Origin of the sequence: Bremerella volcania, from assembly GCF_007748115.1 — a bacterium.
Classification (GTDB): domain Bacteria; phylum Planctomycetota; class Planctomycetia; order Pirellulales; family Pirellulaceae; genus Bremerella; species Bremerella volcania.
This window is the reverse complement of sequence record NZ_CP036289.1, coordinates 1384115-1498454: the sequence shown is the minus strand read 5'-3', so window position 1 is coordinate 1498454 and position 114340 is coordinate 1384115. Positions and strand designations below refer to the sequence as shown.

Annotated in this window: 110 protein-coding genes and 1 tRNA gene (1 of these 111 only partly in view); 45 read left to right on the top strand and 66 right to left on the bottom strand. The window is 57.4% G+C overall.

What is annotated here, in order from left to right; translation table 11 throughout:
* Nucleotides 1–202 precede the first annotated feature (202 nt).
* Nucleotides 203–1129 carry a tetratricopeptide repeat protein gene (locus tag Pan97_RS06060; protein ID WP_165698633.1) on the top strand — a complete coding sequence of 309 codons (927 nt, stop codon included), beginning with the start codon at nt 203–205 and terminating at the stop codon, nt 1127–1129.
* Between the two features lie 16 nt (nt 1130–1145).
* Here the strand turns inward: Pan97_RS06060 and Pan97_RS06055 are convergent, their stop codons facing one another.
* Both Pan97_RS06055 and Pan97_RS26210 read right to left on the bottom strand, forming a co-directional pair.
* Nucleotides 1146–2171, bottom strand: a complete 1026-nt coding sequence (locus Pan97_RS06055; protein WP_144971230.1) for a GGDEF domain-containing protein — start codon at nt 2169–2171, stop codon at nt 1146–1148.
* Between the two features lie 84 nt (nt 2172–2255).
* Nucleotides 2256–2402, bottom strand: a complete 147-nt coding sequence (locus Pan97_RS26210) for a hypothetical protein (protein WP_165698632.1) — start codon at nt 2400–2402, stop codon at nt 2256–2258.
* Nucleotides 2403–2663: 261 nt separating this feature from the next.
* Here Pan97_RS26210 and Pan97_RS06050 point away from each other — a divergent pair.
* The 7 genes from Pan97_RS06050 to Pan97_RS06020 all read left to right on the top strand — a co-directional run bounded on the left by Pan97_RS06050 (nt 2664) and on the right by Pan97_RS06020 (nt 7725).
* A tRNA-Asp gene (locus tag Pan97_RS06050) sits at nt 2664–2737 on the top strand.
* A gap of 439 nt (nt 2738–3176) precedes the next feature.
* Complete coding sequence (locus Pan97_RS06045) at nt 3177–3467, top strand: hypothetical protein (protein WP_144971229.1); 291 nt, start codon at nt 3177–3179, stop codon at nt 3465–3467.
* A gap of 155 nt (nt 3468–3622) precedes the next feature.
* On the top strand, nt 3623–4198 hold the full coding sequence (gene miaE / locus Pan97_RS06040; RefSeq protein WP_144971228.1) for a tRNA-(ms[2]io[6]A)-hydroxylase: 576 nt from the start codon (nt 3623–3625) through the stop codon (nt 4196–4198).
* Between the two features lie 132 nt (nt 4199–4330).
* The gene (mtnB, locus tag Pan97_RS06035) at nt 4331–5041 is read left to right on the top strand and encodes a methylthioribulose 1-phosphate dehydratase (protein WP_144971227.1); all 711 of its coding nucleotides are present in this window, start codon (nt 4331–4333) and stop codon (nt 5039–5041) included.
* Nucleotides 5042–5121: 80 nt separating this feature from the next.
* Nucleotides 5122–5703, top strand: coding sequence for a 1,2-dihydroxy-3-keto-5-methylthiopentene dioxygenase (locus Pan97_RS06030; RefSeq protein WP_144971226.1), 582 nt, complete (start codon nt 5122–5124; stop codon nt 5701–5703).
* Nucleotides 5703–6437, top strand: a complete 735-nt coding sequence (gene mtnC, locus Pan97_RS06025) for an acireductone synthase (protein WP_144971225.1) — start codon at nt 5703–5705, stop codon at nt 6435–6437. The genes Pan97_RS06030 and mtnC overlap by 1 nt, the downstream gene beginning before the upstream one ends.
* A 217-nt stretch (nt 6438–6654) precedes the next feature.
* On the top strand, nt 6655–7725 hold the full coding sequence (locus tag Pan97_RS06020; protein ID WP_144971224.1) for a hypothetical protein: 1071 nt from the start codon (nt 6655–6657) through the stop codon (nt 7723–7725).
* Between the two features lie 355 nt (nt 7726–8080).
* On the opposite strand, the gene Pan97_RS06015 is transcribed toward Pan97_RS06020, so the two are convergent.
* From Pan97_RS06015 to Pan97_RS06000, 4 genes are all read right to left on the bottom strand, one after another.
* Nucleotides 8081–9379, bottom strand: a complete 1299-nt coding sequence (locus Pan97_RS06015) for a GspE/PulE family protein (protein ID WP_196782294.1) — start codon at nt 9377–9379, stop codon at nt 8081–8083.
* Entirely contained in the window at nt 9360–9719 is a 360-nt protein-coding gene (locus tag Pan97_RS06010; protein WP_144971223.1) for an STAS domain-containing protein, read from the bottom strand. The genes Pan97_RS06015 and Pan97_RS06010 overlap by 20 nt, the downstream gene beginning before the upstream one ends.
* 139 nt (nt 9720–9858) lie before the next feature.
* Nucleotides 9859–10635 (bottom strand): SDR family NAD(P)-dependent oxidoreductase, encoded by a 777-nt coding sequence (locus tag Pan97_RS06005; protein ID WP_144971222.1) that lies wholly within the window; start codon nt 10633–10635, stop codon nt 9859–9861.
* A 117-nt stretch (nt 10636–10752) separates the two neighbouring features.
* A complete protein-coding gene (locus Pan97_RS06000) occupies nt 10753–11817 on the bottom strand; it encodes a 3-isopropylmalate dehydrogenase (RefSeq protein ID WP_196782293.1) in 1065 nt (354 codons plus the stop codon).
* Nucleotides 11818–12363: 546 nt separating this feature from the next.
* Between Pan97_RS06000 and Pan97_RS05995 the strand changes: the two genes are divergently transcribed.
* The gene (locus Pan97_RS05995) at nt 12364–13359 is read left to right on the top strand and encodes a DUF1559 domain-containing protein (RefSeq protein ID WP_144971220.1); all 996 of its coding nucleotides are present in this window, start codon (nt 12364–12366) and stop codon (nt 13357–13359) included.
* Nucleotides 13360–13473: 114 nt separating this feature from the next.
* Nucleotides 13474–13911, top strand: a complete 438-nt coding sequence (locus Pan97_RS05990; protein WP_144971219.1) for a hypothetical protein — start codon at nt 13474–13476, stop codon at nt 13909–13911.
* 115 nt (nt 13912–14026) lie between these two features.
* Here Pan97_RS05990 and Pan97_RS05985 read toward each other — a convergent pair whose 3' ends face one another.
* Both Pan97_RS05985 and Pan97_RS05980 read right to left on the bottom strand, forming a co-directional pair.
* Nucleotides 14027–14341: a hypothetical protein gene (locus tag Pan97_RS05985; protein ID WP_144971218.1), complete on the bottom strand. Its 315-nt coding sequence runs from the start codon at nt 14339–14341 to the stop codon at nt 14027–14029.
* A gap of 304 nt (nt 14342–14645) precedes the next feature.
* Nucleotides 14646–14924 (bottom strand): ferredoxin family protein, encoded by a 279-nt coding sequence (locus tag Pan97_RS05980; protein WP_105350693.1) that lies wholly within the window; start codon nt 14922–14924, stop codon nt 14646–14648.
* 277 nt (nt 14925–15201) lie between these two features.
* On the opposite strand from Pan97_RS05980, the gene Pan97_RS05975 reads away from it, so the two are divergent.
* Nucleotides 15202–15579, top strand: a complete 378-nt coding sequence (locus Pan97_RS05975) for a hypothetical protein (RefSeq protein WP_144971217.1) — start codon at nt 15202–15204, stop codon at nt 15577–15579.
* Nucleotides 15580–15776: 197 nt separating this feature from the next.
* On the opposite strand, the gene Pan97_RS05970 is transcribed toward Pan97_RS05975, so the two are convergent.
* From Pan97_RS05970 to Pan97_RS05960, 3 genes are all read right to left on the bottom strand, one after another.
* On the bottom strand, nt 15777–16955 hold the full coding sequence (locus tag Pan97_RS05970) for a hypothetical protein (protein WP_144971216.1): 1179 nt from the start codon (nt 16953–16955) through the stop codon (nt 15777–15779).
* Nucleotides 16956–16979: 24 nt separating this feature from the next.
* Nucleotides 16980–17483 carry a hypothetical protein gene (locus Pan97_RS05965; RefSeq protein ID WP_144971215.1) on the bottom strand — a complete coding sequence of 168 codons (504 nt, stop codon included), beginning with the start codon at nt 17481–17483 and terminating at the stop codon, nt 16980–16982.
* A gap of 133 nt (nt 17484–17616) precedes the next feature.
* On the bottom strand, nt 17617–17859 hold the full coding sequence (locus Pan97_RS05960; RefSeq protein WP_196782292.1) for a hypothetical protein: 243 nt from the start codon (nt 17857–17859) through the stop codon (nt 17617–17619).
* Nucleotides 17860–18356: 497 nt separating this feature from the next.
* On the opposite strand from Pan97_RS05960, the gene Pan97_RS05955 reads away from it, so the two are divergent.
* A complete protein-coding gene (locus tag Pan97_RS05955; protein ID WP_144971214.1) occupies nt 18357–19868 on the top strand; it encodes a 2-isopropylmalate synthase in 1512 nt (503 codons plus the stop codon).
* Nucleotides 19869–19959: 91 nt separating this feature from the next.
* Here Pan97_RS05955 and Pan97_RS05950 read toward each other — a convergent pair whose 3' ends face one another.
* Nucleotides 19960–20985: an HNH endonuclease gene (locus Pan97_RS05950; RefSeq protein ID WP_144971213.1), complete on the bottom strand. Its 1026-nt coding sequence runs from the start codon at nt 20983–20985 to the stop codon at nt 19960–19962.
* Nucleotides 20986–21071: 86 nt separating this feature from the next.
* Nucleotides 21072–21509 (bottom strand): hypothetical protein, encoded by a 438-nt coding sequence (locus tag Pan97_RS05945; protein ID WP_144971212.1) that lies wholly within the window; start codon nt 21507–21509, stop codon nt 21072–21074.
* 264 nt (nt 21510–21773) lie between these two features.
* Here Pan97_RS05945 and Pan97_RS05940 point away from each other — a divergent pair, with 264 nt between their 5' ends.
* From Pan97_RS05940 to Pan97_RS05920, 5 genes are all read left to right on the top strand, one after another.
* Nucleotides 21774–22157: a PAAR domain-containing protein gene (locus Pan97_RS05940; RefSeq protein ID WP_144971211.1), complete on the top strand. Its 384-nt coding sequence runs from the start codon at nt 21774–21776 to the stop codon at nt 22155–22157.
* On the top strand, nt 22157–22804 hold the full coding sequence (locus Pan97_RS05935; RefSeq protein WP_165698631.1) for a DUF4123 domain-containing protein: 648 nt from the start codon (nt 22157–22159) through the stop codon (nt 22802–22804). Before Pan97_RS05940 ends, Pan97_RS05935 begins: the two co-directional genes overlap by 1 nt.
* Before the next feature lie 26 nt (nt 22805–22830).
* A complete protein-coding gene (locus Pan97_RS05930) occupies nt 22831–23130 on the top strand; it encodes a hypothetical protein (protein ID WP_144971209.1) in 300 nt (99 codons plus the stop codon).
* A gap of 122 nt (nt 23131–23252) precedes the next feature.
* Nucleotides 23253–24095 carry a DUF2515 family protein gene (locus tag Pan97_RS05925; RefSeq protein WP_144971208.1) on the top strand — a complete coding sequence of 281 codons (843 nt, stop codon included), beginning with the start codon at nt 23253–23255 and terminating at the stop codon, nt 24093–24095.
* Nucleotides 24096–24125: 30 nt separating this feature from the next.
* Nucleotides 24126–24635 carry a hypothetical protein gene (locus Pan97_RS05920; protein ID WP_144971207.1) on the top strand — a complete coding sequence of 170 codons (510 nt, stop codon included), beginning with the start codon at nt 24126–24128 and terminating at the stop codon, nt 24633–24635.
* A gap of 40 nt (nt 24636–24675) precedes the next feature.
* Here the strand turns inward: Pan97_RS05920 and Pan97_RS05915 are convergent, their stop codons facing one another.
* A complete protein-coding gene (locus Pan97_RS05915) occupies nt 24676–26028 on the bottom strand; it encodes a glucoamylase family protein (RefSeq protein ID WP_196782291.1) in 1353 nt (450 codons plus the stop codon).
* 329 nt (nt 26029–26357) lie between these two features.
* Nucleotides 26358–26903, bottom strand: coding sequence for an imm11 family protein (locus tag Pan97_RS05910; protein ID WP_144971206.1), 546 nt, complete (start codon nt 26901–26903; stop codon nt 26358–26360).
* Between the two features lie 167 nt (nt 26904–27070).
* On the opposite strand from Pan97_RS05910, the gene Pan97_RS05905 reads away from it, so the two are divergent.
* Nucleotides 27071–27502, top strand: coding sequence for a DUF7832 domain-containing protein (locus Pan97_RS05905; protein ID WP_144971205.1), 432 nt, complete (start codon nt 27071–27073; stop codon nt 27500–27502).
* 13 nt (nt 27503–27515) lie between these two features.
* Nucleotides 27516–28457: a hypothetical protein gene (locus Pan97_RS05900; protein WP_144971204.1), complete on the top strand. Its 942-nt coding sequence runs from the start codon at nt 27516–27518 to the stop codon at nt 28455–28457.
* Here the strand turns inward: Pan97_RS05900 and Pan97_RS05895 are convergent.
* Nucleotides 28431–29378: a PIG-L deacetylase family protein gene (locus tag Pan97_RS05895; RefSeq protein ID WP_144971203.1), complete on the bottom strand. Its 948-nt coding sequence runs from the start codon at nt 29376–29378 to the stop codon at nt 28431–28433. The two genes, Pan97_RS05900 and Pan97_RS05895, sit on opposite strands and share 27 nt — an antisense overlap.
* A 282-nt stretch (nt 29379–29660) precedes the next feature.
* On the opposite strand from Pan97_RS05895, the gene Pan97_RS05890 reads away from it, so the two are divergent.
* Complete coding sequence (locus tag Pan97_RS05890) at nt 29661–30122, top strand: cupin domain-containing protein (protein WP_144971202.1); 462 nt, start codon at nt 29661–29663, stop codon at nt 30120–30122.
* Here Pan97_RS05890 and Pan97_RS05885 read toward each other — a convergent pair.
* Nucleotides 30104–30517: a hypothetical protein gene (locus tag Pan97_RS05885; protein WP_144971201.1), complete on the bottom strand. Its 414-nt coding sequence runs from the start codon at nt 30515–30517 to the stop codon at nt 30104–30106. The two genes, Pan97_RS05890 and Pan97_RS05885, sit on opposite strands and share 19 nt — an antisense overlap.
* 19 nt (nt 30518–30536) lie before the next feature.
* Here Pan97_RS05885 and Pan97_RS05880 point away from each other — a divergent pair, with 19 nt between their 5' ends.
* Nucleotides 30537–31133, top strand: a complete 597-nt coding sequence (locus tag Pan97_RS05880; protein ID WP_144971200.1) for a hypothetical protein — start codon at nt 30537–30539, stop codon at nt 31131–31133.
* On the opposite strand, the gene Pan97_RS05875 is transcribed toward Pan97_RS05880, so the two are convergent.
* Nucleotides 31130–31747 (bottom strand): heme-binding protein, encoded by a 618-nt coding sequence (locus Pan97_RS05875; RefSeq protein WP_144971199.1) that lies wholly within the window; start codon nt 31745–31747, stop codon nt 31130–31132. The genes Pan97_RS05880 and Pan97_RS05875 overlap by 4 nt on opposite strands.
* Nucleotides 31748–31877: 130 nt before the next feature.
* The gene (locus Pan97_RS05870; protein ID WP_144971198.1) at nt 31878–32288 is read right to left on the bottom strand and encodes a hypothetical protein; all 411 of its coding nucleotides are present in this window, start codon (nt 32286–32288) and stop codon (nt 31878–31880) included.
* Between the two features lie 518 nt (nt 32289–32806).
* Between Pan97_RS05870 and Pan97_RS05865 the strand changes: the two genes are divergently transcribed.
* Nucleotides 32807–34294, top strand: coding sequence for a DcaP family trimeric outer membrane transporter (locus Pan97_RS05865; protein WP_144971197.1), 1488 nt, complete (start codon nt 32807–32809; stop codon nt 34292–34294).
* On the opposite strand, the gene Pan97_RS05860 is transcribed toward Pan97_RS05865, so the two are convergent.
* From Pan97_RS05860 to Pan97_RS05850, 3 genes are all read right to left on the bottom strand, one after another.
* Nucleotides 34275–35201, bottom strand: coding sequence for a lactate/malate dehydrogenase family protein (locus Pan97_RS05860; protein WP_144971196.1), 927 nt, complete (start codon nt 35199–35201; stop codon nt 34275–34277). The genes Pan97_RS05865 and Pan97_RS05860 overlap by 20 nt on opposite strands.
* A gap of 7 nt (nt 35202–35208) precedes the next feature.
* A complete protein-coding gene (locus Pan97_RS05855; protein WP_144971195.1) occupies nt 35209–36663 on the bottom strand; it encodes a sulfatase family protein in 1455 nt (484 codons plus the stop codon).
* Between the two features lie 118 nt (nt 36664–36781).
* Nucleotides 36782–37276: a DUF420 domain-containing protein gene (locus Pan97_RS05850; protein WP_144971194.1), complete on the bottom strand. Its 495-nt coding sequence runs from the start codon at nt 37274–37276 to the stop codon at nt 36782–36784.
* 266 nt (nt 37277–37542) lie between these two features.
* Here Pan97_RS05850 and Pan97_RS05845 point away from each other — a divergent pair, with 266 nt between their 5' ends.
* Nucleotides 37543–38292: a hypothetical protein gene (locus Pan97_RS05845; protein ID WP_144971193.1), complete on the top strand. Its 750-nt coding sequence runs from the start codon at nt 37543–37545 to the stop codon at nt 38290–38292.
* A gap of 17 nt (nt 38293–38309) precedes the next feature.
* A complete protein-coding gene (gene lpxB / locus Pan97_RS05840) occupies nt 38310–39527 on the top strand; it encodes a lipid-A-disaccharide synthase (protein ID WP_144971192.1) in 1218 nt (405 codons plus the stop codon).
* 53 nt (nt 39528–39580) lie between these two features.
* Here the strand turns inward: lpxB and Pan97_RS05835 are convergent, their stop codons facing one another.
* Nucleotides 39581–40288 (bottom strand): metal-dependent hydrolase, encoded by a 708-nt coding sequence (locus Pan97_RS05835; protein WP_144971191.1) that lies wholly within the window; start codon nt 40286–40288, stop codon nt 39581–39583.
* Nucleotides 40289–40538: 250 nt separating this feature from the next.
* Here Pan97_RS05835 and Pan97_RS05830 point away from each other — a divergent pair, with 250 nt between their 5' ends.
* Nucleotides 40539–41747: a 2,3-bisphosphoglycerate-independent phosphoglycerate mutase gene (locus Pan97_RS05830; protein WP_144971190.1), complete on the top strand. Its 1209-nt coding sequence runs from the start codon at nt 40539–40541 to the stop codon at nt 41745–41747.
* A gap of 39 nt (nt 41748–41786) precedes the next feature.
* Here the strand turns inward: Pan97_RS05830 and Pan97_RS05825 are convergent, their stop codons facing one another.
* The 24 genes from Pan97_RS05825 to Pan97_RS05705 all read right to left on the bottom strand — a co-directional run bounded on the left by Pan97_RS05825 (nt 41787) and on the right by Pan97_RS05705 (nt 71758).
* On the bottom strand, nt 41787–42083 hold the full coding sequence (locus Pan97_RS05825) for a hypothetical protein (RefSeq protein WP_144971189.1): 297 nt from the start codon (nt 42081–42083) through the stop codon (nt 41787–41789).
* Between the two features lie 20 nt (nt 42084–42103).
* Complete coding sequence (locus tag Pan97_RS05820; protein WP_144971188.1) at nt 42104–43306, bottom strand: NPCBM/NEW2 domain-containing protein; 1203 nt, start codon at nt 43304–43306, stop codon at nt 42104–42106.
* A 5-nt stretch (nt 43307–43311) separates the two neighbouring features.
* Nucleotides 43312–44379 carry a prenyltransferase/squalene oxidase repeat-containing protein gene (locus tag Pan97_RS05815; protein ID WP_144971187.1) on the bottom strand — a complete coding sequence of 356 codons (1068 nt, stop codon included), beginning with the start codon at nt 44377–44379 and terminating at the stop codon, nt 43312–43314.
* Nucleotides 44380–44391: 12 nt separating this feature from the next.
* Nucleotides 44392–45336, bottom strand: coding sequence for a hypothetical protein (locus Pan97_RS26205; RefSeq protein ID WP_165698630.1), 945 nt, complete (start codon nt 45334–45336; stop codon nt 44392–44394).
* Nucleotides 45329–49288 (bottom strand): hypothetical protein, encoded by a 3960-nt coding sequence (locus tag Pan97_RS05800; RefSeq protein ID WP_144971184.1) that lies wholly within the window; start codon nt 49286–49288, stop codon nt 45329–45331. Before Pan97_RS05800 ends, Pan97_RS26205 begins: the two co-directional genes overlap by 8 nt.
* Nucleotides 49289–49309: 21 nt before the next feature.
* The gene (locus tag Pan97_RS05795; RefSeq protein WP_144971183.1) at nt 49310–51712 is read right to left on the bottom strand and encodes a hypothetical protein; all 2403 of its coding nucleotides are present in this window, start codon (nt 51710–51712) and stop codon (nt 49310–49312) included.
* Nucleotides 51709–53928: a BatA domain-containing protein gene (locus Pan97_RS05790; RefSeq protein ID WP_144971182.1), complete on the bottom strand. Its 2220-nt coding sequence runs from the start codon at nt 53926–53928 to the stop codon at nt 51709–51711. Before Pan97_RS05790 ends, Pan97_RS05795 begins: the two co-directional genes overlap by 4 nt.
* A gap of 29 nt (nt 53929–53957) precedes the next feature.
* The gene (locus Pan97_RS05785) at nt 53958–54851 is read right to left on the bottom strand and encodes a DUF58 domain-containing protein (protein ID WP_144971181.1); all 894 of its coding nucleotides are present in this window, start codon (nt 54849–54851) and stop codon (nt 53958–53960) included.
* Nucleotides 54817–55857: an AAA family ATPase gene (locus Pan97_RS05780; protein WP_144971180.1), complete on the bottom strand. Its 1041-nt coding sequence runs from the start codon at nt 55855–55857 to the stop codon at nt 54817–54819. The genes Pan97_RS05785 and Pan97_RS05780 overlap by 35 nt, the downstream gene beginning before the upstream one ends.
* A 63-nt stretch (nt 55858–55920) precedes the next feature.
* A complete protein-coding gene (locus Pan97_RS05775; RefSeq protein ID WP_165698629.1) occupies nt 55921–58398 on the bottom strand; it encodes an outer membrane protein assembly factor BamB family protein in 2478 nt (825 codons plus the stop codon).
* Between the two features lie 170 nt (nt 58399–58568).
* A complete protein-coding gene (locus tag Pan97_RS05770; RefSeq protein ID WP_144971178.1) occupies nt 58569–58892 on the bottom strand; it encodes a hypothetical protein in 324 nt (107 codons plus the stop codon).
* Nucleotides 58893–58896: 4 nt separating this feature from the next.
* Nucleotides 58897–59346, bottom strand: a complete 450-nt coding sequence (locus tag Pan97_RS05765) for a DUF420 domain-containing protein (RefSeq protein WP_144971177.1) — start codon at nt 59344–59346, stop codon at nt 58897–58899.
* A gap of 3 nt (nt 59347–59349) precedes the next feature.
* A complete protein-coding gene (locus tag Pan97_RS05760) occupies nt 59350–60519 on the bottom strand; it encodes an SCO family protein (RefSeq protein WP_144971176.1) in 1170 nt (389 codons plus the stop codon).
* Complete coding sequence (locus Pan97_RS05755) at nt 60516–61373, bottom strand: ABC transporter permease (RefSeq protein WP_144971175.1); 858 nt, start codon at nt 61371–61373, stop codon at nt 60516–60518. The genes Pan97_RS05760 and Pan97_RS05755 overlap by 4 nt, the downstream gene beginning before the upstream one ends.
* The gene (locus Pan97_RS05750) at nt 61370–62308 is read right to left on the bottom strand and encodes an ABC transporter ATP-binding protein (protein WP_144971174.1); all 939 of its coding nucleotides are present in this window, start codon (nt 62306–62308) and stop codon (nt 61370–61372) included. Before Pan97_RS05750 ends, Pan97_RS05755 begins: the two co-directional genes overlap by 4 nt.
* 12 nt (nt 62309–62320) lie before the next feature.
* Entirely contained in the window at nt 62321–62764 is a 444-nt protein-coding gene (locus Pan97_RS05745) for a cytochrome C oxidase subunit IV family protein (RefSeq protein WP_144971173.1), read from the bottom strand.
* Nucleotides 62765–62776: 12 nt separating this feature from the next.
* Nucleotides 62777–63994: a cytochrome c oxidase subunit 3 gene (locus Pan97_RS05740; RefSeq protein WP_144971172.1), complete on the bottom strand. Its 1218-nt coding sequence runs from the start codon at nt 63992–63994 to the stop codon at nt 62777–62779.
* Between the two features lie 33 nt (nt 63995–64027).
* The gene (cyoE, locus tag Pan97_RS05735) at nt 64028–64939 is read right to left on the bottom strand and encodes a heme o synthase (protein ID WP_144971171.1); all 912 of its coding nucleotides are present in this window, start codon (nt 64937–64939) and stop codon (nt 64028–64030) included.
* Nucleotides 64936–65958 (bottom strand): COX15/CtaA family protein, encoded by a 1023-nt coding sequence (locus Pan97_RS05730; RefSeq protein WP_144971170.1) that lies wholly within the window; start codon nt 65956–65958, stop codon nt 64936–64938. The genes cyoE and Pan97_RS05730 overlap by 4 nt, the downstream gene beginning before the upstream one ends.
* Before the next feature lie 3 nt (nt 65959–65961).
* Entirely contained in the window at nt 65962–67776 is a 1815-nt protein-coding gene (locus Pan97_RS05725; RefSeq protein WP_144971169.1) for a cytochrome c oxidase subunit I, read from the bottom strand.
* 6 nt (nt 67777–67782) lie between these two features.
* On the bottom strand, nt 67783–68583 hold the full coding sequence (gene coxB / locus Pan97_RS05720; RefSeq protein WP_144971168.1) for a cytochrome c oxidase subunit II: 801 nt from the start codon (nt 68581–68583) through the stop codon (nt 67783–67785).
* A gap of 87 nt (nt 68584–68670) precedes the next feature.
* Nucleotides 68671–69969, bottom strand: a complete 1299-nt coding sequence (locus tag Pan97_RS05715) for a c-type cytochrome (RefSeq protein ID WP_144971167.1) — start codon at nt 69967–69969, stop codon at nt 68671–68673.
* Nucleotides 69970–70170: 201 nt separating this feature from the next.
* Nucleotides 70171–70953 (bottom strand): carboxypeptidase regulatory-like domain-containing protein, encoded by a 783-nt coding sequence (locus Pan97_RS05710; RefSeq protein WP_144971166.1) that lies wholly within the window; start codon nt 70951–70953, stop codon nt 70171–70173.
* Nucleotides 70954–70978: 25 nt separating this feature from the next.
* Nucleotides 70979–71758: a hypothetical protein gene (locus Pan97_RS05705; RefSeq protein WP_144971165.1), complete on the bottom strand. Its 780-nt coding sequence runs from the start codon at nt 71756–71758 to the stop codon at nt 70979–70981.
* A 536-nt stretch (nt 71759–72294) separates the two neighbouring features.
* Here Pan97_RS05705 and purD point away from each other — a divergent pair.
* Nucleotides 72295–73590, top strand: coding sequence for a phosphoribosylamine--glycine ligase (gene purD, locus Pan97_RS05700; RefSeq protein WP_144971164.1), 1296 nt, complete (start codon nt 72295–72297; stop codon nt 73588–73590).
* A 26-nt stretch (nt 73591–73616) separates the two neighbouring features.
* On the opposite strand, the gene Pan97_RS05695 is transcribed toward purD, so the two are convergent.
* The 4 genes from Pan97_RS05695 to Pan97_RS05680 all read right to left on the bottom strand — a co-directional run bounded on the left by Pan97_RS05695 (nt 73617) and on the right by Pan97_RS05680 (nt 78672).
* The gene (locus Pan97_RS05695) at nt 73617–74318 is read right to left on the bottom strand and encodes an NYN domain-containing protein (RefSeq protein WP_144971163.1); all 702 of its coding nucleotides are present in this window, start codon (nt 74316–74318) and stop codon (nt 73617–73619) included.
* 57 nt (nt 74319–74375) lie between these two features.
* On the bottom strand, nt 74376–75659 hold the full coding sequence (locus Pan97_RS05690; protein ID WP_144971162.1) for a dihydroorotase: 1284 nt from the start codon (nt 75657–75659) through the stop codon (nt 74376–74378).
* Between the two features lie 79 nt (nt 75660–75738).
* Entirely contained in the window at nt 75739–76698 is a 960-nt protein-coding gene (locus Pan97_RS05685; RefSeq protein WP_144971161.1) for an aspartate carbamoyltransferase catalytic subunit, read from the bottom strand.
* A gap of 330 nt (nt 76699–77028) precedes the next feature.
* Nucleotides 77029–78672: an efflux transporter outer membrane subunit gene (locus Pan97_RS05680; RefSeq protein WP_144971160.1), complete on the bottom strand. Its 1644-nt coding sequence runs from the start codon at nt 78670–78672 to the stop codon at nt 77029–77031.
* Between the two features lie 383 nt (nt 78673–79055).
* Here Pan97_RS05680 and Pan97_RS05675 point away from each other — a divergent pair, with 383 nt between their 5' ends.
* Nucleotides 79056–79550: a hypothetical protein gene (locus Pan97_RS05675; protein WP_144971159.1), complete on the top strand. Its 495-nt coding sequence runs from the start codon at nt 79056–79058 to the stop codon at nt 79548–79550.
* 63 nt (nt 79551–79613) lie between these two features.
* Here the strand turns inward: Pan97_RS05675 and Pan97_RS05670 are convergent, their stop codons facing one another.
* Nucleotides 79614–81305 carry an ABC transporter permease gene (locus Pan97_RS05670; RefSeq protein ID WP_144971158.1) on the bottom strand — a complete coding sequence of 564 codons (1692 nt, stop codon included), beginning with the start codon at nt 81303–81305 and terminating at the stop codon, nt 79614–79616.
* Between the two features lie 618 nt (nt 81306–81923).
* On the opposite strand from Pan97_RS05670, the gene Pan97_RS05665 reads away from it, so the two are divergent.
* The 7 genes from Pan97_RS05665 to Pan97_RS05635 all read left to right on the top strand — a co-directional run bounded on the left by Pan97_RS05665 (nt 81924) and on the right by Pan97_RS05635 (nt 87227).
* Complete coding sequence (locus Pan97_RS05665) at nt 81924–82928, top strand: DUF1559 domain-containing protein (RefSeq protein WP_144971157.1); 1005 nt, start codon at nt 81924–81926, stop codon at nt 82926–82928.
* A 2-nt stretch (nt 82929–82930) separates the two neighbouring features.
* Entirely contained in the window at nt 82931–83380 is a 450-nt protein-coding gene (locus tag Pan97_RS05660; protein ID WP_144971156.1) for a carboxypeptidase-like regulatory domain-containing protein, read from the top strand.
* 127 nt (nt 83381–83507) lie between these two features.
* Nucleotides 83508–83699, top strand: a complete 192-nt coding sequence (locus tag Pan97_RS05655) for a hypothetical protein (RefSeq protein WP_144971155.1) — start codon at nt 83508–83510, stop codon at nt 83697–83699.
* Nucleotides 83700–83794: 95 nt separating this feature from the next.
* Complete coding sequence (locus tag Pan97_RS05650; RefSeq protein ID WP_144971154.1) at nt 83795–84217, top strand: hypothetical protein; 423 nt, start codon at nt 83795–83797, stop codon at nt 84215–84217.
* Nucleotides 84218–84330: 113 nt separating this feature from the next.
* Nucleotides 84331–85659 carry a right-handed parallel beta-helix repeat-containing protein gene (locus Pan97_RS05645; protein WP_144971153.1) on the top strand — a complete coding sequence of 443 codons (1329 nt, stop codon included), beginning with the start codon at nt 84331–84333 and terminating at the stop codon, nt 85657–85659.
* Between the two features lie 41 nt (nt 85660–85700).
* Complete coding sequence (locus tag Pan97_RS05640) at nt 85701–86882, top strand: Gfo/Idh/MocA family protein (RefSeq protein ID WP_144971152.1); 1182 nt, start codon at nt 85701–85703, stop codon at nt 86880–86882.
* A 135-nt stretch (nt 86883–87017) separates the two neighbouring features.
* A complete protein-coding gene (locus tag Pan97_RS05635) occupies nt 87018–87227 on the top strand; it encodes a hypothetical protein (RefSeq protein WP_144971151.1) in 210 nt (69 codons plus the stop codon).
* Here the strand turns inward: Pan97_RS05635 and Pan97_RS05630 are convergent.
* The 4 genes from Pan97_RS05630 to Pan97_RS05615 all read right to left on the bottom strand — a co-directional run bounded on the left by Pan97_RS05630 (nt 87224) and on the right by Pan97_RS05615 (nt 92277).
* Nucleotides 87224–88729: a sulfatase-like hydrolase/transferase gene (locus tag Pan97_RS05630; RefSeq protein ID WP_144971150.1), complete on the bottom strand. Its 1506-nt coding sequence runs from the start codon at nt 88727–88729 to the stop codon at nt 87224–87226. The two genes, Pan97_RS05635 and Pan97_RS05630, sit on opposite strands and share 4 nt — an antisense overlap.
* A gap of 179 nt (nt 88730–88908) precedes the next feature.
* Nucleotides 88909–90372, bottom strand: a complete 1464-nt coding sequence (locus Pan97_RS05625) for a sulfatase family protein (RefSeq protein ID WP_144971149.1) — start codon at nt 90370–90372, stop codon at nt 88909–88911.
* A 17-nt stretch (nt 90373–90389) separates the two neighbouring features.
* A complete protein-coding gene (locus Pan97_RS05620) occupies nt 90390–91895 on the bottom strand; it encodes a sulfatase family protein (RefSeq protein WP_144971148.1) in 1506 nt (501 codons plus the stop codon).
* Between the two features lie 154 nt (nt 91896–92049).
* Nucleotides 92050–92277 (bottom strand): hypothetical protein, encoded by a 228-nt coding sequence (locus Pan97_RS05615; RefSeq protein WP_144971147.1) that lies wholly within the window; start codon nt 92275–92277, stop codon nt 92050–92052.
* Between the two features lie 510 nt (nt 92278–92787).
* Here Pan97_RS05615 and Pan97_RS05610 point away from each other — a divergent pair.
* From Pan97_RS05610 to Pan97_RS05595, 4 genes are all read left to right on the top strand, one after another.
* A complete protein-coding gene (locus Pan97_RS05610; protein WP_144971146.1) occupies nt 92788–93984 on the top strand; it encodes a substrate-binding domain-containing protein in 1197 nt (398 codons plus the stop codon).
* A gap of 158 nt (nt 93985–94142) precedes the next feature.
* Nucleotides 94143–94841 carry a CHAP domain-containing protein gene (locus Pan97_RS05605; protein ID WP_144971145.1) on the top strand — a complete coding sequence of 233 codons (699 nt, stop codon included), beginning with the start codon at nt 94143–94145 and terminating at the stop codon, nt 94839–94841.
* A 269-nt stretch (nt 94842–95110) separates the two neighbouring features.
* Entirely contained in the window at nt 95111–95971 is an 861-nt protein-coding gene (ypfJ, locus tag Pan97_RS05600) for a KPN_02809 family neutral zinc metallopeptidase (protein WP_144971144.1), read from the top strand.
* Nucleotides 95972–96040: 69 nt separating this feature from the next.
* Nucleotides 96041–96862, top strand: a complete 822-nt coding sequence (locus tag Pan97_RS05595; protein ID WP_241676363.1) for an alpha/beta hydrolase — start codon at nt 96041–96043, stop codon at nt 96860–96862.
* Here Pan97_RS05595 and Pan97_RS05590 read toward each other — a convergent pair.
* Entirely contained in the window at nt 96859–97746 is an 888-nt protein-coding gene (locus Pan97_RS05590) for an alpha/beta hydrolase (RefSeq protein WP_144971143.1), read from the bottom strand. The genes Pan97_RS05595 and Pan97_RS05590 overlap by 4 nt on opposite strands.
* A 182-nt stretch (nt 97747–97928) precedes the next feature.
* Between Pan97_RS05590 and Pan97_RS05585 the strand changes: the two genes are divergently transcribed.
* Together Pan97_RS05585 and Pan97_RS05580 are read left to right on the top strand one after the other, a co-directional pair.
* Nucleotides 97929–98921: a YHYH protein gene (locus tag Pan97_RS05585; RefSeq protein WP_144971142.1), complete on the top strand. Its 993-nt coding sequence runs from the start codon at nt 97929–97931 to the stop codon at nt 98919–98921.
* 26 nt (nt 98922–98947) lie between these two features.
* The gene (locus tag Pan97_RS05580) at nt 98948–99307 is read left to right on the top strand and encodes a low molecular weight protein tyrosine phosphatase family protein (protein ID WP_144971141.1); all 360 of its coding nucleotides are present in this window, start codon (nt 98948–98950) and stop codon (nt 99305–99307) included.
* Here the strand turns inward: Pan97_RS05580 and Pan97_RS05575 are convergent.
* Both Pan97_RS05575 and Pan97_RS05570 read right to left on the bottom strand, forming a co-directional pair.
* The gene (locus tag Pan97_RS05575; RefSeq protein ID WP_144971140.1) at nt 99302–99907 is read right to left on the bottom strand and encodes a hypothetical protein; all 606 of its coding nucleotides are present in this window, start codon (nt 99905–99907) and stop codon (nt 99302–99304) included. The two genes, Pan97_RS05580 and Pan97_RS05575, sit on opposite strands and share 6 nt — an antisense overlap.
* A 169-nt stretch (nt 99908–100076) precedes the next feature.
* A complete protein-coding gene (locus Pan97_RS05570; RefSeq protein WP_144971139.1) occupies nt 100077–100577 on the bottom strand; it encodes an RDD family protein in 501 nt (166 codons plus the stop codon).
* A 134-nt stretch (nt 100578–100711) separates the two neighbouring features.
* On the opposite strand from Pan97_RS05570, the gene Pan97_RS05565 reads away from it, so the two are divergent.
* The gene (locus Pan97_RS05565) at nt 100712–101422 is read left to right on the top strand and encodes a phytanoyl-CoA dioxygenase family protein (RefSeq protein ID WP_165698628.1); all 711 of its coding nucleotides are present in this window, start codon (nt 100712–100714) and stop codon (nt 101420–101422) included.
* A 52-nt stretch (nt 101423–101474) separates the two neighbouring features.
* Here the strand turns inward: Pan97_RS05565 and Pan97_RS05560 are convergent, their stop codons facing one another.
* Both Pan97_RS05560 and Pan97_RS26200 read right to left on the bottom strand, forming a co-directional pair.
* On the bottom strand, nt 101475–102296 hold the full coding sequence (locus Pan97_RS05560; protein ID WP_144971137.1) for an amidohydrolase family protein: 822 nt from the start codon (nt 102294–102296) through the stop codon (nt 101475–101477).
* Between the two features lie 85 nt (nt 102297–102381).
* On the bottom strand, nt 102382–102771 hold the full coding sequence (locus Pan97_RS26200) for a YkvA family protein (RefSeq protein ID WP_165698627.1): 390 nt from the start codon (nt 102769–102771) through the stop codon (nt 102382–102384).
* Nucleotides 102772–103030: 259 nt separating this feature from the next.
* On the opposite strand from Pan97_RS26200, the gene Pan97_RS05550 reads away from it, so the two are divergent.
* Complete coding sequence (locus Pan97_RS05550; protein ID WP_144971135.1) at nt 103031–105319, top strand: sulfatase-like hydrolase/transferase; 2289 nt, start codon at nt 103031–103033, stop codon at nt 105317–105319.
* Between the two features lie 108 nt (nt 105320–105427).
* Here the strand turns inward: Pan97_RS05550 and Pan97_RS05545 are convergent, their stop codons facing one another.
* Nucleotides 105428–106129, bottom strand: a complete 702-nt coding sequence (locus Pan97_RS05545; protein WP_144971134.1) for a hypothetical protein — start codon at nt 106127–106129, stop codon at nt 105428–105430.
* A gap of 364 nt (nt 106130–106493) precedes the next feature.
* Here Pan97_RS05545 and Pan97_RS05540 point away from each other — a divergent pair, with 364 nt between their 5' ends.
* The gene (locus Pan97_RS05540; RefSeq protein ID WP_144971133.1) at nt 106494–108023 is read left to right on the top strand and encodes a hypothetical protein; all 1530 of its coding nucleotides are present in this window, start codon (nt 106494–106496) and stop codon (nt 108021–108023) included.
* Between the two features lie 336 nt (nt 108024–108359).
* Here Pan97_RS05540 and Pan97_RS26195 read toward each other — a convergent pair whose 3' ends face one another.
* Both Pan97_RS26195 and Pan97_RS05530 read right to left on the bottom strand, forming a co-directional pair.
* Entirely contained in the window at nt 108360–108905 is a 546-nt protein-coding gene (locus tag Pan97_RS26195) for a hypothetical protein (RefSeq protein WP_165698626.1), read from the bottom strand.
* A 516-nt stretch (nt 108906–109421) separates the two neighbouring features.
* The gene (locus Pan97_RS05530; RefSeq protein WP_144971131.1) at nt 109422–110636 is read right to left on the bottom strand and encodes an argininosuccinate synthase; all 1215 of its coding nucleotides are present in this window, start codon (nt 110634–110636) and stop codon (nt 109422–109424) included.
* Nucleotides 110637–110903: 267 nt separating this feature from the next.
* Here Pan97_RS05530 and Pan97_RS05525 point away from each other — a divergent pair, with 267 nt between their 5' ends.
* Nucleotides 110904–111737 carry a hypothetical protein gene (locus tag Pan97_RS05525; RefSeq protein ID WP_144971130.1) on the top strand — a complete coding sequence of 278 codons (834 nt, stop codon included), beginning with the start codon at nt 110904–110906 and terminating at the stop codon, nt 111735–111737.
* 25 nt (nt 111738–111762) lie between these two features.
* On the opposite strand, the gene Pan97_RS05520 is transcribed toward Pan97_RS05525, so the two are convergent.
* Nucleotides 111763–112884, bottom strand: coding sequence for a tetratricopeptide repeat protein (locus Pan97_RS05520; RefSeq protein ID WP_144971129.1), 1122 nt, complete (start codon nt 112882–112884; stop codon nt 111763–111765).
* A gap of 153 nt (nt 112885–113037) precedes the next feature.
* Between Pan97_RS05520 and Pan97_RS27000 the strand changes: the two genes are divergently transcribed.
* A complete protein-coding gene (locus tag Pan97_RS27000) occupies nt 113038–113163 on the top strand; it encodes a hypothetical protein (protein ID WP_261342368.1) in 126 nt (41 codons plus the stop codon).
* Nucleotides 113164–113190: 27 nt separating this feature from the next.
* Here Pan97_RS27000 and Pan97_RS05515 read toward each other — a convergent pair whose 3' ends face one another.
* On the bottom strand, nt 113191–114340 hold the 3' portion of the coding sequence (locus Pan97_RS05515) for a hypothetical protein (RefSeq protein ID WP_144971128.1). Its footprint extends 104 nt past the window's final position; the window shows 1150 of its 1254 coding nt (coding positions 105–1254); the start codon falls outside the window, past its right edge; its stop codon occupies nt 113191–113193.

Genomic DNA, 114340 nt, shown 5'->3' with positions numbered 1-114340 from the left:
GTTTCCGGCGAATTTAAATCGTCTTCATGCAAGCGTCAACAAAATTTCCAGCTTAAACTTTTACGGAAAAACAAGGCTGAAATCGGTAGTGGTCGGGTGTCTGCCGTTGTTCTCCGAAGTGGCCTGTTTCTGGTAGAATGCAAGCAATCGTTGAGGAAGAAACGAATACCCATTTTCTTTCCGCAAAATCCGATGGATGCCCATGTCTGAGTCGAATTCGACCGAATCCCAATCCGCCCCTGCCCCATCGCCGAGCCCTTCGCAGGTTCCGCCACCGAGACGACCTCCCTTGGTTCCCGTGTTGATTGCGGTCGGGTTACTTTCCGCGATCTACGTTGGCTACTCATTTTTTAATCCCAAGTCGATGGCCCAGTGGAAATGGGCCGCGGCGGTCGATGCGTTAGAGAAAGACAACCTCGACGAGGCAAAGAAACTAGCCGAGCAGGCAACTGCGTGGGACCCCAAAAATGCGGAACTGCGATTGCATATCGCGGAAATGCATTATCGTGAGGACGAAACAACCGAAGCCCGAATTCAAATCGAAGAAGCGATCGCTCTGGGTAAAAACGATCCACAGGTGATCACGCAGGCAGGCTTCCTTTTGTCGCGCATGGGTCAACATGACGGAGCCTTGATGCTGGCCGATCGACTGGTCGACATCGCCGAGAAAGAGAAGACGATCCACATGCACCAGGCCCTCAACCAGCGTGCCTACGCGATCGCCATGGCCGCCGCGGACGAAGCCGCCACGCCAGAACAAATCGCCAAGGGTAAGAAGGACATCGACCTGGCGATTGAGTACTACGGCGACGACGCTTCCTACGTCGATACGCGCGGCTACCTCAAAGTATTCGATGGCGACTTGGAAGGTGCGGTGAAAGACTTCGACGCGGCGATCGAGTTTTACGAGACCACGCGAACCGACCTGCTCGCCGAATTGACTCCGGAGCAGATCGACAACATGCCCAGTGGGGTGACGTTCGTCGACAACCAGCTCAAGCAGATCTTGGCGGTCCTATATTCGCACCGGGCCATCGCCCACGAGAAGCTTGGCAATGAGGAAGAAGCCAAGCAAGATAACGACCTGGCCGAGAGCTACGGGCTCGATCGCAAACGGGGCATCTGGTAACGCAGTACAGGGCGAACTAAACGGTTTCAACCGGATGCGGTTCACGCGAAGTGGCTTTGTCGGTTTCACGCTTACCAAGCGATTTCTCCAACGTTCGAACCTCTTCGAGGAGCGCCTCGGCGTCCTCGTGCGGAACGTTCGCATCGACCTGACCGGCAGCCGAATGCTCTTGCACGCTGTCGCCGTTGTGACAGTAGATGCAATTGCGACCGCGCGACTTGGCACGGTAGAGGGCCGCATCGGCACGAGCCAGCAGGGTTTGCGGTTCGTCGGTGGCGCTGGCCTGGGCCACGCCTCCACTGACGGTGACTTTCAGTTTCTGTTCCACCGCTTCGCGAACGCGCTCGGCAAAGATCAATGCCCCGGCCAGATTGGTCGACGGCATGAGGATCACGAATTCTTCACCGCCGTAGCGCGTGACCACGTCGGTCTCGCGGACGCAGTTGTCGATCAGGCTGGCCACTTCCTGAAGAACCCGGTCTCCTTCAAGGTGACCATACTCGTCGTTGATCTTTTTGAAGTGATCGACGTCGAGAATGCAGAGCGAGAAGGTCAGCTCGTAGCGGTCCTTCATCGCGAACAAGCTTTCCAGGCTATCGTCGAGCGCGCGGCGATTGCTCAGGCCGGTCAAAGGATCGGTGCGCGACTCGGTGAAGGTCATCAGCAGGTTGGCTTGCTGACGGACTTCGTCGTAGGCGTTGGCGATTTGAGCCGAGAGCCGCATGGTAGGGCTGAGCATCCGTTCGGCCTCTTCGCACAGCGTTTGCCACGACTCGCCGGTTTCTTTCTTTTTGGAACTCATCAAAAGGATGCGTTCCTTGAAGTGAGCGATGCTCGACTGATGCGAAGCCAGGTTGCGACGAACCTCGCGCGAGATTTCTTCCAGCTGTTTGACGATGGCCTTGGCGCGTTTCAGTTCGCGGCGAGCATAGGCTTGCTCGGACGAAACGGGGCGGTGATTGCGTTTTCCGAGGAAGTATCCGATCAGGGCGATCAACGCCATAGCTACCGGAGTCGGAATTCCCAAAATCCAGTCTTCCATCCTGGCTCTTTCCTAACGCACGCTAAAGGGACTCGATTGACTACCTATCTCTCTATCTCTGTCTCGTATCGTCGATGGTCCGGCCTAGCCGCGGGTTTTGCCCCCCACGCCTTGCATGCAAATAATGCCGAAGCCCACCACCACCGCGAATGCGATCGTCCACTCCAGGGTTCCCATGCTGACGACGAAGCTTTCCGTCTCACGAACCACATGAAATACGAAGTCGCGCATTGCCAGTTTTCCGAAACGTAGAAAGGAAACAAAAAAGGTTCCACTCTTTAACGCTAGGTCACAGAACCATGTTAGGGCGGGAATTCAGGCGAAAATGCAGGGTTCGCGCGAACGTAAAGGCTGGCGTTGGGTCAAATAGAAACGACATAACTGGCATTTGTCGCGAAATCGGGCCCGGATAGAAATTGCGATCAAATTATCGCCAGGGGGGCCTTGAGTTTCAGAGCGATGGGCCTATATTAACGTATCTCAACCTGAGTTGGGGCCGTAGCTCAATTGGTTAGAGTACCGGACTGTCGATCCGGTGGTTGCGGGTTCGATCCCCGTCGGCCTCGCTTTAAAGCGAGAAGGCAGCGTTGGAAGTCCAATAGCTGCCTTATTTTATGCGCTGTTGGCACCCCTTGGCGGATCGCACCTTTCTGGCCGGAAAATGGCCTCGAAAAAGCTCTGATTTTCGAGACCTCTTTCGCTCGTGGATGCCCCTCGACTGGCGGTCATCTGACCGCCACATCGTGACGAGCGACGAGCGACCGCTGCGGTTATTTTTACCTCGGCTTTGAGACACATGTTGTCAGCATGACAACAAAACCTCCCGTCTTCCCCTGCCACTAGATTCGCTGCAAGCACTTATAGCGTCATTACTTAGGCGAATACTCGCCGAATTGGCACGGTCGCTGCTTTTCTAGATAAGCAGATCACAAAGGGGGTCGCAGCTGGGAAACACGGGTTTTCCGCTGTGAAAAGTACGCTGCTTATTCCAGGAGAAGATGAGTTATGAAGTCGCTTTTGATTGCTGCTGTTGTTGCTGTTGGTTTGATGGTTGGTGGAGCCGCTTCCACTGCGGAAGCTGGCGGCCCGCATGGTGGCTATCGCGGCCATCACGGCCACCATGGGCATTACGGTCATAGCTACCACCGCCATGGTTATCACAACCACAGCTACCACCGACATTACTACCCGAGCCCGTACCAGTACCGTTCGTACTACTACGGTCGTCCGAGCTACTACGGCGGCAGCGGGTTCTACTACGGTAGCCCAGGCTTCTCGGTCGGTATCCGCTTCTAAGCGATGCCGAGTGAAGAACGTCTGACGTGGCAACGCCCCTTGGCCTTTGACGGCTGAGGGGTTTTTGCTGCGCTCACTCGGCCTGATCACCCCTCGTTCTTCCCTCCAAAGGGCACTAAATTGGAAGACAAACGCACACGAGGGAAGTTGGACTGATGTTGCATCTGAAATCAGAGACCGGCCAAAGGTGGCTTGAGCAGGTCGAAAAGAACACCGACGAGGTCCTGATCGATCATGCCCACTGCGAAAAGAAAGCAGCCGGCACGGCCCTCAATCTGATGTTCGCCTATATCGAAGACGAAGAGCTGTGCCGCGAGATGACCTCGATCGTTAACGAGGAACTCGAGCACTTTCACATGGTGCGCGAGATCCTCAAGCAACGCGGAATCGAGTTTCGCCGCCTGAAACCGAGCACCTATGGCAGCCAGTTGCACGAGTTAATCCGCAGTGGCGAACCGCAGCGGGCCGTCGATCGGCTGCTGATTGCCGGACTAATCGAAGCGCGCAGCTGTGAACGATTCGGCCAGCTTCGCAAGCACCTGCCAGATGCCCAGTTGCGTGATTTCTACGATAGCCTGTTCGAATCGGAAGCACGCCACCACGCCGTGTACGTGCGACTGGCCAAGCACTACGCCCCCGAAAGTGAGGTGATGGCACGGCTGGACGAACTGGCCACGGCGGAAGCGGCTATCATTGCCACCGGAGACGAGAACGCTAGGATGCATAGTTAGCAGCCTGTTGATCCCGGCGAGTTGATGCCCCATCCCGATTTGCTACACTCAGACTTTTTGCCCTTACTTACTTGCGAGAACAGACGGCACTCAAAGACTTGAACGCCGTTTGTGAAAGAATCCAGACTCCCCATGAGCACCGATACCGAGCTGAAGAGTTCTCCTACCCACCCTGCCCTCGCCGGCCTCAACAAGGCGGTCCAAGGGCTCCGGGAAACGGGCCAGTATTTCTTCGAGCGTGGCTGGTCCGTCGGCACGAGCAGCAACTACAGCGTCGTCGTCAATCGCAGCCCGCTGCAACTGGTCGTCACGGCCAGCGGCATGGATAAGGGGCGGTTGGCTCCAAACGATTTCGTGCGTTGCAACTACGACGGCAACCAGGTCGATGCCGACAACATGCCGACGACCGATCAGCCGCGTTCTTCGGCCGAGACTCAGTTACATGTCGTTCTGGCCCGCATGGAAGACGTCGGTTCGGTGCTGCATACGCATTCGGTCTGGGGCACGCTGCTGTCCGATACGTTCGGCGATGCTGGGGGCTTCGAGATCGAAGGGTACGAAATGCTCAAAGGCCTGGCTGGTGTGAAGACGCACCAGCACACCGAGCATGTGCCCGTGTTTGAGAACACGCAAGACATTCCCCGGCTGGCCGAAAGGGTCGAGAAGCGCATACACGACGAGTCGCTGCCCCCCATCCACGGCTTCCTCATCCGCAACCACGGCTTGTATACCTGGGGCGAGGACCTCGCGGAAGCTCGACGCCATATCGAAATTTATGAGTTCCTCTTCGAGGTCGTAGGCCGTAAACTAGCCGCACAAGGCAAGCTTTGCCCTGCCAAGTAAGCTCGCACATCCAATCACTTTTCGCACACGTCATCCAGAACTAGTTTCGCCCCTTTGAGGCGAAGGGAGAGATCGGCACCATGGCCAGCATTTCCGTACCTGACGAAAACCGAACCATCACCGACGCTTCGGAGATCAGCGACTTCCTCAAGCCGTTTGGCATCTGGTATGAAAAGTGGGACGTCGCCGGCCGCATCGGGGAAAAGGCCACCAACGAAGAGATCCTGGAAGCGTACAAGCCCGAGATCGATCGCCTGAAAGAACAAGGCGGTTTCGTCACGGCCGACGTCATCAACGTCTCGCCAGAAACGCCCAACCTCGACGCGATGCTCGAGAAGTTCAACAAAGAACATACCCACAGCGAAGACGAAGTCCGCTTCACCGTTGAAGGACGCGGCGTCTTTCACATCAATCCGGAAAACGGCCCGGTCTTCGCCGTCCTCGTCGAATCGGGCGACCTGATCAACGTGCCGCGCGACACGCAGCATTGGTTCAACCTGTGCAGCGATCGCCATATCCGCTGCATTCGCCTGTTCGAAGACCCATCGGGCTGGACGCCGCACTACATGGAAGATGGCGTGCACGTGAAGTATTCGCCGCTGTGCTGGGGTCCTGACTACCTGGCCAAAGCCGACGACATCGATCCGGTGGTGAAGCTCTAATGGCGGCACCAGCCTGGAACGTCATTCTGCTGGACATCGAAGGAACGACTTCGAGCGTTTCGTACGTGTTCGACGTCATGTTCCCCTACGTCCTGCGCGAGCTTGACAACTACCTCAAGTGCGAGTGGAACGACCCGGCGCTTGCCCCTGTTCTCGATCAGATCGCCCAGGATGCGGGTTGCGAAGACTTCGCCACTTGGACGGCCGACTGCGCCGACGAAGCCGAGCGACGTGCTGAGGTCGCGGCCGAGATTCGTCGGCTGATGGATGGCGACATTAAAGCGACCGGGCTGAAGGCCTTGCAGGGGATGATCTGGAAGGATGGCTTCGAACGCGGCGAGTTAGTCGCCCAGGTTTACGACGACGTGCCGGAAGCGCTCGAGGCCTGGACCTCGGCCGGGCTTCGCGTCTACATCTATTCGTCCGGCAGCATCGGGGCCCAGAAGCTGTTCTTTGGACACAGCGAAGCCGGTAACCTCTTGAAGTACTTCTCCGGCCACTTCGATACGACGACCGGCCCCAAGAAGGAAGCCAAAAGCTACGACACGATTGCCGCCGCGGTGGGCGAGGCCGCCGAAAAGGTGCTGTTCATCAGCGATATCGTGGCCGAGCTAGATGCCGCCAAAGAGATCGGCATGGATACCCGGCTGAGCATTCGCCCCGGCAACAAACCGGTGGAAGATGGCCACACGCACGAGGCGATCACCAGCTTCGCCCAGGTTTCTATCGGCTAGCGTTGCATCGCCAGCAGGCGGAGAAATCCGCAAATCTTGCCATCTTTTGGGCTCGGCCTGCCCAACACTTGTCGACTTCGATGCGTACCGTACGATGACAACGATCGAAATCGATTCGGCAAGCACGGACGGATAGGACTTTCTTTCTCGCACGGAATGCGACCTGCTTTGAAGCCGCGAAGACCACTACGGACTCGCATTAAAAAGGCCAGCAAACATGGTTCGCATCCTCTGCACTCTGACCGTCGTCAGCATTCTTGCTACCAGCCCGGCGCTTGTATGGGCAGGCTCCCCCGTTCAGTTTGACGTCGGGTACCTCACCCCGGCGAATGACGTGACGACGCCCGAGTTTCAAAATGCTCGTCCCGGTTTTCGTCTGCTACAGATGGACTTGATGATCTCGACGATGGTCGACTCGCGCGTCGCGGATGACCTGATCGAAACGACCTTCTTCGTCGAGTTGCACAACCCACGCATTCAGATCGAAGACTTCTCGCCGCAAACCACTTTGCAGAGCCCTTACGCCGGTAACATCTCGAAAGAGAACCGCACCGAACTCGATCTGAACGGCAAGCTTTCGGCGAACGAGCGTTTCGACAAAAGCCTGGGAGCCGACGCGACCCTCGGCTTCAACCGCAAGCAGGCCACCGTCGAAAAGGTAGACGTCCTACCGGAGCTGAAGCTGGTGGCTGCCAGCGGAACGATTCATCGCGGCCGCGGCGTCTACTTTCGCTTCAACCGTACCAAGCAAACGAGCCTGGAAGGTACGACCATGCTCGGCATCGTGCTGGCCGTGCCGGAAAGCTGGTCGGCCGATACGATGAGCGTTCGCTGCCAGGCGAAGATTCGCCAGTCAGTTGTGCCCGGGGCACCGTCGCAGGAAACCGAGCTGCCGGAGTCGCAGTACACCGTGGCCATCTACCAGGCCGGCGAACGTTACGCCGCCGAGGTGGCCGAACGTTACATCCAGGAAGAGTCGCGCTGGATTGAGACGAAACGCAAGTACGCCGACGAGATCCACGATCGCAGGAAGGATTCGCCGCTGGATTACCTGACGTCGATCGTTCGCCCGAGCAAACCGATCGGCAACATCGACCAGTACCTGGCCCGTTCCCCCAAACAGGCAACCCGCGAGTTGCCGCCGCCGGTGGTCGATGCTTACTTCCGGTTCCAGCAAGCGAAGTCCCTGATGGACGGCTGCAGCGGCTTACGCCCTTTAGCCAACTCACGCGCCCTCGACAAAACGATCGCCAACGCGCCCATCACGATTGAAGTGAGTGATGAGTAAGGTATTGAGTGAGTGATGGGTAAGGGGTTAAGCGAGAGATAACAGGTTCTTTTCCTGTCCCCTCTCCACCGTCCTCGGGGGAGAGGGTTAGGGTGAGGGGGCCTTTCGCAGGTCAAGAATTGCATGCGAAACCTGTGTACCCATCGCCGACAAGCGGCAAACGAGTGGACGTTACCAAGATAGAATCAATCCCTCTTGTTTCTACTCGATGCATGAGCCGCTTGTGGCCTGCGGCCACCCAGAGAGAAATCTCTGGGCCAGCCTGATTCGTTAGGCGATTCGAGGGAAACGTCGCTCAGGAAACCCTCTCCCTGCGAGGGAGAGGGGACAAGATATTGCGATCGCAAGACCGCGATTAGCCGGTCGTTTCCAGGTCGAGGTATTCGACGGGGACGCTTTTGAAGACTTCTTCCATGCTCGTTTCGCCGCGGGCGACTTTCAGCATGGCGGCCTTGCGGAAGGTGATCATGCCCATCCCTTCGGCCAGTTGTTCCAGCTCGTGGGTGGGCTTGCGGTTGATGATCGCATCGCGGAGCGTCTTGTTGATGGTGACCATCTCGAAGATCGCCGTACGGCCTTTGTACCCTTCGTTTTCGGCCGTCGGATCGGGACCGTAGAAGTAAGTCCCTTGGCCATCTTCCAGCAGCGACTCGATGTCGGCGAACGTATTGCCGGCGGCACCCAGTTCATACTTCACGCGAGTCTCGGGATCGAGGACGCGGACCAGGCGCTGGGCGATCACACCCCGCAAACAACTGGCCAGAAAGTAAGGATGGATATCGAAGGACAACATGCTTTGCACGGCACCAGTGGCGACCGGAGCATGTAGCGTGGCGAACACAAGATGGCCACTATTGGCGGCACGCACGGCGGTGACTGCCGTTTCCTTGTCGCGAATTTCGCCCACCATGATCACGTCCGGCTGCTGACGAATGACGCCCCGCAGGAGGTCCGAAAAGTCAAGCCCGACCTTCAAGTTGACTTGCGATTGACGAATGCCAGGTAGCGAGAACTCGATCGGATCTTCGAGGGTATTGATCTTGCGATTGCCGTCGTTGAGATGCTGCAGGCAAGCGTACAGCGTGGTGGTTTTGCCGGTGCCGGTCGGGCCAGTGACCAGCACAAGCCCGGAAGACGACTGCAGCATTTCCATCAACGCGTTGCGGTCGTGACGACCGAGACCGATCTCGTCGATCGACAGCAGGTTGTTTTCACGGTCGAGCAAGCGAACCGTGAGGTCTTCCCCTTCGCGGGTCGGAATCAGGTTCAACCGGAGGTCGATGACTTTCTCGTCGTCGCGATAGATCCAACGGCCATCCTGTGGCCGGCGACGCTCGGTGATATCGATTCCGGCGAGCGCCTTGACGTAGTTCAACAGTTGACGCCCTTCAGCGGACGGCAGACTGGTGATGGGCCGCATCCGACCCCATAACCGCATCGCGACCTGGTACTCAGGCTCGCCAGCGAAGATAAACAGATCGCTGGCACCGGTCATCGACGAATGCTCGATCAGAAGCCGCATCTGGGCTTCCGTATCGAGATTGCTCATTTTGACGTGCGTGAAGTCGATGCCTTGCGAGCGATCGTGCTTGTGGCCACGGTCGATCTCTTGCGACGAATCGACCCCATTCGAATTATGTTTCTGCGTTGACACCAGCTAGTTTCTCCGCTTCCGCGGCGTTGGCCGCGTTATCAAAGACAAGATCCATGCGCATCAATTTAAAGACGTTGGCAACCGCGGGAGGTGCCGAATAACAAATCATGCGCCCCCCCTTCTCGGCGAAACGTTTGTGACAAACCAGAAGCCAGCCGATGCCGCTCGAGTCAATCACTTCCGTATCTTTGAGGTCCAGCAGCACCGTCAGGGTGTAAGCATCTGGCCCCAATAGACTCGAAATGGGCTCTTTGTCGCGGGGGATGCCGTCCTGGCTGACTTTGCCAGATACGGCGATATGAACGTGGCTGTCTTTGGTTGAGATGATCTGTAGATTCATGAGCAAGCCAAGTCGTCGCGTCTCGCGGTTGCGAAGGCGCTGATCTATTAAGTAGTCACATCGAGTCGTCGTTCAACGCACGCTGCACCAGGAAAAGACTTGCCGGATAACCCTGGGGCAACCAGCAAGCTGCGCAGTTTTAGTCGAACGTTCGGCAAATCAATCCGCCATCAGCAAGGATGGTCGTCCCTGTAATGTAGGCACCGGCATCGCTACCTAGCAACAAGGCAGGCCCCACCATGTCGATCGTTTCCCCCCACCTTTTCACGGCGGTCCGCTCGGCGAAACGTTTTTTTTGCTCGTCGTTTAACAAGCTCATGGGGAGGTCGGTCGCGATTGGGCCGGGGCATATGCAATTGACGGTAATGCCGTATGGACCCAATTCTAACGCATGCGCCCTGGCCATCCCAATAAGTGCTGCTTTCGTTCCGGAATACAGCCCCCGACCAGGATTGGAAGCCATCGCCATGACACTGGAAAGGTGAATGATTCGCCCCCAACCTTTTTCCTTCATGCTAGGGACGACATGACGAGCTAAACGCATGCACGCGGTGAAGTTCAGTTCTAACACTTCATCCCAAACTTCGTCGGTAGTTTCCGTTAAGATTTGAGGTTTGTTTGTTCCGGCGTTGTTCACCAGCACGTCGATCCCCCCAAATGTTTGCAAAACATCGACCGCCATCGCGCCCACCTCTTGGCGGTCCCCCATGTCGCAGACGCGGTACTCGACCTGGACACTCAGCCCCTGGGCGATTTCGTCAGCGGCGGCTTCCAATTCGTCTTGATGACGGGCCGTGATGCAGACATTCGCTCCACATTCGGCGAACGCTCGGGCAACGGTCTTACCGATCCCCTTGCTTCCCCCGGTAACGAGAACGGCGCGACCTGTCAGATCAAAGAGGCTTTTTACGCTCATGGCAGTTTTCCTTTTGCCTCCCGCGAATTGAGGTGCATTTAAAAAAAGGGGCCTCGACCGAGTTTCTCGGTCGTGACCCCCTGTCTGTTCTGATGGTTGGGTTTCGGATTGTGGCAGTTAGCCGCCGAGTGCTTCGACGACCAGGTCGCCCACTTCCGTCGTTCCGTAGCCCATCTTGCCGGCACTTTGGCTCTTCATCTTGGTACCGGTAACGGTTTGGATGGCCTTCAAAACGCGTGCCCCGGCAGCCGGCTGACCGGTGTGTTCCAGCAGCATGGCCCCGGCGCTGATTGCCGCGATCGGGTTGATCACGTTCTTGCCGGTGTACTTCGGAGCACTTCCCCCCATGGGTTCGTACATGCTGGTACCGCCTGCATCCGGGTTGATGTTGCCGCCGGCAGCCACACCCATGCCGCCCTGCAGGATGCCGGCCAAGTCGGTGATGATGTCGCCGAACATGTTGGTCGTGGCGATCACGTCGTAGTACTCGGGGTTCTTGACCATCCACATGCAACAGGCATCGACGTGGTTGTAGTCCGGCTCGACGTCGGGGTAATCCTTGGCGACTTCCTGGAAGGTTCTCCACACCAGGTCGTGCCCGTAGGTCAGCACGTTGGTCTTGGCGACCAGGGTCAGTTTCTTACCCTTCGGGTTGTTTCGCTTCTGGGTGTACTCGAAAGCCCAACGCAGCCAACGCTCGCAACCTTTGCGGGTATATATGGCGGTCTGCGTGGCGACTTCGTCCGCGGTCCCCTTCTTCAGGAAACCACCGATACCGGCGTAAAGATCTTCCGTGTTTTCACGCACGACGACGAAATCGATTTCTTCCGGCCCCTTGTCCTTCAGCGGAGTATCGACGCCTGGGTACAGCTTCACCGGACGCAAGTTGATGTATTGGTCCAACTGAAATCGAAGCTGCAGCAGCAAGCCTTTTTCCAGAATACCAGGGGCGACGTCGGGGTGACCGATCGCTCCGAGGAAGATGGCGTCGAACTTACGCAGTTGGTCTACGGCACCTTCCGGCAGGATTTCACCTGTCTTCAGGTAATGATCCCCACCAAAACCGAACTCGGTCGTTTCGATGGTGAAACCTTCCAACTTCGCGGCTGCGTCCATCACTTTCAGGGCTTCCGCGGTTACTTCAGGTCCAGTTCCATCTCCACCAATTACGGCAATTTTCATGTTCGACATCTTTTTGGAAGGTAGGGGTGCAGTTCGTTGTTCATCACGACCGCCACTTGGCGGCCAGTCGCTAATCAATCAGGCCAACATGCGGTCAAACCTTCAGTTTATCCGTCATTCGGAGGAGGAACAACGGCCCTCCAGGCCCTCGCCAGGCGTCAAACGGCCGGCGTCAAAGTTCCTTCGTAAACCGAGTCATCCTCACAACTTATCTTCACCACGAGGAGGCTCCTGTCGGTTAGCTCGCGAAAGTGGCCGACGGCAAGGCACCTTCTCTCAACTGTGCAGTCGCGCGGAAATGGCCCCGTTACGTTTGAGTACATGAAGAGAGAGTGAAGAAAGCATGATTTAAGTGTTTCCTGGCAGTCAACTTTGTTGCAAATTAAATCCAGGCCCCTCTAAACTAGATCGCGTCGCATTGAGCCACTCCTGAAAGTGCCCCAGCGGCGTGTCGGTCGCAAGTCGCATGGCTTGACCTTCCTGAAAAACACCCGTTTTCTTCGCATAATTCTAACTTTCGTATTTTTTTCAGTTTTGGAGAATCTCATGAACGTCCGCTCTCGCAAGCCTGGTTTCACGCTGGTCGAACTGCTGGTGGTCATCGCGATCATCGGCATCTTGATTGCTCTTTTGTTGCCTGCAGTTCAACAAGCCCGAGAGGCGGCTCGCCGCATGCAGTGCACCAATCACCTCAAGCAACTTGGCCTGGCACTTCACAACTATCACGACACCCATGGCAATTTCCCGTATGGCTTTCGCCTGGGCAACATCGGCAACCGCGACTGCTGGTTTCAGCGGATTCTGCCGTTCGTCGAGCAAGACGCGCTGCAAGGGGTTTACGAAGAATGCATCCGCACTCCCAAGTCCAGCGGTGGCAATCTGAGCGGCGGCTACTCGTACGTTTACACGGTTCCCTCGACCTTCAAGGGAAGCCTCCTGGGGGGCGCAGTGATCAGCATCTTCAACTGCCCTTCCGAGCCGAATAACCCCGCTTACTGTCGAGGCAACCAGGTAGGCAACTACGTGCTGTGCAATGGTGCCGACTTCTTCAAGCGGACGGCCAACCCGTCGAACAGTACCAAGGGGATGTTCTACTACGATTCGAGCACCGGCTTTAACGACCTCACCGACGGTAGCTCGAACACGGTGATGGGGAGCGAAGCGATCATTCGCGGCGCCAATCGCCCGGGACACATTTATGATGCCGGCGGCTACTGGCAGGGAGCGAACCACGGCGAAGGCTTCTTTTCGACGCAGCAATCCCCCAACACTTCGCTGCCGGACCTGATCGTTCGTAGCGATACCAACAACAACGAATGCACCAATGGCGACTGGGACCGCATCGCTCCCTGCGAAGACGTCGGCTACGACGACAACAACTCGAGCGGCGGTTACCGCAACTCGGCTCGCAGCTACCACGCTGGCGGCGTGAATACGGTGCTGGGGGACGCTTCGGTGCGGTTCGTTCCCGAGACGATTGATCTCACCACCTGGCGAGCCCTGGGAACGACTGGCAACGGTGAAGTTCTCGGCAACTTTTGATCTCGCTCTTTGATTCGGCCTCATGACAGGCAGTGCCCGACGCTCGCGCAAGCCACGTCGGTACTGCTTGTCTTTTCTTCATTCCACGTCCTTATTCATTTCCTGGTGATCGCAATGAACATCTCATGGACCTTTCGGTTGGCTTGCCTGCTTTCGTGCTGTCTATTGATTGCCGCCGCCGGTTGCTCGGCTGGCAATGGCGATGGCACGACGCTGGTTTACGGCACGGTGACTTTTGACGGCAGCCCGTTGGAAAGCGGCAAAGTGATTCTCGAACCGGTTCAAGCGGGCGAGCGTCCCTATGCCGCTTCGATCCACGACGGCAAGTTTCAGTTAAGTGCCACGCCAGGCAAGAAGATCGTGCGCATCACGGCGACACGCCTGGAAGATCCCAAGAAGCTTTCGGCCGACATGAAGCGAAGCATGGAAGTCGGCGGAGCGGGGACCGTGCCGGTGCAGTACATCCCTGCCCAGTACAATCAAAACTCCGAACTCACGGTCGAGATCGATGCCGCCGGCGGCAATCAGTTGGCGTGGGATCTGACGAAGTAAGCACCTGACTGGCTGCCGGCGCTGGCCCATGTCGCGAGACGATCCACCTCTGGCGCACGATCATCGGTGCGCAGTGGGCATCAAGCAAAGGTCACACCGAGATGACTCGGTGCGGCTAATTCTCGCTGAACGAGATCTGCGCGGCCTGATTCTCGCGACCGACAGGATCTCGCATGTATTGCTGGTAGCAATCACGGCAGAGCCGGAAATCCTGCGGGGTTTGATCCTCGTGCAGCGTGGGGTCTTCGATGGGGTAAACCTGTTCGAGAGTGTCAGCGAGAACCGAGAGATTATCTCGGTCGGTATCGTCGTAATCGGTTTCGTCGAAGTAAGGCTCAATCTCCAGAAACGCAGTGACACGGACTACAAAGCACGGATCACAGCTTTTGTCAAAAACTTGCTGGCAACACTGGCAAGTAAATTGACTCATCAGATAGGTCCTTCCTTTTGGCACTTGATAAGGCCGTGTAGAACACGGCAGGTAAGCAGTTTTTCATCCTAACCTTGTTAAACATCGCGAAGCAATACGAGTCTGTGGAATAAAACGCAGCAGACGAGTTACCGCGAAAATATGCGTGAAATCGACTTGACTTCATTCGTGAAAGTAGCTTCGAGCGTCGCAGGGACTTGCGTATCGTTTTCGCCTCGTTCGTTCGATCCGCGCATGAAAAAAGTCGCAACCTTTGGGTTGCGACTTTGATCTATTTTACTCACGCCAGGAGTCCGAACGCCGACTATTGATCGGCCAGTGGCTCTTTCTTTTCGGTGATCACTTCGCACTGTGGTGCCATCTCGGCGTTCAGTTCGATGAAGCCGTTCCATTCTTCAGGCACGTTGTCTTCGTGGAAGATCGCTTCCACGGGACACTCAGGCACACACGCTTCGCAGTCGATGCATTCTTCGGGATGAATGTAGAGAATCTTGTCCCCTTCGTAGAAGCACTCGACGGGGCAAACAACGACGCAATCCGTGTACTTGCAGTTAAAGCACGGTTCGCAGACTACGTGAGTCATCCTAGGTATCTCCTGACCACTAAAGCGGTGTTGAAAACATGTTCTCGTCAGCGGGGCAGCTACAGTTGATCTTGCCCCCAATCGCAAGTCGCGTCTATGAAAGGTATTCAGTCGCGACCTTCTCCTCGTTTTTTATTCCTGTCTCAATAAGTTGTCAAGGCAGCCATGCCTCATTTGGCCCCATATCCCAAGTGAAAACCTGTATTGAGCATAAGTCTCAAGTTATTTACTTTCTCTCAGTCTCAATTCGCGTCGTTTTATCGCCCAGAGTGTAGCCATGAAAGCCAGTTCCGCCGATCTTCAACTGTTGGAAGACCTTTTCGCATCCCCTACCGCGAACTGGCGGCGGTTTATCGATCGCTATACCAGCACCGTCATTCAGGTGGTGCAGCATGCCCGGCAGAGCCAGAAATGGACCCTCACCCAGAAGGAAGCCGACGCCGTCGTGGTCGCCACCTTCGAGCGACTGGCGGAAAACGATCTGGAGATTCTACGCCGATTCGACACAAGCGGAAGCTTCACGACATTCCTGACCGTGGCCTCTCGGCGGATTGTGATCCTGGAACTCCAAGACCGAGTCGCCCAGCAGCGAATCCAAACCGCGCTCAAAGATGACTCCGCCCGGCGATTACAGATCCCAGGCTCGGCGGCATAGCACGCGAGCGATCGACGAAGTCTCCTTAGCCCCAACGGGGCGACAGATAATAGCCAGGGGCGCGAGCCCCTGGTAAGGTCGGCGAATTGGATGTTGCCAATGAGAACGTTCGCTCCAACTCACCGGTGATACATGAGCCGCTTGTGGCCGGTGGCCACTCAGGGATAACTCTCTGAGCCACCCGTCTCTTTGCAGGACTAATGCAGTCCGCGGATCGGGGGTGACTGGTAGTCTTGCTGGGCGGCCGTTTCGTACACCGGCCTTACCGCGTTGACGGCCCCGGTGGGCGTATTGCTTCCCAGCGGAAAGCCCCCTCCGGACGGATACGGTGGGCTCGATTGCGGATAGCCGGTTGGTGCCTGCTGCACAGGGGCGTAGTTATTAGCTGGCAGCGGCTGTCCCGAGGGAAGCATCTGACCGTTATTAGGATAGGGCTGGCTCGTGGGAGCATACGGTGCCCCCGGCAACGGCTGACCACTGGGGAGTGGTTGTCCGCTGGAGTAGGCCTGACCGCCAGGCAGCGGCTGCCCAGCATTATGTACCAGGTTGATCTCAGGCACATCAGGACGTTGCGGTCGACTGAACGTGCCGGTCCCTTCGGTCAGCTGATTGATGCGGTAACCGATCACCGAGATCGAGAAGTCCATCCCCGACTTTGGCAGACGAATGTCGACCTTGTACGGCAGCGAAACGCCGTAGCTGGGATCGTAACGGTGATTGGTGGCCAGCGCTGAAGCGATCGGCTGCCCCGCGGCGTCGTACATGTGCTGCTCGAGCACGTAGCCGTACTGCTTGTCGATGACGGTAACCTTGGTGATCTGCCCGGCCGAAGAGTTCATCGTCGTGCGGATCTCGTAGTTGCCGGATGCCGTCGGGAAAGGTCCCTGGTGGAAGTCGTTGGGGTCGAAGCGAGCCAGCCCCATGGCCTGGGCTACCCAGCCTGGTTCGACCGGCAGCATCGTTTTGGCCATCGTCTGGTTGAATTCGTCGTGCCGGGCATACATCAGCCCTGGCGAGTTGAACCCGCGGCCCCACACCCAGAACTCTTGCTCGTTGCTGCCCAGGTCCAACAGTTGACCGGTCAGTGCCGTTTCGCCAATCATGCGAAACTTCGTCGGGGGCATCATGTAGATCTGAGCCCGGATCGAAGGAAACCCCTGCAGGCCCAACGTCGCGCCGGTTGATTCGAGCGACTGCACGCGCTGCGTGTTCATGTTGACCTGGGCCATCAACTGCTCCATCGTCGGCGGGGCATTGAAGACGACCGGGGGCTGATACATCGGGTCGACCTGCTGAGTAAATTGCGGGCAACCGGCACCGCAAGCGAAACCAACCAACAAGATCGCGACGATCCCCTGCAGCTTGAATTGTGTCACTGGCGCATCCTTGCGTTCACTTTGTTACTGCTGGTCCGTTGGCTGGTCGCCTGTTTGAAGCAGCGACGTCAGTTCGTTTTGAATCTCGGCAATCCGCTGGGAGGTTGGCTCGACGACAGGAATCTTGTAGTTCCCCTCGCGTTTGAGTCCAACCAGCACCATGCGTTCGATGCCGTCTTCTCCTTTCTCGGTCTCTTCCATCCGCACGATCTTGCGGCGCACCATCAGCAGCGCGACGACGTAAGCGGCATCTTGCTGTTTAGGATCTTGCAACAGTTGCTCGAAGTAATCGAGCATGATGTCGTGCGGGGCCCAACTGACCTTGGCCGACTGAGGATCGGGGATGGTGGCCTTCCACCAACAGATCGCGCTTTCGGGCGGGCCTTGCCAGGCCTCTTTGCTGTAGTCTTGCCGGACCACCTCGGCCCCTTCCGGGACCAGGACCGAAAAGTACTCGTCGCCGGGGCGCAGTTCGCGCTCGGTGGCGTGGCACTTTTTCGTGCAGCGTTGAATGTCGAAGTCGATCATGACAGCCATCTTCCAAAAAGTTGGGGGCGGCAGATCGTACGGAAATTGATGCCGCGACTCAAGATGGACGCGGCCGTGGGTGCTATCACTTCACGATAGCACCTGCGAGAAGACCTTTCCAAGTTGGCCCAGTCTAATACGCGGTAAAGAAGCGGTTGCTGCTGCCGCCGTGGCCGATGCGAATGCGGATCTGCTTGGCACACTTGGGGCAGTTGCCGACGTAGTGCGTGCGGTCTTTGTTCTGATAGATCCGCGAGTAGATGCTGCAGCAATCAAACTTCACCCCCAGAAACGGGCGCGGCTTGCGCTCGTCCTCGGCTTTCGGCTTTGGCTGACCGTATTCTGGTTCGTTGGTGACGTCCAAGCGATCCGTCATGGCTTGGTACCCTTCTCCTGACCGCCTATTGGTTAGAAGTCTGACTGCTTGAAATATCGGACAGATGCCCCGCCGATTTTGCCCAAATTGCCGTTAAGGTCCGAGGAAATCGCGGTTTACGAAAAAACGCCCGGTTGACCGAACCTGCAAGCGGAAGTAGAGTCATTCATAGCAAATCCACTCGAACCCGAGCAAGATTTAACCATGAACCAAAACCTCCTGCTGCTGCAACTGCTGCTGATCACCTCCGGGTGTTAGGGAAGGTTTCACGTTCGCACAAAACGAGATCACCAAAAGCCCTAAGGCCCAATACCTTAGGGCTTTTTTTGTTGACGTAAGTTCCCCTGATAAAATCATGGCGATCCCCGCTTTCCACAAATTCGACGGAGTGGCCAGTGTGTCGATCCTCCTCCTAGCCGGGCCGGCTTGCGGCCGGCGGTGAGATATTTCAACTGGCACACAACCCACAATCACTCCTAACTACTTACGAAACAATTATGAGTACCCCGACTGTAAAAATCTTCGACACCACGCTCCGCGACGGCGAACAATCGCCAGGGGCCAGCATGAACCGCGCCGAGAAAATGGAGATCGCCCAGGCCCTGGTCGACCTCGGCGTTGACGTCATCGAGGCCGGTTTCCCCATCGCTTCGCCAGGCGACTTTGAATCGGTCAAAGAGATCGCCGCCAACATCAAGGGCGCTTCGATCTGCGGCCTGGCTCGCTGTAACCCGAAAGACATCGAGCGCGCATGGGAGGCATTAAAACATTCCGAGCAGCCGCGGATTCACGTCTTTCTGGCTACCAGCGCGATCCATCGCGAGTTCAAGTTGCGGATGACGCCTGAGGAGATCGTTTCGCGCGGCGTCGACGGCGTGAAACTGGCCGCGAGCTTCTGCGACGACGTCGAGTTCTCGCCGGAAGATGCTTCCCGTACCGAGCCGGACTTCCTGTGCCGCGTGGTGGAAGCGGCGATCGACGCCGGGGCCACGACGGTCAACATCCCCGACACCGTCGGCTACGCCACCCCCAACCACATGTACAAGGTCATCGCCGACCTGAAGAACCGGGTCCCCAACATCGACAAGGCGGTCATCAGCGTCCACTGCCACGACGACCTGGGCATGGCGGTCGCCAACAGCCTGGCAGGCGTCGAAGCAGGTGCCGGTCAGATCGAGTGCACCATCAACGGCATCGGCGAGCGTGCCGGGAACGCGTCGCTGGAAGAAGTGGTCATGGCCCTGCGCACGCGGCACGACTACTACAACGTCGGCACCAACATCAACACGAAGCGCCTGGTGCCGACCAGCCGGCTGCTTTCCAACATCACCGGACTTCAGGTGCAGCGCAACAAGGCGATCGTCGGCCGGAACGCGTTCGCCCACGAGTCTGGCATTCACCAGGACGGCATGCTCAAAGAGCCGACCACCTACGAGATCATGCGTCCCGAAGACGTCGGGCTCGAAAAGACCGACCTGGTTCTCGGCAAGCACAGCGGCCGGGCAGCGTTGTCCGACCGCGCGAAGGCCCTCGGCTATCACCTGACCGCCGAACAGCTGCAAGAAGTGTTCGACGAGTTCAAGAAGCTGGCCGACAAAAAGAAGGACATCTACGACGGCGACATCGCCTCGCTTTGCGACCAGCAGATCCGCGGCGAAGTCCGCCAAGGCTGGACGCTCGATAGCCTGGAGGTCTCCCACGGCACCGGCAAGCCCCCCCACGTGAAGATGACCCTGCGTCGCGGCGACGAAACCGAGACCGCCGAGATCTCGGAAGGAGACGGCCCCATCGACGCCGCCTTCTGGGCCATCGAACGCATCACCAGCGTCCCCATCACCTGCAAAGACTTCCAGGTCCACAGCGCCACCTTGGGCCGAGATGCCCTAGGGGAAGTCACCGTGGAGATCGAGTCCGGCAAGAAGACTGCCCGCGGGCGCGGGAGTTCGACCGATACGGTGGAGGCGACGGTTCATGCAATTTTGGATGCGGTGAACCGGATTGGTGGCTGATAGGATTGGCTGTTGCAATTTGAAATGAAGAAGAGCCCAGGCGATGCGTTGCTTTGGGCTCTTAGCTTTCTAATGCCATTTAATGAAACAATTAGACATCAATTGCCTTACCATTTTCATCAACTAGTTTCAGTTTGCCCTCCTCGTCACTCATCCATGTCATCACCAGGTTTGGTGGAGAAAACAGGCTTTCGGCTTTAATGTCATCATGCGATCTGCTTAAGACGGCAGATAAAATGTGCGCGAAAGCGGTCTGATCCCATTCATCAACAATAGGACGAGAACTCAGCCCCTGAAGAGGAAGCATATTGACGGTCACCGAGCCATCTGGATCCTGCGATTCTGATGTAATGAATTTTGGTATCCGGTTAATCAATGAAACTTGATAGAGACATCTAGCGTAGAGTTCATCAAACTGAATCGGTAGAAGTTTTCTTCCGGCTACCTCTGCTACATAACGAGCATAGGAATTTCTAATGATCCCCGAATCTTGCAGCGTGACAATGAACCCAACATCCTTTGTTCGCATCGAGCAAACCATGGTCTGCAAGCTATCTTGGAATGAATAGTCTACACTATCCAGATCGTGTAGGTTTACGACTAGGACAGAGAATGGCTCGCCATCTGGAAATTCAAATGGTCGTCGTATTGATTGCATGAACAAGTGAAGTGACGAGAACCCCTCGAGCAATTCCTGGTCAGCTATCGTGCCTTTATCAGGTTTTTGTCGGTCAAGTCGCAAAGTAAGTTCTTTTCGAAGGACACCGTAAAAGATCTTCCCAAGCCACTGGTAGACATCCAGAGATGAGAGCTTTACGGCTTCCGAATATCCCGACTGAACCGCACTACCAATCTTCGCTTCTAGCTTGCTCAGATGGGAACTATTGCAATTCTCGCAACAGGGTACTGTTAGCTTAGAGTATTTGATTGTCGTGTGGTTAAGAAGAAATAATTCCTGATCCCACAAATCATGCCTATTTTGAAGCCAACGCGGAAAAACATGCTCTCTAGTCATCTTTACTTGCGGTGCTCTTTGACCACATAGAAAGCAAGCATCATCCCCCAAGTTCATACTATTAAAAATCGAATCTGATGGTACGTTTGTTGAGTTAGTCATAAGTGGTACCAATCACGAGGAAATGTAGTGTTAGTGCCGTAGGCTGGGTCGAGACCTCAATGTTACCCACATTTCAACCACGCCCCTTAACGAAACCCATCCCTCACCTCAGGCTTAGCCAACACCACCAGCGCCCAGATCCCGAACGGGATCCCCAGAAAGCAGCACGGGCCTAGACAGGGAATCACCGAAATCATCGCGGCGGTTCTGGCGGCGGTGTAGCCTGTGAGTTGTTTCATTTGCAGCGCGCCGTAGAAGATGTAGGCGGAGGCCAGAACCAGGGCGATGCCCCAGAGGATGCGGACGGTGATGCTCTGGTATTTGGAGACCGGGCCGTCATTCATTTCTTCCAGTTGTTCCACGGCGCCGGACAATAGCAGGAAGGCATCGCCCATCAGCCCGAGGATGCCAACCACGACGGCCAGGGCCGAGATCACCATCAGGGCAATCGCCGGAGCGGCCACCTCCGATATTAAACCTGGGGATTGCGGCGAAGGGTTGGGGATTTCGTACGGGTTCGACATGCGGTGACTTTCAGCTTAGTTGAGGGGAAGGTCTTTTCGGGTAAGTGGACGGCCAAGGTGATATTTTCCAACCACGCACATCCCTGGTTTGCATCGATCTTTATCCTGTTATTGCATAGGTTTTGCTTAACAAAAAACTCGTTTGCTTCATGGCCTTTTTTTATTTGATTTACGCAATGATGACTACTATCTTAACTAGACCACTCCAACTTGGGGTGACATCATGACGAACCGAGAACCTGACCATTTGTTAGAACGCTACCGATGCCACCCGCAGCACGTATTAGTGATCCGCACGTCTGCCCGTTGTCGGACGGCCCGAAGCCTCATGTTGGTGGCCCGATCAGCATCGGTGCCCCCACCGTTTTGATCGGGGGCATGCCGGCGGCACGCGTCGGCGACATGGCCGTGTGCGTCGGCCCGCCGGATGCGATCGCCAAGGGTTCCCTCACTGTCTTTATCGCAGGCATGCCGGCCGCGCGGATGGGAGACATGACGGTCCATGGAGGCTCGGTGGTGATGGGCTTTCCCACGGTGATTATCGGGGACATGGGTGGCGGTCCCGGTCCGGCTTCGTTCAATGCCGCGGCGGCCAACGGAACGCCCCTGGTCTGTCGCGGGCCGTGTCCAGAATGCGGGCAAATGTAGTGAGCGATTCGGTCGACCCTCAGCTGCTGCGTCAAATGCTTCAGTTCGCCGCCCAGCCGGAGCGAGGCAACGAGAACCTGCACACCTATGCCATCGTCGATGCGGCCCAAGACTGGGAATTCGTCGTGCTTTGCCGGCAGAAGTTCAAGCTGAACCCCCAGATGCTCTTCGAAGGCCGGGCAGCCGACGCGATGATGATGGTCGCCCCGTACCTGATCCAGTTTGACGCGTCGACCGAATTCGTCGAACAGTGGAGCCAGCGTTGGGGAAAGAACCTGGGCATCTTCTTGATCTCCAGCGCCGACGAAACGGCCATGCGGAAACACGCGCGAAGCATCTTCCTGGCAGAGGATGAAAGCGGGCAGGAGTATTTCTTTCGGTTTTATGATCCGCGCGTGGTTTGGCCGTTTCTACAAGGCTGTACCCACGTCGAGCGAAAGCAGTTCTTTGGCGATTGCCACTGCGTCTTGTGCGAGCTTGCGGGAACGTCACGCATCCTGCATGTCCCGCGAAGCGTTCATCAATCCACTCGCTATTACGAACTAGCCGCGCCGAGCCATCCGCACGGCTCATTGCCAAGTCCACATTTTCAAACTCGGTCACCTGCGACTCCATCGCGCCGAGCCTATCCCAATCTTCCCGATTAATCCCATAAGAGATTCTGGCGACACCTATGCTACGCATCAGCAAAAACACGATCCAACATCTTTACGCGTCACAGCGCGAAGAGCTGCTGCGAAATTCCGATCAAGAGGTTCGTGCTCGCGTGGAAATGATCGTCCACACGTATCAACTCGTTGACCTGAAGCTGATTCGCCTGATCGTTGCGATTGTCGAAGAAACCGGCATCGGCTATCCGGCTCGTGGCGAAGTGGACCATGAGCTATTGAAGAGCAATCTCTTATCGGACCTGGAGAAGCTGCGAGAACTCGTCCCCCTCTATCCGGAAGTTGCCGATCGACTTGGCTACTAACCCTTCTTGCTGTTCAGGAATCGATCGAAATGACTGGTGGCGTCGCGGAAAACTGCACGGATTGCAACCTGGAAGAGTGCGAGAAGAAGTACGAAGAAGCGAAGGAATCCGCCAAGCAGGTCTTGTCGGAAAACGGGCAAGAATTGAACGATGCCAGCGAAGTAAATCGACGAATCACCAAGACCTACGCCGATGCGTATCAACGCAGCAACGGCAAGTTCCACTGGATGGGCGCAGCGGTGTTCGTATCGAAGCAGATGGGATGCAACATGAGGTATGCTGACCATCTCAAAAAGAACTCTGTTAACTCGGGCTATTCCTGGGCTGATAAAGCATTGACTTGGCTTGGCGAAAAGCTGGTTGACACATCGAATAAGTCAGACGATAGCAAGCAACTTTTGATGGTGGGAAATAAGGCCATTTTCGAAGACATTTATCCTACCTATGACCTGTATGAAAAGAGCCCCTGCTGCGTTCAGTTGTTAGCGAAGAATGGCAAGCTCGACAAAACACTGGCACGAGGATTTGCAAAATACGATCAAGCAGAAAAGGAAACGGATCCCGTAAAGAAGGAAGCTCTTAAATTCGACGCCATGTATGATCATGCCGATTACGAACAGAACATCGTGCTCCAACAGGCATTCGAGAAAGAGGAAAACCAAGAGGCAAAAGAAGGCTTTGAAGCCGCACAAACACTCAATAAGAGAGCTCAATTAATCGGACTGGGCCAAGAAGAGCAAGCCTCATTCGATCCGAGTTGCGTTGCCAAGAATGAGTTCTACTATAAAGCTCCACCTTCTAAGTTTACGGACCGAGATTCTCGATTTAACGATGTGGCCGTTCCGACGCTTGAATACTATCACAAACTTATGAACGAGCATCCAGAGAAAATGCAAGAAAGCATTTCCACGATCGGCGAAAACTTTGGAAAGAACGATCTGCCGAACTACCCTGAAGTCAACTAGCTCGCCGTCCAACATTCGCAAAGCATCGCCATGGAAGTATTCTGCAGCCCAGGTATGAGCATTCAAGAGGTCGCCAATCGTGCCTCCGAACCTCTGAAACTAGACCCGAATCGCCCAAAACAAAGCGGGGCGATTACCGGGCCGGTGAACGTCCACTATCTTCTCACCGAAGGAGTCGTTCGATTTGACAACGCCGGACTCCTAACCCTCTCGTTTGAGCAACGCATCCTGCTATTCGTTCGCGTCAATCCTCACCTTTACGCACTAACGCGCGAAGACCTTTCCAAAGTCCAAAACGAAACGCTCGAACTCCTCAAAGCACATGGCGGATTCATTCGTCCCTCGCAAAAAGCGGAATTCGAGGAACTCATCGAGACGCTTGCCAAGTCCAAGACTCCCAGGAAGTCACCTCCCTGGAGCTTTGGAGGATTGATCCAGGAAGATACGTTTGCGATGACGATTTACAAGCAGCAGGACAGAGATCGATACACGTTTCAATTGATGTTCGATCGTCCCTCGGTTACCAAGAGCCTTTCCTGATCGTAGCTCAGACAGGGCCTTCGTTGCCCTGCCCTTCGAGTCAGGGACTACTCGTCAAAACCGTCGTCCCTGTCGGTGTAAAGCCCGCCAGCTTCAAGCCGCGCTGAGCGGCTGGGTGCTGCATGAAGAGATTCCACAGGCCGCCAGTCAGCATGTTTTCGGCCATCATTAGCGAGATACCGGTGTCGATGCCGATGACGTCGGGGTTGACCCAGCCGTTGGCCGGATTGAATGCGTTGACGAAGCCGTAGTGGCCGTAGATCTTCTCGCCGAAGTGTGCCTTTTGGAACTCGAGCGTGCGCAGCGCTTCCTGTGGCATCACGGCCAGCGCGCCGGCGGCGGCACTGGGGACGATCGTTCCGTCGATCTCTCGATCAGGCTCGACGCGGTCGTTCTTGTAAGGCCCGCCCCAGTCGCGGTAGCCGAACTGGCTGTCGCTGCTGGTGATGCCCCACAAGTCGGCGCCGTAGTGCCCCATCTGCTCGGGATACTTCTGTCCGAGCCTGGTCAGGAAGTCGATGTGCGCGTGGTGAGCGATCTGGGCGTTGCGATAGAAGCTACGACCGCTCGGTGCGCGGTAGTTCTGAAAATCGAAGAACGCCAGCGGGTACTGATGCACGAACAGCGGCGGATAGCTGAGGAACTCTTGCCCGTTGAAACTGAGCACCGGCTCGCGTCGCCAGGCATCCCAGCTCGACGGCGGAATCGGGTGCGACGGCGCGCCGATTGCCAACAGCGACAGAATCAGATGCTCGCTGAACTGATCCCACTGATGCGGCAAGATGCCGATCTCAGGCAGGTAGCCCATGTGCAAACAGCCGTTCTCACCGAGCAGCCACGACCATTCGACTCGGTTGTAAAGCTGATCCGTAAGCCGTCCGATTTCGGAGTCATCCTCGAAAGCGACCGTAGCGGACATCGCTCCGGCGAGCATCAAGGCCGTATCGACCGAAGAGGCCTCCGAGCGAAGTGCCCGTTTGCCGGTTTTGATGTCGAAGAAGTGATAGACGAATCCCTTTTCGTGCGCGACGATACCACTGAGCGAACGGAGCATCGTTCGCACGCGGCCTTGGATCTCTTCACGGGGAGCCCAACCGTACTGGGCAGCGATCGCATGCGAGGCCAGGCCGAAGCCGCAAGCCGCACTACTGGCGTGGCGACTGTAATTGCTTCCATCGGCTGCCGCTCGGTCGGCAACCAGTTGAGTCTTGGGATCGACCGCCTCCAGGAAGTACCGGTAGCAGCGCCGCTGCATATCACGGACGAGTGCTTCCCCCCGCAGATCGTAAGTGGGCGAATCGGAGATGGTTTCGGAATGTACCCTGCGCGGCAGCACTCCACTCATCACCAGGGGAAGCGAGAGGCCGGCCGCGAGGAAAGTACGACGCTTCACGTGCGACCTCCTCGATTCGGGGAAGGATAGGTTATGGATGCAGAGGTAGGTAAAACTTGCCCCAGTCAGCTCGCGGTCGGAATCGCACCTGCCCTCAAGGTGGCCGTGCTATCATCTCGGCGAGCAGTGAATAATATACAAGAATGGTCGGCTTTTAAAGGGAAAGGACCCTCTACAAAAGCCGTTTTACGGTGCGACTTACCGCAATACCACCATACAGAGGGATTCAACGAGAGAAATTCCGTAGATTCTTCCGGTTTTTTCTTACCCAGAAGCAGGCAAGACGGAGCGTCGCCAGTCAGATCATTCGATCATCGCGCACCGCTGCTCTAGTCCGCGAAACGTAGCTTTTCAAAGAAGAAGCCAGTAAAGCCTTCTGCCTGGGCAACATCTTTCACTTGCTGAGACACAAACGACTCAAGCTTGTACGTTTCAGGGATCCGAAAGAGGTGGCTTCCTTGAATCGCATCTTCCCGAAACTTGTACCGGCTTACGGACCTGACTTGGGTTTGCTCGTCGTCCGAGTAGGAGACCTTCGATTGACCTCGATCAAGGCAATCGATTTCGCTGGTGACATGAAACAGCAGGTAGGGTCCTCGACTGGTCTCGGCCTGGAAGAGTTCTCCGGCATCTTCAATAAGTGGCCGCAATGCTTCGTAAACATGCGGCTTCATCAAGTACATGCCAGGACTCACATTAGCGAAGTCGGGGGGACCTAGCTTCAGAATCTTTCTCGGTAAACCTGGCGAATGGATGGTCGGCGGCTTCCAACTGGCGCCCAGCGGATCGGACGAAATGTAAGCCATGTAATGGGACTTGTCTTCCCAAAAGAATCCGTAGTACGTGTCGACGTCGTCCTCGAGTTTGTAAAGCATTCCGCCCCCTTTACGACTGCCCCGCATGTCCTGCCGTCGGGGCCGAAAGAAATTGCTGGTACCGGATCGCCGGAGTAGGTAAAACATTCCCTGACGCCAACACGTCCTATCCCGCATGGTCGCCTGCGGCGATGCGAGGTTAACAACCTTCCCCAGAGAATGCAAACATGAAGTACGACGACGCCTCGTGGCATTATGGTTCGGACAACTTCCCCAAAGACCTACCCGACGCGGCGGGCGGAACGCATATTGGCATGTATGTGGCTTGGGCAGTACTTTCCGGCTTAGCCAGTTCCCAGTTTCAGGAGGACTGGGCGGAACTCGTGGAAAAGCTGAACGCTCGCGCGATCGCGCCCGGCGAATTCTTCATGGCGGCCTGCGATGGGAAGTTTACCGACGAAGAACTCGGTGAGACCGGGCAGGAGTTCACTGAAGACTACTTCGACATGGAAGGGGGCGAATACATCGAGGACTACGAAGAACTTTTCACCGAGGACGTCGACAGCATCTACGAGATCGAAGATAGCTGGGCCAACTACGACCAATTGAAACCGGTCCTCGACCAGCGTCTGGCCGATTGGAAAGAGCACGCTGAGTAGCCGTGGGGTGACCATGAAACGAATTGCGTTGCCGTCGATTACCGCCGCATGTTGCTGCCTGTTCTGCTTTGCGGCGATAGCGACGGCGGTTGAACTTGACGTGGAATCGACGCAAGCGCTGGCCCTTCCGGAAGTCGTGCAAGCTCCGCCTTCCGCGGGCGTTTGCACCCGTCAGCAAGCGAAAGAGTACGTTGGCACCGACGTACATCATATGGTCTTCTTGCCCAAGCACTGGTCGGCCGAGGGAGAACGGTTGCCCATCATTTTCGAATATACCGGCAACTATTACCCGGCTGCTGGATCAACCGGCAAGGTTGAAGACGCCGGGCTCGGCTATGGGCTTTCAGGCGGCCAGTTCATTTGGGTCGTGCTTCCGATGATTTCTGCCGATGGCAAGTCAAACGCAATTACCTGGTGGGGGGACGTCGATGCGACGGTTGCCTACGCGAAGACGAACGTGCCGCGGATCATCGAGCAGTTTCACGCCAATCCCGATGCCGTGTTCTTGTGCGGCTTCTCGCGCGGGGCAATCGGCGTGAACTTCCTGGGCCTACACGACGACGAAGTGGCGAAGCTTTGGACGGCCTTCATCACGCACGATCACTTCGACGGCGTCCGCTCGTGGCGCGGGACCGAATGGGGAAGCCCACTGGAAGCTTACCGCGAAAAGGCAAGCCAACGGCTCAAACGCGTGGCTGGCCGCCCCTATCTGGTGTGCGAGAACGGCAACATCGAACCTACGCGAGCGTTCATTCAATCGGTCTTAGGCGACCAGCATGCGTTCACCTTCCTGCCGATCGATACCCGCATGATCTTTGGAGAGTTCCCCAACCAGTATGCCAAGCACGCGCACAACGACCGCTGGCCGCTGGTGCCAAGTCACTACCGCGCGGATGCCTGGGGTTGGATGAATGAAGCGGCGAATCACTCACCGCTCGGGAAAGAACGGAAATAACTCGCGCAGTTCTTCCGGGGTTGGCTGGCGACCGTATTCGCACACTTCAAAGGTCTCGGCGTATTGAATCTTGTTGCCGAGTTCCTCTCCGTACCACTGCTGCAACAGGCCGCGGTACTGTTTGGCTTCGCCACCTTGGCGGTTGACCCAGCGATCGTGAAGGTACTTGCGGCGTAGTTCCGGCTGAGAAGCAGGCGGAACGCTGGCGACGAACTCGGGGCTGCCCAGCGCGCCCCCTTCAAAGATTTGCGATTCTAACGCCATCAGGGCGCCGACCTTTTTCTCGAACACATCGTCCAGCGAGACGGCGACATCGGGGCGGAAGGGATAGGGCTTTTGAAAACGATCGCTCGAGTAAAGAAACACCGGGTTGGCTTTCAACGCCGGCGTATCGGGACAGAAGTACGGCACCATCACCATGAATGCCGCATCCTGTACGAGAACCCCGACGTTGCGATGATCAGGATGATAGTCCCAGGGACGATGACTGATGACGATGTCCGCTTTCCAGTCGCGAATGAGACGCGTGATCTTGCGGCGGTTCTCCAGCGTCGGCATCAGTTCGCCATCGTGAATGTCGAGCACTTCCGACACCACTCCCATCCGCCTGGCAACTTCGGCCGATTCGGCGGCGCGGCGCCGGGCCAATTCGCCACCAGACATCTGCCAGTGGCCGATGTCCCCATTGGTGACCGAAACCAACTTCACGTGGTGCCCTTGCTTGGCCCACTTGATCGCACAACCGCCGCTCTTGTATTCGGCATCGTCCGGATGGGCGCCAAAACAGATGATGCGAAGCTTTTTGCCAGCATCGGCCTCGGCAGCGTCAGGCGATTGAGCCTGGGCGATGCCAGGAGTTAGTAAGGCCAACGTCAACAGAGCAGCCCCAAGAAGGAGGCCGTTTCGCGGTGAAATGAGCATTGGGGGAATTCTCGAAGGGTGGGATTGTTGTGCGGACGAACTCCCTTCAGCATAGTCGAGCAAAATCGGCCAAGTCGAGCCCTGACGTCGGCAATTCGGCAAGTTTCATGGGACGTTTTCACATGAAATAGATCGTGATATCTTTTTCCACCGGCTCTCCCAGGCAAGCAGATGGCTGGGTGGGAATATTTTTAACAGGCATGTCACCCAAAAAATGCTACACTCGCAGCGTACCGCGATCGACTTCAATCCCCTTGGCCGCAGGACTTGAAAAGGTTTCCGATGAATTGGTTCACACGCCCCTGGATGATTTCTCTCGGACTGTTGGTCATTGGCGGGCTGAGCATGGCCTGGGCTCACGATCCAGGCGGGCCTTTGAAAGTAACCGTGCTGGCCAAGTCGATCGATGCCTGGGATGGCAAGCCGCTACCGGCGTACCCGGAAGGACAACCGGAGATCACCATCCTGCGGATCGTCATTCCCGCCGGATCGAAGACGCCCCTACACTTGCACACGGTGATTAACGCCGGCGTTTTGCTTCAGGGGGAACTTGACGTGCACATGGAGAACGGCCAGGTGAAGAAGCTCAAAGCGGGGGACTCGCTGATTGAAGTAGTCGAGAAGCCGCACTGGGGCGAGAACAACGGCAAGGCCGACGCCGAGATCATCGTCTTCTACGCCGGCATCCAAGGGGAGAAAGTGACCCGCGAATTGGAAAACCACGATCACCCGTCGGGACTTTGATCGTCGACCTGTCGAACATTGAGATCAGGCAGTGCCGCCTGGGCGGCTGCGAGTTGCTGCGGCGTCATCTGGCAGCGAAACCATACCGAAATAACGTGACGGCCTTGCAGAGAATTCAAGATGCCGAGCCGCTCGAGTTCTTCACTGGTTAATGAACGTTCGAATGTTACGACCATTTCTCGACCGAAGGGCCAATCGAGAATGGAACCAGCCCGTCCTTCCAGTTGATAGACCACCGCCATCGCCCGATCGAGTTGGGCATGGTACCTTTGGTAGTCGATCACCCCGAGCACGATTGCCAAAATCACCACGGCATAGATCGCGTATCGCACACGCAACCAGCGCCGTTGGCTTGCTGGCGGTTGGTTTGAGTTTGCGGTGTGTTCTTCGTTCACGATAACTCTCAGCGGATCTATGAATAACCCATATCAATCGCCGCTCGAGTCGCGACAAGAGACGTCACCATCTCCCTGGTGGTATCTTCTATTCTACCGACTCTATGGACCAGTCTGGTACTTGGGACTAACCCTGCTGATATTCAGTTGGTTTGAAATGGTCGCGCACGCGGCCGGCGGCGTGGGGATCGCCATGCTCGTGTTCGCCTACGGCGGCAACTACCTGGTGCCGCGACTGGCCGGTAAGCGGCCGGAAGAGTTTGTCGTCCTCGATTCGCGCATGCTCAAGACGCGAGGGGAGGACTATCGGCAAACGATGCTGCACTTTCTGGATGGAGCGACCTTAATGCTGGACGGGGCCGCGTTTCGCATGCAGCCGGTCAACGAGATTGCCTGTGGCCTGTACACCTACAATGCCGAGCTTACCGATAGCGAGGCGGACGAGATTACCCAGCATGCACAGTCGGTCTTCGACTTACTCATGCGAGAGTGCCCCGAGTTTGAATCGGCCGTATGCGGGAAGCAGTTCCGCATTTCGATCCTGCTTCGCTCAATGAATGATACGGCGATCATCTGCCGATTGAGCGACGGGAAGAACCCTTTGGCAGGTTCTTAATCCGGGTCGACCGCTTTGACCGGTATTTGAACCTCCCAAAGCCGTTTAGCCTGAGGCGTCATCGGGCCATGGTAGCCGAGGCGGCGAGGATCTCCGTTTTGCTTCCACTGGGGATTCTTTTGAAGCCAGGCGTCCAACTGCTTCAGCGAATCTTGGTATACTTCGGCATTCATCTTACCTTGCACCCCCAACGCGGCGAAGGTTTGCCGAGGGTGGTCTTCGACTTTAACTTGCCCCAGCCCCTTGCCCGCCTCTCCTTGTTTCGTGGTGCGATACAGGAATTCCATTTCAACTTGCTGCCCATCATTCGACTTCTTATACGTATTGACGACCGGTGCGGTCATCGCGATTTCGTTAGCCTGGATGTGAGCAAACAATTGCCAGAATAGAACATTATCAGCACGGTCCATCGTCATACCGCTCTTGGCCACGGCACTGCGGTACGCGGGGTATTCTTTCACCGAGATCTCTCCCGGGGCGGAGGGTTCGGGCCAGCCATCAGGAAGTGGCGCATCGAGTTTCGCCGCTGGCGGTTTGTCTTCCGCTTGGATCGTGATTGGGACGGTCCACGATATCGCGATCGCAAGCAAGCAGAGAGCACTCTTGGCAGACATTTAGTCGGCTCCTGTCAAAGTGAAGAAAACTGACGCCACTTTGGTCTACCGCAAACGCTACCGGTTGATAACGACACTTTAGAGACGCCCATTAGCCTGACTAGCCGGAACACTGGCCCCAGGCTAATGGCTACTCCTCTTCCATGGTTCCGAACTTGAAGCCTTCGTAGATCGCAATGCCGTAGAACAAGAGGTCCATCGGAGAAAAGGTGGCGTACATGACCTCGAAGGTATGAGCGTAGTTGAAGCTGATCAAAGCCTCAAAAAAGCCCATCCCGGACCCGTCCGCGATCACGCCGATCACGGTCAGGAAATTTCCGAGCATACACCCGAAAAGCGAGAACAGCGCGCCCACTACGCCAAACGCCGGGGAACCTCCTTGGCCTGCCACGCGAACGGCAATGCCAACCAGAAAGCCAACGCCAATCGCCATGAAGCCAATCTGATAGCCAGTCATTAAAGTAACCACGGCCCAAATGGCAGCCCCCACGATCGCCGCGATGGCGCCACCGACAATTGCCAATGGCAAATTCCCACTCATTCGATTCTCTCACAGACCAACGCCCCGACACACACGAGGGCAAACGCACGCCGAGTTCACCCAATGGATACGTTTTGTATCAGATCGAGAGACCGTATTGAAGCAATATCATGATGAAGGTTGGTGATATTCTTGTAGGCATGTCACGGCATACCTCATATAACAACCTTACATAGGCTCAATTGATGGACGCTCTTAAGGCGCAATGTCGCAGCTTTCGGGAAAAATGGTCCAACGAAAACGAAGCCTCTCTCATGCTGAGCATGGACCTCTCGCGATACCCTGGGCCCCTTACCCACGGGGACCTAAACACAATGCAATCACTGGCGCCAGCGGATCGACCAGTTGGGCGAATCTCTTTCGCAGTCCGCAAAGTCGTTAAAGATTACCAGCGGGGCATTGCGATATCGAAAGGGACGTGGTCCGTCACCTCACGTTCGCCCATGCTATCAGTGCCAGCAAATGACCTGGGACTTCGGCACCTGAACCGGCTCGCCAACACGGTCTAACCAAAGACAATGTTTCACCACTTCCAAACGTCGCGTCCTGCCGGCTCCGGCAACGGCTGGGCTCGTTGCCTGGTCATGGGGGTCGTTTGGTTATTGGCGAGCGATCTTCCGGCCGACGATTGGTTCCGCGATGCGGGCGAGGCCTACCCTAGCGTTACCTCTGATTTCGGACAGCAGTTGAACCATCCACGGACTATCCCCTCGCAGCCAGGCGAGGTGATGTTGGCTTCGCATGTTCAGCCGGTCGTGATTTCAGCGGCGAACCTCCAACCGACCGATTTAACGCCCCCTGAGCCGCCGAACCTGCTGCCGGTCTCCGCGAGGTTCTACCAACCCGAAGCCATGGTGGAAGATCCCGTCTTGCAGAACTTCACCGGCCAGCAGTTCATGAGCGAGTCGCGCCGGCTCGATATTGGCTTCGACTTTTATTCGGCTCCTGCCTTCGACGATGGGCTGATTATCTACGGTGATAATGTCGCGATGAAAATTGGCGGGTACGTAAAAGCCGACTTCATCTACGACTTCAATCCGATCGACTCGACCGACTCGTTCGTGACGACCGATATTCCGGTCGGAGCGCCGCCGCGGACGAACTCGCGGTTTCATGCTCGGCAAACGCGTATGAGTTTCGACACACGCTGGCTGGCGGCAGACAGCCATGTCGTTCGTATTTATGTTGAAGGTGACTTTTTCAGTGATGACGATCAGTTTCGCCTGCGACACGCGTATGGCGAGTCTGGCCACTTGCTGGTTGGGCGAACCTTTACCACGTTCACCGATACGTCGGCTGCTCCTGCCACGCTTGACTTTGAAGGCTCGGTCTCTGCCGTGAATCGCCGCCAGGCCCAGGCACGTTGGACGACTCTCTTCTTTCGAGAAGACCTTGAGCTCGCCGTGGCGGTGGAAGATACCCGCTTCATCATCGATGTGCCGATGGGGGTCATGGGCGAGTCGCGGTCCCCTTCCCCGGACTTCGTCGGGCACCTGCGACTGGACAAGGAGTGGGGGCAATTCCAAGTCGCGTCGCTGCATCGCATCGGTGGCTTTCAGCCTGACGGGGAAGAGGTCATTACGCGTTATGCCTGGGGCTTCAATTTCACGGGAGCGATGCTCGTGCGACCCCGCACCAAAGCGTACTACCAGATCGTCTTCGGCGACGGGATCGGCAGTTATCGCGGCTTGCCGGATGCTGCTCCCATATCGGTTACCCAGAGTGACCTGCTGAGCATGATGGGCTGGATGGTGGGGATGACGCACGAATGGAATGACGAGTGGAGTTCCAACTTCACCTATGCCGAAAACACGCTGGATAACCTGCCGGGACAAGCAGGCACCGAAGTCCATGAGACGACCTACCTGGCCATCAACTTGATTTGGCAACCCTCCGATCGCGTTCGCATCGGTACGGAATACCTGTATGGTATCCGTGAGAACATCAACGGCGACGTCGGAGCCGCCAATCGCTTGCAAACGTCGTTTATCTTTGATCTTCCCTGATCGCGCCCATACCGCGAATGCAGTTGCCAACCGCTTCGCCGCTGCGCTGAAACGCGGCTTGCTCGTCTTCGGAAAGTGGCGGCCGCAGCACGCGCGTCACACCTTGCCGACCGATGACGGCCGGCAGGCTCAAGCAAACGTCGTTCACGCCGAAGGTGTCTTCAATCAGCACGCTCACCGGCATCGTATGACGCAGGTCGTAAACGATACTATCCAGGATCATCATCGTCCCCAGCGCAATGCCATAGCTGGTGTGCCCTTTGAGCTGCGAAACTTCGTAGCCGATCTTCACGGTTTTCTCGAACAAGCGGCGTGACATATCGCTGGGGTAGAAACGCTCGCCGCCGGTCATCGATAACGAATGCGCGGCAAATTGCGTGTCGCCATGTTCGCCCAAGATATAGGCCCGGATATCATCGGCGTGGATTTCCAATTCGGTCGACAGCATCGCGCGGTAGCGAACGCTATCGAGCAGTGTCCCCGTCCCCAGCACCCGATGAGGCGGAAAGCCGGAGAGCTTCAGCGCCGCGTAGGTCATCGCATCGACCGGGTTGCTGACCATGATGATGATCGCGTCGGGACTAACCTCGGCCAGCAAGGGGATCCAGTGCTTGAGAATCGCCAGGTTATCGCCGGCCAGTTCCGATCGTTTTCGGTGGGGATCACCGTAAGGAACCGACGCCGTGAAGATGATCACATCCGATCCAGCCGAATCGGTGATATCGCCAGCCCGAATTCGCATGCTGCTGTTCTGCGTGGCCGTCGCATGCGAAAGATCGATTGCCTCCCCTTCGGCCGTGTCGCGGGTACGATTTAGTAGCAGCAACTCGCTGGCCATGGGATTGATTGTGGCCGCGAACGCGATGGCGGCTCCGACCCGACCGGTGCCGACGATGGTGATTTTCATCGAAATCTTACTTTTTAGGTTTCTTTCCCTTGGCTTTCCAATTGCCGTAGGTCGCGGTCAGCACCTCATCCACCTTCGTGCGATCATCGCGACTGGCAAACGCCGCCAGCATGGGATCTTCGGTCGCTTTCATATGCGCGACCAGTTGCCCTTGCAGCTCTTTGATCTTAGCGGCGTACTCGGGGTTGTCGATCAGGTTATGTAAACAGTTCGGGTCATTCTTCAAATCATAAAACTCTTCCGGCACGCGGTAGCGGAACAGATCAACGCGGGCTTGAATGGCAGGGTCGCTCTTGGCGGCCTCGTTCATCGCGGCCATCGTCTTCCCTTCGTTGTTGTTGCGATAGTAGTACTGGCCGTTGCTGAACGGGTTGTAGATGTAGCCGTAGTTCTCGTTCTGCACGCAGCGCATCGGCACGGCGGCTCCGCCAGCCTTGGAGTCGATCTGCGTGAAGACGTACTCGCGTCCCTTTTGTTTTTCCCCTTTGAGCAGCGGCAGGAACGAACGCCCGTCGAGCCCTTCTGGGACAGCGGCCTTCGTCACGTCGAGGAAGGTCGGAAAGAAGTCGACGACCGAAACGAAGTTCTGATCGTCCACCGAGCCTGGCTGGATGTGACCAGGCCAGCGCACCAAGAGCGGGCTGCGAGTGCTGTGGAACCAGGCATTGCACTTGGCGAAAGGAACGGCAATGCCGTTGTCGGTGATGAACAGCACCAACGTATTGTCGGCCTGGCCTGACTCTTCGAGGGCCTGCATCACTTTGCCGAACGTATCGTCAAGGCGGCGCGTCGAGTTCATGTAGGTCGCCAATTCCGCGCGCACGCCGGGCAGGTCAGGCAGAAAGCCTGGGACGTCGACGTCTTCCGCCGTGTAGACCTTCGACGGCATCGCGGCCCCCTTGGTAAGTTTCTCGGGATTGCAATACGGACGATGCGGATCGTGTGAGTTCACCATGAAGTAGAACGGCTTGCCGGCGTCCTGACATTCTTTCAGAAAGGTCTTCGCGCGCTCGTAGTAAATCTGCGGATTGCGGCCATTGCCCAGGTCTTGCTGGTCAAACGCGTAATCCCACTTCATCGACTTCTTCGGCGTCGAGTGCCCTACCTTGCCGAGGATGCCTGCATGATACCCTGCCGCCTGAAGCGTGGTGACGATGTCCGGCACGTCTTCGCGAGCCGGCATGAAGCCCATCGCCCCAGAGCGATGGCTGTATCGTCCCGTCGCGATGATCGCTCGGCACGGGGCACAGATCGCGGCGTTCACATGAGCCCGGTTGAATTTCATGCTCTGAGCTGCAAAAGCATCAAGATTCGGCGTGAGACCTTCAGGCTTGCCACCGTAAACACCAAGCGACTCGGCGTGCAAATCGTCGGCGGTGAAGAGCAGAATATTGGGACGGTCGGCAGCGAGGAGCGGGCTGGCCAGAATCGTGAACAGGATCGCGAAGAGTGGGGTTTTCATCGAAAGGCTCTCTAGGAAGGAAATGTCCTATCAGTGGCGAGAGCCTTATTCTAAACCGGGGAACGCCTCACAGCCAACGTTTCCGAGGACGCGAGGCGAAGTGGTCTTTTCCATCGACTTAAGCCACGAACGCCGCATAGTAAAACACCCAACCGGTGATCGCCGTCAGCAGCATGCCGATCGCGGCCAGTCGCGCCCAGAAGATATGCGTTTGGCTGTACGGGCTGGGCTGGGCCGGGTTAGGGAACTTCGTTATGCCGTGCCAGATGACATAGATCCACAGAAGGGGCGTTGGGATGGCAAACAGCAGGTGAAAATACAGTAGTCCGTGGACCGTGCCAGAGCTGAAGCTCGAGGGCTGGGCCAGTGCTTCCCAGTCGGTAAAGAACCGAACGTCCACTTCAAAGGCCGTCACCGCGACGAGCAGCACCACGCCGGTGATAATCTGAATCCATTTGTGCACCTGATACATACGGCGATACCGCACCAGGTAGATACTGACAGCCAGCACCAAAATGATGCCGAACATCGCCGCAGCGACGAAGTCGATCATGATCGAGCCGCGGGTAGGCAGGAAGCCGGCGTTCTGTGCAATCAGCGATAAAGCGTTCATCAATGGGCCCCATAGCGAGCTGTCAGATGGATTTTCAACAAGAGTGCTCGCTCTGTTTTACTATCGTCACCTCTCGATGATATCACCGATAGAAATCTTTCCCAGACGGCTTGAAGTATGTGTTTCTTGGGGAGTTACGGCGACTGCTTGGGGCAGATGCTAGCAGTGTCGACACCTCTTTGGAAACTGACCTGTCGGCGATTGGCTCGTTTTGACATACTCTCGCCCGATTATTTCCCTGGATTCGCTTCGTAGTGAGCCCTTGTATGCGCGAATTGTCCCTGTTCATTCCCTACGCCGATTGGAACGAATCGATCCGTCAGCAGGTGGAAACGATGGTGGACGTTTTGCGCGCAAGTGACCTGACCAGCGAAGTGATTCTGCTATCTCTCTCGGCCGATAGCCAGGACACCCCAAAGGTATTTGACCAGCGGGAGGGCATCAGACGCGTAGAGATCCATCGGCCTCGGACATATTCTTCGGCCCTGTTTTGCGGGACTCAGGTAGCCGAAGGAGAACTGATCGTCCACTTGCCGGCCGAGACCAGCATTCCGCGTGGCGTGCTTCACGGATTGTTGCAGCAGTTGATCCAGCAGGATTTAGTGCTTGTTTCGGCAAGCAAAGAACATGTGCCAGGGTTGCGAATCGTACCCGGTTGGCTATCGCGGCGCATGGGAGGTAACACACGATGGGACGTTTCGCGGCTGGTGTGGGGAGCACGCCGTGAAGCCTTGGTTCGCTTGCCACAGATTCAAGGGCTTAGCCGCGGCTTACCCTTGTTGGTTGGCATGCAAGGGTACCGAGTCGCTGTTTGTCCGTCTCATACGATCGGTGGCCAGCCGACAGACTCCTCCCCACTTCCCGATTGTTGGTCCTGGAAAGATTGGGCCGGGCACCGCTGGTTACAGCAGCGTTGGACCCAAGTCGATTTCAGCGAAGCAAACGGGCCTGCAGATATCCATCCGAATCTGCGAGTCGCGTTCTTCGAAGACGAATCAAGACGCAAGGCGGGCTAAAAAGGTTGACGGAACCGATGGAGATTTTTTTCAGCGTCGGCGAACCGAGCGGCGACCTGCATGGTGCGAATTTAATTCGTGCCCTCAAGTCGCGCCGACCAGACATCAAATGCGTTGGCTACGGCGGGCCTAAGATGGCCGAAGCCGGTTGCCAACTTCACGAGGACCTGACGCGTTGGGCCATCATGTGGTTCCTGCGCGCAATCCTCAATCTACACAACTTCATTGGCCTCATGCTGCGGGCCAATCGATACTTTCGCGAACACAAACCGGATGCAGTCGTCCTGATCGACTACCCGGGCTTCAACTGGTGGATCGCCGGACGCGCCAAAGCGCACGGCATCCCGGTCTTTTATTACGGGACGCCTCAGCTGTGGGCCTGGGCCGAGTGGCGTGTTAGCAAGATGCGGCGGCTGGTCGATCACGCGCTGTGCAAGCTTCCGTTTGAGGAAGACTGGTATCAAGAGCGCGACTGCAACGCCACGTACGTCGGACATCCTTACTTCGACGAACTGGAAAACCAGGTGCTCGACACCGACTTCGTCCGCCAGCAAAACGAGAACAGCACGCCGCTGGTCACGCTGCTTCCCGGCTCGCGAAGCCAGGAAGTCAGCTCGAATCTGCCGGTCTTTTTGGAAACGGCGAAAAAGATCAAAGCGGAAGTCTCCAATGTTCGCTTTGCGATTGCCGCATTCAACGACAAACACGCAGCGCTCGCCTTCGAGCACGTGTTGGCATCCGGCGTGGAAGCCGAAGTGCACGTCGACCTGACGCCGGAACTGATTCACAGCGCGACCTGCTGCCTGGCTTGCAGTGGCTCGGTTTCGCTGGAACTCTTGTACCACGAAAAACCTTCGGTGGTGCACTACAAGATCAGCCCGTTTGCCCACTGGGTGCAAAGTCACTTCCGCAAGGTGAAGTACATCACGCTGGTGAACCTACTCTCCAAGAACGAATTGTTCTACGAGAACGGCTACTTCACTTACGATCCCGATGCCCAGGGTGCCGACGAAGTGGTCTTCCCTGAGTACCTGACTTACCGCAATCGCAGCGACGACATGGCCCGCCGCATCGCGGCCTGGCTGAAAGAGCCAGGCTCGACGCGCAAGACGGTCGAGCAACTGCGTATTTTGAAGCAACGTGTCGTCGGCCAAGGGGCTTCCAACCGAGGTGCGGACTATATCCTGTCGCATCTGGAAGGGAAGAGTATCGATCAGAATGCTAAGGCCGCCTAGCGATTGAATCCTAAGCCCTGAAAGGGCGTCGGATGGCCTTGGGGCATCATTCCTTAATTGATCTCTAACGTCTGCCCCGGTTCGAGTACGTGGGGCGTTGCGTTGGTTTCGTGGCGAACTTTGCTGGCCCAGAACGTCGCATCCTGCTCGATCGGCGGCCACGTGTTGTAATGCCCAGGAACGACTTGCTTCGGCTGCAGCAATTTCACCGCGCGAATCGAATCCTCGATCCCCATCGTGTAGAGATCACCGATAGGCAGCACGGCAGCATCGAGAACCAGGTCGCCGATCAACTTCATGTCGCTGAACAAGGCCGTATCGCCAGCGAAGTAAATCTTGCGGCCTGCGGCCTCGACAACAAACCCTGCCGGCATGCCGCCGTAGGTACCATCAGGAAGGCTGTTGCTGTGCAGGGCCAACGTCATTTGGACCGAGCCAAACGGCAACTTGAGCGTTCCCCCCAGGTTCATGCCGGTGACTTGTTCGATACCATGGGCCGACAGCCAATTGGCCGTTTCGTAGATGGCGACAACTTGCGCTTGGGTTCGCTTGGCGATATCGACAATGTCGTACGTACCGTCCCCCTTCGCGCCTACGTGATCGCCGTGACCATGCGTCAGCAAGATGGTATCGGCCTCGACCGCATCGGCCGCGATATCAGCTGCTGGATTGCCGGAGAAGAACGGGTCAATCAAGATTTTGTGGTCTGCGGTATGAAGCGACCAGGTGCCGTGTCCGTGCCAAATGAGCTTGAGCGCCATGGAAGGTTTCTCCCTGGGATAGTTGAGGCAGAGTGGTGTCTCGCCGGTGATCATCTTCGTCAATTCACATCCACCACCATAGCGGACGTCGGCGATCACTGCCAAGTACCGCCTAGATGAAGGTTTAGGGTGTTTTCCCTGCCAATCAGGCATGGTTGTGAGAAGGCCGAAAAACCCGATAATTAAGCGCTGTGCCCCTGATGCAAATTACCCACCCATCCACTTGTTAGATCGTAAAGAGAGCAACGCCATGGACCAAATCGACCTGGTGCGCAGCCTGAAGACCAAGAACAATACGAAGATCGTCATGTTTGTCGGCGACGGCCTGGGTGGGCTGCCGCACGAACCAGGCGGCAAGACCGAACTGGAAGCCGCCAAGACACCTAACCTGGATGCCTTGGCGGCCAAGAGCGTGCAAGGGGGAAGCATCCCCGTAAAGCCAGGCATCAGCCCAGGGAGCGGCCCGGGGCACTTGGGGCTGTTTGGCTACGATCCACTGAAATTCCTGATCGGGCGCGGAGCCTTGGAAGCGACCGGTATCGGTCTTCCACTTCAGGAAGGGGACGTCGCTGTTCGCTGTAACTTCTGCACGATCGATGCCGACGGCAAGATCACCGATCGCCGCGCCGGCCGTATCCCGACCGAAGAGAGCGCTCCGCTGGCCGAGAGCCTGAACGCGATCAAGATCCCTGGCGTGGAAGTGATCGTCAAGCCTGTGAAGGAACACCGCTTCGTGGTGGTCTTCCGTGGCGGCGATGGCCTGGGCGGCAACGTTGCCGACACCGACCCGCAAGCCACCGGCGTTCTGCCGTTGGACCCAGTCGGTGCCGATGAAGCGAGCAACAAGACGGCTGCGATCGCCAAGCAGTTTGTCGAACAAGCGAAGAAGATGCTCAAGGACGAGAAGAAGGCCAACTGCCTGACCATGCGTGGTTTCTCGGCCAAGCCCTCGATTCCTTCTTACGAAGACGTCTACGGACTGAAGGCCGGTGCGATCGCCGTGTACCCGATGTACAAGGGCCTGGCGAGCCTGGTCGGCATGGACATTCTGGGGGAAGCTCAATCGCTGGACGAAGAATTGGAAGTCCTCAAGCAGCACTGGGAAGATTACGACTTCTTCTTCATCCACTTCAAGTACACCGACTCGAGCGGTGAAGACGGTGATTTCGATGCCAAGGTGAAGCGGACCGAAGAGTTCGATGCTCAGATCCCCAAGATCCTGGCCCTGAATCCGGACGTGCTGATCGTCACCGGCGACCACAGCACCCCATCGTTCCTGGCCAGCCACAGTTGGCACCCGGTTCCGACCTTGCTGTACTCGAATTGCTGCCGACCGGACGGTCACACCACCTTTGGCGAAGCAACGGCCTGCCGCGGTGGCTTGGGTTTGTTCGAGGCCCAGTACCTGATGACCCTGGCCATGGCCAATGCCGGCCGACTGCAAAAGTATGGGGCCTAAGCGTATACGAATGCAAAGCCAAATGAAGTTGGGGCAAGGTTATCCTTGTCCCAACTTTTTTGCGCAGTGGGTCAGAACTTCAAGCAGAAACTCGTCGGGACACTGCGGATCGTCAACAAAGAACCACCACTCGCCATACTGCGTATTGGCGGCGAACTGGTGGCCGCGAAATTGGAAGTGGAGCCACGCCTCGGTGACGCCATCGGACACGAAGCTGGTGACCTTCGCTTCGGGTAGCGTGGCAACGTGATCACGTAGTAGCTCATGGGGAAAGCACTCTGGCAGAGCACCAAAGTCACGCGATCCATCGTGCATGATGATATGGGTAAGCTTCATCGTGGATGCCTTGCCGTGAATCACTCCATCTCGAACCGGGCATCCATCCAGTTCGCATGGTCCAGGACGTCGGCTCCGTCGGCATACTCCACGACGAGGGCCAGCCCTTTCATCCCCTGCACCGAAACATCGACGTCCAGCGGAGTCTCACCACCGCGGACGATCGGACTCTCGTAGATCGTCTCCCACGACTTGCCCGTTTCGCTGGCGAAGACTTTGAAGATCACGCTGCCGGCGCCGTCGGTATCGTCGTCGATCCCGACCTTCGCTCGCAACCGTACCGCTTTGTTCTCGACCTTGTAAGCCAGCCGCGAGGTCGCGTGCAAACCGAGCCCCTTCTGACTGACGTAGCCGCTGGACTTGAGCGTCCCCCCTTGAACGTTGCGATCCTTGCGGTAATCCCAGTTCGCGTTCAAAAAGCCAAGGCTCTTGAAACCGATCGCATCCAGGTCGCTCAAGTACTGCACGTCACTAGCGACCGGACGTAAGTAAGTCACGTAGGCAAACGCATTCTCCAGAGTGGAAGATCGCATCGAGATCCCTGGACTGAGACGAACCTGAAGGATGTCGTCTGACAGGGAAAGTTCCGAGGCCAGAATCATCGAACCGTCGTTCAGTCCCACCCAAACACCCTGCTCCGCGGTTGGCAGGATGCCTGCGGAGCGAGCGAAATGAATTTCGGCGATTCGCTTGCGATCGAGTTTCAGAGCTTTGTCTCCGATCTGAAATTCAACCGATAACGGAGTCAGCCGACGGAGCGTTCCATCGATGTAGTCGCCGTTGGCCAACAGCAACCGATCGCGTGTCCCCTGGTAAGCGTGAATGCGATCGAGCGAGACCTGCGTCTTGTCAGGATCCAAATAGGAACGCAGCAGGATGCCACGCAGTGGACGCAGCGGGAACTTCATTTCGTCCCACAAACGGTTGTAAGCGTGCAGTTGCGTTCCTTCGGTGCGAAGCTCCTTGGCCACGATGTGGGAACCATCCTCGAACACGACTACGCCATCGTCGCGAATCAACTGCGGATTACCAAATCGGACGACGCTCGCCGGGTTGATCGCCCCGTCACTGGTCACCCATTTGTCGATCGACGGGATCGAGGTGATCGCGACGTTGGCATCCGGCCTGCCTATGGTAACCAGCGGTCCGTTGAGACGCGTCTGACCATAGGCGATGGTCGAAGCCAGCGAGATCCACGCAAAGACGAAACTACGGGCAAGCAAGGTGATCACTTCTGGAAGATGGGGAGATAGTTATTGGGAAGTTGCAGCACGATGCAAGCCATCGCCGTGCCGTACTCGGGGCAGATGAAGTCGGTCCAGAAGCCTTGTGCCGTTTGGCGTTCGGTCAGGACTTCGCGAATCATGCGGTAATAACGATCCCACCGCTGCGTGCCGACATGCCAAAACGCCTGGGCCGCGTAGTATTGGCCGTAGAAGAAATGATTGTTGCCGCGGAACGTGCTTTCCTGGGGAAGGTTGTCGTCGAGATATTTCAGGGCTCGCTCGATCACTTCCCCTTCATACATGCCGGCACTATACAGCGCGACCACGCCAGCAGCCGAACGCGGAAACGCGCTGGGACCGCCGCTAAGCATGTAGCTGAACCCGCCATCGGCGTTCTGACTGCGGGTTACGTAATCGATACAGCGATCGACCGTTTCGTTAGGGACGAAGATGCCGGCGTTCCTGGCCGCCCGCAAGGCCATCATCTGGCAGACGGTCACCGAGATATCGGCCTCGCTGCGTACCGGTTGATAACGCCAACCGCCGTCGGCATTCTGCGTATCGACGATCAATTTCACGGCCGCGCGGACCGTATCGCGAAGTTCCGGAGCGCTGGTCATCCCGTACACTTCCGCCAGAAACAACGTCGCGAAGCCATGTCCGTACATGGGACCATGCGTGCGAGCATTGGGCAGCGCAACGAACCCACCACTTTGCGTGTTGGCCAAGAGGTAGTCGAGGCAAGCCGAGATGTTCGCTCCGTAGGGGCCGCGGTTCGGCGAACTGCCAGCGGCCATGAACGCGAGGCCTGCCAGCCCCACGACCGCCGTGTTGGCTCGATAGCCGTCGGTACCAAACGCGCCGCGCTGACTACCGTTCATCGTTTGCCGCTGGACCAGGTACTGCAGCCCTTGATCAATACTCGATTGAACTTCGCGCGTGATCAGCCCGCGCGAGTTGCGGCGGGACGTGCCGCGCCATTCTTGTGCCGGCAGCAGCGACCCGACACCGCAGCTTCCGGCGGCGGCCAAGGCAGATTTCAACAGAGTTCGGCGAGAATAATGACTCATACGGTTCGCTGCTTATTCTTCGATTTCAGCCAGCTTGCGGAAGTACTCTTGAGTTAACCGCTCGTACTTGGGCAGGAAACGTTCCATCGAACTGTTGGAGATCTGCTTTCGCAAGTGCGGCGGCAAGTTTCCCCAGGCCTTTTTGACTAATGCATCTTGTTCCTCAGGCGAGATCGCCAGCACCTTGCCATCACGAAGTTTATCGCTGCTGTCCTGGGCATCGTCGCTCTTTTCCCCTGGTTGCATCTGGGCCTGGCTTGGTTGCGAGTCGCCCCCTTGCTGCTGTTGGGGTTGCGTCTGGCTTTGTCCTTGTTGCTGTTGTTGGGACTGCTGCTGTCCAGCTTGTTGCGGTTGCTGCTGTCCCCCTTGCTGCTGATTCTGTTGTTGGTTCTGTTGCTGCTGACTTTGCGATTGGTTTTGCTGCTGTTGCTGTTGTTGGTTCTGCTGCTGGTTTTGATTTTGCGAGTTGCTGTTGGATTGATTTTGGTTTTGGTTGTTTTGCTGCTCCAATAGTTTCTCGATCTCTTCGATGATCTCCTGCTGCATGGCCACGGTTTGCGATTCGGCCTGACCGACGGCGATCCGCTTTTGCACTTCTCGCATCAGTCCTCCGATCTTGGTCAGGGGATCCTCTCCTTGCATCTGATTGGTCTGATCGGCCCCGAAACCGCGCGGCTCCCCTGCTTCGTCTCGGGAACCTTCCGCGCCGACGTCTTCTCCATCGGTCTGCATGCCCGCGTCTGCCGGCGGTTTGGCGTCATCAGGTGCCGCTTTGGCTTCGGCGGGAAGATCGATGTCGTCGAACAGATCGCTCCCCAGGTCATTGAACAGTTCTTCGTCCAGCGACGACATTCCGGCACCCTCTTCGGCGGCATCCTGGGCCAGCATCGGGGTGGTCATTACCGCGAACAACAGGCTGGCGATCATCCAACTTGCTATCAACCATCGTTTAGACATCGTTCTGCTCCTCCTGATCGGCAGCGGCAGGCTCGGTCGGTTCGATATCCGGCAAGTTCTCGGGATCGAAGATTTCTTCTTCAGTGTTCTTGATCAGGTTCAACGTCATCTCCGAAAGCCGGCCCTGTTCGGCGGCCAGCCGGGCAAGTTCGGCCTGGTCGGCGTCGTTCGGATCTTTCTCGATCTTTTCGCCCAACGTCTGCGTGCGCGCCTTGAGGGACTCTTGCATCATTTTCAGCAGCCGCAGTTGAGCCGTTTGACTGATTCCATCCTGGCTCCCTTGCTGCTGTTGCTGCTGATCCTGGTTTTGTTGCTGTTGGTCGTCTTGCTGCTGGTTTTGGGAGTCTTGCTGTTTTTCTTCCTCTTCCATCGCGGCGATCAACTGCTTGAGCCGCTGCACGGCTTCATCGGCCAGCGAAAGCATTCTTGCGTCGATCTCGCTGGTGTCCAGCAAACGGGAAAGATCGGTCGTTACTTCCGCGGTGAGTTGCAGCGACAGATGGTACACCTCGGCCTTGGCGATCGACTCGGCGAACGAGCGGATCTCATCGGTCAGGGTCGCTTGTTCCAGCGAGATCCCGGCGAGCGTTTGCTTTTGGGCTTGGGTGAGCTGGCCATTCTTCTTGTTCAGTTCGTCCAGGCGAACCAGTTCATCCCGAATGCGAGTTTGACGAATGATCAGTTGCTCGATCGACTGCTTCAGCTTGGCGGCTTGTTCCTGGGCCAGGTCCTGCTCGACCTGCTCTTGACGTTCTTCTAGCTCCTGTTGGGCTTCCTCCAGGTCCTTCTGGGCTTGATCGATTTCGTCCTGAAGCTGCTGCGTGTCCATGTTCTGGGCGTTCTTGGCGGCTTCTTCCAATCGCTCAGCCGCATCGCGCACCTTCTGGGCAGCTTTGTTCGCGGTCAGCCGTTCCAGCTTACGAGCCAAACGTTCGGCTTGTTCCTGGAGTTGCTGGGCCTGTTGCTTGAGGCTCTCGAGCTTTCGCTGCTGCGATTGTCGTGACTGCTGACTGCCCATATCGCCGGACTGCATCTGGGCTTCATCCGCTTTGCGTTTCAGCTCTTTCTGGCGATCTTGCAGCTCTTCAAGTTCCTGCTGAGCCTCGTCCAGCTTTCGCTTCAGTTCTTTCTTGTCGGTCTCGCGTCGGTTCTGCAGCGTGTCGAGCACGTCTTCGAGCGACTTTTCGACCTGCTGCTGCGACTCTTTGGCCGAAGAGAGCTGGTTCTGTTCGATGCGTTGGCCTGCTTGCCGCATCCGCTGCGAGACGGCCGAGTCCCGGTTTTCGGCAATGGCATCCTTGAGCGTGTTGGCAACCTCTTCACTCTCCGGATCGTTCTGCATCATATCCCGCATGCGCGACTGGATACGATCGAGTTCGCCCGCCAGGTTCGATTGCTCTTCGGCCATTTGCTTGAGGTCAGCACGATCTTCCGGCGACATCCGCTCGACATCTTGGCCGAGCGTTTCGGTCTGCTTCGCTTCGGTTCGCTTCTCAAGATCTTTCTGGCGATTGGCCAGGTCACGCACATCCATGGCGAAGCGGCGGAACGTATCCCACTTGTTCAGATCGTTTTGCCAGTCCTGCAGTTGACCGGCGACCTTCTCTTGCCGCTTGCCAATCTCATCGAGCTGCTGCCGGGTACGCTGGGCATTCTGTTTTTCTGCTTCGGCGGCAGCCTCGGCCGACGGTGTCGACTCCATCGGCTGGTCCGACGTTTCTTCGCCAGGAGCAGGGTTCTTCTCACTATCTTCGGGCCGGCCACTCTCCGGTTTACCGTCGACTTGCTCTGGCTTACCTTCGGCTGGCTTTTCGCTTGCCGGGGAACCTTCAGGATTTTCCTCTGCGCTTTCACCGGTATTGCTCTCGCCAGCCGGCTCACCCATCGTGGTTTTCGACGGTGGACTGTTGTCGCTCGGCTTTTCGGAAGACTCGCCCCCGCGCGGCGTCTGACGGCGAAGCTGCGTGATCTCGGATTCGATCGGGGTCAATTCCGAGTCGGCGAGCGACTCGATCTTTTCCTTCAGGTCTTGCAAGATCTCCGAAGCATCGTGATCGGTCTGGCGGTTTTGCTTCAGCTCTTCCAATAGCTCGTCGATCAACTTGGCGGCGCTGTCTCGGCCGGTGGACAGCTTCTCGCGAACGTTCTTTTGGTTTTGTTCGCCGTTCTGCAGATTGGCCAGTTCGGCCGGTCCCAGCTGCGAGCCTTCTTCCAACTTGATTTCCACGCTGCGGGTCTGCTGCCGGGCATCTTGCTGCAAACGGCGAGCTTCGGCGATCTTGGAAATAATCTCGCGCTGTTGACGGTTCACGCGTTGATCGAGCTGTTCTTCCGAGATGATCGTAATAATCCGCGGCAAGCTGGTCCCGGTTTGCGGGCGATAGTCATTCGCGGCGATGGTCAGTTCCAAAATGGTTCCTGGCGTCAAACCTTCCAGCTCGGAAAAATCGAGCGCGTGAGTGATCTCCAAGTCTTCGGAAAGCCCCATCGCCAGGTTACTCGGTGCTGACTCGAAGGGGCGGTCTTCCGAACCGGTAAAGAGTGACTGCTCGACCAGCACCGAATCGTCGGTTTGCTTCTTGACGATCAGCTTCACGTCTTGCGTCTGCAGGTCATCGCGAACCACGGCGGAAAGTTCCAGCAAGGCCGACGGCGTGAGCGACATATTACGGTCAGGCTGAACCCAGGAGACGATCGGGGCCTTATCGGGAATGACCCGTACCGGGTAGCGTCGCCCTTCGGCCTTCTTCAGACCGGACTCGACCGTCACTTCAATCCAGTAACTACCGCTGGCGGCGAGTACCGGCCCCTTGGCTGGTTCGTTCTCGGCACCTTGCGACGGCGTGGAGAAGCTATGGCCGTCTTCGCCGATCACCAGCGGAAAACTTTCCGACTTGCCGGCGGCCTCGAAAACGAACTGGGCCTTGGTGATCTTCTGATCGACCTGGCCATACAGCAGTGCGGTCGTCCCGGCCAGGGCGATGATCGAACGAGGCGACTGGCTAGGTAACCAGCGTGTATATTCGGGCGGAACCAACGTGACCTGGATGTCCGAGAACTTCGGCGGCTTGACCACTTCGACCGCGTGCCAGGTCATCGTATCGTCGTCCCCCCCTTCCACGCGAAACTCGAAAGCTCGCTGAATGCCGTCCAACTGGTAAACCATGCGGTTGGCTTCCAGGTCGAATTGCATCGGGTGGGTTACCGGCCGGCCATCCGCTTCGTAGCGAACTTGCAGTTCGACCATCTCAGGCAGGTTACGATTGAGGTCTTCCACCTCGATCACCGCACGGCCTCCCAGCGGAACCACTTTGGGTGGGTCGATCAGAGCCAGGTTGTTTTGCCGGGGCCACTCGATCGACCGCCAGGGCATCGCCAGACGCGACACGGCCGTCCCAAACTGCTGTGGCGAGAAGAGCAACACCGACAGCATGACGAAAGTAATGCCGCACAAGGCATACACGGCCTTGGTGGCTAAGTGACGATTGAGTGCGACCGACAGATCGGTGTAGGTCAGCGTATCCGCCATTTCACTGACATGCTTCCGGCGGAAGTAGATCGAACTTCCCGCGGCGTCTTCTTCGTCCTGTTCCAGGAAGAACAGCGCGCTCGATATCTTGTCGCGCAGTTCGGGGAAGAACTGTTCGATCCGCTGGGCAATCTGCTGTAGCGACGGCGACCACTTCCAGGCCGGCACAATCCACCAGATGGCCGCGAACACCATCCCACCCAGTGTCAACAGCGACAGAAACCACCGCGTTCCGAGGTCGTCCTGCCGCAAGAGATAGTCAAACAGGGCCATGCCTAAAAGCAGCAGCATCCCCGCAGCCAGCCCCCAGGCCGTTCCGCGCAGACGAACCCGCCGCATCGCACCGCGACGTGCTTCTTCGACCCGCTGCACCACCAAGTGATGCACGGGGCGTTTGTTCGATTTATGTGCGTCGGATGCCATCCGTACTATCCTCGGGAAAAACTAAACCAGGCCCATGCGTTTTCGCAAAACCCACTCACCAATTAATAGTGTGACGAACAACAGGGCAAGTTTCCAGGAATTCCACAGCGGCTCGGGGGGCAAGGTCTGAATTCTTACCTGTCGTCCTCGTGGTAGGGCTTCTAACAACGAGTCCGCTTCCAAAAATGAAAAATACTGCCCCCGGGTCGAGGAAGCCGTCTGGCGGAGTTCCCCCAAATCCATGTCCAAGCGGGTCATTTCACCGGCAACCGGCTCGACGGTGAACTGCGTCGACGGGGGTTCGGTCTCGCCAGAATCACCTCGCAGCAGTGGTTGTACGATCCACAGCCGGTGATCGCCGGCCGTCAGCCCTGGGATGGTCGCCTCGAACAAATCTCGGTTGCCGGCGACGCGCGACATGGTAATCGTCCGCGTTCTTCCGTCAGGCTTTTCGAGCGTTAGCTGCACGCCGTCATCTTCGGGTGGTGCTTCGCTTTCATCGAAGAAACGAACCCGGGCCGTGGCCGATTCGCCGGTGCGGTAGTTGGCACGATCGACCGTGATTTCAACCGAGCCATCGGAATCGAGCAAACTGGATCGCGCCAGGTAACGGATCGTCTGCATCCAGAATTCGTCGTGGTAGTCCCACCGCCACAGATCGTCACTGCCTAGGAACATCACCTTGCCGCGGCCGATGAACTGCTGCGTCAAAAATGGCTGCTTCGATCCATCGGCACGCGTCGCCGTGGCCAGCGTTTGAGCACCTGGCTTGAGGTGCTCGATCGGCCCGTGCCAGTAAACCTGGTTCATGCCCCGCCAGGCGGCGATGGTGTCGGCTGGCATCTCGGTAACCTGCAGCGGCAGCGTGTTCAGCCCCAGGTCCGACAGTTCGACCGGAATGGGCTGGACGTATGCCTGATCGGGATCGGACCGCCGGACGTCATCCAGCGAAAACGGCAATAGCGCGGCCAGCGGCGTCGAGCGGTAGTCCCATGGTAAGTAGTACTGTCCACCGACGAAGATCAAACCGCCCCCTTTGACCTGCACGAAGTCTTGCAGGTTCTGCAGTTGCTCGCGGCTGAGAAACGCCGGATTGACGTCCCCCATGATGACGACGTCGTAATCGAACAGTTCTTCGCGCGTGCCGGGAAACGCTACCTGGGCGGTTTCGTCCTGATCGGCGTACGACTGGTCGGCGTCTTGCAAAATGGTGGTCAGCTCGAACGCCTTTTCGTCGGCACCCGATAAGGGGCTGCGTTTCAGTTGCCGCTCGAGCAGCATCTTCAGGAAGCGGAATTGAAACCTAGGGTAGGCCTGGACGTACAGCACGCGAATGGTCGCGTCGAGCACTTTCACTTTCCGCGATACGGAAATAGTGTCCTCAGGCGAACTCCCCCCTTCGAGTTCGGCTTGGACCACGTAGTTGAACTCGCCCACTTCTTCCGGGCGAAACTGCAAACGAATCTCGCGCGTGACGCGTTCGGCCGGAAGGGTCACGTTCTTTTCGTCGAGCGTCAGGCTGGGGTTTTCGCGATCGGCAACCGAAAGCCGAACCGCTTCGCCGGACATCCCCTGGGCCGACAGACGCACGACGAACGTGAGGGTATCCCCCACGAACGCGATCGGATCGACCACGACTTCTTCAATCCGCAGGTCACGCGAAAGTTGCTGGCTGCCGATTCCGATCGGGAAGATCGGTACTCCCCGCAGCGCGGCTTGCTGGGCCCCTTCGGAAAGGTTCGGCCCCTCGATCGTCACCCCGTCACTTAATAGCACGATAGCCGCCGTAGGCCGGCCTCGTTGTTGTTCCAGAATCTGCGACAAGCTGGTTCCCAGCCGACTGACCTGGCCATCCGGCGTTGCCGAGCGCAGCAGATCGGTGAACTGTTCGTCCGGGACGGTCAGTGCCCGGCCCGATTCCCCCATCCAGTACGTTCGCACGTTATAGCGATCGCGCAGCTTGACCATCAGCGCTTCGTTGTTTTCCAGGAGAAGCGTACGGGCCTGATTCCAGCGGGTCGGCTCACCCAGGTTGGCCGCTTCCACGCGCGAACGAATGAGGGATTCATCGCCCGGCGCGAACGTATCGAGATGCGACATGCTCTCGGTATCGTCGACCGCAATTACCAGGTCCGGGGCGTCGGTCTGAAACGGCTGCTGCTGAAGCCCATACAGCATGAACAGTACAATGCCAACCAGCGTCAGCCGGGCCGCGAGTAGCACGGCCCACTTGGGAATCGCCCGCTGGAGGTTCTCTTTGCGGTAGATCCAGCCGAAGAAAAGAACGGCCGCAATGACCAGCAGCAGCGTGACCCAAGCCGCCCACGGGGGTGCCCACTGCAGGGTCACTTCCATGGTGGAATCGGTTGCCGGGCTTTCATCCGCCAAGGTCCACCGAACGAGTTGTCGCCATGCGTCGTTCATCGTGCGGCGGCCCCAAAGCGAAAGGCCAAAAAACTCTCCAAAAACAACAAGCCCATCACCAGCACCAACGCATAGCGGAACAGTTCGACCGCTGCCGGTACCGCGGCCATTTGACCTCCACCGGCCGGATCGAAGCCGCGGTCGCCCGGTTGCAGCGACGACGGGACGTTCTCCATCGCCACGCGGCTCAAGTCACTTTCGCGGGTATCGGCATTCACGGCGAACTCGACCTGTTCGTTCGCCCCATCCGAAAGGGACTTCGAGCGATAGATGCCAATCTGATCAGTTCCATCAAACGCCCAGAACAAACGGTCGTCCCGGGCCACCGCTTCGATGCGGCTTGTCTGGGCATCCGGCAAAATCACCTCGATCAGGTTCGCGCCGGGGTCCCCTTCGATCACCCCTTCAAACACGTCGCCGAGTTCTCGATTACGGCGATCGAACTGCGAGGCGACGGCGAGCGAGAGGGACTCTTGCACCAGTGGAGGAAAGCTTGGCCACGTCGGGAAGACCGTCCACGCCGCTGGCGGATCGAGCGAACGATCGACCGAATCGGTACTGGCCGGCAGGCAAAACACAATCACGTTGCCCCCCAGCCGCGTTGCGACGGCGTCTTCTTTTTCTGGCGATAAAGTTTGATAACGCGAGGTCACAATGGCCGGGTCGCCGCTGCCAAACCAGAGGGCCGTCTGGGAGGTGGAATCCTCCGCAGGGGTGACCTTGAAGTAATTCCACACCGGCGTCGTCAACAGACCGCCGGCTTGCTGCCCACGAAAGGGCTCGAGCAGGGGGCTCTCGTATTGCCGTGGATCTAGAAAGTACTCGCCGCGCGGGGTGGGACCGTCGAACTTGAGGTCGATCAGCGGCGCGGTCGCTTCCTTCCCCTTGGCCAGGGCCGCGTTGTAGCTGGCGGCCTGCACGCGGTCTCCCAGGAACAGCACCAGGCCGCCGCCTCGCTCGACGAACGTGCGCAAAATGGCCGCTTCATCGGGCGCGATCTGGGACACGTTCGACAGATAGACCGCGTCATACGACAACAGGTCGATATCCATCAGGGCCGACGCACTCATCGTCTCGACCTTGACCGGCGACTGGATCGAATCGGACGGATCGAGAGCCAGCTTCAAAAACTTCAGCGAAGGAACGTCATCGGCCAGGCACAAAATACGAAGCTGCGGTTTCACTTCCACGGCGATGTAGCGGCGGTTATCGGTAGCCAGCAGGTCGTCATCCAAACGAAACTCCACCGCGTGGGTCCCAGGCAGGCTGAAGACGGTATTCATCTCGACCGAGACGACCTGGTTATCGACAAACGGTACGACCTTCTGCGAAACGAGTCGCCCATCGACCAGCATCTGCACGACCTGGCTGGGAAGTTCCGAGGCATTGTCGCAGGAAAGTTCGACTCGAAACCGGGCCGACTGATCGGGCGTTAAGTAAGGCGTCAGCTGCGTCGCTCCGATGATCGCACTGTTGGTCGTTTGCGGCTGGCCGACGTCGAACGTCTTGACGACCGCCAGTTCCTCGATCTTCCCCAGGAGTTGCTCGTTGGTTTGCGAAGCGGCCTCCTTCCAGGTCACATCGCCGTAGTCGGTCAGAATGCATACCTGGGCACGTCGAAGGCGAGGAAAATCACGGGCAGCCATCCGTAGCGTCCCCTCAATCTCGGACAGGGAAAGATCGAGCGCGGCGACGCCTGGGTCGATCTCGATCTGGTCGAGTTCCCGCAGCACGTCGTTCGGATCGAACGCGGGCTCGGAAATGATTCCCTTGGCGGTGCGTCCCATCGCCAACAGCGTGAAGCCATCCCCTTCGCCCGCTTCGTTGACGATCCGGCGGGCAAGTTCCTTGGCCTGATCGAGACGCGTCTGACCCTGTTCGCCGTAAGCCATGCTGTACGAATGATCGATCACTAAAACGGTATGTGTGGCCGAGCCAGGGCCGCCGAATCCGCTAATACCGGAACCGCCGGTGCAAGAGATATCGGCCAGGGCAATGGCGAAGAACAATAGGATCGCGCAGCGGACCAACAATAGCAGAAGCTGTTCGACCTGAATGCGGCGGCGATTCTTCTTCATCGCGGCCAACAGAAACTTCATCGCAGCCCAGTCTGTTTCGCGATAGCGACGACGATTCCACAGATGAATGAGAATCGGCGCTACGGCGGCCAATCCCCACAACAGCATCGTCGCACTGGAAAAAGCGAAAGGGTTCACTGGGTTAACAAACGTTTCGTGGAAGTGGGCTACACGAGCCGGGCATTGCGGTGGTTGAAAAAGTTACGAAGCACGGCGTCGAAAGGTTGGTCGGTACGGATCTGGACGAAGTCCATCTGGTTGGCCAACGATTGGCTGCGAAGATCGTTGACGAAGGCCTCGATCTCTTCGCGATACGCTTTGCGAACCGAGATCGGATCGGCCAAAAGTTCGGGAAATGCTTCCAAGCCGTTGAACATGGTGGGGCGGTCGAAAGGGAAGTCGAGTTCGGCCGGATCAAGTACCTGCATCAAGATAATGTCGTGTTTGCGAAACCGCAGATGTTTCAGCCCGGCCATGATCGAGTCGACTTCATCGAAGAAGTCACTCAGCACGATCACCAAGCCTCGACGATTCAGGCGGCCTGATAGTTCGTGCAAAAGCGGACCGATCTGCGTTTTCTCTTTCGACTCGACCGTTTGCAGCACGTCGATGACTTGCTGCAGCTGAACGGGGCTGCCGCTGGGTGGCACGAGCGAACGGACCTGCTCGTCGAAGGTAACCAGCCCGACGGCGTCTTGCTGCTGCAAAATCAGCCAGGCGAGCGTCGCCCCAATGCACTGGGCGTACTCCAGCTTGCTCAGCGCGACATCGGCACTCTTGTAGCGCATGCTCTCGCTGACGTCGACCACCAGGTTGCAGATCAAATTCGTTTCGTCTTCGAACTGCTTGATGTAGTACTTGTCAGTGCGGCCGAGGACTTTCCAGTCGAGGTAGCGCAGATCGTCCCCGGGCGCGTAATCGCGATGCTCGGCGAATTCGATCGAGAACCCCCGGTGCGGGCTACGATGCGAGCCGGCGATCAGCCCTTCGACGATGTGCTTGGCCCGAAGCCGCAGCCCCTGGACCTTAGCCAGCGTCTGAGGATCTAAAAGCGTCGACAAATTGCTGGTCCTCTACCGTGGTGGGAATGGTTTCCAAAAGCTGCTGCACGACGTGATCGGTGGTAATGCCTTCGGCGTCGGCGTTGAAGCTGGTCCGAATGCGGTGCCGCAGAACCGGCAGCGCGACCGCTTTCACGTCGTCGGTGGTGGCGAACTCGCGACCTTGCAAAATGGCTCGTGCTTTGGCGCCGAGCACCAGGAACTGGCTGGCCCGCGGACCGGCACCCCACTGGATGTACGGCTCCATCTTTGAGGGAATGTCATTGCCGCGGCGAGTCATGCGAACCAGGCGAATTGCATACTGAGCAACGGGATCAGCCACCGGCACGCGCCGCACGACCTGGGAGAGTTGAATGATCTCTTCCCCGGTCAAAAGAGGCGAAATCTCGGTGTTGACGTCGGCGGTCGTCCGTTTGACGATCTCCAACTCTTCCAGTTCCGAAGGGTAGTCGATTCGTACGTTGAACATAAACCGGTCGAGTTGAGCTTCCGGCAGGGGATACGTTCCTTCCTGCTCGATCGGGTTCTGGGTAGCCAGCACGAAGAACGGCTTGGGCAACGCGTGCTTCGAGCCACCGGCGGTGACCTGCTTTTCCTGCATCGACTCGAGTAGAGCGGCCTGGGTCTTGGGGGGCGTTCGGTTGATTTCATCGGCCAGGATCACGTTGCTGAAGATCGGACCAGGCACGAAGCGGTAGGCTCGCTCACCGGTGCTGCGGTTCTCTTGAATGATTTCCGTACCGGTAATGTCCGACGGCATCAGGTCGGGCGTGAACTGAATCCGATTGAACTCCAAGTGCAACGCGCTGGCCAAAGAGCGGACCATCAACGTCTTCGCCAGCCCCGGCACCCCTTCCAGCAGACAGTGACCGCCGGCGAACAGGGCAATGAGAAGCTGCTCGACCACTTCTTCCTGACCGACAATCACGCGGCCGATTTCGCGTTGCAGAAGTTCATACGCTTCGGCCAATCTGGCGGCCGCGGCGGCATCATTTTCGCTCGTCATTCGATTGTTGTCCGTGGGAAGTCAATTGCGAAATGGATTAGGGAACGCTAGGTTTCGTCGTCGCTATTGGTTGGTATCGTTCGCGGAGGAATTATCCTCTGGTTCGAGCAGCGGCGATGGGGAGTAAACCGTCAAACGGCTGGGGGAGGCCACGATCATCTGTCCACCAGCCACGACGATGTTGCCACCTTCTTCGCCGTACTGCACCAGGTCGACCGGCAAGGCGGCTTCTTTCACGCTTCCGTTGGAATCGAGCTTCGCTGCCAGGCGGAAGATCTTGTCGCGTGTCGGCCAGTAAACCTGATCCCCCACCAGGGCACCGCGGCCGTATCCTCGATCGCGAAACATTTGATGAACGCTGGGGAACTCGGCGCGGATCTTACCGGAGTGCAAGTGCACCCAGAAGAGCTGTTCGCCGCTGACCAGCACGTCGTCCTTCGTCGTGCCCAAAAGATGCAGCGGTTCGAGACCGCCTGGCACCGTTTGCCAGACCAATTGCCCCGTGGCCGCGTCCAGTGCCAACAGGCGTTCGCAGTCAAGCGGCATGGTGATCACCAGGCCGCGCGTCACGATGCATGGGTTGACGTTGCGCTGCACCAGCGCGTGCGCCTTTTCCAGCTTATCGGGAATGAGCCCCCGACGCGGATAACGCGTGAGCCACAGCATATCACCGCGATCCGCTTCCAAGGCGGCGATCACGCCGTGATTGGTGTTGTAATACAGGATGCCATCTTTGAGGGTCAGCAAGTTGTGCGAGCGAAAGCCATACTCGCCGTCCGCCACCAGGCCGCTGCCGTAGGGCTGCGTCAGACAAATGGTCCGCCGCCACAGCATCTGCGAGGTCGTCCAATCGAAACATGCGATTGCCGACTCGTCGCGGACGCCTGACTTGATCATGCCGCAGTAGAGTCGATTCCCTTGGATGATCGCCGTGCCTTCGAACGACCATGGTCCGGAAAGCTCGGTCACCGGAGGGATCCGCGCTTCGAGCTTCCCTTCCTTCCGCATGTCGAACACGACCATGTCGGCCGGGTCTTGAAATTGGGACTGCACATAAGGAACGCCGATCGCCGTCGTCCCGATCCGGGCAACGAGCTTGGTATCGTCCGATGCCAGCGTGAAACGATCGGGGCCGAGGGCATGAATCAGTTTCAGCGACATGGCCGACAGCGGCGAGCCGCGCCGACGCCCTCGCATGTTGAAATCGAAGTCTAGTCGTCGGCCGCTGGTATGGAACGCTCCATAGTCGAGTTCGTCCCGGTCGAAGAATTCGGAGCCTTCGGTGGGAAACGCCGGCAGACCGCTATCAATTTGAAAAGCACGCACCCGTTCTTGATCCGCCACGATGACATTGCCATCCAAAACGACAGGGAACGTACTGAGTAGGGCATCGGACGATTCGGCAACCAACGGGATACGTTGCAACTCTCGTTCTTCCCCAAAGCCGTTTCGCCCTCCGGCACGCGACAACGATTGCGTCTCGAGGGAAACGCTCCAGTTCGGTTTATACGTCTTGGCTCGCTCTGGCAGGTCGGCTTGGGCGGTGCGAGCGTACGAGCCTGCGAATGTCGGCCAGGTGCCGGCATGTCGCGAGTCATGCTCGCCGGGGGACGACGCCACCAGCTTGGTGAGGAACTCGGCGTAATTCACATTACGCCCCCCCAGGTACCCTTGGGCGCCGGGATGCAGTTGCCGCAGCAATTCCAGTTCGACCGCGGCGCGATCGCTGCTTCCTTCCAGCCACGACGCCAGGCAAAGCCGAGCCCACACGGCGGCCGGGTCGACGTCACTATCGGCCGTGGTGGCCAGGGAACTGGAGGCCTGGTTGTCGTCCAGCAAGCTTCGGATGGTGTCGCGATGCTTTCCCCAATCGACGCCATCGACGGCGACCCAGATCGGCTGCCCTGCCATGGCCAGCAAAACGCCTTGCGGGTCTTCCGGGGTTCGATAGCGGGGAGAGATACGTTCCCAGGCCGTACGAGCTTCATTGAAGCGGCCTTGCTCGAGCAGCAGATCTCCCAAATGCAAAAGCGCCTCGTCGGCATGACGGCTCAGAAAGTAGGTATTGATCGCTTCGGAAAGCTGAGCCGGATCGCGAGAAGCGATCGCGGCGTCCAGTTCTTGCCTGGCCAACGAATCGATTCGCGTGCGGTAGACCTCCAGGAACTCAGGCATCTGCCGCGCATACTCCGAGATGCGGCGACGCAGGTACGTCTTCAGTTCGACGTAATAAACATACTGACTTCCCAGATCGACCTGGTCGCTCCCCTGGACGATGAGTTCGTTACCGTGGCCGCTAATGAGACGCTCGAGGGTGTCGATCGCATCCTGCCACTTTTGCTGCTGCAGTTGCTGATCGACCTGGGCCAGCAGGTTCTTGGTGTCGTTTTTGGTCTCAGGAAGCTCGACCGTCAACGAGAATTCGGCCCGGGCGAATACATCCTGGGCCTGACCCAAGACTTGCGTCGCGCCCAGGAGCAAGAGGGGAAGGACCCAAACAAGTCCTGCAGATCGCGATGTCAGCGTTGGCCTAGATCTCATGCACTCGCTATTCCTGACGAAAATTGCCTTCCGCATACAGTATAGAAGCCGCCACTGCCCTGGAAAAGCAAAGCGTCAGCCTAGAACTTGCGATTCCACCAACTATTGGGGGAAAGGGTGCGATTAGGATGCCTGCTTTCTTCAGAAAAGACGCGAAGAAACCGGCTCAACTAGTCAAACGCCGGAGGCTGGGTCGGAATTCCCTGCTTCGCTTTTTCCAGCGCGATCTGGGTCAATTCGTCGGCGGACAGTTCTTTTCGCTCGGCGGCTGGCCGGCGGAGATAGCTGACCACGATGTATCCGAAAAAGCCGCCCAGCAGCACGTAGGGAACGATCATCATGAACAGGATGCTGAACGCATAGGCGCTGACGTAATTGTCGCTCAAGCCATCTTTACACGTCGGACACGCCCAAGCCCACGAAGGGGCTCCCAGCATCAGTAAAAGTGCTGCGGCGTGGATCGGCTTCGGGAAAATAGCTTTCAGGGCGTTCATGTTCCTAGGATGCCACTTGGGGAGGAAAGAACTGATACAAACAAAGATATACCAAGACGCCAGTAATGGAAACATAAAGCCAGATCGGAAAGGTCCATTTGGCAATCTTGCGGTGGGCTTCCCGCCGATCTTTGAGGCCCAGATAAATGGTGATGACCGCCAACACCGGGACGACCGCCGCCAGTATCACATGGGTCAGCAGCATGATGTAGTAACTGTACCGAATCCAGCTGGCCGGATACTCGGGAAACGTTTTGCTGTGCCCTTCCATCAGCGCGTGATACGTCAAGTAGCACACCAGAAACACGACCGACACGCCGAAGCAGCCCAGCATGGTCCACTTGTGCGCGTTGATTTTTCCCATCTTGATCAGCACGAAGCCGACCACCAACAGGAGTGTCGCCAGGCCGTTGAGCGACGCATTCACATGGGGCAGAAGCGTTACCAAATCCACGCGTTAGTCCTTCTTCTCGGTTTCACTGGGGGCAGCTTCTGCCTGGGTCGGCGGCAGCATTTCTTCCAGTATCTTGTGCAGCGACTCCATCTGATCTTTCTGACTGGTACGGAACGAGTCGATCACTTTGCCGTCGCGACCTACGAGGAATACACGGTCGCTGTGATACTGCGGTTCGACTTTGATATCGAAGAAGTCGCTGCCGATCTTCTGGATGTAATCAAACTTGCCGGTGCAGAAATACCAGCAGTCGGGATCGGCCTGAAAACGTTCGGCATAGCCGGCCAGAGCCGCAGGCGTGTCGTTATCGGGATCGCATGTGATGCTGACCAACTTCAAACCACGATCCTGGAACTCGTTTCGCAGCTTCGCCTTCTCCATGTTCTGCATAATGCAGCTGCCAGGGCACGACGTGTAAAAGAAGCTGCCCAGCCAGATGTCCCCTTCCAGCGATTTGCTATCAAACGGCTGATCCAGGCTGTCAGTCAGCTGAAAGCGATCCATCGTCTGCTTGCGTACTTCTTCCTTCGCGGCGACTTCTTCTTGGGCTTTAGGCGTGTAAGGCTCGGCCAGTAGTTCCTTCAGCATCTTTTTAGCGCGGAGGAATTCGGTGGAATCGGTCGCTCGAAAGGTACCGCGAAGCTTCCCCTCTTTGTCGATCACCATCAGGCGGTCACTATGGGTTTGTGTCTCGAACCCGACTTGAAACGACTTTTCGGTAATCTCTTTCAACTGCTCCATGTCGCCGGTCAGAAAGGTCCACACGCCAGGCTCGGCCTGGAACGATTCGGCATATTGACGCAGGACGGCCGGCGTGTCGTTATCGGGGTCGCACGTGATGCTGACGAATTTGACGCCATCGTCGGCGAACTCTTCCTGCAAGATCGCGATCTGCTGGTTCTGCATCTTGCAGATCGAAGGACACGCGGTGAAGAAGAAGCTGGCAATCCAGACGTCCCCTTCCAGCGATGCCGTATCGAACGTTTCTTCCTGGGCCGACATTAACTGAAATGGAGGGATCTCGCGGTCCAGCTTCACGGTCATCCCCACCGACGAGTGACCATCGTCGGGAATATCGCCGGTAGGCTTCCGGTTGAGCGCTGCCCAGAACATGGTCAGCCCCAACAGGATCAACAGCACGGCAGAAATAAAGATTCCGGTGGTGGGTTTCATATCCAATCTCCCCGCCTCGTTTTTCCTGCCGCGCGACAGGCCAAGGCGAACATGACGATGGCAAAAAGTATGGTAATCGTTACGCCAAGCCCCACGCCGGGCAACCAAAAATCGCCGGTCGTTTCCCCACCCAAAAAGCTTGGTGCGGTTTCCGCATGCAGAATCTGTCGGATGGCACCCAGGGCATAGGTAACCGGATTGAGCGTCATCACCCAGCTCAAAACCCATTGTCCGAACGAAGAGGTGTTGGTGGGAATGGGAAAGAACGCCCCGGACAACAGCCACATCGGCATCAGCAGCAAGTTCATCACCGCGTGAAATCCCTGCGTCGAGTCCATCCGCCATGCCAGCCAGAACCCCAGCGACGTCAGCCCGATGCCGACGACCACGAGAATTCCAAAGATGGAAGCCAACTGCACGGCATTCATATGGATGCCGACGAAGTAGCCCAGCAGCAGAAAGATCATGGCCTGACCGACCGCGAGAATCGTTCCGCCCAGCACCTTCCCCAGCACCATCGACCACCGCGGGATCGGCGAAACGAGCACCGATTGCAGGAAGCCTTCGTTGCGGTCTTCGATGATCGAAATCGTCGCGAAGATCGCCGTGAACAGCACAATCAACAGCAGCGTGCCGGGAAAGAAGTAGACGGTGAAGCTTTCGTCGGCGCCCCCCTGCCCTGACGTGCGAAAGACGCCGGTCAGCCCGGTGCCAAACAGTAGCCAGAAAATAATCGGCTGGCCAATCGCTCCGACAATGCGGTTGCGCTGCCGCAGGAACCGCACGATCTCGCGGCGACACAGCGACCAGGCAGCGGCAAACGGGTTGGGGCTGGCAATCGCTTCGGAGGTCATGGAGTTACCTCCTCGGTAAACTGCCGGCCGGTCATGGCGATGAAAACGTCTTCCAGCGACGGCTTGGCGAGCGTGATTGCGTCGACCAGTTCGCTGGCCGCTTGCATGATCAGGCGAATCGCGGCGGGGCCATCTTCCGTTTCCAAACGCACCAGTTCGCTGACCTCGCTGGCGTTCAAGTTCAACTCGTCGCGCAGCTTCTGAATAAGTGCTTGGGGCTGACGCGAGCGAATCGTGATCGTATCGCCGCCGATTTTGTCCTTCAAAGCATCCGGCGTATCGAGCGCGACGAGCTTGCCTTGATCGAGAATAGCAATCCGGTCGGCCTTCTCGGCTTCTTCCAGGAGGTGCGAGGTAAGGATCACCGTCACCCCTTGGTCGGTTCGCAGGGACTCAAGATAACGCCACATCGCTTGTCGGGCAGCCGGATCGAGTCCGGTACTGGGTTCGTCCAGCAGAAGGACCTTCGGCGAATGCAACATTCCCTTGGCCAGTTCGACGCGTCGCCGCAGACCGCCTGACAGGTCTTCGACGATGTCTTTCTTGCGATCCTCCAGTTCTAGCTTATCCAGCAGCAAAGCCGTGCGTTCTTGCAGCAACGCACCGGTGATCCCGTACAGGGCGGCCTGCTGATGGATGTTCTCCAGCACGGTCAGCTTCTTATCGAGACTGGGCATCTGAAAGACGACTCCAATCTGCTGACGAACTTCGTGCTGATGCGTGCGAACGCTTCGTCCCAGAATGCTGATGTCGCCGTGCGAAAGTGACATCAACGTGGAAAGCAGGCGAAACAACGTCGACTTGCCGCCTCCGTTGGGGCCGAGAAAGACGAAGATCTCGCCGGGATCGATCGACAGCGTAACCCCGGTTAGCGCTTGCCGCTTTCCATAGAAATGGGAAACGCTTTCGATGGATACCGCACGCGGGGAGATCATTCGCAGTTCAACTTAGTGGGCGGCCGGAGCATGGTCCAACGCGGCGGCATCGTCGACGTGGACATGCGGCACCGGGGCATGCAGCCAGCGACTTTGCGAGTACTTTTCGGTTCGCATGCCGATATCCGGGATCAACATACAAGCCAGGAAGATAGCCATCATGCCGGCGGGAACGGTCAGCACCCACTTCCAGTTGGCTTCCCACAAAAGGTGCATGAAGAACAGCATGACCAAAAGGGCCTTGCCGCACGAGACGGCCATCATGAAGGCCATGCTCACATGAGGCGGGATGGCCGTATCCCACCACTCGAAGTAGGTCAAAAACGAGCACATCGTCAGCACGCACAGCGCCACGAAGACCACCCAATACTTGGTGTTGCCGGTGGTGGCGTGCAGTTCTTCGTCGTTGTGCAAGTGCTGGTCGTGCGCCGGCGGATGGGTATTGGGATCGCTCACGGACGGACTTCTTTAAAACAGGTACAACAGCGGGAAGAGGAAAATCCACACCAGGTCGACGAAGTGCCAATAGAGGCCGGCGTTTTCCAGGTAGTGCGACTTGCGAACATCCAGCGTGCTGAATATTACCAGGGCAAAAATGATCAAGCCTATCACCACGTGCAGGGCATGAAAGCCGGTCAACAGGAAGTAAGTGCTGGCCCACATATTGCCGCTGGGCAGAACGAAGGGAAGCTTTAGCCACTCCATTTCATGCCCAATACCATGGTTCAGCAGATGGGCGTCGTCGGCAAGCAGCAGATTGAGAAAGGCAATCCGCTCGCGCATCGGCTTGGCGTCTTGATCGAGCTTGGCAATCTCTTGCATCAGCCCTCCCAGTTCGATACGCATTTCACGCAGTTCATCCTCGGGAGGTCCTTGTTCCCCTTCCGCAGGCGGCTTGAGCTTTTCACTGATCTCGGTCTTACGGGCCTCCTTCGCCTTCAGGTCGTCTTCGACCTTCGCCAGAGGGCCTTCGAGCGACTCTTTTTCATTTCGCAGGCGAGTGGCTTGGTAGTCGGACACTTCGTGATGCTGTACGGCATAGGCGAGCGACTCGAGAATGGCGTGTGCCTCGATTGGATTCTCGGTATTGGTGGCCGTTCGTGCCGCGTGGGCGACGCCGCCGGTCAGCATCGTGTCGATGAACTGAGCGCGGGTTACCCCTTCGAGAACCTCCTCTTCCCTCTGCTGTTCGGAAAGATCCGACTTCAAATTTTCGAGCCGCACTTTTAGCGCCGACACGTAATAGACGTCGGGCTGATCGTACAGTCGCCGGCCTTCTTTGGTCGGAAAAATACCGTGGGCGAACTTCTCTTTGTATTCGTAGGCTTTGACGCCCAAAAAGACGCAGCCGAGCACGAACGTGACCAGCAGCCACTTCTTCGCCGCGCCGCTTTGATTCTTGCGGGCCGCTTCCAGGCTGAGCACGATCGACAAGCTGCTGCAGATCAGCACGAACGTGTTGAACGCACCGATCGGCTCGCTCAGGTACACGTCGTGGGGCGTCGGCCAGGAACCGGTCGGGGCACCGAATCGCAGCACCACGTACGCGCCGATCAGACCGGCGAAGAACATGATTTCGGTCGATAAAAACAACCACAAACAAAGCTTGCCTAGGGATAACGGCAGCGCTGGATGGTACTCCAGTTGAATGTGACCGTGATGATCTTCACTATGAGAATCGGACATGCGGGGTCAGTCTACTTGAGGTTCTTTGTTCCGTTAGACGCTGCTGGGCAAAATGACCAGCAAGGCCAGTTGGCAGGGCAAATAGATCAACGAGGCAAACAACAACTGCCGGGCCGTTCTGTCGTCGCGCGAAGTGAAAAAACGCCACGAGGCGACCAGCATGAACACGCCGCCCAAGAGCGAAAGCAGCATGTAAAAGACATTGGGCATGGCGACCTGACCGATGCCTGGGACCACGCTGACCAGCAGCAAGGCCATCGCTCCCGAGACGGCTTGGATGCCGGCCTTGGTGCCGCTGCCGTCGACCACGGACCACATCTTCATGCCCCCTTGGGCGTAGTCTTCACGATATAGCCAGGCGATGGCCATGAAGTGCGGGAACTGCCAGAAGAACAAGATCGCAAACAGCGCGACCGCCTTCAGGTCGAGCACCGGGTTCACGGCCAACCAGCCCATCAACATCGGCAAAGCCCCAGCGATCGCACCGACCGTTGTGTTCCACGGCGTGACCTGCTTCATGGGGGTGTAAATGAACACATATAAAATCCAGGTCAGCGCCCCAATCAGTGCCGGCATGACACCGACCGTCGCCAGCAAGTAAGAAATTCCAACCGATCCCAGCAGGGTGCCAAACAGGGCGCTCGCATACCGCGACAAACGGCCACTGGGAATGGGACGCTGGGCGGTGCGGTTCATGCGGCGATCGACGTGAACTTCCAGGCATTGGTTCCACACACAGCTACTGGCGGCCACCAGGGCCGTGCCCACGATCACGTGAATCAGCCGAGCCACGTCTGGCTGGCCGTTACTTGCGCAGTAGGCGGCGATCGCCACGCATACCAACAGCAGCACGGCGATCTTGGGCTTGGTTAGCTCCAGATAATCGCTTAGCTGCTGCTTAACGCGTGCCTTGCGATCGGTCAACGTGGCAGGACCACTACTCATGCCATCACCTCTTTACCGGCGGTTCCCGTGAGCTTGGCGGGGGAGGAATTCGCTTGCGAAGAAGCGATCGGATAACACCGCAGACAATAGGCCACCAGCATCACACTGGAGGCCAGAATTAATGATCCAACCGCAACATGCCCCGTCACGATCACGGACTGCATCGCACTTTCCCACTGCACGACGAAGCTACCAAAGTAGTCCCCGCCTGGCAGGAAGGTTGGCCAGCCGTATTTGACCGTGTAAGCGGCGATGCCGAGCACGATTTGCCCGACAATCAACAATACAGCGAATGTCGACGTGAAACGAATACTGCGTTGACCTTGCGAATCACGCCAGGCCGTGAAGCAAATCGCGATGGCACTCATCACCACCAGAAATGCCGTAATCACATGAAACAAGAGCGCCTCGCGAAACGCACCGTGGGTCATCGACAGGGGCACGTGCCGGATCAACGAACCAAGCACGATCTGCAGGAACGCGACGATCATGAAACTGATCGACAGACGCAAGTAACTGCCGCCGCGTATCGAGTGGATCGGGGACATGGCCTGCAGCCGCTGCGAGGTGAAGCATTCCAGGTAAACCAGGAAGCCGAAAAAGAGGGGACCCACGCAGCCATGCACCCGGGCAATGGTGGTCTTGTCCCACACCACACGCAGGCCCCCCAGCACGCCCTGGGAAAGGACCAGCACCAGGGCAATCACGCCGAGCAGGATCAACGACTTATCTTTTCGCCAGATCGCCAGCACTAAAAAGGCAATGCACAGCAAGCCGACCGTCGAAGCCAACAACCGGTGCCCATGCTCCAGAAAGAGGTCGTATGGCCCGAACACCCATGTCTGCCAGGGATACAAAAACATGTTGTATCCATAGGTCGACGGCCAGTCCGGCACGGCCATGCCGCTCTTGGTCGTGGTCACCAGGCCGCCGATCCAGATCAGCGGAAAGGTCGCGCAGACCAGTAGCATCGCCAAGCGATGTGGCCAAGGGGATTCGGACTTTCCTGGGTTATCCATACTTTAGTGATTCACCATCGTCGCAGGCTCGTCGGTGTCGCCGCGCTGGTTGGGTGGTTGCGTTTGCGGGTAATAGTCTTCGTCCACTTCCGGCGAACCGTACTCGTACGGACCGCGATACACGATCGGCTGGAAGTCGAAGTTGCCGTGGCCAGGCGGGCTCGGAGCTTGCCATTCCAGACCATTGGCATGCCAAGGATTTCGGCCTGCCTTCGGACCGAAGAAGATGCTGTAGAAGAAGTTCACGATGAAGAAGATCTGACAGGCCACCATCAAAATGGCACAGATCGTCATGAACTGATTCATCGGCAACAGGTGCCGAAAGGTCTCGTAATGGTAAGGGTCGGCCAGGCGGCGAGGAAAACCGACCGCACCGAGAATGTGCATCGTGAAGAACGTCCCGTTCATGAACAGGAACGTCAGCAGGAAGTGAATCTTGCCCAACGGTTCGTTCATCATCCGGCCAAACATCTTGGGAAACCAGAAGTAGATCGCCCCGAACACGGCCATCGCCGTTCCACCGAACAGCACGTAATGAAAGTGAGCGACGATGAAGTACGTATCGTGAATGAAGATGTCGACCGGCGTGGCGGCCATGAAGATGCCGGACAAACCGCCAATCACGAACATCAACACGAACGACAACGCGAACAGCATCGGCGTGGTGAACTGGATCTTGCCGCCGTAGATGGTACCGAGCCAGTTGAAGGTCTTCACGGCGCTAGGCAGCGCGATCATCATCGTGGCCACCATGAAGGTCATTCCCAGTCCGGGGTTCATCCCCGAAACGAACATATGGTGTCCCCAGACGATAAAGCCCAGTCCGGCGATCCCGCAGATGGCGTACACCATCGGCTTGTAGCCAAACAGCGGCTTGCGAGCGAAGCAGGCGAGGATATCCGAAACCATGCCCATCGCCGGCAGAATCATGATGTACACCGCCGGGTGCGAATAGAACCAAAACAAGTGCTGCCACAACAGCGGCTGACCGCCACCGGCAGCCATTTCCGAGTTGTTCACGATCAGTCCTTCGGGAACGAAGAATCCAGTACCGAACAACCGGTCGGCCAATTGCATGAAGCCAGCGGCCGTTAGCACCGGCAGAGCGAACGCTTGCAACAGGGCCGTGATGAACATGCCCCAGATCGTCATCGGCAGACGCATCATCGTCATGCCAGGAGCACGCATCTGAATGATGGTGGTCATGTAATTAACCGAACCCATCATCGAACTGATGCCCACGCACGTCAGCGCGATCAGCCACATCGTTTGAGCCAGCCCGCTACCGGGCGCGGCTTCGGTCATCGAGGCAAGGGGCGGGTAACTGGTCCAACCACTCGACGCTCCATTCCCCGCGACGAAAAAGCTTCCTCCAAAGAAGAGGAATGCCGGCCACATCACCCAGTAGCTAAGCATGTTGAGCGTCGGGAAGGCCATGTCGTCGGCACCAATCATCAGCGGAATCAGGTAGTTGCCAAACGCACCGGCCAGGATCGGAATGATCACCAGGAAGGTCATCACCGTGGCATGCATGGTGAAGAGCATCGTGTAGAACTCGGGCGAGATCTGTCCCCCTTCGGCCGAAAAGAGCATCGGCCCGATCACCGGCATATCGCTCCACGGCCAGGCCAATTGCCAGCGAATGCCGATCGCCAAAAGGCCGCCGATCAGAAACCACAGCAAGGTGGAAAACAGGAACTGCAGCCCGATCACTTTATGATCGCGCGAGAAAACGTAAGTGGTAATGAATTCGCCAACGCCGAATTCGTTTGATGTGTGGGCGTGAGTCGCTTGCCCATCCGCGGTGATGCTGCTCATCGTTTCTTACTCTGCCTCAGCCAGCGAATACTCGGACAATTCTTGTTCGTTGTAGGCCTTCTCAAGCCACGCTCGATAATCGCTTGCCGACTCGACCGTGATCTGGCCTTTCATCTTGTAGTGCCCCCAGCCGCACAGTTCGGCACAAACGATGTCGTACTTCCCGTCCTTCACCGGTTTGAACCATATGAACTGCTTCATGCCAGGCACCACGTCCTGCTTCTCTCGGAAGTTGGGCAGGAAGAAGCTATGCAGCACGTCTTCGCTGGTGATCTCGAGAACCACTTCTTCGTCGCGGGGAACGTGCAGGTCATTGGTTGTGTAAAGATCGTCCGGCGTGTCGAACTGCTTGTCGTTGCCGGGGTATTGAATCTTCCATTCAAATTGCCGCCCGGTCACGCGGGCGATCGGCGGCTTCGGCTGGCCGTTCTCGAGCATGGGACGACGCATGCGTGCCCCAGCCCAGGCATCCATCTGGTAGATCGCCAGAAACAGGATCACCACGGCGGGAACTACCGACCAGATGATTTCCAAGAGATGGCTGCCGTGCGAATACCAGACCGGACCGTCGTGCTTCGTGTCGTCGTACTTCCACAGGAACCAGAACATGGCCAGCCCCGTGCCGATGAAGACCAGACCGGTCATCCAGAGAATCACGTAGAACAAGTGGTCGATGCTGCTGTCGGCGACGACTAACTCGGGAAACCAATGGCCTTCAAGCGGATACCATCCCAAGGCCGCCCACAAAAACGTGAGGACCCCCAGGATTGGGACGCTAAGAAAAAGCAGACTCCAGAATCTTCCCACCAGGGACTCTCCTACTTCCAGCCTTGGCTGTTCTACTGATCAGGCAAACGGTTGCTGCCTGGTTCTTATGACGGTGTTTGCGATCGACTAATTTCGGACGCGGACGTTCTCTTGCTCGTGCTCCGGCGGTTGACTCAACGTATCGTACGGCAGGCCTTTGCGGACGTAGTCGACGACGTGCCAGATCTCTTCCTCGGAAAGCTGCTGAGCCGCCGGCATCTTGGCCCCTTCAATCCCGTTACGAATCCGCCAGTACACATCCACCGGTCGGCGGCCGCCGCGGAAATTACCTAGCCGCAAGTTACGCGGATCGAGCTTTCTAGGGGGTAAAGCACCCAGCGCCAAAAACTCTTCCAGGTGCTCTGGAGCTTTCGGGTCGTAATACTCTTCGGTCCAGTCGTCGTAGAACATCTCGGCCGTCTGACCATCACCGATGCCCGATTGACCGTGGCAGGTCGCACAGCCACCTTTATTGAAGAACAGGTCTCGACCAGCGGCGATCGACTCGGCAAGTTCCGCTTCCGGCTTCTCGGGGACTTCGGTCACGTTCTCTTCGGCGAATGCCCAACCCTCGACGATCGGGGCGAGAAATTCTTCCAGCACGACTTCCGGGTCGGTCAACTCTTCAATCGCGGCGTCGAGATCTTCCTTCTCTTCTTGAAGATCTTCCGGCGAGAGACTGGCCACATATTCCTCTTCTTCCTGGCTTCGCTTCTCGGCCGGCTTCACGACCGAGGTATCGAGATCGGAAAATTCCAACAGCAAATTGCGTTCGAGTTCGCCTCGCAGCGAAAGGTATTTTACGTACTGCACCAACGCTTCGACTTCGTCTTCCGGCAGCAGGGCGAAGCTGGGCATCGCGGTGCCAGGGACGCCGTTAACCAGGACGCGTTTCAGGTCGTCATGCGTGGGAGGCGAACCGGTCCTGGTCGACTTCCACTTAAACTTGCCGGTCAGGAAGTTGCGCGGGTAGGGGTTTAAAAAAGCAGCCGTGGGACCGGCTCCGTTGCCGGTGATGCCGTGGCAATGGACGCAGTGTTGGCGATAGAGACCACGCGGGCTGCCGTCTTCGTCGCTGCCATAGGGGCCAGCGGCCATCTTCAGGTGTTCGATGTCCATCACCTCTTCGATGTCGGCAACTTCCGGGACGATGGGATTGTCGGGCGTGCCGAACGTTTCGTCGAGGATCTTGGCGATCGGATCGATCTGATACGTCTGATCCAAGTTCGCACCCAGCGAAACTTCGGACTTGTGCATCGCGATCCGGTTTAACTCGAATTGGGCGGGCTCCGAAGAGCATCCGACGATTAACCCCACCAGAGCGGCCAAGACCAGGCCTCCCGCCCAGTGTCGCCCGCCAAACTCAGGGGCCTGGCTGATTCGCATTGTGTGTTCCACTTTGCCGGCACCCTCATAGGTGACGGTCTGCTGCCTACGGAAACGATTGAGGAAAACGGTTACTTCCCGCCTTCTCCCATCAGGAGAACCAATACTCCGTCTTCCACCAGGAGAACCGATGACTCGGTCTCAAAATAAACAAGCGCGGGTCAGTGATGACGCCACGCTCAAGGTTGATTTGATTCGGCGTTACTTCAAAAGGCCAGCGTCGATCACGATATCCCCCAGGTCGTTCTGGCCTGGTTTCACTTCGATTTCGACCACGCCTTTGCGGTCCTTCAAAACCTTGCCACCCAGGGTGACTTCCTTAATATTGCCCGGTATCTCGTGCCAGATTTGGAACTTGTGCGTTCCCACCGGCAGATTCTCGATTGTGAACTTTCCATTCTTGTCGGAGACCGCCATGTAGGGTGATTCCCTGATGACGATCTTCGCGTTCATCCAGGGGTGAATCGCACAGCTGGCGTTCATCGGATAGCGCTCTTCGGCTTGGAATATATGAGGCTGCATGCCGTTTACCGGAACCAGGAAATTGATCCCCGCATTCGCGAATCCTTCCACTTTGAAATTATGTGGAATGGGATCGGCATTCACGAACTGGACCGTTTGTCCTGGTTGGATCGTGGCGACATGAGGTTCATAGAGACATACCTTGTTCGATATCTGCACCGGCATGTTTCTCAGGGGAGCGTACATTGGGTGTGGCTCGGGAGCATCCTCGCCACGATCCAAGTACAACCACACGGCGACGTCCTGCAATTCATTCTTCGGACCGACGCGAAGCTGCGGGTTAGCCAGCGGGCCGGGACAGACGCCTGCCACTGCGGCGGGCATGTTCATCGCCGGTGGTTTAGCCGCAACTCCTTTGACCACGAAACGGCCAGTGATCGTTCCCCACTGCTGCGCAAACAAGTCCTGGGCAAAGATGCCCAAGACAATCAGCGTCAACATGAGGATATTCGTCAGTCTCATCGGATCAGCTCCGAGAAGGTCCAGGTTACTTCAGGTCGCCGGCATCGATGGCGATGTCACCCAGGTCGTTGTCGCCTGGTTTGACGGTGATCTCCAGCAGCCCTTTACGATCTTTGACCTTCTTACCACCCACGGTCATTTCCTTGATCGTACCAGGCACTTCGTGCCAGATTTGCAGCTTGTGCTCGCCGACAGGCAGGTTCTTGATCTCGAACGAACCATCTTCACCGGTGACGGCCATGTAAGGCAGTTCACGAACGACGAGCTTGGCCGACATCCAAGGGTGGATCGAGCAGCTGGCGTTCATGGGGTAACGTTCTTCGCTGTCGAACTTGTGTTCGTAAACGCCACCCACGGGAACCAGGTTGTTCATACCGGCGTTAGCGAAACCTTCGACCTTGAAGTTATGCGGGATTGGGTCCGAGTTCTTGAATTCGACTGGCTGGCCAACCATGATCGTCGCCACGTGCGGGGCATACAGACAGGCCTTGTTGTCGACCACGACCGGCGTCTTGGCGGCGGCAGCGTAATCGGGGTGAACGGCTGGGGCCTTGTCGCCACGATCGAGATACAGCCAGATCGCCACGTTCTGCAGGCCATTCTTTTCGCCGACGAGGATCGACGGATCCGGCAGACTAGGACCGCAGAATTCGGCATCTTTGGTGACGTTCATCGCTGGCAGAGCGGCAACGTCGCCATCAACCACAAAACGCCCTTTGACGGTACCCCATTCCTGAGCGACGGCACTTTGGGCACAAATGCCGATCACTGCTAACAGCATCAATCCAAGTTGTGTCTTCTTCATAAGTTACTCCTTAGTCGGACTCTTCTCTGAGGTGGGAGGTTTAATTAGTGGCCACGAGAAGCGAGACGAGCCCAACGCCCGGGGGGACATTTCGTTCCATCTCACATTATATGGATTCATAGTTCTCGTGCCGGAGTTTTCTGTCGCACCCGGATGAGGGGAGCGCATTCCGTTTACTTTACGGACTTTACAGCCTTTGTTCCACCCCCTTGGAGATGGTTTCAGGAAGCTGTAAAAGTTCTCAAAAACAGGGAGATCTGCTAACAGCAGAAGGAGGTAGGTCTCGAAAAAAAGCGGTCAGGCAGGATGCTTTTGCATATTGCCTGTTTTACCAGACATCCATCCGGAAACAAGCAAGACGATCTAACACTAACCGTCACTTTTTAGCGAAACCTGCCCCCATTTTTGACAATCTCGTCCGATTTCGACCAAGATGACCGATTTGAACAAGGTGGTGAGCGACAAGGCGTAAATTTGCTACACTGCCAGATTCCTTACCCCGGTTGTTTCAGCGCCTTCACAGCGGCAACGATGCTATGAACGTATTGGTCCTCGGATCTGGCGGACGCGAACACGCGTTGGCCTGGAAGTTGTCACAAAGCTCACGCGTGCGAAACGTGTTTGTTGCCCCTGGCAACGCTGGCACGCAGATCGATGCCGAGAACGTCCCCATCGCGGAAACCGATTTCGCCGAACTCGCTTCGTTTGCCAAACGCAACGAGGTGGGCCTGACCATCGTCGGTCCCGAGGCGCCCTTGGTTGCCGGCGTGGTCGACTACTTCCGCGATCAAGGCCTGAAGATCTTCGGCCCCAACAAAGCCGCGGCCCAACTCGAAGGTAGCAAGTCTTTCTGCAAGCAAACGCTTCGCAGCGCCGACGTCCCAACCGCGGACTACCGCGTCTTTCGCGAAGCCGACGCGGCCGCGCGCTACATCAAAGACCGCTTCCCGCACGAAGGGGAAGACGTCAACGTGGTAGTCAAAGCGGACGGCCTGGCCGCCGGCAAAGGGGTCACCGTTTGCGATACGGCCGAAGAAGCGCTCGAAGCAATCGATCAAATCGGTCGCCAGCGCGTGTTTGGCGATGCCGGTGCCCAGATCATCATCGAAGAGCGTCTCGATGGCGAAGAAGCCAGCGTCCTGGCGATCACCGACGGCAAGACGATCCTCACCTTGCCCCCGGCGCAAGACCACAAGCCGGCCTACGACGACGACCAAGGCCCCAACACCGGCGGCATGGGTGCCTACTCCCCTACCCCGCTGGTCACGCCGCAGGTGATGCAGATGGTCGAGGAAAAGGTTCTGGTGCCGACCGTCCACGGAATGAAGCGGGCCCGGAATCCTTTCCAAGGCGTGCTGTACGCCGGTCTGATGATGACCAACCAAGGCCCCAAGGTTCTGGAATACAACGTCCGCTTCGGCGATCCCGAATGCCAGCCGATTCTGATGCGGCTGAAGTCCGACCTGGTCGACATTCTGGAAGCGTGTGCCGTGGGAGATCTCGAATCGATCGATCCGCCCGAGTGGGACACGCGTCCTGCCGTGTGCGTCGTGATGGCTTCGGAAGGATATCCCGGCAGCTACGAAAAGGGAAAACCGATTCGCGGCCTGGAAGAAGCCACCAAGCTGGAAGACGTAAAGGTCTTTCATGCCGGTACCACGACCAGCGGCGATCAAGTCGTCACCAACGGCGGCCGCGTCCTGGGCGTCACCGCGATCGGCGACACCATTTCAGCCGCCAAGCTGAAAGCGTACACCGCGGTGAAATGCATCCGCTGGGATGGTGCCTGGTGCCGCAAGGATATTTCCGACAAGGCCCTGCGTCACTCGTAAGCAACGAGTGTCGCTTGCATGATGTGCTAAGCATCGCCGAAGAACTCCTCGGCGATCTTCTTCAGATAGTCGTCCGTAAAGACGTTGGGCGCTGGCTCGTCCGATCGCTTCGTTTTCTTCGGACCTGGCTTTCCCTGCGGCGTCTTTGGCTCAGGCGTTGGGCCAGATGCTGGAGCAATCGGCGGAGTCTCTTCCTGCGGCGCCAATGCGTCGACGTCGATCTTGCCGAAGAACTCGACCCATTGGCTCACCTCCGATTCGGGTATGGCCGGCGCACTTAGCCGTTTGGGAAGGGGCGGCTGCTGGGCTTCGATTTCACGGCGACGAGCACGCGTTTGCCGCATCAAGCGGTACCAGCTATCGCTATCGATCGCCTTGGCCTTGCGGCGACGGGCCGCACGCTGCACGCGGTGATCGCTGGAGACGACCGTCAGGCGTTTTGGCGCGTGATGTTCTTGAATCAGCTCTTCGATCATCTCGTCGGCGTCGGCATAGCCGGAGGCAAACCGTACGGTGATCTGCTGATAGTTGTAGACGCGTGGCAACCCAGGCGGAGCTTTGGCCGAGTCGAAGACGACGACCGTCTGCGTTAGTTCCTTCGGATCGATCACCGCCAGCAAGGCATCCAACAGTGCTCGGCGTTCCCCTTCAAAGGAACCTTCCCCATCGACGGAACCGACCAGCCCAGCCGCATAAAGCAGGTTGTATCCATCAATGATCAGCGGCATGGCAGCGCCATCTTCTCGGCTGCGAAAGGAACGAAGGGGCAAGCCTGAAACAGGCTTCTATGTGCCATCGTAGCGAAACTTGGTCACGCCGCCTACGATCGTTTCCACGGCACGCCCGGTCAACTCGACACCACCAAACGGCGAGTTGAAGCTCTTCGAGCGGAAGTTCGACGTATCGACGGTCCACTTCGCATCGGGATCGATCAAAGTCACATCGGCATCGGCGCCCGGCTGAAGCGTTCCCTTCTCGACCCCCAATACCTTTGCCACGTTCGTGGACATGGCTCGAATGACCGTCGGCCAGTCGACGTGTCCGGCATGCACCAGGTGCGTGCTGACCAGTCCTAATGCGGTCTCCAATCCGACCATGCCGAACGGTGCTTCGGTGATCGCACACATCTTCTTCTCGGAAGACCGCGGAGCGTGCCCGCTGGCGATGACGTCAATCGTGCCGTCTTTCAGCCCGGCAATGCACGCGTCGATATGTTCCTGCGAACGCAGGGGCGGATTGAGCTTCAAATTGGTGTGAAAGCCCCGCATGGCCGCGTCGGTCAATGCGAACTGGTAAGCACAGATACTCGCGGTGACGCTCACGTTGCGGTCCTTGGCCCGGCGGAGGATATCGACCGTGCCGCTGCACGAAATGGCCAGCAAATGCAGCTTACCGCCAGTGGCTTCACAAATGCGAATGTCGCGGGCCGCCATCACGTCTTCGGCCTCGGCCGGCATCGGTGCGAGCCCCAGCACGGTGCTCACCGAACCGTCGTGCATCACGCCGTCGCGCGAAAGTTCGACCATCTCCGGCCGATTGAGCACCGGACGATCGAACATGAGCGTGTATTCCAGGGCCCGGCGAAGCAGTTCCGGGTTGGAAACGGGCCGCTGACCATCGCTAAACGCGATCGCTCCGGCATTGTGCAGAATGCCGATCTCGGCCATCTCTTCCCCTTGGCGTCCGCTGCTGACGCAGGCCACGGGAAACACGTTGCAATGATCGGCTTCGGACGCCTGGCGACCGAGGTAAGTCACCGCGGCCGCGCTGTCGACCGGAGGATTGGTTTCAGAGATCGCGGCGATGGAAGTGAACCCGCCTGCGAGTGCCGCGTAGGCAGCCGATTCGATCGTTTCGTCTTCCTCGAAACCAGGCTCGCGAATCTGCACGTGCAGATCGATCAGCCCGGGGACAACCAGCTTGCCGGTGGCGTCGATCACCTTCATATCGGCCTGGGGCTCGACGTCGATCGCGGCGATGCGTCCCTCTTTGATCAACAGGTTGGTGACGCGGTCGATGTTCTGGCTGGGGTCGATGACCCGCCCATTTTGTATCAGCGTTTTCAGCATGGTCTCACGTCCAGTCCCTTCCCCCTTCACCGGCGAAGGATGGGGTGCGGTTATGGTTGTCTCTTCGATTCAAGCCCAATCAACTGGCGCGGCCGGCACTCAGCAGCCACATGGCCGCCATGCGAACCGCCAAACCGTTATTCACCTGGTGCAGAATCACCGAATGTTCGCCGTCGGCTACCTCCGGGGTAATCTCGACGCCGCGGTTGATCGGCCCCGGGGCCATGATCAAGATATCAGGCTTGGCCCGCTGCATGCGTTTTTGATCCATCGCATACAGCAGCGCGTATTCGCGAACCGACGGGAAGGGGCGGGTGTATTGCCGCTCGAACTGAATGCGAAGCAGGTTCAACACGTCGCAGCGCGGCAGGATGGCATCGAGATCGTGCGAGACCTCGACGCCGTATTCTTCCCAGCGACGCGAAACGAGCGTCGATGGACCGCACACGATGACCTGCGCCCCGAGCTTTTGCAGTCCCCAGATGTTCGACCGAGCGGTCCGGCTATGGGCGATGTCACCGACCATCGCGACCGTCTTGCCGCTTAAGTCACCGCGATGCTGACGAATGGTCAGGATGTCGAGCAAGCCTTGCGTGGGGTGCTCATGAGGACCATCGCCGGCGTTAATCACCGAAACGTCCAGGTTCTCGGCCAGCATCTGAGGCGTGCCAGGGGCCTTATGTCGACAGACGAGCGTATCGATGCACATCGATTGGATCGTCTTGGCGGTGTCCAGCAGGGTTTCCCCTTTCGAGAGACTGCTGCTGGATGCCGAGAACTCGATGACGTCGGCTCCCAAGCGTCGCGCGGCGAGCGAGAAACTGGTGCGGGTACGCGTCGAGTCTTCAAAGAATAGATTGACGCTCGTGCGGCCCGTTAGCAGCGGCAACTTGTGGCGGCAATCTTGGGTGGATTCTTTGAACGCTTGAGCAACGTCGAGAAGAAGCGTGATTTCGTCCGACGTTAAACTTTCCAAATCGAGCAAATGCCGCTTTGTCCAGCGGCCCACGAAGGGCTCGAGAAAACCAGGCGTCTCCATGGAATCCCAGAATATGTAAGCGAAATGGGCCGGTTTGCGTTGGGGCAAATTCTACGGATTCCCACCCCCGCTCACAACCTGGGGCGCGCGAAAAAGGACGGCAGGAGCGAAAATCACGCCTGCCGTCCTTGTTTTCTCGTCCGATCCTAGTTGGGTAGCCCAGAGAGCCAGCTCTGGGGCGGCATCGCCGACAGGCGGCTCATGTATGGACGTTACACAAAATTGGAGTGTCCCACCTCGATTATAGCCGCATTCATGAGCCGCTTGTGGCCTCTGGCCACTCAGAGAGTAAGTCTCTGAGCCACCCTGGAAATCGTTCTCCGACAGTTCTTAGTTATCCCCAGCCGCCGGAGGTGGCAACGCGTCGGCTGGCTGCAAAGCATCCTTGGGCACGGGAATATTAGGAATCAGGTTGTCATCCAGTGGGATGTCATTGTTGCCGTTGGGATCGGCCGGAGTCGGCTCGATGATTTCCCCGGCTGGCACAGCGGTCGGGTCAGGAGCGACCGCGAACGGATCGATCCAACCACCCCCCAGGGCCTTATACAAGGAAACCACGGCCAGGTAGATATCCCCTTCCGCGGCGGCGGCCTGGTCGTCCAGTTCGGCTTGGAAGCGCTGAGCGTCCAACAGCGTCTGGAACGGGATGATCCCCCCCTTGTACTGCTCTTCGGAGATCTCGGCTGCCGCACGAGCCGCCAACGCTGCTTCGCGGAGGCTTCTCGCCCGCTCGATGCTGTAGCGATACTGCGACAACGCATCTTCCACTTCCTGTGCGGCCGTGATCACTTCGTTCTGGTAGTAGTAGACCAGACCTCGCCAACGAGCACGTTGCGCTTCGATATCGCTTCGCACGCGGCCGAAGTCCAACAGTCGCCATCGCATGGCCGGCCCCGACGCATAGGCGATGCTTTCGGTCGTAAACCAACGATTGAACTTGGTCGAGTCAACGGTGAACGTCCCGGTGATCGTGAAGCGTGGATACAATTCCGAGACGGCCACGCCAATACGAGCGGCCTGAGCAGCCAATTGACGTTCGGCCGAGCGAATGTCAGGACGCTGACGAATCAACTCAATCGGCAGACCCACGGCAATGTCTTGCGGCAACATGGGGAATTGCTGCTGCGGCGTGATCTGCTTCGACAGGTCCGATGGCGGTTCCCCCATCAACACGGACAGTCGATGGTAAGCCAACTCCATTTCCTGACGCAGCAGCGGAAGGCCCGCTTCAGTGCTGTACAAGTTGGACTTGGCCTGTTCGACGTCGAGTTGGCTCACCGTACCGGCGGCAAAACGATCTTCGGTAATCTTCAGCGACTGACGCTGCAATTCGATATTGCGTTCGACGAATTCGATCCGACGCTGAAGCGTGCGGACCTGAATGTAGTTGGCACCCACTTCGCCTTGTAAGCTGACGAGCAAATCGTTGTGGTCTTCGATCGCCACGTCAACGTCGGCGTCGGCCGCTTGGAGTCGACGACGAACGCCGCCGAAAATGTCGATTTCCCAAGTCGCATCAAAACCTGCCGACCAGAAGTTGAACGGCGGCGGATTGAAGTTGGCAAGACCGAAGCTATTACCGCTACCGGACGTTTTACGACGCGTGTAGCTGGCGATGCCGTCGATATCGGGGAACAGCCCGCCGCGAGCGATCCCACGCAAAGCCCGGGCTTCGGCAATTCGTTCGGCGGCTTGCCCCAGGGTAAGGTTCTGCTGGGCCGTCCGAACGATCATGCTGGTCAGCACCGGATCGTTAAATTTCGTCCACCAGGCAATCGAGTCGTTTGGCGACTGACTCACCCCAGGCGGAAGGGGTGGAATCCATTCGCATTGGAATGGCGCGCCAGGATCGATATGGTCGGGCCCGACCAGGCAACCACTGAGCCCGATGGCCACCGTTGCCACGGCGCTGATCACGAGCTTGCCAATGACCACCGCCGTTTTGCTCGTCGATTTTGGTTTTCGCACAATCATTCGCAAGCTAACCTTTTCGTTTCGAGATAGTCCATCTCCCAAGGAGATATCCGCCAGAAACGTTATCGGTGGAATAATTGCGCCAGGTTGCACAGGAACTTTGACGGTCGTACGGGTCACTCAACCGTTAATCTCGACGATAGTAATGACAGCACGCTTTGGTACATTTGCCCTCACTTACACCTCTTTTGGCGGATCAGCAAATGCCAGCGGCATCCTTTGCTAGCGGTCGATGATCTTACGCAAACTAACTAACCCGAAATTCTTGCGAATTCGATTCAACCGGAATGCGCTGGGCGACCGATGTCCAAGAGTGAGTTTGTGCGCAAGGATACGCGCAGGCCGCTCCCCCCAGACCACTCACTTCGCAAGGGATTGTGAGGATGAACCAACGACTTCCTCTCTACACACTTCCAGTGCTGGCCATCCTCCTTTTGGGCAGCGGCTGCAGTACGGTTCCCCAGTCCGATGCCGTGAGCACGCAAGACCAGGCCATGATTCCCCCGAATCAGCCCATGATCATGGTCGAGATGCAGTCGCCTGAAATCGGCACGCAGACCCAGAAGATTCCGCTCGCATCCGCCCCGACGCTTCAGGCCGCGGTCATGCAGTCGAAAGCCAACAAGAAGTTCGAGCGCTTTCACATCGCCGTGTCGCGACTGCCAGAACGCCCAGGTGCCGCGCCGCAGAAGCTGATCTCGAAATACGACCACCACAACGAACAGATTCCGTTTGAGTACGACTATCAACTGCGTCCCGGCGACCGCGTCGTGATCGTCAAAGATCCGACCGACACCATGGACGACCTGCTGGGCACCATCCTCGGCCCCATGCGGATGGCCGCCGGCCGCGAGCCAATCGACAAGTCGCCATTCTAAGAGACTGTCATCACCGACGAACAAATAGGAAGAGCGTGCCGCACCGGCACGCTCTTTTTTTGTTTAGTAAGAGACCCGCCAGCGTGTGCGGAAGAGCCAAACCATCACGCCGAACATCACCGCGTTCATGCCGATCGTCAGCCCCATGAAAATCGAGAAGCGGTACCAGTCGCCGGGGTTGTCGGTCGCTCCGTCCAGATCGACCTTCAGCGGAACGTCCCACAGTGCCGAGAAAGGACTGATGAGCGTCAACTGGCGCGAAACTTCAGCCACCATCGTGATCGGCGGCGGTTCTGGCTCGGTATTGGAAGCGGACGTGTAATCGACCACCGCCGTCTCGACCGCCGGAGTGAATGCGAGCTGCGCGAAGTAATCGAACGCGAGCGTCCCGCAAAACAGGGCGATGATCACCAGGTACGTACACATCAAGCTGTGCGAGGTCTTGCGAAACAGCACCGAGCAGAACAAGGCCAGCATCGAGGTCGTGATGCACGTAATCAAAATCACCGATAAGTACGCCAGCACCGACGTCCAATTGGTCCAGTAATACGGCACCATCACGCACGCCAAAAGCAGCGGCCAGAGCAAGAAGCCTGTCAGCACGCTCGACACGCGGAAGCCAGCGATCAACTTGCCGGACAGGATCATCCAGGGAGAAATCTCGGTGGTCAGCAGCAGATCAAGCGTTTCGCGTTCGCGCTCCGACGTGATGCTTCCGGCCGAAAATACCGGCCCCACCAGGATGTTGAACAGAATCACATACGCCATATAAAGCGGGGCGTACTGCGGCTTGAAGTACAAGCAGACCGCCATCAGCGGGATCGCCAGGAACATGCTGATCTGAATCACCAGACGCAGCATCAAGGTTCCCTGGGCGAATATTTCGCTATGGATCTCTTTGTCGTAGACCGGGTTTTTATGGTCGTCCAGAAGCTGCGTTCGTTTGGGGGGCGCAAACAAGCGATCAGGGAATTGATCGCGCTGAATCACCAGGCCGACCGCCTCGCGGGCCTCTTTCTCGAGGTCAACCACATCCTTCCCCTCGCTACCGACGTCGTGCGGATACAACAGCGTGCGAGCCGTATACAGCGAAAGCAAAAGAATCGTTGCCGCCGCCGCGGCCGGTACGGTCATCAACAACACGATCAGACGCAGGCCACCATTCTGCCCCAGCATCTGCCAGACGAACGCTCCGGCCAGCGCGATCGGCAGAATCAGCAAGTAAGAAACGACCAGCGACGATGCGGTCCGCGCGAAGAAGCTGCTGCACGCCACGCTGATCATCCCGAACGTCGCCACCGCGACCATCAAAATCGCGTACGCCGCGAGAAGTTCATAAAGCGAAACGCCCCCCAGCGGCAAACACAGCATCACGATCGGCAGCGACGTGAAGATCAACAGGGCCAAGTGAGCCAGCGAAGCCAACAGCTTGCCCAGCACGATCGCCCCAGGCTTAAGCGGGCTGGCCAACAGCATCTCGTAGGTCTTGCGTTCTTTCTCGCCGGTCAACGTCCCCGAAGCAAAGCTAGGAGCCATCAACGAAGCGAGCACGAATTGACCTAGAAAGAACAAGTCGAACAATCGCCGAGCCGCTTCCTGATCGGCCGAAAGATCCAAGCGTTCGACCTGGGGCCACGCGAAATAAACGATCGCCGCCAGAAGCATCTGGTAAGCCAACAGCAGCAAAAAGGCCCTCGCGGTCCGCAAGTTGACCAGTAGTTCGCGCTGTAAAACGGGATTCTCAAGCAGATACATTCGTGGCAAATCCTTACCAGGCAAGGCGATGAGCGTCTCGCCACGGGACGAGGCTTGCCTATTCTAAACGTCCGCTTCCAGCCAAAGCTACCCTTGGGACAAGATTCCTCCGGCCTGACGGCCCGCAGCCGAAATCATCTCACACATCTTTCGCAATCAGCGCCGGCCGCCGAATCTCTCGGGGCGGTCGTCATGCATGATCAAGCCGCCCTACATTGTAAGATTTTTTGCACTCTCATTCATGAAATTATCTGGAAAGAGGATGCGTTTTCACCATGCTCTCATTCGCTTCGCCCACACACTGAGCAAATCGGGCCAAATCCGCTTAAGGAGACAGCATATCCCCTTAGCCCGGGGAGGTAACTACGAAATTGGCAGAAAGATAACGCTTTATATCCAAGGAAACGGCGATTGCCTTTCGGTAGAGGATATGACCTTGTAGGGATCTTTAAGGGACACAAACTTCATTTGTGCTATTAAGCGCAAGACGTTTCGGCTAACCGTCGGGGGTGTGGTCAGAGATTGAACAGCGTTTGGAACGCCGTTTGATTACCTGTACCTCCAGGAATTTGTTTGAGTTTTTTTCCTGCCTGACAGACCCTTCTGGAGTTGTATCAAGTGACCACGAAATATTCCACACGAGGTGGATTCTCCCTGGTCGAATTGCTGGTCGTCCTGGCCGTGATTGGCGTCCTGGCGGCCTTACTCTTGCCGGCAGTCCAACAGGCCCGCGAGACCTCACGCCGCATGGCCTGCACGAACAACATGAAACAGCTGAGTCTCGCCCTACACGTCTATCACGATACGTTCAACGTCTTTCCCTATCGCGAAGGGGGGAGCGGTCAGCATCAGTTCAACGGGGGAACGCTTGCTCCGTATCAACGGCAGAGCGGATTTGTCGGACTGCTTCCCTACATCGAACAGTCAGCCGCCGCGAACGAAGTCCGCATGCACGGCAGCAGCAAGACCCCCTGGGATGACTTCCATCCTTGGACGGTCTCGTTCAGCTCGCTGCTGTGCCCCTCCAGTCCGCAGCACTTCTCCAACGACGTGATCGCCGACGCCAACTACACCTTCTGTGCCGGTGACTCGTTCGATACCGAAACGCTCGAGCCGCGCGGCATCTTCGGTTTGGTGAAGCATACGGCCATGGCCGACATCACCGACGGAACGAGCAACACGCTCGCGCTTTCCGAGCACGGTTTCCCAACCAGCCCTCGGGATCGGTTCAACGTCAATTATGGCAGCGACCCTGCGACTCCGGCGGAGTGTGCGTTGACCTTCGATTCGATCAGCGGTTACAGCAACCCGATCAGTGCCCCCGGCAGCCGCTGGACCGACGGGGGTTCGGCCTTCTCGGCAATGAATACCTGCCTGCCCCCGAACAGCCCGCAGTGTGCTTACTCGAATCACGACGCCCAGGATGGATTCTACACCGCATCCAGTTATCACCCCGGCGGCGTGATGGCCACGTTCGCCGATGGCTCGGTTCGATTCGTCACCGAAACGATCGACGCCGGTAACCAGGGAGCGACCTCGGTCGACAGTGGTCCGAGTCCTTATGGGGTGTGGGGAGCGATGGGAAGCAAAAGTGGCGGGGAATACACCCCAGGCAGCGAGTAGCCATGTTCCGCATTCAATCCGCCCTGCTCTTGATCCTGACCGCGGCGACACTCGGATGCGGTTCCGGTAAGCCGAACTTGATCCCGGGACGCAGCCCGACGATCCCCGTCCAAGGAAAGATCACCCTGGAGGGAGCACCGATCGAGGGCGCAACCGTGATGTTCTTTTGCGAGAAGTTGAAGATCACCTCGTACGGCAAGACCGACGCGACCGGCCAATATCAGCTGACGACCTACGAACCCGGCGACGGTGCCCCAGCCGGGCACTACCAGGTTTCGGTCAAGAAGGTCGAGCAAACCATCATCCAGCCGAGCGATCACCCCGCCATTCCCCCGAAGTCGAAAACCTCGCAGCTACTGCCGCCGCAATACTCCGACTTCAAGTCTTCCGACTTGAAAGCCGTGGTCGCCGAAGGAGGCACCAACGCGTTTCAATTCAATCTGAGTCCGTAACGCCGAAGCCGGTTCGCCTCCTTCCCCCTCACACTGGTGCGACGTTTTCATCGTGCGTTGCCAGGGCGTCTGGCGTAGAATCTTTCTGTCGACCCCCAACAATCATGCAGTGGCTGGAGAGAATTCAATGGGCCCCCTCCAAGGTCTATGGCGAGATACGTGGTGGCTCTGGTGCGTCTTCGCGGTACTGGTCTTGGCCGTATCGTACGCCGTCACTCCCTTCTTTGTGATCCTGATCCCAATCTTCGCCGTCGTCTTCGTCTACTTCAGCTACATGCGCTACGACGACCAGGGACGTAACAAAGGGGACTTGATGTAGCCCCTCCCTAAATTTGTGCCAATAATGGATTTCTGACTACGAATAACGAGACGAACGTGGTTTCATCTTGTTTCTCAGAAAGGTAAGTCCAAGCGATGAACGGCGGCGAAGGCGTCTTTATCCTGATCGGTTTTGCCATTGCAGCGAGCGTGATGTTCCGACTGTTGGCTGGGTCGATGGACAAGGATCGGGTTCGCCAATACATCACCAGCATCGGTGGTGAACTTCTCGAATCGCACTGGGATCCGTTCGGACCTGGATGGTTTGGCGAAAAGAACGACCGTATCTATAGCGTCCGTTATCGCGACCGCGAAGGGTGCATTCATAGTGCCCATGTGAAGACTTCGATGATGAGCGGCGTCTATCTGACCAACGACACGATCGTTAGTCGCCCCGAGCCGAAAGCCGCACCTGGCCGGCCGAAACATCTCGACCGGCCGGAAAAGCAGGAATCGGTCGAACAGGAAAAGGCCCGACTGCGCAAGCGGTTGGCGGAACTGGACGAGATGGACCGATAGTCCGCTTCGTGGCTAAAGAGGGGATGGCATGCTAGACTTAAGGGCTGCATCGCACCTCCCCCCAAGCGGTCGCGCGCCGCTTGCTTCGCCTCCCTCCCCTGCCCTGAGTGTTCATGACCACTGCCCGTTGGCTATCGCTCACAATACTACTGTCGGTGTCCTCCTGGTCATCGGCTGCCGAGTATTTTGTCGCTCCCGATGGTCTCGACAGCAGTCCCGGTACGAAAGAAGCCCCGTTCGCTTCAATCCAACATGCGGAAACCATCGCCGAACCTGGCGACACGGTTTACCTGCGCGGCGGCACTTATCGCATGCAGGAAGCGGACATCGCCCGCAAGTGGCGGATCTGGGCCTACGTGATTCACCTGCGCAAGAGCGGCCAGGAAGGCCAGCCGATTCGTTATTTCGCTTACGAGAACGAACGACCGGTATTCGACTTCTCCGACGTGAAGCCGGAAGGGCACCGCGTGCATGCGTTTCAGGTCGAAGGATCGTGGCTGCATTTGCGGGGGATTGAAGTCGTCGGCGTCCAGGTCACCCTAAGCGGACACACCCAATCGATCTGCTTCGCCAGTGAAGGGAAGCACAACGTCTTCGAGCAGCTCAGCATGCACGACGGGCACGCGATCGGCATCTATGCGGTTCGCGGCAGCGACTGCTTGTATCTCAACTGCGACGCCTACAACAATCACGATCCCGTCTCGCAGGATGGTCGCGGCGGCAACGTCGATGGCTTCGGCTGCCATCCCGAGCGCGGGGCAAAAAACAATGTCTTTCGCGGCTGCCGAGCCTGGTTCAACTCCGACGATGGTTTCGATTGCATCAGCGCGAGCGAGGCCGTCCGCTTCGAGAACTGCTGGGCCTTCTGGAATGGGTACTCACCTGAATTTGAAGCCCGTGCTGATGGTAACGGCTTCAAGGCCGGTGGCTATGGCATCTCGCCCAACCCGAAAGCACCCCCCGAAATTCCACGCCACGTGATTCAAAACTGCGTGGCAGTCGGCAACAAGAACAGCGGCTTCTACGCCAACCATCACCCTGGCGGCTGCGATTGGCTGAATAACACGGCCTATCGCAACGGTGCCAACTTCAACATGCTGAACCGATCGACCGACTTCCAGAGGGACGTCCCCGGCTTCGGTCACGTCCTGAAGAACAACCTGGCCTACGGCGGCCGACGTGCGATCGTGAACGTCAACCTGTCCGAGTGCACGCTCGAAGCGAACACCTTCGACAACGAAATCGAAGTCACCAACGAAGATTTCGTCGAACTGCAAGACAACCAGCAGTTGACCGGGGCTCGTCAGCCCGATGGCAGCCTGCCGGAGATGACGCTGCTGAAGCCATCGCCGCAAAGCAAGCTTATCGACGCCGGTGTTGACGTTGGTTTGCCTTATTCGGGGAAAGCCCCCGACATCGGAGCGTTTGAAGTTCCCCAATAAACCCTTCCCCCATCCCTCTCTCTTCTCAAAGACCTTTCCCCATGAAACGCCGAACTTTCCTCGCTGCATCGTCTGCTGCCCTGCTGACGCCGGCGGTGGCTCACGCGATTATTCCACCTAGTCCCACGGCCGTCATCGGGCACACCGGCCGCGGTAACTATGGGCATGGGCTCGATACGATGTGGCTCAAGATAAGCGAGACGCAAGTAGTCGCCGTGGCCGACGCCGACCCGCGTGGCTTGTCGCTGGCCACCAAGCGGCTAGAAGGGGCACAAGGGTTTGCCGACTACCAGGTCATGCTCCAGACGATGAAGCCGGAGTACGTTTCCGTTTGCCCGCGCCATCCCGATCAGCACTTCGACATGGTATTGGCCGCGATCGAGGCTGGGGCGAAGGGGATCTACTGCGAGAAGCCCTTCGTCCGCAATCCGGCCGAAGCCGATGCCCTGATCGCCGCGGCGGAAAAACGGGGTACGAAGGTCGCCGTCGCGCACCGCAATCGGTATCACCCAGCCCTGGAACATATCGACGCACTCATCGATTCAGGCGAGTTGGGTAAAATCCTCGAACTGCGAGGCAAAGGAAAAGGAGACCATCGCGGCGGCGGCGAAGACCTGTGGGTGTTGGGTTCTCACATCGTCAACTTGTTCTGCTACTTCGGCGGCGGCAAGCCGAAAAGCGTCTCTGGTATCTTGCTGCAAGATGGTCAACTCGTCACGCCCAAGGATGTAAAACGCGGCAACGAAGGACTGGGTCAGTTGGCCGGTAACGAAGTCCATGCCCGCTACTTGATGGACAATGGGCTGGTCGCCTACTACCAGTCGATCGCCAACGACGGCACCAGCCCCAACGGCTATTGCTTTCAAATCATCGGCAGCAAGGGGACCGTCACCTGGCACATCGACCGGGACCCGGTCGCCCACTTCACGCCCGGCAACCCGTACGACCCAGCCAACTCGCCTCGCAAGTGGATTCCGATCACCTCGCAGGGAGTCGGCAAAGAGGAAACCGATCCCCGGGAAATCGAAAAAGTCCATAACCACGTCGCGGCGGGAATCGACTTGCTTTGGTCGGTGTCTGGCAACAGTGCTCCGAAGTGCGATATCCACCAGGCTGCCTGGACCGTGGAAATGATCTGCGGCGTCTTCGAGTCGCATCGCCAGAACGGGCAAATCGTCGAGTTCCCACTCCAAGAGCGAGAGAACCCCCTGGCGAAGCTATAGCCAATCGTTCAATAGTATCCCAAGCCCTATTTCGCGCGAAAACCCGCGCAGCGTGGACCAAATGTGGTCGCGATTGGGGGACACGCCTAGAATGGGGCCTGTACCTAGTAAGGTCTCGGGAGGGATCGATTGCTTATGACGCGCATTTCGTGGTTGGCATGCTGGACCGTGGCTGCTGTCGCCGAAATGATGATGGGCGGGGCGAAGCTGGGCATCGCGCAGGAAATCACGACGCGCGACGGACGAAGACCTGAAGCACCTGACCCGCTTCAAGAATTCGCCCATCTTCAACAGTTGAAGATGGCGGTTCCCAATTGCCATATTAACGTCGAATACCCGGACTAATTCTTCTGGTCCCACAGCACGAATGGATCGTCCAGGCGTTTCATTTCGGCCTGTAGCAAGGCTTCCAATTCCTTTCGCTGGGCAGCGTACTTCGGATCGTCGGCCAGGTTCGTTTGATGCTTTTCCGGAGTGATGCCGGTCATGGCGATCACTTCCTTACTGTGATGCTGCGGCAGGAACTCGTGGGGGTTCTCGGCCAGGTTGAACAGCTGCGTCTGGTGCACGCCGGCGCTGGGGACGTCGTACTTCAGCAGCTTCCAGTCCCCCTTCTTCACGCAGCGCATCCCAGGCTTCTCCCCCCCGCAATAGACACCATACAGTACGTCGCGAATCGTATCTTGCTCACCCGTCAGCACTGGCTTGAAGCTGGTACCTTCGTTGGTCTCCGGCGGGTCAACGCCGGTCAGATCGCAGATCGTCGCCAGCACGTCCAACAGGTAAATGTTCCCCTCGGCGCGCGTGCCGGGCTTGATGCCGGGGCCCTTGACGACAAACGGAACGCGCCAGGTGTGCTGGTACAGGTTTTGCTTCCCCTGCAAACCATGGCGACCGATCGCCATGCCGTGGTCGGCGGTATAGAAGATGTAGGTGTTGTCCAACTCGCCCATCGCTTCCAGCTTGTTGAGCACCTTGCCGATCTGGATGTCGATGTTCTCGCTGCACGCGAACTCGCGTCCCAGTTCGTTGCGAATGGTCGCTTCGTCGCGGTTCTTCCAGACGCCGCTCACGGCCACTTCATCGCGCACGTTCAGATGGCTGTTCTCGAAAGGATGCTTGGGCAGCCAGTTGGGCGGCATCTGCGGCTGCTTGTCGTTTGGCTCAGGCAGCGTCGTGCTCTTGGTATGGTTGATCGAGCCGTATTTCTCCAACAGCTCCGGCGTGCCGTCGCGGGTATCGTGCGGGTGCGAGAAGCCGAAGTAGATCAGAAACGGATCCTTGTCCTTGGTCTTCTCGCGCTCGTTCAAGTAGTCGAGCACCTGCTTCCCGTGCCAGGCACTGCCTGACTCTTCAGTCCCGCCCCGCTTGGTGGCATCCTTGACCACGGTAAACTGCTTGTTGGCGGCGTCGTAGCTGTTCCCTTTCTTGCAGGTTCGCATCGTATCGTACCCGGCACGATTGAACACGGCGGCCATCGTGTATTCCGGCAGGTTGTCGGGAACCAGTTGGTTATCCCCTTCGTTCGGATTTCGCTTGCGATTGAGCCGGCTGGGAATGTGCCACACGGTGCGGCCGCTCATCACCATGTGCCGTGACGGCGTGCAGACCGCCCCCGACCACGAACCCATCTGGTACGCTCCATCGAAGACCATGCCGTCGGCCGCCAACTGGTCGAGCACCGGCGTGTCGAGCTTCGACTCCTGGTTGTAGAACTTGAGGTCAAACGGAGACTGATCGTCCGCGATGATGAACAAAATATTCGGCCGTTCGGCTGCCGAAGCCGTGGCAGCCAGGCCCACCGTCAGAAGCAGGCACGCGAGGGTCATTCGAGTAGCGATGATCATGGTTAGTCCTCGTTTGGGGGAGCATTTATTGGGGATGTTCGTGTTGTGGACGCGACCGCTGCGTACTTTGGCGGGCGTTAGGAAGCAAGCCTAGCTCTTGAAACCCTCACCCTAGCCCTCTCCCTGCGAGGGAGAGGGGACAAGAAGGGATTTCTCTTAGTTCTTTTCACTCTTCCGCGTTAGTTCTTTTCGCTCTTCCAAAGGTCGATCTTCTTGGTGTCGTTCTTTGACTTCGGTCCGTCGGTGCTGCGGCCCCGCTCGACGTCGGCTTGCAGCTGCTTCAAAAGTCGCTCGGCGATCGACGTCTCGGTCAGGTAACGATTATCCTTTTCGCCGACGTCATCCATCATATGGTACAGCTGCGCCTTGGGTGCATCCGTTTTCGCGGCCTGTTTCTCGTTGGGGGAACTCCACCCGCCAGAACCGCGGGCCAGGGCCAGCTTCCACGGACCTTGCCGATAGGCGAAGTGCCCGCTGATCGAATGATGCACGACGCCGGCCCTGGTCGAAGCGATGGCTTCTCCAGCAAGTGCCGGCAGAAAGCTGACGCTGTCTTCGCATGAGCCAGCGGGAACGTCTTCGCCGATGACGTCGGCCGCGGTGGCGAACCAATCGGTCAAACAGATCAACTGGTCGCTCTTCGAGCCGGCTTTCACCTTGCCGGGCCAACGCACCAGAAATGGCACGCGATGCCCGCCGTCCCAGATATCGGCCTTCGAGCCACGCAGATGCGCGCTGACGATATGCCCCTTGTCGGCCAGCTGTGGGATACCGGCCGCTTTGCTGCACCCGTTGTCGCTGGTGAAGATGACCAGCGTCTTGTCGGCCAGGCCATGGCGCTGAAGCGCCTTGGTGACTTCGACGACGACGTTGTCGGTCTCCATCACGAAGTCGCCATAGTCCCCCAGGCCGCTCTTGCCTTGCCAGGCTTTGGTCGGCAGGATCGGCGTATGGGGCGAGCCAAGAGGGATGTACAAAAAGAACGGCTTGTCGTCATTGGCATGCTGGTCGATGTACTCGACGCTTTTGCGCGTCAGTCGCGGCAGCATGTTGATCGGAGGATCGTGGGCGATGACCGTGTCGTTCTCGATCACCGTCTGCATGTCGCGAGCATGATGAAAGCCGTGGTAGGTGTCGAACCCGCGTGCCAGCGGTCCGTCGGGAATCTTGGTTCCCACCGGCGGCGATTTGAAGTCCTTCGCCGAGTAAGGCTTGCCCGTCTGGGCATCGCAGTACTGAAAGTTCAAGTGCCACTTGCCGATGATTGCCGTCTGGTAGCCGTGCTCTTTCAAAAAGCTGGCCACCGTCGGGCGGTCTGCGTCGATCAAGCATGGGGCGAAGCCGGTCACGACGCCACTTTGCAGTTTGGTTCGCCAACTATAACGCCCTGTCATCAGTCCGTAACGCGTCGGCGTACAAACCGACGAGCCGGAGTGAGCATCGGTGAAGGTCATCCCTTCTTTCGCCAGTTGATCGGCACCCGGCGTGGCGATCTTGCCGTGCTCGGGATTCAAGCAGTGCACGTCGCCGTAGCCGAGATCGTCGCACATGATGAAAACGATATTCGGCTTTTCCGCGGCAAGCACAGCCTGCGGCACCAGTAGCGCCAGCGTCAGACAGAACCAGGTCACTCGAGAAGTCATGTTCGTGCTCCTTCGCTCTACTTCGCCAAACGGGGTGCCGAGTGACCTTGCTTCTGAATCTTGGTCAACAGCTTCTGCATCTGCTGGACCTTCTCGGGGTGATTGGCGGCCAGGTTGTGTCGCTGACCGATATCCTCTTTCAGATTGTACAGCTCAACCGGTTGGTCATCGTCGCCGGGGTAGTCGTGCCTCGGTTCCCAGGCCTGCCAACCTTTCGATCGGTAGCCGGTCTTGGCATCAATGAGCAACCAGTCGCCGTCACGAATCGCGTACTGGCCGGCGAACGTATTGTGCACGTGCGAGCTGCGCACGCTCTCCGCTTCCCCCTTCAGGTACGGCAGCATATCGTGCGAGTCTTCGGCGGCGTCCTGGGGCAGCTTAGCTCCGAGTGCCGAGGCAAACGTTCCCATCAGGTCGATCTGCGAAACCAACGCGTCGCTCACGCTGCCAGGCTTCGTCACGCCGGGCCAGCGGATGATAAACGGCACGTGATGGCCCCCTTCGTAGATGTCTCGCTTCAAACCGCGGAAGGGCTCTGGCGACCAGTGACCATACTTCGCATCGCGAGCATACGCGTAGTGTTCTGGCCCGTTGTCGGCGGTGAAGACGACGATCGTGTTGTCGGCCTGGCCCGAGGCCTCGAGCGCGGCGAGCAAGCGGCCCACCATGGCGTCGGTTTCGACCACGAAGTCACCAAACGGCCCGGCACCACTCTTGCCGTCGTAGGCATCGTTGGGAATGATCGGAGCATGCGGGCAAGGGAACGCGAAGTACAGGAAGAACGGTTCCTTCGCGTCCTTACGAGATTCGAGATAGGCAACCCCTTTATCGGTCAGGGTCGGCAGCACGGCGTATGGATCCCAACCGGTGACCATCGGTCCGGGACGGCATTCCCAGTTCCCTTCCTTGATCTTCTTCCACTTCGACTCATCTTTCATCGTGTCGGGGATCTGGGCCATCTTGTCATCTTCGATCCAGGCATACGGCGGGAAGTTGATGACCGTGTCGCCGAAGTAGTGATCGAAACCGTGGGCGAGCGGACCATCGGGGATCGACTTCGTCCAGTCGAAGCTATCCGGCTGAATCCCCTTGTTGTTGCGAATCGCGTCCCAGTCCCAGCCCAAGTGCCACTTGCCGATGCACGCGGTGGCGTACCCTTGCTGCTTAAGCATCTCCGGCATCGTCAAACGCTCTGGCTTGAAGACCGAGCCGCCAAACGCGTTCACAATGCCGTGAAAGTCGCGCCAGTGATGCCGACCAGTCAGCAGCGCGTAACGGCTCGGCGTGCAGATACCGGACGAGGAATGCCCATCAGTAAATCGCGTGCCTGAGGCAGCCAGCTTATCGAGGTTAGGCGTCGGGATCTTCCCCTTGGCGTTGTAGCACGAGAGATCGCCGAACCCGAGGTCGTCGGCATACAGAATCAGAATATTGGGCTGATTCGTTTCGGCGGCATGCAGATTCGTGGCCGTGGTACTAACGAAAGTCAGCAGGAGCGCAGCAAACAAGAGTCGTCGCATCATAAGTTCAGGCTCGATAAGCAGTTGAGGGGCGGGGCGAAGGGTCTGAAGCGCGGCGAAGAGGGGGCATATGGATCCCTGCTCCCTTATTAACAGCCGCGCAAGGCACATCCTGTCGCGCGAAGTTGGATGTTTTGCGAAGTTTCCCGAAATCCATCTACGGCGAGTCATTATCGGTCCGGAACGGCACCGCTGGCAACTCTTGCTCGTTGACCAGGTTCACCTGCGGAAAGGAGACGAACGCAAACCGAACCACGACCGGACTGGGCACGTCGGGGCTACTCCATCGAATATTGTTCCCGTCGATCTTGGCCTGGGCTGGCCACTTTCCGCCGTCAACTGGAACGGACCGCCGGCTTTCATCGGCTCGAGCGTAAGCTTCCAACTCCCTTCGGGGGCAACCTTGATGGTGGCCTCTTGATCGCCGATCTTCACGGTGAACGACTCGCCTGTCTGTCCCTAGCCCCGTACCCTCAGCGGCATGCCGCGATGCAAAATCATGTGATCACCAAAAGGGGACGCTCACTGAAATTCTTTGGCAACGGCCGTTCCCTGCGCAAAAACACACGGCACCAAGGCGAACCGAAACAAAAACTTTCGGAACATGAGAGATTTCTTTCGTTGCAGACAGGATGCATGGCGGAGTTAGGCCAGGAGTGATCGTAACTGCCAAAAGGAGAAACAGATACGGCTTCTATCACACCTGAGAAAGTGACTCATATCTGCCGCTTTCTTTGGGATACAGGCCCCACTTCTTGTTGGTAATTACCGACCTAGTCTATTGCAAAAACTCGAAATTGCACGTAAAACTTTGCGCAATACACCATACAAGATCGCGCACGCGCGCCGACGTCCTCTCCCCCTTTGACGGCCCAACCTGACATTCTGGACGCATATGAGTGAAAAAATAACGATCGGGATCCATTCCGCTTCTTGGACCGAACATTCCCGACGCGTGCTGCAAGGACTGCTGAATTACGTCGAAGAGTATCCCAACATTCAGGTTCGTGACTTCCGCTTTTCGAGCAACGATCCCAACCTGGTCGGCAATCCTCCGTGGACGGGCAAAGTGGACGGTGCGATCGTTTCGGCCGGTCGCAATGCCGGCATCACCAACTGGCTCAAGCGGGGCAAAGTCCCGGTTGTTCTGGCCAGCGGCGACTTGATTGATTCCGGATTCGTCTCGGTCTACACCGACGTCCATTCGGTGGGTCGCCTGGCCGCGACCCATCTGACCGAAGCGGGCTTCGAACACATCGCTTTCGTCGGATACCAGAAGTCGGACGGCTCGAAGCGCCGTCGCGATGGGCTGTCGGACGAACTCACCAAGCGCGGCATCAAATTAAAAGCCGTCGCCCTCAAGGAGATCCCGGTCGACACGGTCGAAGAAGACCGCGAGGTCTCCGAGTCGACGGTCGAAAAGATTCAGCAGCTGTTGGAAAAGTCCCCCAAGCCGCTGGCCGTGGTAGCGCTCAATGACGTGGTGGCAGAGTTCGTCGCCAAGATCGCTCTTGAGATGGGATTCTCGATTCCCGATGAAGTCGGCGTGCTGGGCGTGGGAGACTCGGAACGTGCTCGCATGTCCGATCCGCCTCTTTCCAGCGTGCATACCCCAGGCGTGGAAATCGGCTACCGCTGTGCGTCGCTGCTGCACTCAATGATTTTAGGGAACGCGCCCAAGGAAACGGTCTTCGAGATACCCGCCCAGCAGGTCTCGGCCAGGCGGTCGACCACCGGTTGGAAGCGTGCCGCGGTGACCGATATCGACCGGGCTCTGAATTACATTCGCGAACATGCCTGCGATGGCATTCGCCTGAAGGACGTTTCGAGCGCCGTACGGATTCCGATCCGCACGCTCGAAATCGAATTCAAGAAACAGATCGGTCGCTCGATGGGAGAAGTGATTCGCGAAGTCCGCCTGGAACGCGTGAAGCACTTGCTCGAGTCGACCAACCTCTCGACGCAGCGGATCGCGGCGATGGTCGGCTACAGCCACTATTCGTACTTGAACAAGCTGCTGCGTGACGAACTGAACGTGACCCCCAGCCAATATCGCAAACAGCAGCGCAAAGCGAAGTCGGATTCCGAGTAACCGATTCATGCACTGCCATGGATGGATGCGTTAAATCGGCAAATTCTAAAATTCGTCGCAACCATCTCCGTGATGCGTCGTTAACCGGGAAGACGCCCTGCTGTGCGCGGCGTCTGTTGCTTTTCTAACGTACGCATCTTATCGGGGAGGGAACAACGATGCCGGCTTGGACCGTGAAGAATGCGTGGACGTCGTCCACGATTCAGTCCTACAGAAACTACGCGAAAACCAATGGCCCACGCCGGGCAGGCAACTTGCGCTCGACCTGCGAGGACCTTTCGATCCGCATGGTGGTCGACTTCGCCGAGCAAAACGGGCTGCCGGTATTCTTCAGCAATAATGCCAACCCACAGGGGCTCGATCCGGCGAAGTTCAACTCGAAGTCGGCTTACCTGTCAGCGGTGCTTCCCTCGACCGGGGCCAGCGACCTTCTGACCTATAACACCGTCGTGATGGTGAAAGGGGCCCAGAAGGGAAACTCCAACGTCAGCTTGCCGCTGGCCAAGCCTGGGGATCTGATCATCCTGTACGCAGGCGGCGGGCACGTCCAAGTGGTGACCTCGGTCAGTCCTGGCAGCGTGAACATCGTCCAGGGAAACTTTCGCCCATCGTCCGAGCGATGCGGACGCTTGACACGCATCTGGCGGGGCGAGAATCAGAACGATCCTTCGGCCAGCTGTTACATCGGGGCGATGGTCGCGCAAAAGTCATACGTCCGATCAGGCACCCCTCCGAAATGGATCTTCGACGGACGCAGTGAGGAGTTCGCCAAAGAGGGGCGGCTTTGCCTGTGGGATTTCAACAACTGGAACAACTTCGTGCCCAACTTCAACCCCGCCAAGGCCACCGCTCCCTAGAAGAAACGCAGCACGATGCCAAACCAAAGCTCAGAGCGCCAAGCCAACCCCGGCCTGTTTTCCCTATTTTAGAAGCAATCATTAGGAAAATGCGTCACCACCATTGAGCGCGACGAAATAGAGACGAACACGTTTTCGTTTTGCCCAACCTTTGATGAAATTCTTCATTTTGGTGTCCCATTTGCACTGCGGCTAAGGGACAATCAGTTGAGTACCAAGATGTGCCAGCTGAGTAGCTATTGAAGTGGAAATGCTGAGGAGCCCCAGGCATGCGATGGCGAGGACGGCGCGGCAGCGAGAATGTGGAGGATCGGCGGTCTTCCCGAGGCCCGGCGATGGCCGGGGGTGGAAGCATTTTGGGCATCTTGATCATCATGCTGCTGGTGTGGCTATTGGGTGGTGATCCCTTGGCCATTTTGCGTGGGCTTCCGCAACAACCAGGCGGCGGCGGTGGTGGTCCCGTAGCGGTCAACCCGGCCGATGACGAGCGAGCCCAGTTTGTTTCCGTGGTGCTGGCCGACACCGAAGACGTTTGGGGGCAGCAGTTTCAGCAGATGGGCAAGCGGTACGAAGACCCGACGCTGGTCATGTTCCGCGGTACCGTTCAATCGGCGTGTGGCTTTCAGCAGGCGGCGACCGGCCCGTTCTACTGCCCGTTAGATCAAAAGGTATACATCGACCTCAGCTTCTTCGACGAGATGAACGACAACCTGGGCGCAGGAGGCGACTTCGCCCAGGCCTACGTGATCGCACACGAGGTCGGGCACCATGTGCAAAACCTATTGGGCATCAGCGAGGAAGTCCATCGCGCACGCACCCGGGCCGGTAAAGAGGAAGCCAACGAGCTATCGGTCCGCCAGGAACTTCAAGCCGACTTCCTGGCGGGCGTCTGGGCTCACCATGCCCAACAAAACTGGAACATCCTCGAAGAAGGGGACATCGAAGAAGCCTTGAACGCGGCGACCGCCATCGGGGACGACCAATTGCAAATGGAATCACGCGGGTTCGTGGTGCCCGAGTCCTTCACCCATGGCAGTTCCAAACAGCGTGCCCGGTGGTTCTACAAAGGGCTGAAAACAGGCGACATGGACCAGGGAGACACGTTCAGCATTCCCTATAGCCAGCTTTAGCACCGCAGGCGTGCTTGTGTTACGATAGTTATTCTCGCTCCCTTCATTGCCCTACCCTAGATCAACATCATGATGACTCGCCAGACGTTCATTCTCACGCTGCTCTTACTTGCCATTCCTTCGCTGCTGCATGCCGAGTATGCCACGTCCAAGCTGGAAACGGACATACCCTACCGCAGCGAAGAAGGGCTCGATGACTACGCGAAACAGCAATGCCGCCTCGACGTGCACACGCCGCCCGATAAAGGGTTTGCCACGGTGGTTTGGTTTCATGGCGGTGGGCTCGAAGCAGGCGACAAGAAGATCCCCAAGTACCTGATGGATAACGGCTACGCCGTCGTCTCGGCCAACTATCGTCATAGCCCCCAAGTGAAAGCACCGGTCTACCTGGAAGACGCCGCCGCGGCGGTTGCCTGGACCTTCGCCAACATCGAGAAGTATGGCGGCGACCCCACCAAGATCTTCATCAGCGGTCACTCGGCCGGCGGCTACCTGACCAGCATGCTGGTGCTCGACAAGCGCTGGCTCGAGCCGCACGGCATCGACCCCAACGACCTGGCCGGTGCCATCCCGCACAGCGGTCAAACGTTTACGCACTTCACGATCCGCAAGGAACGAGGCCTGGGGCGCGAGACCGGCGTCGCCGACGACCTGGCGCCGCTCTATCATGTCCGCAAGGATACCCCGCCGCTGCTATTGACCACCGGCGATCGCAACCTGGAGTTCCCCTTCCGCTACGAAGAAAACGCCCTGCTCTTCAAAATGCTGGAGTCGGTCAAGCATCCCGACGTCCAGTTGTACGAACTGCAAGGCTTCACCCACGGCAACATGGTCGAGCCTGGCGTGCTGCTGATGACCAGGTTCATCGAGAAGCACTCGAAGGACGACTAGTCTTCTGCGTCTTGCAGATGCTTTTTAAAGAACGCAATCACCTGCTCACGGCGATCCCCGTTGTAAAACTCGGAGCCGCCATGCTTGCCCCCTTCGATGACGATTAACTCCAGCGGCAGTCCGGCTTGCTGGTACACCTCTTGAATCCGCTTGGACTGGTCGAGCAGTACCGTAGTGTCTTTATCGCCGTGGATGACCAAAAACGGCGGGTCATCCTCGGTGACGTGAAACGCGGCCGAGGCCTGCTTGGCCAGGTCGACTTTTTCGTCCGCTCCACCGCCGAGCAGTTTGTACACGACCGAACCCTTCTGGTTGGCGCGGTGCGGCTGGGTCTTCGAGCGGAGGACGAAGTCGGTCGCTCCGTAGTAGTCGACCACGGCGGCCACGCGTGACGAATAGTCGAGATTGCCGCCGACTTCCCCCTCCAGTTCCTTCACCTCTCCGGAGGTTCCCATCAGTGCGGCGAGGTGACCACCGGCACTCGAACCGGCGACGCCGACCTTTTCGATCGAGTAACCGTACTTATCGGCGTTGGCTCGCAGCCAGCGGACGGCCCCTTTGCAGTCGTGGATCTGCGCGGGAAACGTGGCCTTGTCGGTTAAGCGATACGAGATGCTCGCCACGGCGATGTCATGATCGGTCAGCCAAGTGACTGGGCAACCATCCTTACTGCCAGCATGCCAGCCACCCCCATGGATCCACACGACCAGCGGACCCTCTTTCGCTTTCGGCAAATAGAGGTCCAACTTCAAGCTGTGCCCATCGACGTTGGCGAACTCGAGATCCTTGACGACCTTCTTGTCTTCCGCGGCGTGCAGAGAGAGAGTCGTTAGCAGCACAAAGGCGGTGGTCCAAGTCGCGAACACGGGGCGGGCACAATTCATGGCAGGTTTCTGTGACATCAGACGCATATGCGTAAGGTGAGAAATGGGTAAGGACTTACGCTGATCTTAAAAGGACTTTCTCAGAATTTCCACCCATTCTGGCGGAACAATTCTCTCGCATGTCGGTTTCATAACCGATATACTGCTAAACCAGTAGAAACCATTCTACGGGAGATTTACCCATGACGCGCAAATACCATCTTGCAATCATCATGTTCCTCGCAACCGTGCTGGGGGCCGGGCCGATGCTCGCGCAACTGGCACCTCGGATGCGGCGGCACCTGGTGACGCAAGCCCAAGCACTGCGGCTGATTCCGGCCGACAGCCCGCCCCCAGGCAAGAACCAGGTTTCGATCGAAGTGGTCGGCAACGAGCGAATCATTCGTGCCAATGGCATACCTGATCATCGCACCGGTGCGTTCCCCAACCATGGCAACCCGAACGGCATCACACAGCAGCAGTACGTTTTTCGCCTGCCAGCGGAACCGAAGCAAGCCAGTCGCATTACCCCGTTGCGGATGCAGAACTTCGGCATCGGCGTCAACGGGGTACCTTTCGATCCCGGTGCCGCCGAATGGTACAACGGCGACCCGCGCGGCGGCTGGCAGTATGAGGCCCTGTCAGGAGCCGTGCAATTGGGGATCGATACCAACCATGCCCACGTGCAGCCCACCGGCGCGTATCATTACCACGGCCTGCCGAGCGATTTGCTGAAAAGCCTGAACGTGCAGAAGGGGAAGCATTCGCCAATCGTCGGCTGGGCGGCCGATGGTTTTCCGATTTATGCCCTTTATGGCTTTCAGGATCCGAACAATCCGGAAAGTGATATTGTCGAACTGAAACCATCGTACCGCTTGAAGCCAGGACGTCGTCCCAGCACCAACAACCAGCCTGGCGGACGTTACGACGGAACCTTTATTCAAGACTACCAGTACGTCGCTGGGCATGGCGATTTGGACGAGTGCAACGGCCGTTACGCCGTGACGCCGGAGTATCCGCAAGGGACGTACGCGTATTACCTGACCCACCATTGGCCGGTGATCCCCCGTAACTATCGCGGCACCCCGTCGGATGACTTTCGCCGCGGCCCCGGAGGAGGTCCTCCCGGTTTTGGGCCTCCAGGAGGAGGTGGTCCGGGTGGTCGACCGGGCTTCGGTCCTCCACCGCGGCGATAGGCAAGCAGCAAAAGGAACCGAGCGCGATGCCCCCCACCAACGTCTTGTTTGTGTGTTCGAAGAACCTTTGGCGAAGTCCAACGGCAGAGCGGGTCTATTGCAACGACCCGCGACTCGCGGTTCGCTCGCGCGGCCTTAGCCCCAAGGCCGCGCGGCGGATCTCGCCAGAGGACCTGCACTGGGCCGACGTGGTCTTCGTGATGGAATACGAGCACCTGGCCAAGCTCCGTTCCCTGTACCGCAATGCCCTGGGCAAGCGGCCGGTGCATGTCTTGGAAATTCCAGACGACTATCAGTTCATGGACCCCAAACTGGTCAAACTGATCCAGGAACGCGTCGAGTCCTTCTTGATGGAATGCTCGGTGGAGTATCCAGCGGAATCATGACTCAAGGTCATCGTCGTCCCGGCTGTAATCCGTCCGGTCGATGACGCTGATCGCCAGGCACTCTTTCGAGGACTGCAAACACTTTACGGGATCAATCCCAAACGCTCGCCAAAGGGCCTCGGTCTCGTCCATGTAGTAGTTGTTGACGTCGATGCCTTCTTCTTCGGCCAGCGGCTGGCCAGCCAGTTCTACCTCGCCATCGAAGTAATTGATTTGCCGAAGCTGGGTGCCGTTATCGTAGCACCAGAACGAAGCGCAGCCTCCCGCCGATTCCACAACGAATGAAAGAGTTCGATTGAACTGCTGACTCAAACGAGCAAGCAAGTCGCCATCGGAAGCATAGACGTATTCCGAATCGAGCAGCATCGCCCAGGTTAAGTCTTGCCAGAACAAGTAGACCGTTTTGCCTGGGTTGTCTTTACTCCAATCCGCGGCGGAAACGAACTGCGAGTTGGCTTCGCGCCAAGCCCACACGTCATCAATACTGCCAAAGTCATCCTTGGTAGCGACCACTTCGAGATGAGGACATTGCGCGAGAAACGCGTCCTTCAACGCTTCGACCGAAGTCTCTGCCACGATCAAGCCAATGTGCATTCCCATGTGCTCTGTTCCCTCACAAGCAATCCTTGAAGCAGGTTTCAGTGGATTCGATTCTATCGGGCAAGCGTTCTCTTGTCTGACGGGAAAAAACAAAGGGTGATTCAGAAGTTCGCTTCTGAATCACCCTTGTTTGATTTCACGAGTTCGATCGAACGCTTAAGAGATCGAACTAGATCTTCACCACGTAGGTCTTGCTGAGCGAGTCGTGCCAGCCGCGGCCTGTCTGACCGAGGAACGAGAAGACCTCGAAGGGGATGTAGCGGGCAAACGAGCGGCCCACGACCTGGCCAAAGCTCGCGTCATTCCCTTCGGCGTTGACCACGCGCGTGCCGGTGACCAGCTTGCCGAGCGTACGGCCCAGCGCAGCTTCCAGAATGACGTAGTAGGCGAGCGTGATCGGAATGTGCACGAAGTTGATCACGATATTCACCCACAACGGCACGCCGACGAAATTGCCTTGCGAGTCGACTTCATAGCCGGACGAGATCAGCATCACCCCCATCACCATCCCAATCCCGAAGGTGACGATATTAAGAACGATGTTGTCGATGAAGAAATTGGCGAACCGAAGTCCCTTGCCCGCCGGAACTGGCGTCCCCTGACTCATCTTGGGCAGCATCGGCTCTTCTGTCATCGGGGACGAAAATGGATTCTCGTGGAGTTGACTCATTTCAACGACCTTCGAAAGGTTTAGGACAGGGGGCTCTCTTAAGGGGTAAGTGCATCGAAAATATCGGATCGATTCCCGGGTGTCAATTATTTACACTCGATCTCTTGAATGATTCTCAAACTTCACCAGGCACTATGTCGAACTTTCATCAATCGCTCGAAAAAGATGGCTACGCGATGCTGCCGGGCGTCTTCTCGGCCAGCCAGATGCAACAGCTCGGCACGCGGCTGATCGCGGCACTCGAGGCCCACCCAGGCCCGGCGGTGCTTGAGAGCCGCGGACGCATCTACGGTTCGCGCAATTTGCTGGCGGCCGCGAGCTGGCTGATCGATTTGCCTCACGCGTCGCAGCTGGCCGGCGTGCTTCGCCAGACGCTGGGCCCGGAAGTCGGCCTGGTGCGGGGATTGTTCTTCGACAAGCCGCCAGAGCGTAGCTGGTCGCTGCCGTGGCATCGCGACCGAACGATCGCGGTAAAGGACAATACGCTGGCCAGCAAGCACTTTCACAACCCAACGCAGAAAGCGGGCATCACGCACCTGGAAGCAAGCGACACGCTACTGGCGAGCATGCTTACGCTTCGCATTCATCTCGATGCCATGACCGAGGAAAACGGCCCCTTGTCGGTCATCCCAGGCTCGCACCTTTTGGACGCCGCGCAAGAACGGCCGCCGGTCGTCTTAAGCGCTCAAGCAGGCGACGTACTGGCCATGCGGCCCCTGCTTTCCCATGCCAGCAGCATGTCGAAAGAAGGCACGACCGCACATCGCCGGATCGTGCATTTAGAGTTCGCCGCGTCACCGGCATTGCCGGATGGGGTGCGGTGGCACGATTACGTGAAGCTTTAAAATCCTGTCCCCTCTCCACCGTCCTCGGGGGTGAGGGGACAAGATTGTTGGTCTAGTTCACGACCTTACCATCCTTCACCTCGAGCTTGAACAGCCGGGCCGCGTTCTGCCATAGGATCAGCTCTAAACTCTTCTCGGGCAGTCCCAGGCCACGGATGAATTTCAGGTAGCTCTTCATGCCGCAGATAGGCCAGTCGGTGCCGTACAGCAGGTATTTCGGTTCGCCGGCGTAGAGGATCATCTCTCGAATCTCTTGCAGCATGAACTGCTCGAAGCGGTCTTCGAATTCACCCAGCACGAGCCCGCTGATGTCGGCGTGCGCGTTTTCGTTCTTGTAGACGACCTCCATGCAGTCGCGAATCCACGGATTGCCGACGTGGCAGATGACCAGCTTCAAGTCGGGAAAGTCGACCGCGACGTCGTCGATATGCAGCGGATGCGAATACCGCACTTTGCCGGTCGGGCTGTACGTGTCGCCGCTGTGGATCATCACCGGCACGTCGAATTCGATCGCCAGCTCGTAGATCACCTGCAGGCGTTTATCGTGCGGGTAAAAAGGTTCGTAGCCGGGGTAGAGCTTCAACCCTTTGACCAGGCCATCGCGGAGAAAGTCGGCCAACTCGCGGAGATCGCGTTCCTTGTAATGCAGATAACTGATGCCGGCGACGACGGCGATGTTGTCCAAGTCGCGCGTGGCCTCGACTACGTCCCGCGTGGCAGGCCGATGGGGCGTGATCTTGTACGAACTGAGCACCAATGCGTAGTCGACGCGATTGGCCGACATCTCTTCCTGCAGGTTGTCCAGGCAATCGGTGATCGAGCGAACGCGTTCTTCGTGATAATTATTCAGATGCGTATGGCAATCGATGATCATCGGCTTCTCTCCTTCGCGGTGGTTCTTGTAGCGTAGAGCTTACCGCACAGGAGAGCAAATTTTGTTCCGCCTGCCTAGCAGAACATTACGACGCAGCCGCGGACGCGTGGCTCTTTTTGCCCTCGACCGTCTTCGACAGTTTCGCGTCGCGATACTTCTTCAACTCGAATGCCAGCGTGGCGACGGCTGCCAGGATCACGGCGGCATCGTCGGTCAGACCCACCAGCGGAAGCAGGTCCGGCACGCCGTCCAACGGCGAAATCAAATAGAGCACCGCCCCGATCGCGATCGCTTTCGAGGTCCAGCTGGCTTTGGGATCGGTGATCATCTTCCAGAGGGAAAGCACGTCGCTCCAGATCTTTTTGATGGGACCGCGGTTCATGCCGGTGAGCTTCTCGCGAATCTTCTGGACGTCTTCCGGCGACGCCTTTTCGGCATATTCATGCAGCCTCTGGTAGGCTTCCGTTTTACTCATAGGGGGTTCCTCCACTTTCATGGGAATCGTACTGGTGGCGAGCCAAATGTCCAGGGACTTCCCAAGAGAAAAGCCTTGCGCATACGCTTCCCAAGTAGGTAATTCGCCGCTGGCAAACGATTCTTGGACGGAATTTGACGGAATTTCGATCGCTTGCCAGACGCTTCCCAGGCCACCGTAGATCGAGCGGAAAGCGTCCATTATCATACGTGCACTCGACTCCCCTGCCCCGTTCGCTTCCCTGTACCAGGCACGCTTCATGCATTTCTCGCGACTTGTCTTTGGCATTGTTCTGCTTGCCGCTGCCACGCTTCTGGCCGACGAGCGTCCCAACATCATCTTGATCATGGCCGATGATCTCGGTGTGGAAGGGCTCGGCTGTTACGGCGGCACCAGCTATGCCACCCCTCATCTCGATCGGTTGGCTGGCCAGGGGCAGCAGTTTATGCACGCCTATGCCCAGCCGCTGTGTACCAATACCCGCGTCCAGCTGATGACCGGCAAGTACAACAATCGCAACTGGAAATACTTCGGCATTCTCGATCCCAGCGAAAAAACGATCGGCCACTTCATGCAACAGGCCGGCTATCAAACGTGCATGGCCGGCAAGTGGCAGCTGCAAAGCTACGACCCGCCTGATTACCCCGGTGCCGAGATGCGCCGCGATACCGGCATGAAGGTCGCAGACGCCGGGTTCGACGCCTACAACATGTACCACAGCGGCCACACCGAGCTGAAGGGTTCTCGGTACGCCAACCCCACGCTCAACATCAACGGCACACTGCACCAAAACATCGACGGCAAGTACGGCCCCGATCTGTGGGTCGATTTCATCAACGACTACGTCCGTAAGGCCAGCCAGAAGGATCAGCCCTTCTTCGTTTACTATCCGATGGCCTTGCCCCACTGGCCGATGGTGCCCACGCCGGATAGCAAAGAGTGGTCCGATCCCAACCGCCGCCTGGAAGAGGATACCCGCTACTTTGCCGACATGGTGGCCTATACCGACAAGTGCGTCGGCAGGATTGTGGCCAACGTCGATGCCCTCGGCTTGAAGGAGAAGACGCTGATCCTCTTCTACAGCGATAACGGCACGAACGTCAAAATCACCTCGCAAACCAAGGAGGGACCCGTCGTTGGCGGCAAGGGTCTAACGACCGACGCTGGCACGCACGTTCCCTTGATTGCCCGATGGCCAGGTTATATCACCCCAGGCAAGAACGCGAACCTGGTCGACTCGACCGATTTTCTGCCCACCTTGTTGGAAGCCGCCCAGCGGAAACAGCTGACGCCGGCCGACATCGACGGCATGAGCTTCTACCCGCAACTGCTGGGCAAGAAGGCGAACGTTCGGCCCTGGGTATTCTGTCACTACGACCCGCGTCCCGGCTGGGACAAGGATCAGTTCTCGCACATTCGCTTTGCCCGCGATCAGCAGTTCAAGCTGTACGACGACGGCAAGCTGTTCGACGTATCGGCCGATCCGCTGGAGCAAAGTCCGCTCGATCCGACTTCGGAACCTGCCGCCGCGACCGCCGCTCGCAATGTACTGGCAGCGGTTCTGACCCAGATGCCCAACCCGGAACCAGCTCCGCGCGACCCCTTGCACTTCCAGCCAACGCAGCAGGACCAGTTCGTGCCGCCGACCAGTAAGCTCGAACTCGTTTACAGCGGCGGTACCTTCACCGAGGGTCCAACCGTGGCTGCCGACGGGGCGATTCTCTTTAGCGACGTGCGCGAAAGCAAAACGCTGCGATACGATCCGCAGACCGGCCAGACGACCATCTTTCGGGCGGACTCGAATCACACCAACGGCATGATGCACGACGCCCAGGGACGCCTCCTTTCGTGCGAGGGAGCTGGTGGAGGGGATCGCCGCGTTTCCATTCGCTCGCTCGACGGCGAGGTCACCACGGTCGTCGACAACTGGCAAGGCAAGCACTTCCACAGCCCCAACGACGTGGCCATCGCTCCCAACGGCACCGTTTACTTCACCGATCCTCGCTACGGCGGCAACGCCCCGAAGGAAATCGACTTCGAGGGGGTATACTTCATTCGCGACGGACAAGCGATGCTGGCCACCGACAAGATCGAGCGTCCCAACGGAATCTTGATTTCGCAAGATGGCACCACCGCCTACGTGGCCGACAACAACAACCGATACGGCGGGGCCCGCTCGCTGCTGAAGATTGCCATAAACGAAGACGGTACGTTCGGCGAGTCCACCAAGCTGTTCGACTTCGGCATGGGGCGTCGCGGCATCGACGGCATGGCGATGGACCTGCACGGCAACGTCTACGCCACCGCCGGCAGCGGGATCGATGCTGGCGTCTACGTCTTCAGCCCGACTGGCGAGCAGTTGGCCAAGATTGCCGTGCCCGATCTGCCGACCAATTGCATTTTCGGCGGCCCGAGCGAGCCGAGCGTTTTGTACGTCACTGCTCAAACCGAGCCCGACAAGCAAGGCAAAACCAGCTTCGGGCTATTTCGCATTCAACTGGCCAGGGAAGGCTATCGCATCTTTCCACCAGCAAGTGGGAACAACTAACAACCTCTGGGTCAATCGAGACGACTGCCCCCGCATGCGCATACAAGCAACCGGCCACGAAGACTTTTCCAAGCCGTCGGCACGAAGTTCCGGTTGTCGGCCGCATCGTCACGGAGGGCCGCGCTTGCTGGTGCGTTTTGAATGGCGCGGCCTGGGTGCCATGCCCACGTCGGCGTGGGCATCGCTTCGCTGCTTGCGACTGAGGCGCGGAGCCCGCCTACGTTTAGGCGATTCCTTAGCACATCCTGAAGCGTGTTGGCGATAGTCGCTGGCGACGGATGTGCGACGTTGTTCCTTCAGCAGCCTCTGCAGCCAGTCCACTTCGCTCTCTTGCCGGTCGAGCACCTTGAGGTGAAACGTGACCCACGCCAAGGCGCGATCGAGTCGGGCAGCGGGTGGAACGGTGAGTCCGTCGATGGTGATGCCGTGGAAGCGGTTCGGCTCGGGCACGTGAGGGCGTCTGGGACGCGGGGGCCGATTTTGTTTGCGGCGGCAAGCGCGCGGACGATCTCCGACCAAGGTAGCGCCAGTCTGCGTGGTAACCGAAGCCGTACCGGCCTTACCGCCAGCATGTTGGGTAGAAATGCTCGCGGCGGGTTGTGACGTCGGGCTCTGCACGTCGGGCGAATCTTCGGCCTGCGATGCCGGATCGACCATAATCACCAGTTGCCCGACCACATCGGCCGGTATTTCCACCAGCGTCCCGCACGACGAGCAAACGTAGACCTTGCCTGCGCGCACGACGACCTGAGGCTTACTCTCTGACGAGAGCTTGCCGCTACGTTCAGGTTGTGGGTTTGGCGATGACATGGCGATACTCGATACGGTCTGGTGGTCGTGGTCTCTGGCTTGTGACACGCGGATGAAAAAGATAGGTTTGCGGGGAACGTCTCCAGGCATGTCTTAGGTATACCAGCGTGTGGGTGCCTGAAGATAGTGCGCGCGCCAGTTTTTTAAAACGTGAGAGAAATAGAGGACTCGCTGCGACGGTCTAGAACCACGCTCGGTGCATCTCTTCCAGAAAGGCTTGCTCGATCGGGTAGCAAGACTTCGAGCCGATGACGGAATCATTTGCAGAAAACACCTTATTGCTAGTTATCCCTTGAGATTGGTATTTTGAATAATCGCTCTGGTCAAAATTGTCGAAAAACGAGTTGGATAGTGTGAATGCGAAATGACAGATAGTTCAAGCAAACCATCAAGCGACGCGATCTCTAGCTTAATCGATGGTGCAATCGTTTTTATTAACTTCATCATAAGTGGGATATCTACTCTTGCTCATATTGCAATATTCCTGCCTACTCAAGATGCTCAGAAAGCAAGAGATTTCCTTGACAAGAAACACAGGGAGATCATCAGTCTCGCGATCGTTGGAGTGTTTCTTCTCGCCACCACAACACGATGTTTTTGCACTCTTTCGGATGTAGACCCACTTTGGCGACTTCATACTGCCGTACATACTGTTGCTTTTTGGGAAACGCTTTTTTCCTTTGTACCACTCTTTGTCATCGGTCTCTTATTCATCCTCGGGACGATCACATCCTTTATATGTATCCCCAACTCCCTGAGCGAACACGACGCTCGTAAGGAACGGCGACGAATTTTCGTTCTTTTCCTCGCATCCGCAGCAGTCTTTTTCTTTCTACGTTTTGCAACAGACTGGGCAATTTACTTTTTCAGTGAATACCACATCATGCTTGCTCGAAATCTTGATTTCGAGAACAGCATTTCACGACTATCATCACCGGCACACATGACCGAAAACGACGAATTCACGAGATGGTCACTAAAGTACATCTTCGTGCCAATTGATGTCATTGTTGGATGGTTTGTTTATTCTCTCGCAATCCTGTCTTTCGCCGTTCCAGTCGCCATAGTGGCTAAATGCACATCGACGATCTCGCATGACCCGATTGATTCAAATTGGCTGGGCAGTACGACTAAAGCAGCAATTCTCACGTGTGTCTTATTGTTTGCAGCGACGGCAATTCAAATCATGCATGTCGAGTCTATTCGCGCAAATTCGATCATCATCGAGAAATGCTCTGTTGGTAACATTCACACCAATGGACATGATTTATTACAAGCAACAGTAACCGTCAGAGCAACTTCAAAAGAGGTGCTGAGTTTATTGGACATTACTTACCCTACGATTAGAATCGTTTGGCCGAATGGTGTAACGGAAATTGAAGCGAGCCCAAGCGATTGCCTTGTTTATCTTGAAGGTGATCCCAGTTCAGAACTATCTCTCCAGGAATTTTACGACAGTGGTCTTGTCGAAGCATCTCCAAATACGAGACTCGTTGTTCGCGTTACTCGCAATGTTCCAAGGGAACTTCTCGACAGCCTTTACGGATCTGACAATACCCAAATACAAGTTGGAATTCCGGTAAGACTCGATTGGCTGAAAAGGCCAAGGTGCATGTTAGATGATGCTCGATTCTACACCTCAATGACCCCGATTGATCTACTTTTGGGCGGGCCTGCTTATGAGCTAGACGGCACTACGGACGTTGGTGGATTCTCTATTTTAGAGCCAAATGATTCAGAACCACCAACACCCTACCTTACACCAATTGCACCTGACCTTTCCAACCAAAGACCACAATCCGCACCTGGCCAGTTTCCCTTTGCCCCAACACCAACGGAGGCAATGCCTTCCGACGAAGCTCCCCCGGCACCTCCTGCTGCTGAGGAGTCTTAAGTCTCAAAGTTAATACTCAACTCTTGAGTAACTAAGTAGAATAGTGTGGTCGCTTGCTCTCACATATGGCAGCTACGGGATATCAACAGCATAAAAAAATGGCTGCCAACTCTAAAGCCGGTAGCCATTCTAAATTGTTTTCAATGATCAATCGCCAGGCGACTAACAAGCCCTAGTCGTAACCCGTCCCTCGACTCGGCTGAGCATTCCCTGAATTCTCACTGAAAACCTTCGGTGGCGTCTTGATTGTAGCTTAACTCCCCGCGTTAGCGTGGAACACGACCACACTTCAGCGAGCCATGGCAAACGTTGTCTCTGCCGGCGACAGCTCTCCGATTACCTCTCAACCAACGACTCTAAGTTGAATCTTCCGAAACTCCAGCGACGTGGTTGGAAGTCGACTTGTTCATCGTAGGCGGACCAGCCCTGACCGTCCCCGCTGCTTTGTCGAGTGTAGGTATCGTCGGCGTCGTTGTACTCGTAATAGCGATTGTTTCTTTCGCCGCTGGTGCTCACTCTTAGGTCGTACGCTCTGCGCTGTACTTTCGTGGGTCCATCCGAACGCAAATTCCCTTGCAGGATCTCCAAAACAGGGGCTCGCTCGCGTTTGAGAAACGTTTCCCCTTTCTGAAAGTCGTTTACCCGCATCGAGACGCTGACCGTGTTCCTGGGATTCAAAACGACTTGCACATGCCGTTCGCTTACCAGAAGATCCCCTGGCAGCAATTCATCGAAGGGAATACGAACCGTGTTGCGCTGCTTGACGTTGAACAAATCTTTCGCTCCGACGCGAGACTTGGCTTTGCTCAGTTCGGGGTTTCTCATGTCTCGGTCGGCGAAAGGATCGCGGTAACTGAATCCTGCCGTCAGCGCGATATTCAAATCATTTTCCTTCGCAAAGGTCAGCAGAAGGAACAGGGCGAAGTCCGCGCAATCGATGGTAAGTTTGCCTACGTAACCGGGGCCATTTTTTTGAACCCAACTGCGATACGCTTTGATGTTTCGATCGGTCCAGGTTTTCCGTCTTTTCCGCTCTGGATTTTCCGTCTTTGCGGCCCGATTCGGGCAAGGCTGGAGACACATCGTTCCCTGATCGATTTTCGATCCAGGAGCTTGTCGCTGAGTATTGTTCGGCCCCCGTTGTCTTTCGCCATGCATAGCCAGCCCTTTAGCAGAGAGATACGACAGAAAGCGTGCGCCTAGGGCGATGGGACGACAAGAAGTACTCGACTCACCCCCCCAAACCAACGCTAAATCATACCCGGCCCAAGATCCGGCAGGCAATGGAATTCATGCCCAGTTCCTGCGGAACGATGATTTCGAGCGGCAAAAAAAAGGGCCACCGAGCATTGGCTCGGTAGCCCTTTGTAATGTACTCAAGGGTAAATCGCTCGGCGTTTAGTAAGCTCGCGGCGTGACCCGGCCCTGGACTCGGCTGGGCAGACCTTGGATGCGCAGGAAACCTTCGGCGTCGTCCTGGTTGTAGCTGCCGCCCCCTTCCATGGTGGCGATACCTTCGTCGTACAGGCTGAACTCGCTGGAGCGGCTGGCGACGATGATGTTGCCTTTGTAGAGCTGCAGCGTCACTTCGCCGGTGCACTTCTGCATGGCGTTGGCGATGAAGGCCAGCAGGGCGTCCATCTTGGCGTTGTACCAGAAGCCATTGTAAACGTCTTCGGCCACGATCGGCTTCAGCTGGTCACGCAGGTGGATCAGGTCTCGGTCCAGGGTCAGCTGTTCGACGTTCAGCAGGGCATCGTACAGGATGGTCATGCCGGGGGCTTCGTACACGCCGCGGCTCTTCATGCCGACGAAGCGGTTCTCGACCATGTCGATGCGGCCGACGCCGTTACGGCCGCCGATTTCGTTCAGCTTGGTGACCACTTCCAGCGCGGTGCACTTCTCGCCGTTGACGTGGGTGGGCACGCCTTTCTCGACCTTGATGGTGACGGTCTCTGGCTTGTCGGGAGCCTGCTGCGGGCTGACGGTCATGCCGAAGTCGACCAGTTCGACGCCGTTGACGGTCAGGTCTTCCAGCTCGCCTGCTTCGTAGCTGATGTGCAGGCAGTTCTCGTCGCTGCTGTACGGCTTGGCGGTCGACGCTTTGACCGGGATGTTCTTTTCGTTGCAGTAGGCGATCAGCTCGGTTCGGCCTGGGAATGCCTTGCGGAACTTTTCAATCCGCCACGGGGCGATCACCTTGACGGTTGGGTCAAGCGCCTCGGCGGCCAGTTGGAAGCGGCACTGATCGTTCCCCTTACCGGTTGCTCCGTGCGCGTAGGCATCGGCGCCGACTTCCTTGGCGACTTGCAGACAGAGCTTCGAGATCAGCGGGCGAGCGATCGAGGTCCCCAGCAGGTAGATCGATTCGTACTTGGCTTGCCACTGCAGCACGGGGAACGCGAAGTCGCGGCACATCTCTTCCCGGCCGTCCACGATCCGGGCACTTACGGCGCCGCAATCCTTAGCCTTCTGCAGAATGGCCTGGCGGTCCTCGCAGGGCTGCCCCAAATCGACGTACACGGCGTGCACATCGTAACCTTCGTCTTGCAGCCATCCCAAAATGACCGACGTATCGAGACCCCCAGAATAAGCAAGAACACAGCTAGGCATTTTTTGATGCTCGCAAGCGAATGGACAATGAAACGGAAAACAGCCGCACCTCAGATCTGGTCCCCTCGCCCCTGACGGGGAGAGGGCTAGGATGAGGGGGCGAACCAAGGACACGTGCTGCCCTACCTTCGTAGAGAAAGCCCCGGAACAAGAGGTTCATTCTCGACTAGGGGGTCCGCGGTGGCAAGGGGCTGTTTGACATCGGATCCGCGGGGCAATAGCCTTATCGCAACTTGGTAATCAACCACCCCTTAGGCCGCCTGTAAGATGAATGAAACGCACGAAGAGGGAATGTCGGCAGACGCGTCTGCCGTGAAGCCCTACGAATCGCCCACTTTCGATTCAGAAGATACGCCGACATCTCAAGAATCGGAGAAGATCTGGCCATCGGCCAAGATGTTTGCATTTGGCATGGCTATCGGATTTCTTCTTCAGCTCTCAATTGCATCTCATCAAGTTTTCTTCGGCCAGAATCGGCTCTTAAGACCGATCCCGTGGGGTGCGTCGAAAATCTTGTTTGCTATTGTCTCCGGGCTGGGAATCACGTTACTTGCCCATGCTCTCTGGCACCGAAAGTTCTTCGCGCTGATGCCAGGTCACTGGTTATTCATTTGGCGTGCGACTGACTTTTCAAGAGATACCGTGGTAACGATCTACGCCTTGCTCGCCTACTTCGTCTCAAGCCGTTACGGGGGACCGGGCGCGAACACTCTCTTACAGGGGAGTTTCTGGGCGATGCTCGCTTCGAACTTCGTTCTAATCACGCTTTTCACCGCGATCCTTGTCTTTTCGCGCGAATCGCGGCCTTGGAAATTCTTTATTTGGGCTTGTCTCTTTTTGCAGATCTTTATTGTGATTCAATTGCTTGGCGCAGTCTTTGTTAAACAACGTCACGAAGACTTTTTTGATGTCTTCAACGAGGTAACGCAAACGCTGATCCTGGTAAGTAAGATGACCCTTACGCTTGCAGGGATCACCGCAATTGTAGTCGACCTGTTTCGCAGGCGTCGACGCGACATGTATCACTACCTGGGGTTAGCCCAGGTTCTCGCCGTTCCATTGATTGCTCATTCGTTCCGTTTTCTTCCTTCACGCTTTTAAAGACCAATGGTCCGTAGAATGCCGTCTAGGAATTCGACGAATTGCCTTGCGCCGCAGACAGATCGGCCTTCAGCCAGCGGATCATGCCCCAGATGGCGGCGGTAACCACCAAAACGAAGACCGCCGCCCAGGCATATTGCCCCAGCCACTGGCCCAGGCTGACCACGCCCAGCGATGCCGATCTGAGCAGGGGCTGCTCGTAGTACTTGCTGGCGAACTTTTGATCGAGGTCTTCGCCGGCGGCGGCCCAGGCCTGTTCGTCGGATTGGATCTGGGCGAACTTCTCGTTGGCCTTATGGACCGATTCGGTTAGCTCCTTTTGCAGCGTTTTCAATTTCATGTTGCGCTGCGATTCGAGGGCCTGGCCCGCTTTGCTGAAGTAGGCGGCCGCGGCGTCTCGATCGTCGGCCATGGCCGAAGCCCGCAGATAGGCCTGGGCGGCGAGTTGGTTGGCGTCGCGTCCTTGAGACATCAAGAGGTCGCCGAGGGCTTCGAGCAAGATCGGCGAGTCGTAGTGGCCGAAGCGCATCATGCCCAGGACGCCGGTGAGTGCTTTCTTCTTTTCGGCCATTTCACTCTCAGGTTTCCATGCGAGACGATCGCGGAGAAACGTCACGAAGTTTTCACCGTCGCTCGTGGCCAGGGGGAGGCCTTCGTCGCCATCGGCTCGCCGCAGCAGGACGTACTCGACCAGCAGCTTCTGATAGATCTCGCGGCCGAAGTGGGCGTCGGGGTTGATCTCGATCGCCTTGTCGATATGCACCAGGCCTTCTTCCAGGCGGCCGGCATGAATCAGGAAGGTCCCCAGGTTCGCTTCCGACTCGTAGACCGACTGGCTGGAGAAGCGGCGGATCTTTTCGTGGATCGTCTCGATCGCTTTGTCCTGCTGGCCGAGTTTGTCGTAGGCGACCGCGACATCGTCGTAATCCATCGGCATTCGTGCATCGATGGGCTTGGCCAGGCGGTCTTCAATGCGCCAGCGGTAGTAGGCCTCGCTATGCCGGACGAAATCGCCGACGATCAACTGGTGGGCTTCAGGAAAGCGGTATCGTTCCTGCTCTAGGGTGTCGCTATCCCATAAGCATGCCGAACAGCAAGCAGGAAAAAGAAGGGTAAGTACGACAAACAAACACGCAGCGCGTCGCATAAGTCACCTCAGTAGTGAACAGAAGAGAACAGTTTCAGCCTATCAAAGCGACGAGATTTACACGACAAAAGATTTTCGATTGATAGGACTCTGCAGCATGTCTCGCTCAATTAGCTTGCCTGGGCTATTCGTTTTGATGTCGTGTTCGTCATCATGGAATACTTTGGCGATCGGCCAGGCATGGATACCCGTGACCGGTGCCACTGGCTGGACATTTTCGGCCCACTGGTTCTCGCGATGATCATGATTGCCATGGCCGAGACCATGAAATCCCTCTAGCCTGGCGAAGTGGATCGCCGTGGCCGATCACTTCTTGGAAGGATCTTGCGGCAGACGCAGCATCATGGTCGCATAGACCACGGCGCCGGCCAGCACCATCACGCCGAAGAAGATGAGCGTCGCCACTTTTTGCGGCGAAAATCCTTGGGGACTTCGCGACGAAGAGGAGCGATAGGTGTTCGTCTGCTGTTGGCTGCCTGAGGGTAGGATGATCGGGCCGGTTGGGTTGAACTCGGCCATGGCCAAGCTGGCTTCGTCCTGGGCATGGGCGACATTCAGCTTCGGGCTGTCATAATACTTCTCGTTGAACTTCTCGTCGACGCGGTCTCCGCGGGCAATCCAAGAGGCTTCATCGGCAGCGATCTGCGCGGCGAAGGCGTTGGCTTGAGCCAGTTCGTCCTTGAGGGCCGCTTCGACGATCTCGATTTTCTCACCGCGGATCGGTAGCTCCTGGCTGGCCACGGCATTCTTGGCCTTTAGGCGATAGTCGGCACGGGCAACGTCGCTGTCTGCTTCGTACGAAGCGCGGAGATAGGCCCGGGCCGCCAGTTGGTTGGCGGGCTCGGTCGCCGAGAGTAGGTCGCCGACCGCTTCCATCAGGATGGGCGAATCGTGATGGCCGAAGCGCACCATGCCCAGTACCCCTTTAAGGGCCCTGGCGTACTCGGCGTCGACGCCGTCTTTCGCGTCGTCGCCCCGATGCTTCTTGACATAGGCGGCAAAGCCGCCCACACGCGGCTTATGTTCGTCCCAATCGGCTTCCCCTTTATCTGGGTTCAGGGGAAGCTTGGCTCCGGCGGCACGTCGCTCGATGACGTACTGAACCAACAACTGCTGGTAGATCTCGCGGCCGAAATGGGCATCCGGATTGATTTCGATCGCCTTCTGGATATGGACAAGGCCATCCTCGAACTTGCCGGAGTGGATGAGGAACGTGCCGAGATTGGCCTGCGACTCGTAGAGGTTTTCGTCCGGCCAGCGCTGCATCTTTTCACGAATTGTTTCGATCGCTTTGTCGTGCTCGCCGAGTTTATCGTAGGCAACGGCGATATCGTTGTAGTCTTCCGGCGTCCGCTGATCGACTGACTTGGTAGTGCGATCGCCGATCCGCCACTGGTAATAGGCATCGCTATGGCGGACGAAGTGCCCGGCGATCAGTTCGTGCACTTCCGGATAC

Bases quoted from the DNA above. Each gene is read 5' to 3' on its own strand.
- Pan97_RS06060 (WP_165698633.1), top strand. From the start codon at position 203: ATGTCTGAGTCGAATTCGACCGAATCCCAATCCGCCCCTGCCCCATCG.
- Pan97_RS06055 (WP_144971230.1), bottom strand. From the start codon at position 2,171: ATGGAAGACTGGATTTTGGGAATTCCGACTCCGGTAGCTATGGCGTTG.
- Pan97_RS26210 (WP_165698632.1), bottom strand. From the start codon at position 2,402: ATGCGCGACTTCGTATTTCATGTGGTTCGTGAGACGGAAAGCTTCGTC.
- Pan97_RS06045 (WP_144971229.1), top strand. From the start codon at position 3,177: ATGAAGTCGCTTTTGATTGCTGCTGTTGTTGCTGTTGGTTTGATGGTT.
- miaE (WP_144971228.1), top strand. From the start codon at position 3,623: ATGTTGCATCTGAAATCAGAGACCGGCCAAAGGTGGCTTGAGCAGGTC.
- mtnB (WP_144971227.1), top strand. From the start codon at position 4,331: ATGAGCACCGATACCGAGCTGAAGAGTTCTCCTACCCACCCTGCCCTC.
- Pan97_RS06030 (WP_144971226.1), top strand. From the start codon at position 5,122: ATGGCCAGCATTTCCGTACCTGACGAAAACCGAACCATCACCGACGCT.
- mtnC (WP_144971225.1), top strand. From the start codon at position 5,703: ATGGCGGCACCAGCCTGGAACGTCATTCTGCTGGACATCGAAGGAACG.
- Pan97_RS06020 (WP_144971224.1), top strand. From the start codon at position 6,655: ATGGTTCGCATCCTCTGCACTCTGACCGTCGTCAGCATTCTTGCTACC.
- Pan97_RS06010 (WP_144971223.1), bottom strand. From the start codon at position 9,719: ATGAATCTACAGATCATCTCAACCAAAGACAGCCACGTTCATATCGCC.
- Pan97_RS06005 (WP_144971222.1), bottom strand. From the start codon at position 10,635: ATGAGCGTAAAAAGCCTCTTTGATCTGACAGGTCGCGCCGTTCTCGTT.
- Pan97_RS06000 (WP_196782293.1), bottom strand. From the start codon at position 11,817: ATGAAAATTGCCGTAATTGGTGGAGATGGAACTGGACCTGAAGTAACC.
- Pan97_RS05995 (WP_144971220.1), top strand. From the start codon at position 12,364: ATGAACGTCCGCTCTCGCAAGCCTGGTTTCACGCTGGTCGAACTGCTG.
- Pan97_RS05990 (WP_144971219.1), top strand. From the start codon at position 13,474: ATGAACATCTCATGGACCTTTCGGTTGGCTTGCCTGCTTTCGTGCTGT.
- Pan97_RS05985 (WP_144971218.1), bottom strand. From the start codon at position 14,341: ATGAGTCAATTTACTTGCCAGTGTTGCCAGCAAGTTTTTGACAAAAGC.
- Pan97_RS05980 (WP_105350693.1), bottom strand. From the start codon at position 14,924: ATGACTCACGTAGTCTGCGAACCGTGCTTTAACTGCAAGTACACGGAT.
- Pan97_RS05975 (WP_144971217.1), top strand. From the start codon at position 15,202: ATGAAAGCCAGTTCCGCCGATCTTCAACTGTTGGAAGACCTTTTCGCA.
- Pan97_RS05965 (WP_144971215.1), bottom strand. From the start codon at position 17,483: ATGATCGACTTCGACATTCAACGCTGCACGAAAAAGTGCCACGCCACC.
- Pan97_RS05960 (WP_196782292.1), bottom strand. From the start codon at position 17,859: ATGACGGATCGCTTGGACGTCACCAACGAACCAGAATACGGTCAGCCA.
- Pan97_RS05955 (WP_144971214.1), top strand. From the start codon at position 18,357: ATGAGTACCCCGACTGTAAAAATCTTCGACACCACGCTCCGCGACGGC.
- Pan97_RS05950 (WP_144971213.1), bottom strand. From the start codon at position 20,985: ATGACTAACTCAACAAACGTACCATCAGATTCGATTTTTAATAGTATG.
- Pan97_RS05945 (WP_144971212.1), bottom strand. From the start codon at position 21,509: ATGTCGAACCCGTACGAAATCCCCAACCCTTCGCCGCAATCCCCAGGT.
- Pan97_RS05940 (WP_144971211.1), top strand. From the start codon at position 21,774: ATGCCACCCGCAGCACGTATTAGTGATCCGCACGTCTGCCCGTTGTCG.
- Pan97_RS05930 (WP_144971209.1), top strand. From the start codon at position 22,831: ATGCTACGCATCAGCAAAAACACGATCCAACATCTTTACGCGTCACAG.
- Pan97_RS05920 (WP_144971207.1), top strand. From the start codon at position 24,126: ATGGAAGTATTCTGCAGCCCAGGTATGAGCATTCAAGAGGTCGCCAAT.
- Pan97_RS05910 (WP_144971206.1), bottom strand. From the start codon at position 26,903: ATGCTTTACAAACTCGAGGACGACGTCGACACGTACTACGGATTCTTT.
- Pan97_RS05905 (WP_144971205.1), top strand. From the start codon at position 27,071: ATGAAGTACGACGACGCCTCGTGGCATTATGGTTCGGACAACTTCCCC.
- Pan97_RS05900 (WP_144971204.1), top strand. From the start codon at position 27,516: ATGAAACGAATTGCGTTGCCGTCGATTACCGCCGCATGTTGCTGCCTG.
- Pan97_RS05895 (WP_144971203.1), bottom strand. From the start codon at position 29,378: ATGCTCATTTCACCGCGAAACGGCCTCCTTCTTGGGGCTGCTCTGTTG.
- Pan97_RS05890 (WP_144971202.1), top strand. From the start codon at position 29,661: ATGAATTGGTTCACACGCCCCTGGATGATTTCTCTCGGACTGTTGGTC.
- Pan97_RS05880 (WP_144971200.1), top strand. From the start codon at position 30,537: ATGAATAACCCATATCAATCGCCGCTCGAGTCGCGACAAGAGACGTCA.
- Pan97_RS05875 (WP_144971199.1), bottom strand. From the start codon at position 31,747: ATGTCTGCCAAGAGTGCTCTCTGCTTGCTTGCGATCGCGATATCGTGG.
- Pan97_RS05870 (WP_144971198.1), bottom strand. From the start codon at position 32,288: ATGAGTGGGAATTTGCCATTGGCAATTGTCGGTGGCGCCATCGCGGCG.
- Pan97_RS05865 (WP_144971197.1), top strand. From the start codon at position 32,807: ATGTTTCACCACTTCCAAACGTCGCGTCCTGCCGGCTCCGGCAACGGC.
- Pan97_RS05860 (WP_144971196.1), bottom strand. From the start codon at position 35,201: ATGAAAATCACCATCGTCGGCACCGGTCGGGTCGGAGCCGCCATCGCG.
- Pan97_RS05855 (WP_144971195.1), bottom strand. From the start codon at position 36,663: ATGAAAACCCCACTCTTCGCGATCCTGTTCACGATTCTGGCCAGCCCG.
- Pan97_RS05850 (WP_144971194.1), bottom strand. From the start codon at position 37,276: ATGAACGCTTTATCGCTGATTGCACAGAACGCCGGCTTCCTGCCTACC.
- Pan97_RS05845 (WP_144971193.1), top strand. From the start codon at position 37,543: ATGCGCGAATTGTCCCTGTTCATTCCCTACGCCGATTGGAACGAATCG.
- lpxB (WP_144971192.1), top strand. From the start codon at position 38,310: ATGGAGATTTTTTTCAGCGTCGGCGAACCGAGCGGCGACCTGCATGGT.
- Pan97_RS05835 (WP_144971191.1), bottom strand. From the start codon at position 40,288: ATGGCGCTCAAGCTCATTTGGCACGGACACGGCACCTGGTCGCTTCAT.
- Pan97_RS05830 (WP_144971190.1), top strand. From the start codon at position 40,539: ATGGACCAAATCGACCTGGTGCGCAGCCTGAAGACCAAGAACAATACG.
- Pan97_RS05825 (WP_144971189.1), bottom strand. From the start codon at position 42,083: ATGAAGCTTACCCATATCATCATGCACGATGGATCGCGTGACTTTGGT.
- Pan97_RS05815 (WP_144971187.1), bottom strand. From the start codon at position 44,379: ATGAGTCATTATTCTCGCCGAACTCTGTTGAAATCTGCCTTGGCCGCC.
- Pan97_RS26205 (WP_165698630.1), bottom strand. From the start codon at position 45,336: ATGTCTAAACGATGGTTGATAGCAAGTTGGATGATCGCCAGCCTGTTG.
- Pan97_RS05800 (WP_144971184.1), bottom strand. From the start codon at position 49,288: ATGGCATCCGACGCACATAAATCGAACAAACGCCCCGTGCATCACTTG.
- Pan97_RS05795 (WP_144971183.1), bottom strand. From the start codon at position 51,712: ATGAACGACGCATGGCGACAACTCGTTCGGTGGACCTTGGCGGATGAA.
- Pan97_RS05780 (WP_144971180.1), bottom strand. From the start codon at position 55,857: ATGACGAGCGAAAATGATGCCGCCGCGGCCGCCAGATTGGCCGAAGCG.
- Pan97_RS05775 (WP_165698629.1), bottom strand. From the start codon at position 58,398: ATGAGATCTAGGCCAACGCTGACATCGCGATCTGCAGGACTTGTTTGG.
- Pan97_RS05770 (WP_144971178.1), bottom strand. From the start codon at position 58,892: ATGAACGCCCTGAAAGCTATTTTCCCGAAGCCGATCCACGCCGCAGCA.
- Pan97_RS05760 (WP_144971176.1), bottom strand. From the start codon at position 60,519: ATGAAACCCACCACCGGAATCTTTATTTCTGCCGTGCTGTTGATCCTG.
- Pan97_RS05755 (WP_144971175.1), bottom strand. From the start codon at position 61,373: ATGACCTCCGAAGCGATTGCCAGCCCCAACCCGTTTGCCGCTGCCTGG.
- Pan97_RS05750 (WP_144971174.1), bottom strand. From the start codon at position 62,308: ATGATCTCCCCGCGTGCGGTATCCATCGAAAGCGTTTCCCATTTCTAT.
- Pan97_RS05740 (WP_144971172.1), bottom strand. From the start codon at position 63,994: ATGTCCGATTCTCATAGTGAAGATCATCACGGTCACATTCAACTGGAG.
- cyoE (WP_144971171.1), bottom strand. From the start codon at position 64,939: ATGAGTAGTGGTCCTGCCACGTTGACCGATCGCAAGGCACGCGTTAAG.
- Pan97_RS05730 (WP_144971170.1), bottom strand. From the start codon at position 65,958: ATGGATAACCCAGGAAAGTCCGAATCCCCTTGGCCACATCGCTTGGCG.
- Pan97_RS05725 (WP_144971169.1), bottom strand. From the start codon at position 67,776: ATGAGCAGCATCACCGCGGATGGGCAAGCGACTCACGCCCACACATCA.
- Pan97_RS05715 (WP_144971167.1), bottom strand. From the start codon at position 69,969: ATGCGAATCAGCCAGGCCCCTGAGTTTGGCGGGCGACACTGGGCGGGA.
- Pan97_RS05710 (WP_144971166.1), bottom strand. From the start codon at position 70,953: ATGAGACTGACGAATATCCTCATGTTGACGCTGATTGTCTTGGGCATC.
- Pan97_RS05705 (WP_144971165.1), bottom strand. From the start codon at position 71,758: ATGAAGAAGACACAACTTGGATTGATGCTGTTAGCAGTGATCGGCATT.
- purD (WP_144971164.1), top strand. From the start codon at position 72,295: ATGAACGTATTGGTCCTCGGATCTGGCGGACGCGAACACGCGTTGGCC.
- Pan97_RS05695 (WP_144971163.1), bottom strand. From the start codon at position 74,318: ATGCCGCTGATCATTGATGGATACAACCTGCTTTATGCGGCTGGGCTG.
- Pan97_RS05690 (WP_144971162.1), bottom strand. From the start codon at position 75,659: ATGCTGAAAACGCTGATACAAAATGGGCGGGTCATCGACCCCAGCCAG.
- Pan97_RS05685 (WP_144971161.1), bottom strand. From the start codon at position 76,698: ATGGAGACGCCTGGTTTTCTCGAGCCCTTCGTGGGCCGCTGGACAAAG.
- Pan97_RS05680 (WP_144971160.1), bottom strand. From the start codon at position 78,672: ATGATTGTGCGAAAACCAAAATCGACGAGCAAAACGGCGGTGGTCATT.
- Pan97_RS05675 (WP_144971159.1), top strand. From the start codon at position 79,056: ATGAACCAACGACTTCCTCTCTACACACTTCCAGTGCTGGCCATCCTC.
- Pan97_RS05670 (WP_144971158.1), bottom strand. From the start codon at position 81,305: ATGTATCTGCTTGAGAATCCCGTTTTACAGCGCGAACTACTGGTCAAC.
- Pan97_RS05660 (WP_144971156.1), top strand. From the start codon at position 82,931: ATGTTCCGCATTCAATCCGCCCTGCTCTTGATCCTGACCGCGGCGACA.
- Pan97_RS05655 (WP_144971155.1), top strand. From the start codon at position 83,508: ATGGGCCCCCTCCAAGGTCTATGGCGAGATACGTGGTGGCTCTGGTGC.
- Pan97_RS05650 (WP_144971154.1), top strand. From the start codon at position 83,795: ATGAACGGCGGCGAAGGCGTCTTTATCCTGATCGGTTTTGCCATTGCA.
- Pan97_RS05645 (WP_144971153.1), top strand. From the start codon at position 84,331: ATGACCACTGCCCGTTGGCTATCGCTCACAATACTACTGTCGGTGTCC.
- Pan97_RS05640 (WP_144971152.1), top strand. From the start codon at position 85,701: ATGAAACGCCGAACTTTCCTCGCTGCATCGTCTGCTGCCCTGCTGACG.
- Pan97_RS05635 (WP_144971151.1), top strand. From the start codon at position 87,018: ATGACGCGCATTTCGTGGTTGGCATGCTGGACCGTGGCTGCTGTCGCC.
- Pan97_RS05630 (WP_144971150.1), bottom strand. From the start codon at position 88,729: ATGATCATCGCTACTCGAATGACCCTCGCGTGCCTGCTTCTGACGGTG.
- Pan97_RS05625 (WP_144971149.1), bottom strand. From the start codon at position 90,372: ATGACTTCTCGAGTGACCTGGTTCTGTCTGACGCTGGCGCTACTGGTG.
- Pan97_RS05620 (WP_144971148.1), bottom strand. From the start codon at position 91,895: ATGATGCGACGACTCTTGTTTGCTGCGCTCCTGCTGACTTTCGTTAGT.
- Pan97_RS05610 (WP_144971146.1), top strand. From the start codon at position 92,788: ATGAGTGAAAAAATAACGATCGGGATCCATTCCGCTTCTTGGACCGAA.
- Pan97_RS05605 (WP_144971145.1), top strand. From the start codon at position 94,143: ATGCCGGCTTGGACCGTGAAGAATGCGTGGACGTCGTCCACGATTCAG.
- ypfJ (WP_144971144.1), top strand. From the start codon at position 95,111: ATGCGATGGCGAGGACGGCGCGGCAGCGAGAATGTGGAGGATCGGCGG.
- Pan97_RS05595 (WP_241676363.1), top strand. From the start codon at position 96,041: ATGATGACTCGCCAGACGTTCATTCTCACGCTGCTCTTACTTGCCATT.
- Pan97_RS05590 (WP_144971143.1), bottom strand. From the start codon at position 97,746: ATGAATTGTGCCCGCCCCGTGTTCGCGACTTGGACCACCGCCTTTGTG.
- Pan97_RS05585 (WP_144971142.1), top strand. From the start codon at position 97,929: ATGACGCGCAAATACCATCTTGCAATCATCATGTTCCTCGCAACCGTG.
- Pan97_RS05580 (WP_144971141.1), top strand. From the start codon at position 98,948: ATGCCCCCCACCAACGTCTTGTTTGTGTGTTCGAAGAACCTTTGGCGA.
- Pan97_RS05575 (WP_144971140.1), bottom strand. From the start codon at position 99,907: ATGGGAATGCACATTGGCTTGATCGTGGCAGAGACTTCGGTCGAAGCG.
- Pan97_RS05570 (WP_144971139.1), bottom strand. From the start codon at position 100,577: ATGAGTCAACTCCACGAGAATCCATTTTCGTCCCCGATGACAGAAGAG.
- Pan97_RS05565 (WP_165698628.1), top strand. From the start codon at position 100,712: ATGTCGAACTTTCATCAATCGCTCGAAAAAGATGGCTACGCGATGCTG.
- Pan97_RS05560 (WP_144971137.1), bottom strand. From the start codon at position 102,296: ATGATCATCGATTGCCATACGCATCTGAATAATTATCACGAAGAACGC.
- Pan97_RS26200 (WP_165698627.1), bottom strand. From the start codon at position 102,771: ATGAGTAAAACGGAAGCCTACCAGAGGCTGCATGAATATGCCGAAAAG.
- Pan97_RS05550 (WP_144971135.1), top strand. From the start codon at position 103,031: ATGCATTTCTCGCGACTTGTCTTTGGCATTGTTCTGCTTGCCGCTGCC.
- Pan97_RS05545 (WP_144971134.1), bottom strand. From the start codon at position 106,129: ATGTCATCGCCAAACCCACAACCTGAACGTAGCGGCAAGCTCTCGTCA.
- Pan97_RS05540 (WP_144971133.1), top strand. From the start codon at position 106,494: ATGACAGATAGTTCAAGCAAACCATCAAGCGACGCGATCTCTAGCTTA.
- Pan97_RS05530 (WP_144971131.1), bottom strand. From the start codon at position 110,636: ATGCCTAGCTGTGTTCTTGCTTATTCTGGGGGTCTCGATACGTCGGTC.
- Pan97_RS05525 (WP_144971130.1), top strand. From the start codon at position 110,904: ATGAATGAAACGCACGAAGAGGGAATGTCGGCAGACGCGTCTGCCGTG.
- Pan97_RS05520 (WP_144971129.1), bottom strand. From the start codon at position 112,884: ATGCGACGCGCTGCGTGTTTGTTTGTCGTACTTACCCTTCTTTTTCCT.
- Pan97_RS27000 (WP_261342368.1), top strand. From the start codon at position 113,038: ATGGAATACTTTGGCGATCGGCCAGGCATGGATACCCGTGACCGGTGC.